A 113,112-nucleotide genomic window follows, 5' to 3' on the forward strand; every position below is an offset into this window, starting at 1 on the left:
GCTCCGCTGCACAGGCCATTGCTTACACCGCGCTCATGCGCAACAAAGCTGCTGGGCTCTAATCCCGGCTGGTGGAAACCAGGGGGTCACGTCACGATCGCTCTACGCATTTCCTTTTCATCGTCAAAATAATGAAGCCTTCCTGCGCACACAATCGAAGTTTGAACTGGCGATTCTGAGAGAAAATTTGAAAGTAAAATCGATGCTGCGAGGCGTGCGTCACGCAAATTTCTCGTAGTTGAAGAAAGTTGCGTAGGAGACAGTTCGTCGAATCCATCGAGAATTAGCGTGGAGTACCCCGCTCTCCATGCCGAAACTAACCGATGGGGCGATGGGTGCCCCAATTTCGTAGCGTGTCTAATTAGGGCTTCCGACGGATCAGTTTGTCCAAAATGATCGCGAAGATTCAAATATATGGGAAATTGAGTGGTTTTATGATTTTCAAATAGAGAGTACATTTTATAGTAAATATGACGAAGAGCCATGCTCTTTCCCGCGCCGTAGTCGCCTATTATAGCGCCTCTATACCCGGGCGACTGAATCTTTTTGCATATATCGCTTACAGAAATTTCAGAATTTCCCGCGCGGTCGCAAAATCTAACTTCGATGTACTCACTCAACGGGACATTTTTATCGTTATCATTGTCGGGATTCCGGATGCTCCCAAATGGATAATTCGAGCGAAGCCGAAGGAATTCTCTTGCGTCAAAAAGTCTATTGTAAAGCGATTCGAAACCGCAAACTTCGATCGGACATCTTGCCCTTGCTCGTCCCTTGACCCCCTCTTCGATCTGATCCGCAGTTGGCGGTTCCGCAGTAACAATCCATATTTTAACATTATGGGTTGGCTTTTCTCGGCGAATCTTCCCAACTAATTCTGAGCTTTTTCTGATATCATTTTTTACCTTGTCGGTTTTCTTCGATACTGTAGCCTCAAAAATATGAACGCATTCCCCATCGTCGAAAAGCCCATCGCGTTCGCGACCGTCTGCATATCTGCTGTCGTTTGGGTTAACCCCAGGGAAAAGTTGTTTAGCAATTTTTCTGACCTCTTCTTCAAAGGCAGCATCGTTGCTAATGTTCATGTCTCTTTACCCTCCATCGCATAATGGGTAATTGAATATGGGCCGTTCCTGCTTTTGGCAACAGCAGCCTCGATTAACCCGTCAGGATGAGTTTACGCAGGGCATGATCATAATCACCGGCGATGTCATCCTCACTCCCGAACATCGCGAGCGCATGATCGCGCTCGGCGCCGAGCATAGTGCGCGGTCGCGCGGCGAGGCGGGGTGTCTGGCGCATCATTGCCATGTCGATGTCGAAAACCCCGACCGGCTGATGTTCGTCGAGGAGTGGGAGAGCGTCGATGCGGTCCGCGCCCATTTTGCGCTGCCCGCGGCGCGCGACTTCGTCGCCGACATGCGCGCGCTGTCGCCGCATCCGCCGGTGATCCGGATTTATGCTGCCGAGGATATTACTGCGAAGTTGATGGGCTGAATCTCCCCTCCCACTTGTGGGAGGGGTCGGGGGAGGGCATGTGTCCTTCGTGCGGAGAGGCAACAGGCCCTCCCCAAACCCCTCCCGTAAACGGGAGGGGCTTCTTACTTCCCCAGCAGCGGCGCCAGATATTGGCCGGTGAAGCTGCGCTTCGCCTTCACCACCTGTTCGGGCGTTCCCGCCGCGACGATCTCGCCGCCCTTGACCCCGCCTTCGGGGCCGAGGTCGAGGATATAGTCGGCGGTCTTGATGACGTCGAGGTTATGCTCGATCACCACGACGCTGTTGCCCTGGTCGACGAGCGCCTGGAGCACTTCGAGCAGCTTGCGCACATCCTCGAAATGCAGGCCGGTGGTCGGCTCGTCGAGGATGTAGAGCGTCTGCCCGGTCGAGCGGCGCGACAATTCCTTGGCGAGCTTGACGCGCTGCGCCTCGCCCCCCGACAGCGTCGTCGCCTGTTGCCCGACCTTGATATAGCCGAGCCCGACGCGGACGAGCATCGCCATCTTGTCGCGGATCGCGGGCACCGCCTTGAAGAAGTCCGCCGCATCCTCGACCGTCATGTCGAGCACGTCGGCGATGCTCATCCCCTTGAACTTCACCTCCAGCGTTTCGCGGTTGTAGCGTTTGCCGTGGCACGTCTCGCACGTCACATAGACGTCGGGCAGGAAGTGCATCTCGATCTTGATCAGCCCGTCGCCGGTGCAGGTCTCGCACCGCCCGCCCTTGACGTTGAAGCTGAAGCGCCCCGGCTTGTACCCGCGCGCCTGGCTTTCGGGCAGCCCCGCGAACCAGTCGCGGATGATCGTGAAGGCGCCGGTATAAGTCGCGGGGTTGCTGCGCGGCGTGCGGCCGATCGGCGACTGGTCGATGTCGATGACCTTGTCGCAATGTTCGAGCCCTTTGAGGCTGTCGTGCGGTCCCGCGACCATCCGCGCGCCGTTGAGCACGCGCGCCGCGCTGGCGTAGAGTGTGTCGATGATCAGGCTCGACTTGCCCGACCCCGACAGGCCGGTGACGCAGGTGAAGGTGCCGAGCGGGATCTTCGCGGTGACATTCTGCAGATTGTTCGCCCGCGCGCCCTTGAGCACGAGGTCGAAGCCGTTACCGGGACGGCGGTGCTTCGGCACCTCGATCTTCTTCGCGCCGGTCAGATACGCCGCGGTCAGGCTCTTCGTGTTCTTGAGCACCTCGTCGAGCGATCCCTCGGCGACGATCTCGCCGCCGTGGACGCCCGCGCCGGGGCCCATGTCGACGACATAATCGGCGTGGCGGATCGCATCCTCGTCATGCTCGACGACGATGACGGTGTTGCCGAGGTCGCGGAGGCGCTTCAAGGTCGCGAGCAGCCGGTCGTTGTCGCGCTGATGCAGCCCGATGCTTGGTTCGTCGAGGACGTAGAGCACGCCTGACAGCCCCGAGCCGATTTGCGAGGCGAGGCGGATGCGCTGACTCTCACCGCCGCTGAGCGTGCCGCTGGTGCGGTTGAGATTGAGATAGTCGAGCCCGACATTGTTGAGGAAGCCGAGCCGCTCGTTGATCTCTTTCAGGATCGCTTTCGCAATCTGTTTCTGCGTGTCGTTCAGCTTTTCCTCGAGGGTGCTGAACCAGTTCAGCGCGTCGGCGACCGAGCGCTGCGCCGACATGCTGATGTCCTCGCCCGCGATCTTCACCGCGAGCGGTTCGGGGCGCAGCCGCGCGCCATGGCAGGTCTCGCACGGATGCGGCGCCTGATATTTGCTCAGCTCCTCGCGCATCCACGCGCTTTCGGTCTGCAGCAGGCGGCGGTTGAGATTGCCGATGACGCCCTCGAACGCCTTGTGCGTCGTATAGCTGCGGCGTCCGTCCTTGAAGGTCAACTCGACGGGCTTGCCGCCGCTGCCATAGAGGATGATGAGTTGAACCTCGCCCGGCAAATCCTGCCACGGCGTCGTCAGGTCGAAGCCGTACGCTTTGCCGAGGCTTTCGAGCACCTGCATATAGTAAGGCGAGGGCGGGTTCGATTTCGCCCACGGCACGACCGCGCCCTTTTTCAGGCTCAGCGCATGGTTGGGGACGACGAGGTCGGGGTCGAACTCCTGCCGCTCGCCGAGCCCGTCGCACGCGGGGCAGGCGCCCTGCGGCGCGTTGAAGCTGAACAGCCGCGGCTCGATCTCGGCGATCGTGAAGCCCGAGACGGGGCAGGCGAATTTCTCGGAGAAAATCAGGCGGTTGGCGGGGATGCCCGCGCCCTTCATCGCGCCGCCGGTGTCCTCCTCCTCGCGCCCCGGTACCGGGCCGTCGGCGAGGTCGACATAGGCGAGACCTTCGGCAAGTTTCAGCGCGGTCTCGAAGCTGTCGGCGAGCCGCGTTTCGAGGCCTTCGCGCACCGCGACGCGGTCGACGACGACCTCGATGTCATGCTTGTATTTCTTGTCGAGGCTGGGCGCCTCGCCGATCTCGTAGAATTCGCCGTCGATGCGGACGCGCGTGAAGCCGTCCTTCTGCCACTGCGCAAGTTCCTTCTTATACTCGCCCTTGCGGCCGCGGACGACGGGCGCGAGCAGATAGGCGCGGGTGCCTTCGGGCAGTTCCATCACGCGATCGACCATCTGGCTGACCGTCTGCGCCGAAATCGGTTCGCCGGTGGCGGGCGAATAGGGAATGCCGACGCGCGCCCAGAGCAGGCGCATATAGTCGTAGATCTCGGTCACCGTCGCGACGGTCGAGCGCGGGTTGCGCGAGGTCGTCTTCTGCTCGATGCTGATCGCCGGCGACAGCCCGTCGATATGCTCGACATCGGGCTTCTGCATCATTTCGAGGAACTGGCGCGCGTAGGCCGACAGGCTCTCGACATAGCGCCGCTGTCCCTCGGCATAGATGGTGTCGAAGGCGAGTGACGATTTGCCGCTGCCCGACAGACCGGTGATGACGATCAGCGCGTCGCGCGGCAGGTCGACGTCGACGCCCTTGAGATTATGCTCGCGCGCGCCGCGAACCTTGATGTGGGTCAGCATTGGGAAAACCCATGCTGACGGAAAATATGGGTGAGACTCATGGGAGGGGTTTGTTCCAGATTTGTTCTGATGGCGCAAGAGCGGTTTGCGCCCGTTCGCCGCATAGATAGGGGGCCGGATGCGACGCCGCAATGCGGGTGTTTCCACCAACCCCACAAAGGCTTCGACCAGCGTCGGCCCGCTCGCTTGACCCTTCGTCCCGGCAGGCGGACAAATACGCCATGCGCGCCGCCTTGATCGGACGGCGCCGGGGAATGGGAGACTGGGGATATGAAGAATTTTACTTCGAGCGTCGCGGGACTGGCGATTGCGGCAGCGTTGATTGCGACGCCCACCATGGCGAATGATGTAAATGCGCGCGGTGCTCTCAAGGCGGCGGCGGAAACGGGCGAAGGCGATGCTTCGGCGGAAGGCGCGCTGACGGCGCTGACCTTCGGCAAATGGGGCGTCGACCTCGGCGCGCGCGACACGTCGGTGAAGCCGGGCGACGATTTCGACAAATATGCCAACGGCGGCTGGTTCGCCCGAACCGAGATCCCGGCCGACCAAGCCTCGGCGGGGGTCGATTATGACGTCTATAATCTGACCCAGCGCCAGCTTCGCCAGCTTGTCACAAGCGCGCCCGCGGCGAGCCAGGTCGGCGGCCTTTACCAGAGCTTCATGGACGACGCGCGGGTCGAGGCGCTGGGCACAAAGCCGCTAATGGCCGACATCGCCGCGGTCGCCGTGATCAAGGACAAGAGCGCGATGGCGCGCTTCATGGGCGGCACCCAAGGGACGTTCGGTTCGACGATCGTCAGCGGCGGGCCCTATGCCGACACCGCCGATCCGACGGTCAATGTGCTGTGGCTGGGGCAGGCGGGGATCGGCCTGCCCGAGCGCGACTATTATCTCAATGACAGTTTCAAGCCGCAGCGCGATGCCTATCGCGCCTATATCGCGCGCACGATGAAGATGGCGGGTAATGCCGACCCCGAAAAAGCCGCCGATGCGATCATGGCGTTCGAGACCGAGATCGCGAAAGTCAGCTGGGCGATCGCCGACCGCCGTGACATCGGCAAGATCAACAACCCGATGTCGTCGGACGAGCTTGCCGCCTATGCGCCGGGGCTCGACTGGAAGGCGTGGTTCGCCGGCGCCGGCATTGCGCCGCAGAAACGTATCATCGTTAACGAAAAGACCGCGGTACGCGACATCGCGGCGCTCTATGCCAAAACCCCGCTCGACACGATCAAGCTGTGGCAGCAGTTCCACGTCGCCGACAATGCCGCGCCCTATCTCGACAAGGCGTTCGTCGACAGCCGTTTCGAATATACGAAGGCGCTGAGCGGGGTGGGCGAACTGCGCCCACGCTGGAAGCGCGGGTTGACGCTGGTGGACGGGAGCCTCGGCGAACTGGTCGGCGAAACCTATTCGAAGCAATATTTTCCGGCGAGCGCGAAGGCGAAGATGGAGGTGCTCGTCGCCAATCTGAAGCTTGCGATGGGCGATCGCATCCGGGCCAACAGCTGGATGGCGCCCGCGACGAAGGATGCGGCGCTGGCGAAGCTCGCGAAGATGGACGTCATGGTCGGCTATCCCGACAAATGGCGCGACTATTCGGCGCTGAAGATCGACCCCGCCGATCTTTACGGCAATGTGAAGCGCAGCGCCGCCTTCGAATATGCCTATGCGCTGTCGGACCTTAATAAACCGGTCGATCGCAAGAAATGGGCGATGAATCCGCAGACGGTGAACGCCTATAATGGCGGACTGGAGAACAAGATCGTGTTCCCGGCGGGAATCCTGCAGGCGCCCTATTTCAGCGAGAGCGTCGACGATGCGGTCAATTACGGCGCGATCGGTGCGGTGATCGGCCATGAAATCACGCATGGTTTCGACGATCAGGGCCGCAAGATCGACGCCGAGGGCGCGGTGCGCGACTGGTGGACGGCGGAGGACGCGGCGCGCTTCGATGCCCAGGCAAAGGCGTTCGGCGCGCAATATGCGACTTATGAGGCCGCGCCGGGCGCCTTCATCAATCCCGACCTGACGATGGGCGAGAATATCGCCGATCTGGCGGGGCTCGAGGTCGCATACGACGCCTATCACCGCTCGCTGGGCGGCAAGGAAGCGCCGGTGATCGATGGGCTGACCGGCGATCAGCGCTTCTTCCTCGCTTTTGCGCAGGCATGGCGTGACAAGGCGCGCGAGGATGCGATCAAGCAGCAGGTCGCGAGCGATCCGCACAGCCCGGCGCGCTGGCGCATCATCGGGCCCGTGCGCAATGTCGATGCGTGGTACAAGGCGTTTGGCGTTGAAGCGGGCGCAAAATATTATCTGACGCCCGAGGCGCGCACGAAAATCTGGTAGTCCTGAGGCCCCTTTCTCAGGATCGGGCGGGGGCGGCTTCGTGCCGTCCCCGTACCGCCATCACGGTGAGCGAGAGTGCGGCGCCGACGATCACGAACAGCGCGGGGAAGCCGCCGAGCACCGACATCATGCGGATGCCGTCGAGCCCGCCGCCCGCGACGAGAACCAGCGCGACAAGGCCGACGGTCACGCCCCACACCGCCTGCACCCACAAGGGCGCTTCGGGGCGTTCGGGGGAGATGCCGTGCGTCGACAGCGCGCTCATCGCCGACACATTGGCGTCGGCGCCCGCGACGTAAGAGAGGAAGATCGCGAACAGCACGATCGCCGCGACGACGGGGCCTCCGCCGAGCGCACTGAACAGGCGGAACAGCACGGGATCGGGGCCCTGCGCGGTAAGGATCGCATAGAGGCCGGCGCCGCTTTGCTGGTCGAGCGCGATCGTCGCGCCGGCGATCGCGGTCATCCACACCGCGCCGAACAGCGACGGCAGGATCAGGTTGTACAGGATGAAGGCGCGCACGCTGTATCCGACGGCGAGACGGCCGAGGAAGAGCGCGGTGACCGGCGCCCAGGCGAACCAGTTGGCCCAGTTGAAGATCGTCCATTGGCGGTGCCAGTCGGTGTCGACGTCGAGGCCGAGGTTGCGGGGGAGGAAGGTCTGGAAGTAATCGAAGGTGCCGCGGAGCGCGAGCTCGAGCATCGAGGCGGTGGGGCCAGCGAGCAGGACGAAGGCGATGATCGCGAAGAAAATCCAGGTGTTGAGCACCGAAAGGCCGGCGATGCCCTTTTGTACGCCGGTCGCTGCCGAGATGAGGAAGCTCGCGACGATCGCCGCCGCGATCGCCCAGCGCAGTGCGGTGCCGCCGTCGAAACCGCCGATCCCCTCGACCCCGCCGGCGAGCGCGAGCAGGCCGGCGCCGAGCGAGGCGGCCATGCCGGCGACGAGCGCGTAGAGGCAGATGATGTCGATCCCGGTGCCGACGGGGCCATGCGCGCGCTGGCCGAGCAGGGGGACGAAGAGCGACGACAGGCTGAACGGTTCGCGGCGGTTGTAATAGACGAGCGCGAAGGCGAGCCCGGCGACGGTGTAGATGGCGTAGGGCGTCAGCGTCCAGTGGAGGAACATCGTCGACATGGCGAAGGTCGCGGCGGCGTCGCTGCCGGGTTCGAGCCCCAGCATTGCGGGCGGATCGTTGAGATGGAACAAGGGCTCGGCCGCGCCCCAGAAAAGGATGCCGGTCGCGATCGTGGTGCAGAGCGTCACCGCGAACCAGCGCCAGCGCGAGAGGATGGGCGCGGCGTCCGGCCCCCCGATGATCCGCCCGCCGAGCGGCGAGAGCGCGATGCCCGCGAGCAGCGCGAGAAAGCCGATCCCGGCCCAGGCGAAGAGCGGCGAGAAATTGCCGAGAATCCAGTCGTTGATCGCGGTTTCTGCCGCGAGCACGGCCGGCCCCTGCCACAGGCTGAGGATGACGGCGGCGAGAAGCACCGCGAGCGGCGTGAAGAATACCGGGCGATTGAGCGGGTGTTTCGGGAGTGCTGGCAAAGGGTCGGCCGATCGGACAGGATGGAGGCGTCCAGCATGGCGGCTGCCCGATCCGAGGTCAATTCGGGCGGAACGGTCCACCGGGCCACGCGTTCGATCGCCGGAACCGATATTTTGAAGGAGTGACTTCGATGACCAGAAGGATTTGGACGGCGGCCGCCGCCTTCGCGCTGCTCGCTTCGGGCCAGGCGATGGCCTGGCAGACGCCCGAGGCGGCACCGGCAGCCGAACCCGCCCCCGCACCCGAAGCCGCCGGAGAAGAGACGGCACCCGACGGCACGACGCCCGAGGAGCGCGCGAATACCGCGCGGCTCAACGCCGCGCAGGCCTCGCGCGCCCGCGCCGACAATACGACCTATGCGCAGGAAGTGTCGGCGGCGCAGCAGCAGGTGGCGCACGACCAGCAGGTCTATACCGACGAAACCGCGGCCTATGAGGCCGAAAAGGCGCGCGTCGCCGCCATGTCGGCCGAAGAACGGATCCAATGGGAAGCCGATGCCGCGGCGTGCAAGGCGGGCGATACGACGCGCTGCGCGCCGCCCGCGCCGGTGCCGCCGCAGTAGGGGTGGAGCGCGATCTTTTTTTTGATCGTCATCCCGGAAGGCCGGGACCTCGCCGGTGCGTCAACACGATAGGGTGAGATCCCGGCCTTCGCCGGGATGACGGAAGAGAGGCGACGTCTTTCGTTCAAAGATGATCAGGGTCGAAAGAGCTTGGGTCGAGGCCGATAAGGCTCTCCCCTGAAGGGGAGGAGCCTGATTTTATTGCGGGTTGGATGGGTGGGTCGGCGCTGTGCATTGTCGGCGGATTCATGCCATTGCTTTCGGGGGTGACCGTTTCGAGCGGATCGGGGAAGCGGCCGCCATATCGATAGCCGTCGTGGGCGGGTTCGGGGGCGAGCTCGGCCGGCGGCGGTGCGTCGATCTCGACGGCGCCCAGCTCGCGAAAGGCGCCGTCCATCCTCGGCTCGCGTTCGGCGCGGAGCCTGGCCGCGACTCCATAGCTGTCGGGGCATCCGATGCACGGCGCGGCGGTCGCGCCCTGCCGCACGCGCGCGTCCGGATTGGCGCTGTACTGCGTGAAGGAGGCGGAATCAGCGCCCCCGCGAACTGCCGCGAGCGGCTTGGCGACCGTTTCGCCCAGCAGCAGCCCGATGAGCGTTCCGGCGAGCGCAAGCAAGAGCAAGCGGACCAGAATTTCGCCGCCGCGCCGACTCGCCGCGAAAGATAATTTCCACGCCACCGGCTGATTTGGCCCCAAGCGCGCGCGCGATGCAAGCTTGGCGCCATGATATTGCCCCGCCGTCGGCCATTCGTCGACGGCTGGAAGCATTTCGTCCGTAAATCGAGCGGCCGTTCGCCCCGATCGATCCAAGGATGAATCCCGTGGCGTCCAGGGCGTATCACCCGTGTTGCGGGATATCGGAAGACGGTCTCCCCGGTCCGCGATCCGGTATCCCGCATCCCTTGTAGAGAGGACTCCCCCATGGCGAAACTTTCACTCATGCTGCTGGCGGCGCCGCTGGCGACGGCCGGCTTTTCCCTTCCCGCCGCGGCGACCCCCGCGGCCGGCGACGATGGCGAGCGGCGCACCGCGATCGTCCGATATGACGATCTGAACCTGTCGAGCGTCGAGGGACGCGAGCGGCTGACCACGCGCGTAAAATATGCGGTCCGGAAGGTCTGCGGCAGCCGGCCGCAAAATCGTCCCAGCCTGCGCGAGCGTGGCGCCTCCAACCGCTGCGAAGATACGGCCATGGCCGACGCCGATACGAAGCTGGCGGCGCTGTTCAACGGCGAGGGCGCCCGCTACGCCGATCGCGGCAGGATCGTCATCCTCTCCGCTCCCTGACGACCCCGACCATATGTGTCCCAAGAAGGCGGTCATGCCCCAGCGGCATGACCGTCCTTTTTTCAGTCGGGAGCGGACATTGCGCCTTAAAATATCCGTTCGCATCGAGCGAAGTCGAGATGCCCCTCGGGCTAAGCGTTCTTTCGATGGGTGTCTCGACTTCGCTCGACACGAACGGAACATGGGAATATCCGCTGCCGATTGCGGACGTTCAGCTTCATGATCATCTGGGCACCACACAAATTGGCCGGGGACAAGATTTGAGGACTGTAAAGGAAATCGGTGGGGCGGTTCTCTGCCTCCTAATTGTTTGCGCTGCATACTGGCTCATGACAATCTCCGCCGACGTCGCATTTTGCCCGGATATTAAGATCCAAATCGGCGACCCTGTGCCTGACCATGGATGCCGAACGGATGTGCTGGCTGCAGCCCTATATTATGGAGCGCCCATCGTCGGTGTCGCATTGATGGCCTTAATCTATTGGGCGCTTAGAGACCGTGGAGACAGCTAGTTTGGATGTGTCGGGATCCCGGCGGCTGTAGTACGAACGTCCGCTCTTCAACCCAAAGCCGATGTTTTCCGGCGAGCTCGCGGCACCGCCGCTCTTTTCGTCAGGCGTGCATGATCGCCTTGACGTCGTGGAGGTAGGTGCGGCCGATGCGGTGGACACCGCCGTCGCCCAGGTCGACGCTCCACGCGCCGTCGCCATGATGCTTCAATCCGACGATTCCTTCGCGGCGGATCATCTTCGACCGGTGGATTCGCATGAACTGGTCGGGGTTCATGCGCGCTTCCAGCGACTTGATCGTCTGGTGGATCAGCCAGCTGCGGCCGCCGACGTGAAGGCGCATATAGTCGCGCTCGGCCTCGATCAGATCGACCTGGCCGGCATCGATCCGCAGCATCTCGCCGCGGTTCTGGACCCAGAATTCGTTGATCCACTTGCTCTTTTGCGCCGGCGCCCGCTCGGTCGCGCGCCATTCGCGAACGCGCGACAAAGCGCGGGCGAGGCGATCGGGGGACACCGGCTTGAGCAGATAATCGACCGCCGCGACGTCGAACGCCGCCACGGCATAGCGATCGAAGGCGGTGACGAAGACGACCGCGGGCGGATTGTCCATGGCCTCGATCGCCGCGGCGACCTCCAGCCCGTTGAGATCGGGCATCGCGATGTCGCAGAGCAGGAGGTCGGGCGCGAGCGCGTCGACCATGCGCAGCGCCGAGGCGCCGTCGCTGGCGGTGCCGACGAGGGCGACGCCATCCTGTTGCCCGGCGAGGATTTGCAGGCGCTCGATCGCCAGCGGTTCATCATCGACGATGAGGGTGCGAAGTGTTTGCAGCATCTTAACAAGCCTCCCGTGCCAGTGGCAGCCAGAGCGAAACGACGAAGCCGCCATCGTCGGACGGCCCCCATTCGCAACCCGCGGTGGGGCCATAGCGCGTCAGCAGGCGCTCGCGGACATTGCCGAGGCCGAGTCCGGTGCCCGAAGCGGGAACTGGCGCCTTGGGGTCGATGTCGTTTTCGATGCGCAGGATGAGCAGGCCATATTCGGCGCTGGCGGTCAGGCGGATCGCGATCTTTCCCTTGCTGGGCGAAACGCCATATTTGATCGCATTTTCGATGATCGGTTGCAGGATCAGCACCGGAACGCAGGCGTTTTTGAGCTCGTCGGGCATCGCCACTTCGACCTGAAGCCGGTCGGGAAAGCGCGTCTGTTCGATATCGAGATAGAGACGCTGAAGCGCGATCTCCTCGTCGAGGCTGACGAGCTGTTCGGGATCGACCGCCAGGCTCGAGCGCAGGAAGGACGCGAGGTTCATAATCATCGTCTCGGCCTCGCTCTTCGACCCCTTGAGCACCAGCGTCGACAGCGAATTGAGCGTGTTGAAGAGGAAGTGCGGATTGACCTGATAATGGAGCGCGCGGAGCTGCGCGGTCTGCGCTTCGATCCGGAAATGATTGGCGCGCCGTTCGACCGCGCGCATTTCATTGGCATAGCCGAAGGCGACGTAAAGCGCGGCCCAGACGGCGAAGAAGAAATACCAGCGGATCGAGCTGTCGAGGATCAGTACCATTTCCCACGCGACGGGGAATTTCGACTGCACTTCCTCGATGATCTTCGCGGTATCGGGCGCGGGAAACCAATAGAAGAAGACGAAGAGGTTGATCGTGGCATAGACGACGACGAGCGGGATGGCAGCGCCCAAAGCGGCGGCAAGGCGCGCGCCGAAGCTTTGCGGCTGGGCGCGCTGGAGCAGCTGATAGAGGACGAAGGTGCATAATATGCCCGCGATGACGACGATCGCGCGGCGGCCGGCATAGGACCATTGTTCGGGCGCGCCCGTCAGCATCGCGAGGCCCGTGGTGATCAGGAAATAGATCAGCCACATCGCGATGATCGACCCGATCGCGACGCGCGGGTTGACGCGGGCGTCGGAGGCGCGCCAGTCGGGCGCCGCCGCCAGCATTTTCGCGCGCTGGTCGCGCAGCGCGTCTTTACGGTTTGTCACATTCATTGACGTTGCTTTAGCGGCAAAAGCCGGTCGATGGCTAGCGGGCGCCGGGCCGCCAGTCGAAGCTGCGCGCGCCTTGGTCGAAAGGGGCCGGCGTAAAGCGTTGAGCTCGAATTTGAGCTACCTATCCCGTTCGTGTCGAGCGAAGTCGAGACACCCGTCGGAACGGCGCGAGATCGAGGGGCATCTCGACTTCGGCGCGGGCCGAAGTTTATCCTGAGCGCCTGCCAAGGCAGTCGAAGGGCTCGATGCGAACGGATTCAGGGTGGCGCGGATTGACGGCGCGGTTCAGGTCGCCGGTTGCGGCAGCGTGCGGCGCCAGCCCCCGCGCCGGTAGATCGCCCACGCCATCGCGAGCGAGGCGAGCGACGACAAGGGAAAGCTCCACCACAGGATGTCGCTGCCGACCGTTGGATAGCCGAAATAATAGATGCCGAGGCGGATCGGGAACATCGACAGGAAGAGGATGACGAGCGGCGGCACGACCGAGCCGTTGGCGCGCAGCGTGCTGATCAGCACGATCGTCGTGCCGAAGGGCAGGAAGGTCCAGGTCGCGATCAGCTGAATATTGCGCGCGACGTCGATCGCGGGGCTTTCGCTGCCGAGGAAGAGCGCGAGCGCGGCGCGGTCGAAGATCAGGAGGAGGACGATCAGCACCCCGGTCATCGCGAGGTTGATTGCGATGCCGCTGTTCGTCACCGAGGCGACGCGGTCCCAGCGGTTCGCGCCGATATTCTGCGCCGCCATCGAGCTGACCGCCGCGCCGACCGCGAGCGCGGGCATCTGGATATAGTTCCAGAGCTGAAGCGTCGCGCCATAGGCGGCGGCGGTGACGAGCCCCTCGCGATTGACGAGGCCGACCATCACGAGCCCGGCGCCCGAGATGACGAGCATCTGCGCGCCCATCGGCAGCCCGCGGCCGATGATGAAGCGCAGTTCGGACCATTTGGGGTAGAGATAGGCGAGTTCGTGGCCGCGGAGGCGGAGGACGTGGTTCTTCGCGTAGAACCAGCCGATCATGCCCGCGAGGCTGATCGTGCCGGCGGCGGCGGTCGCGAGCGCGCTGCCCGCGATGCCGAGGCGCGGGAAGGGGCCGAGGCCGAGGATCAGCACGGGGTTGAAGATAATGTCGAGCACGACCGCGAGGATCATGAAGCGGAGCGGCGTCACCGCGTCGCCGGCGCCGCGCGACGCCATCATCAGCGTCACGCTGAGCATCGAGGCGGGGACGGCGAGGAAGGTGACGCGGAGGTAATCATGCGCGAGTGCGAAAGCCTCGGGCGGGGTTTCGAGCCAGCCGAGGATGCGATCCGACGCGAACCAGCCGACGATCGCGATGACGACCGAGAAGATCAACGCAAGGCCGATGACGCCGCCGGTCGCGCGGCGCGCGGCGTCGATATCGCCGCGGCCCATCGACTGGCCGATGAGCACCGTCGCCGCCATGCCGAAGCCGAAAAAGGCGCCGAACATCAGGAACATGATGATGTTGGCGTTGGCGGTCGCGGCGAGGGCGCTGTTGCCAAGGAATTGCCCGACCCAGATCGCGTTCACCGAGCCCGACAATGTCTGGAGAATGTTCGACGCGAGCGTCGGCAGCGCGAAGAGGATCAGCGTTTTGGTGATCGGACCCTGGGTGAGATCCATCCGCCCGCCGCCGCGCGCGGTCTGGCGCGGCGGGACCGGGCTCGCGGCGGGGTCGGCGGCCGCCGCGACGGGCGTCGGCGTGACGGGAGCTTCGCCGCCCGTCACCCCAGGCGGGCCAGTGCGGCGGTCAGGCGGTCGGCTTCGGCCTCCTTGGCGGCGTGGTCGGCGCGCGCCTTTTCGACCGCTTCGGGCTTGGCGCGCTCGACGAACGACGGGTTGTTCAGGCGGCCGGCGAGGCCATCGCGTTCCTTTGCCGCGGCGGCGAGCGCCTTGGTCAGGCGGTCGCGTTCGGCGGCGATGTCGATCACGCCTTCGAGCGGCACGGTGATCGTCTCGCCCTCGACGACGAGCTGCGCCGACGCGCCCGCGGGGGCGGGGTCGAAGCTGACGTTTTCGAGACGCGCGAGGCGGTCGAGCTGCGCGGCGAGCTTGTCGGTGCGGGGCTTCAGCGACGCCGGGAAATGCGCGGTCAGGCGCGCGCCGGGCGGCAAGCCGAGTTCGGCCTTGGCGGTGCGCAGCTCGCTGACGAGCTTGATCAGCCAGTCGATGTCGGCGCTGGCGTCGGCGTCGCGCGCCGCGTTTGGCGCGGGCCATTTGGCGGTGATCAGCGGATAATCGGCGCGGTCGCCGAGCCCTGTCCAAAGTTCTTCGGTGATGAAGGGCATGAAGGGGTGGAGCATGACGAGGATCTGGTCGAGCACCCAGCCGGCAACGGCCTTGGTCTCATCGTCGATCGCGCCCTTGATCAGCTCCAGATACCAGTCGCAAAAACGGTCCCACGCGAAGCTGTAGATCGCGTTCGCGGCCTCGTCGAAGCGATAGGCGGCGAAGGCGGTTTCCATCGCGGCGACGGTCGCGGCGACCTCGCCGATGATCCAGCGGTTGACGGGGAGCGTCGCGGGCGGCGCTTCGAAGCTGGTCGAGGCCGAAATGCCATTGGCTTCGCAGAAGCGCGCGGCGTTCCAAAGCTTGGTCGCGAAGTTGCGATAGCCCGCGAGGCGCGCGTCATCCATCTTGATGTCGCGGCCCTGGCTTTCCATCGCCGCCATGAAAAAGCGCAGCGCATCAGCGCCATATTGGTCGATCAGCCCGAGCGGGTCGACGACATTGCCCTTCGACTTCGACATCTTCGCGCCGTCGGGCGCGCGGACGAGGCCGTGGAGGTAGAGCGTCTTCCACGGCACGTCGCCCATGAACTCCATCCCCTGCATCGCCATGCGCGCATCCCAGAAGAAGAGAATGTCGAAGCCGGAGATGAGGACGTCGTTGGGGTAATGGCGTTTGACGAGGTCGCTGTCCTCGGGCCAGCCGAGCGTCGCGAAAGGCCAGAGGGCGGAGGAGAACCAGGTGTCGAGGACGTCCTCGTCGCGGGTGAGGGCGACGCCGGCGCCGGCCTGACCTTGCGCTTCTTCCTCGGTCTCGGCGACGAAGATGCGGCCGTCGTCGGCGTACCAGGCCGGAATGCGGTGACCCCACCAGAGCTGGCGCGAGACGCACCAGGGCTGGATATTCTCCATCCAGTTGAAGAAGGTCTTTTCCCACGTTTTGGGGACGATGTTGATGCGGCCGTCGCGCACTGCGGCCATCGGCGGCTGCGCGAGCGTCTTGGCGTCGACATACCATTGGTCGGTGAGCATCGGTTCGATCACTACGCCGCCGCGGTCGCCGAACGGCTGCATGATCAGCTTGTCCTCGACCTTCACCATCAGCCCTTCGGCGTCGATGTCGGCGATGACGCGGTTCCGCGCTTCGTAGCGGTCAAGCCCGCGATATTCCTCGGGAACGAGGTTGAGCGCGTCGATTTCGGCCGGGGTTGCGGTCGCGCCCTTCGCGATCTCCACCGCGCGCGCGGCGGCCTCGGCATAGGGCGCGCCATCGGCGCGCATCGCCGCGACCTCGTCCATCAGGCGGTACATCGGGATGCCGCCCCGCTGCGCGACGCCATAGTCATTCTCGTCGTGCGCGCCGGTGATCTTGACCGCGCCCGACCCGAAGTCGGGATCGGGATATTCGTCGGTGATGATCGGGATCAGGCGGCGATGTTCCTTCGGACCGACAGGAATCTCGCAGTATTTTCCAACGATCGGCCGATAGCGCTCGTCATCCGGGTGCACCGCGACCGCGCCGTCGCCGAGCATCGTTTCGGGGCGCGTGGTAGCGATCGCGATATAGTCGCGCTCTTCCTGCAGCACGACGTTGCCGTCGGCGCCGCGTTCGACATAGGTGTAGGTTTCGCCGCCCGCGAGCGGATATTTGAAATGCCACATATGGCCCGGCACTTCGCGCGATTCGACCTCGAGGTCCGAGATTGCAGTCTTGAGCTTCGGATCCCAGTTCACGAGGCGCTTGTCGCGGTAGATCAGGCCCTTTTTGTGGAGATCGACGAAGACCTTCACGACGGCCTCGGTGAAATGCGGGTCCATCGTGAACTGCTCGCGGCTCCAGTCCATCGAGCAGCCGAGGCGGCGGAGCTGGCCGGTGATCTGGCCGCCGCTTTCCGCTTTCCATTCCCAGACCTTGTCGACGAACTCGTCGCGCGTGAAATCGGTGCGCTTCTGCTGGCGCTCGTTCAATTGACGTTCGACCACCATCTGCGTCGCGATTCCGGCATGGTCCATGCCGACGACCCACAGCGCGTCCTTGCCGCGCAGGCGTTCGTAGCGGACGAGCACGTCCTGCAGCGTGTTGTCGAGCGCATGGCCGATGTGGAGCGCGCCGGTGACGTTCGGCGGCGGGTTGACGATCGTGAAGGGGGTCGCGTCGGGGCGCGACGGGCGAAACAGCCCGCGGCTTTCCCATATATGGGCCCATTTCGCCTCGATAGCGGCGGGATCGAAGGTTTTTTCCATCGGCATAATGCGCCGCGCTTTGCCAGCCATGATGCGGCGCGGCAAGGGGGTGTTCATTCTTTCCCGATCGTCATGCCGGGCTTGACCCGGCACCCGCCTGTTTCTTCAAGAAGGCGGGCCCCGGATCAAGTCCGGGGTGACGAGGAAAGGTGACGTCGGCTTACTTTTTCAGATGCTCGCCCAGCCAACTGAACACCGTCTGGTGCCACTGGACGCTGTTCGCCCCCTTGAGCACCCAGTGATTTTCGTCGGGGAAGACGAGCAATTGCGACGGAACATTTCGGCGCTGGAGCGCGGTGAAGGCGGCGAGGCCCTGGGTGTAGGGGATGCGGAAATCCTTTTCGCCGGTGATCACCAGCATCGGGGTCTTCCACTTGTCGACATGGTTCACCGGGTTCCACTTTTCGGGGTCGGTGCGTTCCCACCACGGGCCGCCATGATCCCATTCGTCGAACCACAATTCCTCGGTCTCGAACGCCATCGCGCGGAGGTCGAACACACCGTCGTGCTGGACGAGGCATTTGAAGCCGTCGGTCCACTGGCCCGCGATCCAGTTCATCATATAGCCGCCATAGGAGGCGCCGAGCGCGCAGGCGTTATTGATGTCGAGCTGCGCATCCTGCTGCCCCGCCGCGGCGAGACCGAGCTTCAGATCCTCGAGCGGCTTGCCGCCCCAATCCTTGTTGATGCTGTCGGTGAAGGCCTGGCCGTAACCGGTCGAGCCGTGGAAATCGACGGTGACGACGCCATAGCCCTGCTGCGCGAAGAGGCGCGGGTTCCAGCGCGTCGACCAGCTGTTGCCGAAGCTGCCTTGCGGGCCGCCATGGACGATGAAGGCGACCGGCAGCTTCTGCACCGGGCTGACGGGTTTCAGGATCATGCCCCAAACCTTGTCGCCGTTCGCACCCGCGAACTGGATGCGCTCGAGCTCGACGGGGTCGAATTCGGCGAGGGTCGCGGCGTTGACGTCGGTGAGCTGGCCGACCTTGCCCCTGGCATCGCGCACGAAGAGGTCGGTCGGCGCGAGCGCGCTGTTGCGCGAATAGAGGAGCGCGCCGCCGGGGAGCGGGGTGACATCGCCGATATTGCCCGCATATTCATCGGGCGACGCCTTCAATTTCTCGACCTTGCCCGTCGCGGCGTCGACGCGGAATAGCGGATGTTCGAGCGTGTCCTGCGCGGTGACGTAAAGCGACTTGCCGTCGGGCGCCCAGGCGATCGAACCGACCGAGCGATCCCATGCGTCGGTGAGCTTCTTGGTCTCGCCGCTTTCGAGGTTGCGCAGCATCAGCACGAGCCGGTCGGCCTCGTATCCCGGGCGCGCCATCGCGACATAAGCGAGCCATTTGCCGTCGGGCGAGGGGGTCGGCAACGTGTCGGTCGCCTGATTGTCCTGCGTCAGATTGACCGGCATCATCCGGCTGTCGACGAGCCAGCTGTAGATATCGAGGTTGGTCGACATCGGTTCGCCCCGATCGGCCTTGCGCAAAGTGAAGAAGATGGTGCGGCTGTCGGCGCCCCACGCGAGTTCCTCGCCGCCGCCAAAGGGTTTGGAGGGGGTGTCGCCGATCAGGCCGGCGTCGGCCGGGCGCGCGGCGGTCGCCTTGCCGCCTTCGAGGTTGAAGACGAAGGGGCGGCTGTAGGTGCCGGGGGTTTCCCAATGATCCCAGTGGCGAACGAAGCCCGCGCCATCCTTGTAGAGACGGCCGGTGCCGGGGCCGGGGAGCGCGCCCTTATCCTTCGCTTCGCAGCCGAAATCGGTGCATTCTTTGGCGATGTCGCCCCAGGCGAGCAGCTTGGCCGCGTCGGGCGAGATTTTGAAGCCCGCGACGTCGGCCTGCGTGTCGGTGACCTGCGTCGCGGCGCCGCCCGCCTTCGGGTCGATCCGCCAGACCTGATCCTTGCCCGAGGCGTTCGAGAGGAAATAGAGGAAGCCGTCCTTGTCGAACGCGGGCGAGGTTTCGTTCTTTCCGGCGGTGTCGGCGACCGGGGTCGGCTTTGCGCCCTTCGCGTTGCGGTCGACGAGCCAGAGGCCAGTCGATCTTTTGTAGGTCCCCGTCTCGGTCTCGGTCATCTGAAAGGCGACCCAGCGGCCGTCGGACGATGCCGCCGGCGCGGCGACGCGGTTCAGCGTCGCGAGGTCGACCTCGGTCATCGGACGGGCCATGGCGGGGGCGGAAAGGGCGGCGGTGAGCGCGATCGCGCTGGTGAGGAGCATGTTTCGCATGGCGGGGGGTTTAACGCCGCGACGAGCCGGTTCAAGGCCCGAGTGCTAATCCAGCTTCGCCTTTTCAAATCAAAGCTGTCTGGATCGCGATGCCTTTCTGGTTCATCGGCGCGGCCCGAAGAGGAGAATCGCTTGTTTCGCGCGCTGTCGACCACCACCCACCGCCTGTTCGTGCCGCTGCTGGCGGGCGCGAGCCTGCGCGACCGCGCGATCGGCAGCGTCGGCGCGCTGATCGGGGTCGCGGTCGTCGGCGTCCTGTGCGTGCTGTTCTTTCCCGCGGCGACGCCGTGGATCGTCGCGCCGGTCGGCGCGTCGGCGGTGCTGCTGTTCGCGGTTCCGGCGAGCCCGCTCGCGCAGCCTTGGTCGATCGTGGGCGGCAACGTCCTGTCGGCGGCGTTCGGGGTAATCGTTATGGGAATGGTGCCGGAGCCGGCGCCGGCGGCCGCGCTGGCGGTCGGCGGCGCGATCCTGATCATGTCGCTGCTGCGCTGTCTGCATCCGCCGGGCGGGGCCGCAGCGCTGAGCGCGGTGATCGGCGGGCACACGCTGCAATCGGGACACGCCGCGCACCTGCTGCTGCCGATGCTCGTCAATTCGCTGCTCCTCGTCGCGGCGGGCTGGGCCTTTCACCGTTTTTCGGGGCACAGCTATCCGCACCGCGCCGCGCCGGTCGAAGGCAAGCCGGCGGTCGCAAGCGCGGCGACGGGGGTGCTGATGGATGACATCGACGCGGCGCTCGACGATCTGGGCGAGACGTTCGACATCGGCCGCGAGGATCTGGCGCTGCTGCTGGCGCGGGCGGAGATCCATGCGGCGTCGCGGATGGGGCGGGCGCAGATTGCGGCGGCTGGCAGGAAGTTGCGTGGGAAGAAGGCTGAGCGTGAGGTTGTGGCTTCCTCGCCCGGCTTGGGCGACGTGCCTTAAATCTGCGCCCTTACATCCGTTCGTGTCGAGCGAAGTCGAGACACCCATCGACCTTGCGCGACAACGATAGGTGTCTCGACTTCGCTCGACACGAACGGGTTTGGGTGGGTCAGATCAAAGATCCCATTCCTCAGCGCACCAGCACGCCGCCCTTCATCACATGGTCGATCTTTTCGAGCACGCCGATGTCGGCGAGCGGGTCGGCTTTGACCGCGACGAAGTCGGCATAGCGGCCGGGGACGATCGCGCCGATGTCGCCGCGCCCCATTTCCTCGGCGGCGCGGCCGGTCGCCGACTGGATCGCCTGCATCGGGGTCATGCCATATTTGACCATATTGCGGAACTGGCGCGCGTTGAGCCCGTGCGGATAGACGCCGGCGTCGGTCGCATAGCCGATGTTGACGCCGAGCTCGACCGCGCGGCGGAAGGCGGCGCGCTGCGCGTCGGTCGTCTCGCGATTCTTGCGCAGATATTCCTCGGGCCAGCCCTCCTTCGTGCCGACCTCGTCGATATAGGTGCCGTTGTAGATATCCATCGCGAGCCAGGTGCCGTGCTTTTTCGCAAGCTGTAGCGTCGCCTCGTCGGCGAGGCTCGCATGTTCGATGCTGTCGACTCCGGCGTTGATCGCGTTCTGAATGCCGATCGCGCCGTGCGCGTGCGCGGTGACCCTTTTGCCGCGTGCATGCGCGACCTCCACGATCGCGCGGAGCTGTTCGACCGTCAGTTCGGGGGCGCCGGGTTCGGTGCCGATCGCGAGCACCGCGCCGGTCGCGATCGCCTTGATGAAATCGGCGCCGTGGTCGAGCAGATAGGCGGTCTTCTCCGCCGCTTCTTCGGGCGTCGCGGCGACGCCGAGGCGCATGTCTGGGGGCAATTGCTCGTTCGGGACGACGCCGTTGAGTTCGCCGCCGCCCTTCGGGATGGTGAGATAGGCGCCCGCGACCCACATGCGCGGGCCGGGCACGTCGCCGCGGTCGATCGCGTTGCGGAGCGCCACGTCGGTGAGGCCGCGATAGGTGCCGACGTCGCGCACGCTGGTGAAGCCCGCTTCGAGCGTGACGCGCGCGTTGCGGGCGCCGACGAGCGCGGTTTCGGCGGGCGACGCCTTCATCGGTGCGGCGAGGTCGGCGCTCTGGCCGAGGTCGGCGAGGTGGGTGTGGAGGTCGATCAGGCCGGGGAGGACGGTGAAGCCCGACCAGTCGATGCGCGTCGCGCTTTCGGGCGGCGCGCCGCATGGGCCGACCGCCTTGATGCGCTCGGCCTCGACGGTGATGCACTGGCCGGTGCGGACGTCGTTCGACACGCCGTCGATCAGCCGCCCCGCCGCGATATAGAGGGTTTCGGCCGACGCGGGCGATGCCGCCAACAGGGAAGCCGCGAGCGCGGCGCTCAGATGGCGGTATCGAAGGCGTTGCACTGGCGCGGATCCCCCGATTGCAGGCCGCGGCGCAGCCAGCTCATGCGCTGTTCGCTCGTCCCGTGGGTGAAGCTTTCGGGGACGGGGCGCTGGCCCGCCGAGCGCATCAGCGTGTCGTCGCCGATCGCGTTGGCGGCGCGCATCGCTTCTTCCATATCGCCGGGCTCCATCACCGGCTGGCCCGCGCTGTTGCGCGCGCGCGACGCCCAGACGCCGGCGTAGCAATCGGCCTGCAGCTCCATGCGGACCTGCAACTGATTGCCCTCGGCCTGCGAGCTTTGCCCCTGGGCTTGACGGACCTGATTCGAGATGCCGCTGATCGTCTGGATATGATGCCCGACCTCGTGCGCGACGACATAGGCCTGCGCGGCGTCGCCGGCGGCGCCAAAACGCTGTTCGAGTTCGCGGAAGAAGGCGGTGTCGAGATAGATGCCTTGGTCGGCGGGGCAATAGAAGGGGCCCATCGCCGCTTGCGCCGCGCCGCAGCCCGACCGGTTCTGGTCGGTGAAGAAGTTGAGCGTGGGCTTCTGGTAGCCGTTGATCAGCTCGCCCCACACCTGATGCGTCGAACCGAAGACGTTGCACGCGAAACGTTCGCCTTCGGTATCGCAAGCGACGTTCGCGCCGCTGCGGCTGTCGGCCAACGGGTCGCTGGTGCCGCCACCCATGCTGAGCATATTGGCGCCGGGGCCGAGCAGGAAAAAGGCGGCCACACCGAGGATCAGGATCGTCCCGCAACCCATCTTGCGTCCGAGCAGCATCGGCAGGAAACCGATCAGCAGCCCGCCGAGACCACCGCCCCCGCCGCCGCCGAAACCGCCGCCGCCCCGGCCCAGATCGCGAATATCGTCTCCGGGATCATAATCGTCGAGGCGCATCGGGCTTCTCCACCATCAAGGTCGTTCCGGCGCGAGTGTTACAGCAGCGCCGGGCAATTGGAAGGGGGTTCGCAGCCGACAAGCCATTGCAATGGCGCGTGCTGCGGTGCAACATGGGTCTCGCTCCAAGCCAGAGGATACCCCAAGTCCATGCCCCGCCGAGCCATCCGTGCCGCTTTGCCGCTTCCCGACCTCGTCGTTCTCGTCCTGCAAGGCGGCGGCGCGCTCGGGGCGTTTCAGGCGGGCGTATATGAGGCGCTGATCGACCTCGGCATCGAACTCGACTGGGTCGCGGGGATTTCGATCGGCGCGGTGAACGCGGCGATCATCGCGGGCAACGAGCGCGATCAGGCGGTGGGCAAGATGCGCGAGTTTTGGGAAGGCGTGTCGTCGGCGCTGCCCTCGCTGCCGACCCCCGACAGTGACTGGGCGCGCGAATGGTCGCATATGGCGGCGGCGGGGCAGGTGATGGCGTTCGGCGTGCCGGGCTTTTTCACCCCGCGCTTTCCGCCGCCGGCGCTTGCCGAGCGGCAAACGCCCGAGGCGGTGAGCTTCTATGACACCGCGCCGCTCGCGGCGACGCTCGATCGGCTGGTCGACTGGGAGCGGGTGAACAAGGGCAAGGTGCGGCTGTCGGTCGGCGCGGTGGCGGTCGAGACCGGCAATTTTCGCTATTTCGACACGATTTGCGACACGATCGACGCGCGGCATATTCTCGCGTCGGGGGCGCTGCCGCCGGGGCTGCCGCCGGTCGAGATCGACGGTCACTGGTATTGGGACGGCGGGCTCGTGTCGAACACCCCGCTCGAACATGTCGTCGCGGCGGCGGATGACGATATGCTGGTGTTTCAGGTCGACCTGTTTCCCGCGCGCGGGGAGCGGCCGCACGACCTCGAACAAGCCTGGTCGCGCGAGAAGGACATCCGATATTCGAGCCGCACGCGGCGGATTTCGGACGGGCTGGTGCGGCGGCGCAAGGAGCATCGGCTGATCGACCGGATGCTCGCGAAGCTGCCCGACGAATTCGCCGGCCTTGCCGAAGTGAAGGCGGTGCGGCGGATGGTCGAGAGCAAGGCGCTCAACGTCGTCCAACTGATCCACGAGCCGCCCGCGTGGCAGACCGGAGCGCGCGATTTCGAATTTTCGCGTTCGACGATGGAGGTCAACTGGGCGCTCGGCCGCGCCGCGGTCGAGGCGGCGATGAAGGACGGCCATCTGCTCGCCGAAAGCATCGCCGAGGGCCGGTCCGACAGCTTCGCCGTGCAATCGGGCGGGCTGAAGCCGAAACCCGGCACGGACGTCGGTTGAGAATCTCCCCCCAACGAAAGGACCCCCAAATGCGCCTCAAAGGAAAGACCGCCCTCGTCACCGGATCGACCTCGGGCATCGGGCTCGGCATCGCCAAGGCCTTCGCCGCTGACGGCGCCGACATCATCATCAACGGCTTCGGCGACGCCGATGCGGTCGAGGCCGAGCGCAAGGGGCTGGAGGCGATCAGCGGGGGCCGGGCCGGCCATGACGGCGCCGACCTGACCAAGCCCGACGAGATCGCGGCGATGTTCGCGCGCGCCGACAAGGATTTCGGCGGCGTCGACATCCTCGTCAACAATGCCGGGATGCAGTTCGTATCGCCGGTCGAGGATTTCCCGGTCGAGAAGTGGGACATGATCATCGCGCTCAACCTGACCGCGGCGTTCCACACGATCCGCCACGCCGTGCCGGGGATGCGCAAGAGGAAATGGGGGCGGATCATCGGCACCGCATCGGCGCACTCGCTCGTCGCCTCGCCGTTCAAATCGGCCTATGTCACCGCGAAGCACGGGCTCGCGGGGCTGACCAAGACGGTCGCGCTCGAGGTCGCCGACGCCGGGATCACGGTCAATTGCATCAGCCCGGGCTATGTCTGGACGCCGCTCGTCGAGAACCAGATCCCCGACACGATGAAGGCGCGCGGCATGACGCGCGAGCAGGTGATCAACGACGTGCTGCTCGCTGGGCAGCCGACGAAGCAGTTCGTCACCGTCGAGCAGGTCGCGGCGCTCGCGAGCTTCCTGACGCGCGACGAGGCGGCGAACATCACGGGCGCGAACCTCAGCGTCGATGGCGGCTGGACGGCGGCCTGACCCGCTGCGCTCTTGAGCAATCTCCTTTGCGCTCCTAAGGTTAACCAAGGGGTCGGGGGAGAGAAAGAGAATCATGGGTCGCTCCATTTGGGTTTTAACCTTGGCGCTCGGCATCGGCCTCAGCGCCTGCCGCACCGTGCCATCCGTTCCGCCGTCGGCGGCCGACGCGCCGCCGCCCGAGGCGACAGGCGGCTGGCGCGCGACCGCGACCGATGCCGACAAGCAGCGGATCCGCGGCTGGTATAAGAACTGGCAGGCGGCGCTCGCCGATGCGCGGGCCAAGGGCTTCGGCGCCGACATCGACCGTGAGGGCGTGCTGCTCCAGCCGACGGCGGCGTTGCCCAATCCGCATTTGCCGGCGGGCGAATATCGCTGCCGGACGATCAAGGTCGGCGCGCAGGGACGCGGCGCTCTCGGCTATATCGCCTATGGCTGGTTCCGCTGCCGCGTCGCCGACGAGCAGGGCTTGTCGAGCCTGACCAAGCTGTCGGGGTCGCAGCGCCCCGTCGGCCTGATCTTTCCCGACAATCTGAAGCGGCAGGTCTTCCTCGGCACGCTCGAACTCGGCGACGAGGAGATGGCGCTCAACTACGGCAGCGACCGGATGCGCGACATGGCCGGGCTGGTCGAACGGATCGGCGACAATCGCTGGCGGCTCGTGCTGCCCGCGCCAGCCTATGAATCGCTGCTCGACGTGATCGAACTGGTTCCGGCGGGTTGACGGAGCGCCTGAATAGAAAAACGGCCAAAACAGGGGAATGACGATGCGGATTTTGTGGACGGGCGCGGCGGCGCTGGCCTTGGCGGTATCGGGCGCGATGCCCGCGGCGGCGCAGGCGCTGCGCGGCGAGGTTGCAGAACAGATGCCGTCGCTGATGGCGATCTATAAGGATCTGCACGCGCACCCCGAACTCAGCTTCATGGAGGTGCGCTCGGCGGGCATCCTCGCCGCCGAAGCGCGCAAGCTGGGCTTCAAGGTCACCGAAAAGGTCGGCGGCACCGGTATCGTCGCGGTGATGGAGAACGGCCCCGGCCCGGTCGTGATGGTGCGCGCCGACATGGACGGGCTGCCGGTCACCGAGCAGACGGGGCTTCCCGGCGCGTCGAAAATACGCGTCACCACCAAGGAAGGCGTCGAAACCGGCGTGATGCACGCGTGCGGCCACGACACGCATATGACCGCCTGGATCGGCGTCGCGCGGCTGATGGCGGCGAACAAGAATGGATGGTCGGGCACGCTGGTGATGATCGGCCAGCCCGCCGAGGAGCGCGGCGCGGGCGCGCGGATGATGCTCGAGGACGGGCTCTATACGCGCTTCCCGAAACCCGAATATGTGCTGGCGTTCCATGATGCGGCGCAGTTTCCCGCAGGCAAGATCGGCTATACGCCGGGCTATGCGCTCGCCAATGTCGACAGCGTCGACATTTTGGTGAAGGGCGTCGGCGGCCACGGCGCCTATCCGCAGGCGACGAAGGACCCGATCGTGCTTGGAAGCCGCATCGTCGGCGCGCTCCAGACTTTGGTGTCGCGCGAGGTGAGCCCGCTCGACAGCGCGGTGGTGACGGTCGGCAGCTTTCATGCGGGGGCCAAGCACAATATCATTTCGGATGAGGCGCGACTGCAACTGACGGTACGCAGCTATACCGACGCGGTGCGCGACCATCTGCTCGACGGGATCGCGCGCATCGCGAAGGGCGAGGCGATCGCGGCCGGCATTCCCGAGGACCGGATGCCCGTGGTGACGGTGCAGCGCGACGAATATACGCCCGCGACCTTCAACACCCCCGAATTTACCGAGGAAATGGCGGCGTTCCTGAAAACGAGCTTTGGCGACGAGCGCGTCGTCAAGATGCCGCCGGTGATGGGCGGCGAGGATTTCGGCCGCTTCGGGCGCGAGGACAAGAGCATCAAGAGCCTGATCGTCTGGGTCGGCGGCGTCCCGCAGGCCGAATATGACGCGGCGAAGAAGGAAGGCCGGACCTTGCCGAGCCTCCACTCGCCCTTCTGGGCGCCCGACGCGCCGGCGGTGATCTCGACCGCGACCGAGGCGTTGACCGCGATGACGATGAAGCTGATGGGGAAGGGGTAGGGGGACGCTTCTTCCCACGCTCGATCTGGCCCTGCTGCCCTTTCCCAATTAAATTGGGATGGACCTGTTCGTGAGGCTGTGGTGAGCGAAAGACATGTCTGCCAATGAATCCGCTCCCGGCTTGTCCGCATGCCTCACCGACCGGGAAATGGAAATTCTGCGCCTGTTGGTCGCCGGGCATACCGTCAAGACGATCGCAGCGCGTTTAGGCCGTTCGGAAACCTCGATTAACGAGCGTTTGCGCTCCGCCCGCCGGAAAACGGGAGTCGGCAGCAGTCGCGAATTGGCGCGGCTGCTGGACCGCCAAAAAACTTGTGACGAAAATATCGATCTTTCGAGCCGCCGCTCCACCGTGAAAGATTTGGCGCACACCGCAGCCGTCGGGGTTCGCGGTTCGAAAGGAATGATCGCCATGCTCATTGCAATACCCCTGGCGGCCGCCGGATTGATGGTCGCCACCGCCCCTTCGGCCGATCAGGCCGGAACCGCCGACGCCGTCCACAGCGCGGCATCCCGGCAGCTGCCGCTGGCCGGAAGCTGGTCGCTGGACGCGTCGGCCATGCCCGAGAACGAACGGCCGCAAAGGGTGACGATGATCTTTCGCGCATCGCAAGACGGCAAATGGACAACGCGGGTCGAAATCGTCGCGCCGGACGGCTCCAGCCGGCATGCGGAATCGACCGCCGCGCTTGATGGCGTCCCCGTACCGGTCACCGGCAACATGGATTTCATCGACACCGTCGCGCTGCGTCAGCCGGCGCCGGACACTTTGGTGATGACGCTGGGAAAGGCGGGCGCGCGGGTGTCGACGCGCGTTTACACCGTCGCCAAGGATCTGAAATCCATGACCGAAACGATCGTCTGGTCCAGCGACAAGCTTCAAAAACTGGAAACGACGCATTTTAATCGCGTTTCCTGATCGCTTACACCGGCATCGCGCGGGGCTTCGAAGAAATGCCGGACCTCACGCGTTCGCGGCCTGCAAAGTTGCAGACGCCGCGCGCGAAATGCCCCCCTCCCAACCTTCGGCACCTCGGGCTTGCCCCCGGGGGGCCGCCTTGTTCCTCTTCGCGGAAGTCGGTAGTGGATGAGCCCCGCTAGTGATGGAGCAGTTGAATGAGCCCCTTCCAGATCGTCGTGTATTTGCTGACGTTTGCACTGACGGCATGGGCAGCGGTTGCGATAATAAGGCGCTTGAGCAATTAGCCCCTCCGTCAGCGCTTCGCGCTGCCACCTCCCCATCGCTGCGCGACAGGGAGGATCTTTCTTTCATCGTCACCCCGGACTTGATCCGGGGTCCATGGACGCCAGCGACGGATGAATGGATCCCGGGTCAAGCCCGGGATGACGAGGGTTGGGAACGTCTGCTTTCTCCCCTTAGTCGTCAATCTGCTTTGACGGGGCAAAGCTGCCGCCGCGTCCCGCGCCGTCGGTAAAGCGTTTCGCGCCCGCCGCCGCGCCTTCGCGCAGGGGGACGACGCCGGCGTGGGCTTCGTGCGCGAGGGCTCCTTCGATTTCGAAATTCCATTGGCGGTAGGCGCTCAGCCGGTCGCTGTTCATGCAGATTTGCGGGAAGGCGGCGATCTGTTTCGCTAGCTCGATCGCGGCGGCGAGCGCGGTGCCGTCGGCGACGACGCGGTTGGCGAGGCCGATGCGGTGGGCTTCGTTGGCGGCAACGGGGCGGCCGGTCAGGATCATGTCAAGCGCGCGGCCCTGGCCGACGATACGCGGCAGGCGGACGGTGCCGCCGTCGATCAATGGCACGCCCCAGCGGCGGCAATAGACGCCGAAGACCGCGCTGGCGGCGGCGACGCGGAGGTCGCACCAGAGCGCGAGTTCGAGCCCGCCGGCGACGGCATGCCCCTCGACCGCGGCGATCACCGGCTTTTCGAGCAGCATCCGCGTCGGTCCCATCGGGCCGGGGCCGTCGGGATCGTAGCGGTTGGCGCCGACCGCGCCGAGGTCGAAGCCCGCGCAGAAATGGCCATCGCTGCCCGTCAGGATCGCGACCTTCGCGTCATCGTCGGCCGCGAAGGCGGCGAAGGCGTCGCGTAGCATGTCGGCGGTGGCGGGATCGACCGCGTTGCGCTTCGCCGGGCGGTCGATCGTGACGATCGTGACGGGGCCGTCCTTTGCGATTTCGACGCTCATCATGCTTGCTCCTTCATCGATATAGGGTGGCGCGGGGCGGGGGGACTTGCAAGCGGCGGGGCGGCTCCCTAGATAGAAGATATGCGGGCCGGGCCCCTCTGGCGTCGGCGGGAAATATCCCGCTACGTGATGTCGGACCGCATCGGGTGACACCGATGCTTGAGGCCCTTTCTCCCCCCTGTTTTGAGGGTTTCGGCATCGGCGTCACCTGCTTGATTTTTCAATCAGGAGGCCCTTTTCGATGATTTTCAATCCCAATTTCTATCGCCTGACGCTGCTCCATCGCCAGCTCGACGATGCCGAGCAGCGCGAGGCGCGTCGGCGCGGCGCCGACCCGTTCCGCCTGCTGCGGCTGAAGACGCTGAAGCTCGCGGTCAAGGAGCGGCTCGCGGCCCTTGTCCGGCGACCCGCCTTGCGTCCGGCGCTCGCGCGCTAATCGCGTAAAAGCAACGATCGCGCGCGCTGCCGAAAGGCGGCGCGCTCGGCATTTCCAGGGACTATCATCATGGAATTTCTGTTCGCCGACTGGCTGGGCACCCCGGCCTGGTTCTGGCTTTCCTTCCTTGCGCTCGTCGTCGCGCTCACGGCCTTCGATCTCGGGATCCTCAACAAGGAAAACAAGGAGATGGGGATCGGCGAGAGTCTGAAGCTCTCGGCGCTCTATATCGGTATCGCGATGGCGTTCGGCGCGTGGGTCTGGGCCGCGAAGGGCGGCGAGGCGGGGCTGCAATATTATACCGGCTTCTTTATCGAGAAGGCGCTGTCGATCGACAATATCTTCGTCATTTCGCTGATCTTCGCGACCTTCGCGATCCCGCCGCGCTATCAGTATCGCGCGCTTTTGTGGGGCATCCTCGCGGTGATCATACTGCGCGGGATGATGATCGCGGGCGGCGCGGCGCTGGTCACCGAATATGGCTGGGTGCTTTATATCTTCGCGGCGTTCCTCGTGTTCACGGGCGTGAAGATGCTGTTCGCGAGCGAAAAGCCGATGGACGTTGCGGGCAATCCGGTGGTGAAGTGGCTGTCGCGGCGGATGCCGATCACGAACGAGCTGCACGGCGAGAAATTCTTCGTGCGGGTGCCCGACAGCAAGACCGGCAAGATCGTGCTCGCCGCGACGCCGCTGTTCCTCGCGCTCGTCGTGATCAACCTCGCCGACCTCGTGTTCGCGGTCGACAGCGTGCCCGCGATCTTCGCGATCACCACCGATACGTTCATCGTCTACACGTCGAACATCATGGCGATCCTCGGCCTGCGCGCGCTCTATTTCGCGCTGTCGGCGATGGTGCACCGTTTCCATTACCTCAAATATGCGCTCGCGCTGGTGCTCGTCTTCATCGGGTCGAAGATCTTCGTCGCCGATTTCGTGCTGGGTGACGACAAGTTCCCGCCGCTCGTCAGCCTCGGCGTGACGGTCGCGCTGATCGCGGCCGGGGTGATCTGGTCGCTGGTCAAAACGCGCGGCGAGGAGGCGGCGCTGCGGCAATAAAAATGTCCGCCGGAGGCCTCGCGGCTTCCGACGGACAGGCTTTCCTCCCCAGGAAAGCTCGGGAGGCGCGGGGTGATTTGCAAGGCACTCCGCGCCGAGAAGGGTGACGCGGGGGCTGCAACATTTCCCCCGCGTCGAACTCGTTTAAGCGGCGAACTGGTTCATCGTATTGTCCTTGCCCGCGGCCTTGAGCGCCGCTTCGCCGGCGAAATATTCCTTATGATCGTCGCCGATGTCGCTGCCCGACATGTTCTGGTGTTTCACGCAGGCGATGCCCTGGCGGATCTCGGCGCGCTGGACGCCCTTGACGTAGCCGAGCATCGCTTCGTCGCCGAAATATTCCTTGGCGAGATTGTCGGTGCTGAGCGCCGCGGTGTGATAGGTCGGCAGCGTGATCAGGTGGTGGAAGATGCCCGCCCGCTTGGCCGAATCGCGCTGGAAGGTGCGGATACGGTTGTCGGCCTCGTCGCCGAGCGGCGTGCCGTCATAATCGACGCTCATCAGCTTCGCGCGGTCATAGGCGCTGACGTCCTTGCCGTCCTTCTCCCACGCGTCGAACACCTGCTGGCGGAAGTTCAGCGTCCAGTTGAAGCTCGGCGAGTTGTTATAAGCGAGCTTGGCATTGGGGACGACTTCGCGGATGCGGTCGACCATGGAGGCGATCTGTTCGATGTGCGGCTTTTCGGTCTCGATCCAGAGGAGATCGGCGCCGTTCTGCAGGCTGGCGATGCAGTCCATGACGCAGCGATCCTCGCCGGTTCCGGGGCGGAACTGATAGAGGTTCGAGGGCAGACGCTTCGGGCGCATGAGCTTGCCGTCGCGGTTGATGAGGACGTCGCCGGGGTTGCCCGCGCCCTCGACCTCTTCGCAATCGAGGAAGCTGTTATAGCGGTCGCCGAGGTCGCCCGCTTCTTTCGAGAAGGCGATCTGCTTGGTGAGGCCCGCGCCGAGGCTGTCGGTGCGCGTCACGATGATGCCGTCCTCGACGCCGAGTTCCATGAAGGCGTAGCGGCAGGCGCGGATCTTCGCGATGAAGTCCTCGTGCGGGACGGTGACCTTGCCGTCCTGGTGGCCGCACTGCTTTTCGTCGGAAACCTGATTTTCGATCTGGAGCGCGCAGGCGCCGGCCTCGATCATCTTCTTGGCGAGCAGATAGGTCGCCTCGGCATTGCCGAAGCCCGCGTCGATGTCGGCGATGATCGGCACGACGTGCGTTTCATGGTTGTCGATCGCGGCCTGAACCTGCTTGGCCTTGAGCTCGTCACCCTCGGCGCGCGCGGCGTCGAGGTCGCGGAACAGGCCGCCGAGTTCGCGCGCGTCGGCCTGGCGGAGGAAAGTGTAGATTTCCTCGATCAGCGCCGGAACGCTGGTCTTTTCGTGCATCGACTGGTCGGGCAGCGGACCGAATTCGCTGCGCAGCGCGGCGATCATCCAGCCCGAGAGATAGATATAGCGGCCCTTGACGGTGCCGAAATGCTTCTTGATCGAGATCATCTTCTGCTGCGCGATGAAGCCGTGCCAGCAGCCCAGCGACTGGGTGTAGTTGGCGGGATCGGCGTCATAGGCGGCCATGTCGGCGCGCATGATGCGCGCGGTGTAGCGGGCGACGTCGAGGCCGGTGCGAAACTTGTTCTGCGCACGCATGCGGGCGATGCTTTCGCCGCTGATGCCGTCCCAGGTGCCGTCGTAATCGCGGATGAGGCGGCCTGCTTGCGCCATGTCTTCCTGATAACCCATCGTCTTGTCCTCGTTCGAAGCTGATGGGTGGAAGTTGGCGAAACTGCCCCGGAAAGTGAAAAGCTTTGTCAATAATATTTGTGCAATATGGCGATATGGTGTAAATTAGCATGTAAAATAGTAAAGAAAGTTACAAAATGGCGGAGCGGCGGGTGTTTGCGGGGCCGGCGGTGCGGAAGGTCCGGCGCGAGGCCGGGATGACGCAGGCCGCCATGGCCGAGGCGTTGGCGATTTCGCCGAGCTATCTCAATTTGATCGAGCATGGGCAGCGGCCGCTGAGCGCAACCGTCATCGTTAGGCTCGCCGAGCGGTTCGGTTTCGACGCCGCGAAGCTGGGCGGCGAGGATGTGCCGGGCGGGCTCGCGGGTCTGCGGCGGCGGCTCGCCGATCCGCGCTTCGCCGATCTGGGGATCGGGACGCAGGAGGTCGAGGAATGGCTTCAGACGGCGCCGGCGACCGCGGCGGCGTTCGCGCGACTGTTCGATGCGGCGCCAGAGGGGCGTTCGGAAGGCGAGGGCGATGCGCCCGAAGTTGCCGCCGTGCGCCGCGCGATCGAGAAATGGCGCAATCATTTTCCCGACCTCGACGCGCGCGCCGAAGAATTGGCCGACGAGCTTCGGCTCGCGGGGGGCGATCTATATGGGACGATTTCGGAGCGTTTGCGCACGCGGCACCAGCTCGGGATCCGCATCCTGCCCGCCGACGTGATGCCCGACCGGCTGCGCTGGCTCGACTGGCACGCGCGGCAATTGATGCTCAACGAGCTGCTGCGCCCCGCGTCGCGCACCTTTCAGGCGGCGGCGACGCTGGCGCAGATCGAGGCGAAGGCCGAGATCGACGCGCTCGTCGCGGGCGCCGAATTTGCCGAGACGGCGGCGGCGCGGCTGTTCGAGCGGCATTTGATCCAGTATTTCGCCGCGGCGCTGATGATGCCTTATGGGCGTTTCCTGCGCGCGTGCGACGCGACGGGATATGATCTGCTGCTGCTCCAGCGGCGCTTCGGCGCGGGTTATGAGCAGGTCGCGCACCGGTTGACGACGCTGCAACGCGTCGGCGCGCGCGGGCTGCCCTTTTTCATGCTGCGCATCGACCGCGCGGGACAGGGGAGCAAACGCTATGCCGGGGCGAGCCAGTCGCCGCTCGTCGATGGCGACGCGCGCTGCCCGCTGTGGGGCGTCCACGAGGCCTTCGCGCGGCCCGGCGAGGTGATCGCCGACCTGGTCGAACTGGAAGACGGGTCGCGCTGGTTCACGCAAAGCCGCTCGGTCGCGGCGCCGGGCGCGACGGGCAGCGGGACGCCCGCGCGCTTTGCCGTGTGCATCGGCGTCGATGCCAAGGTCGCCGCGCCGCTGATCGCCGCGCGCGGGATCGACCTGATGCGATCGCCCGCGGTGCCGATCGGGCTCGGCTGCCGGCGCTGCACCCGCACCGGCTGCGTCCAGCGGTCGATGCCACCCTTGGGACGCCCCTTGCGCTTCCGTGAGGGCGAGCGCGGCGTGAGCGCGTTCGATTTCGCGGGGGATTAGCGCGCGATTCTAAAGCCCCGATTTGTCGAACACATGCCCGTCGGGATCGAGGTCGCGCAGATCGCTGCCGCGCGTCTCGCGGCCGAAGCGGGCGACGAGCAGCAGCGACAGCAGCGTCGGCACCGCGATCATCATCGCGCTGACCGCCAAAGTCGGGATGATCGCCATGATCGCGAGCGCCTGCGCGAAAACGCCGCCCAATTTGCTGCACGCCGCGACGACGCCGGTGGCGCGGCCGCGGATGCGTAGCGGAAAGCTTTCGGCGCAATAGGGGAGCAGCATCGCGATGATGCCGTTGCTGCCGACGATCAGCAGCGCGACGGGCAGCACCGGGCTGGCCCCCTCGGCGAGCGCGAGCCACAGCACCCCGGCCAGGCCGAGCAAGGTGACGGCGATCGAGAGCAGCACCGACTTTTTCGCGCTCCATGCGCTATATAGCCATGCGACGACGAAGACGGTGGGCAGCGCGATCAACGCCGATGCGGCGAGCAGCCGGCTCGCCACCTCCATGCTGTAGCCGCGCGCGATCAGTTCGATGGGGAGCCACAGCAAGAGGCCGAAATTGACGAGACCCCAGCAGATGGCGGTGAGGCTGAGCGCGAGCAATTTGCCGCCGAAGGGGCGCGGTTTCGGCGCCGATGCTGTGCGGCGGGGCACTGCGGGCTCGTCGGGCGCGATCTGGTGGACCGCCGAGCCGAAGCGCGCCATCACGCGGCGCGCCTCGTCATGCCGTCCGCGCGCCATCAGGAACTTCGCCGATTCGGGGATGAAGCTCCCCAGCATCACGAGAATCAGGCCGCTCGGCAGATTGGCGAGCCACAGCGCGCGCCAGCTGAAGATGGGTTCGAGCCAGACCGCGAGCAGGCTGGCGGCGGCATAGCCGCCGACGGCGCCGAGCCCGCCGACGAGGACGAGGCTCCACCCCCGGTGGCGGCTCGGCATCATTTCGGCGAGCAGCGCATAGGTCACGGGCAGCATCCCGCCGGCGGCGGCGCCCATCAGGAAGCACATGCCGATATTCCACGCGAGCGAGGGCATCGCGCCGCAGATCGAGGTGCCGACGAACATCACCGCCGACAGCAGGATCGACGCCTTGCGGCCATAGATATCGGCGACGACGCCCCAGAGGAACGAGCCGACGACCGTGCCGACGAGCGCCACGAACGGAACCAGCGAGACGGTTTCGCGCGGCACTCCATATTCGTCGATCATGCCGGGGATGGTGAAGCCGAGGCTGGCGGGCTTCATAATATCGATCACCAACGCGACGACGAGCACCCCCATCAACCGCCAATGCGCGGCCGACAGCGGCGCGTCCTCGGGCGCGCTGACCGCGAGCTGGCTCGATGTCTCGATTTGCCGCGACAGGCCCTTGGGGAGCAGGCCATAGGCGGCGAGACCGATCCCGGCGACGATCATCCACATCCCCGCGATCATCGCGCCGTCCATCGGCATCCCGGCCATGCGAAAGCCCATGTCGCGGCCCATCCAGAACATCGGGAGGTGGAGGAGCACGCCGATCGTCACCGCGACGACGCCGAGGAGGAACGCCCAAAGACGGCGGTCCGCCAGCGTCATATTTCCGTTTGAACCCAATGTATCGTCCCCCTTGGGGGCTTCATTTCACAGCGTCGAAGTCGCGGCAATCGGGATTCGCAGCGCGCGCCGGAAGAAAGCCGCGTGCCTTTACGCCCTTGCGCAAAAGGTGAATGTCTCACGCAAAGGCGCAAAGAAGGTAAAGCCGGAAGTTTATCCTGAGCGCCCGCACGGCAGTCGAAGGGCTCGACACGAACGGGACAGGGGGCATCCCCCCAATTAAGCGGGAGGGGGGATTTGATCACAATGGCCCATTGCTTCGTCGAGAAGTCTGGAAATATCGACATATTCCTGCGTCTGCTCTCCTCGCACTGAGCCATTTTGATTCAAACCTCGACTGCGCTGTAATTGAGTACCGACCTAAACACTCGCTGCTCCATGGCCGCCCGGCTCCGCCCCCGCATCCTTTCGCGCACCGGATCGTTAACCTTGCTCGGACTGCGAGGACAAGCATTTGAAACCTATCTTCATTCTACCTTGCCTGTTGCTGGTTGCGGGCTGCAATGCGGCCCTGGACAGGGAGGGCTCCGAAAAAGCACCGGCGGCCGAGGTCGCCGCCGATTCCGACACGCTCCGCTTCGAGGACGCTAAAACCGACGCGGCGCCCTTTGCCGCGCCGCCGACGCTTCGTGCGCAGGTTCTGCTCGACCATCTCGGCTTCTCGCCCGGTGTGATCGACGGGAGGGAAGGGCAGTCCTATGTCGCTGCGCTGCGCGGCTTTCAGAACGCGCGCGGCATCGAGGAAAGCGGCAAGCTCGACGCGGCCACCGAAGAGGCATTGCTGCAAGGACGCGATATTCCCGCGACGCGGATGGTCGTCATCCCCGCGGGCTTTGCGAAAGGCCCGTTCGTTCCGGCCTTTCCGAAAGACGCTGCCGATCAGGCCAAATTGCCCGCGCTCGGCTATCGCAATCTGACCGAAGCGCTCGCCGAGCGTTTCCATACGACGCCCGAAACGCTCGTCGCGCTCAACAGCCCATCGACGCTGGTCGGCGCGGGGCGTCCATTTCGCGTTCCCAACATCCCCGACGTCGATGTCCCGAAGACGGGCGACGATCCGCGCGGCTGGAATGGCACGCTCGAACGGCTGGGCGTCGCGCCGGAGCAGCTTGCCGCCGCGAAGGTCGTCGTCGACAAATCGGAGGGCGTGCTGAAAGTCTATGACGACGCCGACCGGCTGGTCGCGCAATTCCCCGCGACGATGGGCAGCCAGCACGACCCGCTGCCGATCGGGACGTGGAAGATAAAGGGCGTCAGCCGCAATCCCGACTTCCACTATAATCCCAAATTGTTCTGGGACGTGAGCAACGACAAGGACGCGGTGATGCTGAAACCCGGGCCGAACAGCCCGGTCGGCGTCGCGTGGATCGATCTCAGCAAGCCGCATTACGGTATTCACGGAACGAGCGAGCCGCACACGATCGGACGGGCGGAAAGCCATGGCTGCGTCCGGCTGACCAATTGGGACGCCGCTCGCGTCGCGCAGATGGTCAAACCCGGAACGCCGGCGATCTTCCAGAATTAGGGTTCTGACTCTGGCGTTCTGATCGAGACCACCGCGAGAAGCCCTCCGCCTGTTCGCGCAGGCGAAGGGCTTTGTCGTGAGGTCAGGCCTTTTGTGCCGCCGCCCAGCGGTCGATCACGCCCGCGAGCACCTCGATCGGCATCGCGCCCGCCGACAAGGCGGTGTCGTGGAAATCGCGCAGGTCGAATTTGTCGCCGAGCGCGGCCTTCGCCTTTTCGCGGATCGCGACCCAGCGCGTCTGGCCGACCATATAGCTCGTCGCCTGTCCCGGCCACACGCAGTAACGCTCGATCTCGGTGACGTTCGACCCTTCGGGGGTGCCGAGCGAGTCGTTATAATAGGCGATCGCCTTCTCGCGGCTCCAGCGATAATGGTGGAGGCCGGTGTCGACGACGAGGCGCGCGGCGCGGAACATATAGGATTGCAGATAGCCGAGCTGGCCCCACGGGTCGTTTTCATAGACCCCCATCTCGTCGGCGAGCTGCTCGGCATAAAGGCCCCAGCCCTCGGTATAGACCGAATAGGCGGGGAGGCGGCGGAGGCGCGGGATGCCGGTCGCTTCCTGGGCGAGCGCGATCTGGTGGTGATGGCCAGGGGTCGCTTCGTGATAGGTCAGCGTCGGCAGCGTCCACGACGGATTTTCGGCGGTATCGCGCAGGTTGATATAATAAGCGCCGGGGCGCGAGCCGTCGAGCGCGGGGATCTGATAATAGCCGCCGGGGGCGCCCGCCTCGATCTCGGGCGGCACGCGGCGAATGTCGCATTTGGCTTTGGGCAGGCGGCCGAAGGCTTCGGGCAGGCGGCGCTGCATTTCCTGGATCTGCTCGTTCAATTTGGCGATGAGGTCGGCCTTGCCCTTGTCGGTGTTCGGATAAAGGAAGCGCGGATCCTTGCCGAGTTCGCGCATCCGCTCCGCGACGCTGCCCTTGGTCATGCCCTGCGCCTTGAAGATCGAATCGGCGCGCGCCGTCAGTGCGGCCATGCGGTCGAGCCCGAGCTTGTGAACCTCCTCCGCCGACATGCCCGTCGTCGTCGCGAAGCGCAGCGCATAGGCGTAATATTCGTCGCCCTTGGGCAGGCGCCAGACGCCGGCGTCGTGCGTCGCGCGCGGGCGCACGGCGGAGAGTTCGGCCGCTTGGCGGCGCATCGCGGGATAGATTTTGCCCTCGACGATCGCGGCGCAACGCTTCGCCCAGTCCCCGGGAATGTCGGCGGTTTTGGTCTTGAGGTTGGTGGTCAGGATATTGGCGTCGGGCGCGGGTTTCCAGATATTGTCGAACAGCGCGAGCGTGCGGTCGACGACGAAATCGGGCGGGATGATCCCCGCGGCGTGATCGGCCTTGATGCGGCCGGTTTCATTGTCGAGCTGAACCGCGAAATCATTGCAGCGCGATAGATAGGCTTCGGCATCGGCGGCGTTCGCGATGCTGTGCTGATTGACGAGGAAGTCGGGGATCGAGCGATAGGTGCCGCTGAGTTGCGTGACGGGATGCGGTTCGGGCCAGCTGTGAAGGCCGTAATCGAACGTGTCGAACGCCTTGACATAATGTTCCCACGGATCGCGGAAGGTTTCGTAATTGACGAGGTCCATGCCCGAGAGTTTCGCGGGGTCGATCGTCTTCAGTTCCTTAAGGCCGGTTCGGTAAAGATCATGGCCGCGCTCGATTCCCGCGGGCGAGCGGTCGGCGAGCTTCGCCTTCGACGCGGCGCGGTCGCCCTTGTCGAGCCCGAGCGCGGTCGCGAACTCGGGGTCCTGATCGACGAGCATGTCGTAGATGCGCTCGTAGATCGCGGTCAGCCGCGCGCCTTCGCTGCCGGGCGCGGCCGGCGCCGCGCTGGCGGGCGCGCGCAACGCGGCGAGCAGCGAGGAAGCGGCCGTGGCGGCCAGCAGAGTGCGACGTTCGAGCATGTTCGTTTCTCCGGACGATGGAATGTGGCGCGCGTCCTGGCCGACGTGCTATGGGTGTATTGTTACAGCAAGGCACCATATGTGCAAGAGGCGGATGCGATTATCCGGACGCGGCGATTTCGTTCCCGGCAAATGGCGGCGGGACAGCGCGGGTTGCGGGCGGAAAACGACATTCCCTTTATCGTCATCCCGGCGAAGGCCGGGATCTCACCCTAACGGAATGAAGCACCGGCGAGATCCCGGCCTTCGCCGGGATGACGGAAGTGGGAACGGCAGCGTTCCACCCCGAAGCCGAGCGATGCGTCAGGCCTCGGTCAAATCCAGCAACGTCCGCGCGTCGAGGCCGATGCGGCGCATCTGCTGCGCGACGGGGGGCCAGACATTGGCAAGGAAATCGGCGCGCATCAGGTCGCGCAGCCGCTCGGTCGCGCCTTGGGCGACGAACATGCCGACCCCGCGCTTGACCGTGACCAGCCCTTCGTCCTGGAAGGTCTGATACGCCTTGGCGACCGTCAGCGGATTCGCGCCTTCTTCCGCGGCGAGCGAGCGCACCGAGGGAAGCATGTCGCCGTCGCGGAATTGACCGTCGAGGATCGCGTTGGCGATGACGTCGCGCAGACGCTGGTACACGGGCTTGGACTGATCGAGCATGCCGCCTTAATGCCATAAGACAGCAGCACAGTCAAATTCGGCTAATTACAAATTCAGTCCGGAATGTGAAACTAAATTTCCCAAGCGCGAACGACGTCGTCATAATCGGGGCGGGGGCGCTCGTCGAGATCGCGCGAGGCGGTGCCGAAGAAGAAATAGCCGACGATCTTGTCGCCTTCGCCGGCACCGAACGCCGCCGCGACTTCGGCGCTATAGGCCGCCCAGCCGGTGAGCCAGCTGCCGACGAAGCCATGCGCATGCGCGGCGTGGAGCAGGTTCATGCCGACCGCGCCGGCCGACATCTGTTGCTCCCACACCGGTATCTTGGCGCCGGGAACGGGCGTGGAAATCAGCACGAGCAGCGTCGAGGCCTGATGCGCGAACTGGTCGAGCGCCGAGAGGTCCATGCCCGCCGCGCCGGGGTTTTCGGCGACCCACGCCTGCTTGAGCAGCGCCGCGAAGGCGTCGCGCCGGTCATCCGCGATCGTGACGATGCGCCAGGGGGCGAGCTTGCCATGGTCGGGGGTGCGCAGCGCGAGCGCGATGATGTCGCGCAAGGTCGCGGCGTCGGGGCCGGGCGCGACCATGTCGCGCGCCTTTCCCGAACGGCGGGTCGCGAGGTGGGCGAGGAGCGAGGAGCTGTCGTTGAACATGGTGCGCCATGTGGGCTTTTCCGCGCCATCGCGCAAGTGTTGCGAACGATTCGCAACAGATTTCGGCCCGGACGAAGCGGTTTCAGGCGCAATTAGATTCTTCCCATACGCAATTTTCGCGCTAGGTTGCCCCATTCGCGCGGCGGGAGGCCGCGCCCACGATAATGGATAAAAGGGACGCGTTGATGAAAGATATGGGCCTTTGGGACGAAGGCGACTGGATCGCGGTGATCGCGGTCGTGGTCCTGGGCATTTTCTTGAGCATTGGCGCATTGATCGCCGGCAGCAAGAAGCCCGAGTTCGCCGGCCACCCCAAGGGCCTCTACATGCTCTTCTTTGCCGAAATGTGGGAGCGCTTCTCCTATTACGGTATGCGCGCGATCCTGATTTTCTACCTGACGCAACATTGGCTGTTCTCGGACAGCAAGTCGAACCTCGTTTACGGCGCCTACACCAGCCTCGTCTATATCACGCCGGTCCTCGGCGGCTATCTCGCCGACCGCTATCTCGGCCAGCGCAAGGCGGTGCTGTTCGGCGGCCTGTTGCTCGCCATCGGGCACAGTTTGATGGCGGTCGAGGGCGTCGGCGGTCAGGATGATCCCACGATCAACGTCTTCTGGGCGGCGCTCGCCTTCATCATCGTCGGCTCGGGCTTCCTCAAGGCGAATATTTCGGTGATGGTGGGGCAATTGTACCGGCTCACCGACGTCCGCCGCGACAGCGCCTATACGATCTTCTATATGGGCATCAACGTCGGCGCCGCGCTCGGCACGATCCTCGTCGGCTATCTCGGCCAGCGGATCGGCTGGGGTTATGGCTTCGGTCTCGCGGGCATCGGCATGCTCGCCGGCCTCGTCGTCTTCGTCCTTGGCAAAAGCGCGCTCAAGGGTGCGGGCGAGGCGCCCGCACCGCTCTCGCGGCCGCGCGAATGGACGCTCTATGCCGTTGGCGTCGGCGCGGTCGCGGTTATCTGGCTGCTCGTTCAATATCAGGACGTCATCCAGAATCTGCTGCTCGTCTCGGGCATCCTGCTGCTTGGCTATGTCGTGCTCGCCGCGACCTTTCAATTGCCCTATGGGTCGATCGGCGCGGGGCCGCGCGGCCGCGTCAATATGGCGGTCGCGGGGCTCGTCCTGATGCTGTTCCTGCCGCTGGCGCTGATTCTGAACCTCGGCATCGCGAGTGGTCCGGTCGCCTTAGGACTCGCACCCGCCGCATGGGTGGCGCTTGCCGGTTTTGTCCTGCTGCTCGCCGTGATGGCGATGGAGAAGATGGGCCGCGAGGATCATGCCCGCGACCGGATGTTCGCCATCCTCTTCCTGATCGCGCTCAATCCGTTGTTCTGGGGGCTGTTCGAACAGGCGGGCGGGTCGATGAACCTGTTCACCGACCGCTATGTCGATCGCGGGGCGGTTCCCGCGTCAATCTTCCAGTCGATCAACCCGATCTACATCATCCTCTTCGCGCCCTTCTTCGCCGCGCTGTGGCAATGGCTCGGCAAGCGCGGCATGGAACCTTCGGCGCCCGCCAAATTCGGGCTGGCGCTGGCACAGATGGGGCTGGCCAATCTTGTGCTCGTGTGGGGCGCACAGACATTCGGCGTTGAGGTGATGACCCCCGTCCTCTTTGTCTTCCTATATTATCTTCTCGCCACGACCGGCGAGCTGTGCCTCAGCCCGGTGGGCCTGTCGGCGATGAACCGGCTGGCGCCGTCGTTCCTCGCCTCGCTCATCATGGGCGCGTGGTTCTATATGACCGCGGTCGGCAACTTCGTGGCCGGCAAGATCGGCGAAGCGACCGGCGGCCATGGCGGGGAGATGAGTAAGGCCAAGTTGCTGGAAATTTATGAGATGTTCGGCTGGATCGCGATCGGCGCGGCGGTGGCGGTGCTGCTGGTCAGCCCGATCGTCAAGCGCTGGATGCACCTCGATACGCTCCGCGACCGCGATGACGGTCTGGCCGGGGTCGGCGAGGCCGAACCGCAGGCGGGTGGTGTTCATCCCGAACCCAAAGGGGCGTAATAATGATCAGAGGTGTGAAGGGCGGCCTGCTGGCTGCGGTGTCGCTGGCGCTCGTCGGTTGCGCGGCGACGGGCGGGGGCGAGACGGCCTCGGCGAGCGACAAGCCCGCCGAAAAGCCGGCGAAGTTCAACAAGGATCCCTATCCGTCGACTTATAAGCCCTATCCCGGACAGGTGACGGCGGTGCGGAACGTCACGATTTTCGACGGCGAGGGCGGGCGGATCGACAATGGCACCGTGCTGCTCGCGAACGGCAAGGTCGAGGCCGTCGGCGGCCCCGATACGCCGATCCCGGCCGACATCGCGGTCTATGACGGCACCGGAAAATATCTGACGCCCGGCATCATCGACATTCACAGTCACCTCGGCGATTACCCCTCGCCCAGCGTCGAAGCGCATTCGGACGGCAATGAGGCGACGGCGCCGACGACGCCCGAAGTGTGGTCCGAACATAGCGTGTGGCCGCAGGATCCGGGGTTCAGCCGCGCGCTGGCGAACGGCGGCGTGACCAGCCTGCAGATCCTGCCGGGCAGCGCGAACCTGATGGGCGGGCGTTCGGTCACGCTCAAAAATGTGCCGTCGCGGACGGTGCAGGGGATGAAATTCCCCGGGGCGCCCTATGGCCTGAAAATGGCGTGCGGCGAAAATCCGAAGCGCGTTTACGGGAACAAGGGCAGGGCGCCGTCGACCCGCATGGGCAATTTCGCGGTGAACCGCGCGACCTGGGCGAAAGCGGCGGCCTATAAGAAGAAGCTGGACGACGGCAAGGCGGTCGATCGCGATCTCGCGATGGAAACGCTTGCGGGCGTGCTGGCGGGCGAGATCCTCGTCCACAATCATTGCTACCGCGCCGACGAGATGGCGCTCGTCATCGATATGTCGAAAGAGTTCGGCTATAAGGTGTCGACCTTCCACCACGCGGTCGAGGCGTACAAGATCGCCGACATCCTTGCGAAAGAAGGCATTTGTTCGGCAATGTGGGCCGATTGGTGGGGCTTCAAGATGGAAGCCTATGACAGCGTCAACGAGAATATCCCGCTCGTTTACAAGGCCGGTGCGTGCACGATCGTCCATTCGGACGATGCGAACCAGATCCAGCGGCTGAACCAGGAAGCGGCCAAGGCGCGCGCCGCGGGGCGCCGCATCGGCATCGACGTCAGCGACGAGATGGCATGGACCTGGCTGTCGTATAACCCGGCGAAAGCGCTGGGCATCGCCGACCGGACCGGCAGCCTGAAGCCGGGCAAGATGGCCGATGTCGTGCTGTGGAACGGCAACCCGTTCAGCGCCTATACGCGCCCCGAAAAGGTGTGGATCGACGGCGCGTTGATGTTCGATGCGAACGATCCGAAGCGGCGGCCGGTGAGCGATTTCGAACTCGGCCAGCCGGGCGAAGGAGATGTGAAATGATGCGCGCGCTCCTTCTTTCCGCGGCGGCCCTGATCGCGCTTCCGGTGGCGGCGCAAGACGTCGCGATCGTCAATGCCAAGCTTGTCATCGGTGACGGCAGCGCGCCGATCGAGGGCGGCACCGTCGTCGTGCGCGGCGGCAAGGTCGTCGCGGCGGGTGCGGGGGTCGCGGTGCCGGCGGGCATCGAGCGCGTCGATGCGGAGGGCAAATATGTGACCCCCGGCATCGTCGCGGCGTTCAGCCGCGTCGGGTTGACCGAAGTCGATGCGGTGAGCGGCACCAACGACCGATCGGCGCCGCGCACGCGCTTTTCGGCGGGGCTCGACATCGCGCCCGCATTGAACCCGATGGGATCGCCGGTCGCGGTCAACCGCGCGTCGGGCGTGACGCGCGCGATCGTCGCGCCGGGGGGCAGCAGCAATTTGTTCGCGGGGCAGGGCGCGGTGATCGACCTGGCCGACGACATGGACATGGTGACCAAGCCGCGCGCGCTGCAATATGTGGCGTTCGGCGAGGATGGCGCGTCGAAGGCGGGGGGCAGCCGCGCGGCGACCTTCCTCCTCTTCCGCGAGCAATTGCTCGCGGCGCGCAGCTATGCCCGCAACCCGGCGGTGCTCGCCGAATGGGGCAATGACGCGATGATCCAGCGCGCCGACGCCGACGCGCTCGTCCGCGTGATCGACGGCACAACGCCGCTGTTCATACGCGTCGACCGCGCGGTCGACATCGTCAATGTGCTCAAGCTGAAGGGCGAGTTTCCCGCCATGAAGCTGGTGCTTGTCGGCGCGACCGAAGGCTGGATCGTCGCGCGCGAGATCGCGGCGGCGAAGGTGCCGGTGCTCGTCTCGCCGCTCACCGACCTGCCGTCGAGCTTCGAGCAACTCGGCGCGACGCAGTCGAACGCGGGGCGGCTCAAGGCCGCGGGCGTCGACGTGTCGGTCGGGGTATTCGACGACGATGACGCGCACAAGATGGGCTATGCGACGCAATATGCGGGCAACCTCGTCGGGCTGACGCGGGTGCCCGGCGCGAGCGGGCTGAGCTGGGATCAGGCCTTCGCCTCGATCAGCAGCGTGCCCGCGCGCGCGGTCGGCATGGAGGGCAGCATCGGTTCGCTACGCCCGGGCCGCGCCGGCGATGTCGTGATCTGGGACAATGATCCGCTCGAACTCGGCAGCCGTCCGACGATGGTGTGGATCGACGGCAAGGCGCAGTCGCTGACGACGCGGCAGGACCGTTTGCGTCAGCGCTACGAAATTCCGCAGGAAGGGGCGCTGCCCAACGCATACGACTGGTAGTTTCCGCTCGGTCATCCCGGCCTGCGCCGGGATGACCGAGTAGGGGAAGCGGACAGGTCATCTCGACCATGTTGACACTGTTAGCTTTGTCGCGGATGGTGGCGTCGAAATGGCTTCGAGTCGGCGCTGCCTGGAGCGGTCGATCAGGCCATGTTCGGTGAGGAGCTGTCCATGCAACCGATGTCGCTTTTGATCGTCACCTGCGCCCTGTTCGTCGCCTCGCACCTCGTCCTGTCGCATCCGTTCCGCGACGGCCTCGCGGGACGGCTGGGCGAGCGGGGGTTCCAGATCGTCTATTCGGTCGTCGCGATCGCGACGCTGATCATGGTGGTGCAGGCGTGGCGCGGGATGCCGCCCGAACCGCCGCTGTGGACGGTCGGTGACGGACTGTGGAGTCTCGCGTCGCTGATCGTTCTGTTCGCGAGCATCTTGTTCATGGGATCATTGATCGGCAATCCGGCGCTGCCCGCGCCGCACGCCGCGCGGGATGCGGCCGCCGCGCCGCGCGGGGTGTTCGCGATCACGCGGCACCCGATGATGTGGGGTTTCGCGCTGTGGGCGATCGCGCATATCATGGTGATGCCGACGCCGGGCCAGATCATCCTGTCGGTAACGATCGTATTTCTCGCGCTCGTCGGGTCGGCGGGGCAGGATGCGAAAAAGGCGCGATTGATGGGCGAAAGCTGGCGCGGCTGGGCGGCGCGGACGAGCTTCGTTCCTTATGCGCGGCAACTCGCGGGCGGGGCGCCGTGGCGCGACACGCTGCCGCGCGGGCATGCGCTGTTCGGCGGGATCGTGCTCTGGCTTGCCGCGAGTTGGGCGCATGGGGCGCTGGGCTATATGGTCGCGGGGATCTGGCGCTGGGTCGGGTAGGCGACGCGTTGTTTGGGGGCGCTTCCGGCATTGAGCCAAAAAAAGGGGCCGCAGCGCGACCCCTTTCTGTTTCTGGCGAAGGATTGCCTCAGCGCTTGTCGACGGGCACGAACGGGCGATGCGTCGGGCCGGTGTAGAGCTGGCGCGGGCGGCCGATCTTCTGCGCGGGGTCCGAGATCATTTCGTTCCACTGCGCGACCCAGCCGACTGTGCGGGCGAGGGCGAAGAGCGCGGTGAACATCGTCGTCGGGAAGCCGATCGCCGACAGGATGACGCCCGAATAGAAATCGACGTTCGGGAACAGCTTCTTTTCGATGAAATAGGGATCGTTGAGCGCCATTTCCTCAAGCTGCAACGCGACCTCGAACACGGGGTCGTTGACCTTGAGCGCGTCGAACACCTCGCGCACCGTCTTTTGCATCACGGTCGCGCGCGGGTCGTAGTTTTTATAGACGCGGTGGCCGAAGCCCATCAGGCGGAACGGATCGTCCTTGTCCTTCGCGCGCGCGATATATTCGGGAATGCGCTCGGGGCGGCCGATTTCGCGCAGCATGTTGAGCGCGGCTTCGTTCGCGCCGCCGTGCGCCGGACCCCAGAGGCAGGCGATGCCCGCCGCGATGCACGCGAAGGGATTGGCGCCCGACGACCCCGCGAGGCGGACGGTCGAGGTCGACGCATTCTGTTCGTGGTCGGCGTGGAGGATGAAGATGCGGTCGAGCGCGCGCTCGACGACGGGGTTGACCTCATAGGGCTCGGCGGGAACGCCGAAGGTCATGCGCAGGAAATTGCCCGTGTAGCTCAGCGAATTGTCGGGATAGATGAAGGGCTGGCCGACCGAATATTTATACGCCATCGCCGCGATCGTCGGCATTTTCGCGATCAGCCGATGGCTGGCGATCATCCGCTGGCGCGGATCGTGAATTTCGGTCGAATCGGGGTAGAAGGCACTGAGCGCGCCGACGACGCCGCACATCACCGCCATCGGGTGCGCGTCGCGGCGGAACCCGCGATAGAAGGTCGCGAGCTGTTCGTGCAGCATCGTGTGGCGCGTGATCGTGTTTTCGAACGTCGCCAGCTCGCCGGCGTTCGGCAGTTCGCCGTTGAGCAGCAGATGGCAGACTTCCATGAAGCTCGAATGTTCGGCGAGGTCGCCGATCGCATAGCCGCGGTGGAGGAGGACGCCTTCGTCGCCGTCGATATAGGTCAGCTGCGATTCGCAGCTCGCGGTCGAGGTGAAACCGGGATCATAGGTGAACGCGCCGGTCTGGGCGTAGAATTTGCGGATATCGACGACGTCGGGGCCGACGGTGCCCGACAGGACAGGGCTGTCGACGGTCTTGTCGCCCAGCGTGATTTTCGCGGTGTCGGTCATATTTTGTTCCCTGTTCTGACGGCGGGGAGAGAGAGTGGCTATGCCCCTGCCGGAAAATGTTGCGCTGCGTCAAGTCGGGCGAGACTGACATCGCGTCCGAGCAAGAGCAGCACGTCGAAAATTCCCGGGGAAACTGTTCGGCCGGTTAGCGCCGCGCGCAAGGGCTGTGCCAGTTTGCCGAGCCCCAGTTCGGCGGCTTCGGCCTCTGCGCGCACGGCGGCATCCAGCTCTTCTGTCGTCCAGTCGTTCAGCCCGCGCAGCCGCGCGGTGACGGCGGCCAGCAGGCCTTCGGGCGAGGTTCTTAGCACCTCGGCCGCCTTTTCGTCCATCGGCAACGGATCGCCCTGGAACAGGAAGGTCGCACCATCGGCGATTTCGTCGAGCGTCTTCGCGCGCGGCTTGAGCGCGTCCATCGCGCGCGTCAGCAGGTCGCGGTCGGCGCCATCGAGGGCGCGACCGACGAGCTTTTCGACGCGCGGAGCGACGAGATCCGCGAGACGCGCATCATCGGCTTCGCGCAGATAATGGCCGTTGAGATTCTCGAGCTTCTTGAAGTCGAAACGCGACGGCGAGCGGCCGACATGACCCAAGTCGAACCACTCTGTCGCCTGCGCGCGGCTGATGATTTCGTCGTCGCCATGCCCCCAGCCGAGGCGGAGGAGATAATTGTTCACCGCTTCGGGCAGATAGCCCATTTCGTCGCGATAGGCGTCGACGCCGAGCGCGCCGTGGCGTTTCGACAGCTTCGCGCCGTCGGCGCCGTGGATCAGCGGGACGTGGGCATAGACGGGTTCGCGCCAATTCATCGCGCGAAGCAGTGCGAGCTGGCGGAAGGCGTTGTTGAGATGGTCGTCGCCGCGAATGACGTGCGTCACGCCCATGTCGTTGTCGTCGACGACGACGCTGAGCATATAGGTCGGGGTGCCGTCGCTGCGCAGCAGGATGAAATCGTCGAGCTCGGCATTCTGGACGGTGACTTCGCCCTGGACCTTGTCGGCGATCGTGACGGCGCCGTTCTGCGGTGCGCTCAGGCGGATGACGTGCGGGGCCGCGGGGTCGCCGTCGTCGCGGTCGCGCCATGGGCTGCGGACGCGGAAGGGCTGGCGCTTTTCCTGCGCTTCGGCGCGCATCGCGGCAAGCTCGTTCTGTGAGAGGTAGCAGCGATAGGCCTCGCCCTTGGCGAGCAGTTCGTGCGCGACCTCGGCGTGGCGCGGGGCGCGCGCGAACTGGAATATCGTCTCGCCGTCCCAATCGAGATCGAGCCACTGCATGCCGTCGAGAATCGCGTCGATCGCGGCGTCGGTCGAGCGTGCGCGGTCGGTATCCTCGATCCGCAGCAGAAATTTGCCGCCATGGTGGCGCGCGAACAGCCAGTTGAAGAGCGCGGTGCGAGCGCCGCCGATATGCAGATAGCCGGTCGGCGAAGGGGCGAAGCGGGTCACGACGTCGGCCCCCGTTGCTTCAGCCGCGTTGGTTTGGTTTTCGGTTGCCACCAAGGCCTCTTTCACTCACTTTGCCGCCCGGTTGAGCGGGGATCGGGGGTGCCCCTAGCATGGCGACAGGGCAGCTTCAAACGCCCATTGCGCGGCGGACGGTTCGTACCTGGAAAGGCGCCGCCGACGCGATCGAGGCGCGGCTGGAGGCCGAGCGCGAGCGGATCGGCCTGTGGCTGCCCGTCGCGCTGGGGGCGGGCATCGGCGCCTGGTTCGCGCTGCCCGCGACGCTGCACTGGATCGGCCTGCTGCTGTTGTTGGCGAGCGGGGTGCTGGGCGGATTGCTGATCGGTTGGGACCGCCGGCTGGGGCGGGTGATGACGGTCGGGTGCGGCGCGGTCGCCATCGGCCTCTTGCTCGTTTGGGCCCGCGCGCTCGGGGTCGCCGCGCCGGTGCTCGCCGCGCCGGTGACGACCGAATTCGCCGCGGTCGTCGAGCGCGTCGAGCCGCTGCCCGCAAAGGGGAAGATTCGCATCCTCGCAGCTCCGCAGCGCCGCAGCGACCTGCCGCCACGCGTGCGCCTGACGCTGCGCGGTGAGCAGGCGGCCGACCTGGTCGAGGGCGAGGCGATCGGCGTCCGCGCCCGGCTGATGCCGCCGCCGACCGCGAGCCTGCCCGGCGGCTATGATTTCGCGCAGCGCGCCTGGTTCGACGGGATCGGCGCGGTCGGGACGGTGCTGGGCAAGGTTTCGCGCGCGTCGGACCGCGGCGCGGCGACGCCGTCGGTGCGCGTGCGGCTGAGCGCGCATATCCATGATCAGGTCGATGGATCGGCGGGCGGCATCGCGGCCGCGCTGGTGACCGGCGACCGCGGCGCGATCAGCGAGGCCGACGAGGAAGCGATGCGCCGCAGCGGTCTAGCGCATCTGCTGTCGATCAGCGGGCTGCATGTCACGGCCGTCGTCGGCTTCGCGATGCTGCTGACGATGCGCCTGCTCGCGCTGAGCCCGCGGCTGGCGCTCGCCGGCTATGTCCTGCCGCTCGCCGCGGCGGCGGGGGCGCTCGCGGGCGGGGGGTACACGTTACTTGCGGGGGCGGAAGTCCCGACGCTGCGATCGTTCATCGCGGCGCTGCTCGTGCTCGTCGCCTTTCTGATGGGGCGCGAGGCGCTGACCCTGCGGCTGGTCGCGGCGGGGGCGCTGATCGTGTTGATCTGGCGGCCCGAATCGCTCGCGGGGCCGAGTTTCCAGCTGAGTTTCGCCGCGGTCACGGCGATTATCGCGCTGCACGAGAGCCGCCCGATGCGGCTTTTCCTCGCGCGTCGCGACGAGCCGTGGCTGTTCCAGCTGGGGCGCGGGATTGCCGGATTGCTGATCACCGGACTGGTGGTCGAGGTCGCGTTGGCGCCGATCGCGCTGTTCCATTTCCACAAGGCGGGGCTTTACGGCGCGCTCGCCAATGTCGTCGCGATCCCGCTGACGACCTTCGTCATCATGCCGTTCGAGGCGCTCGCGCTGCTGTTCGATAGCGTCGGACTCGGCGCCCCCTTCTGGTGGGTCGCCGAACAGGCGCTGCGGGTGCTGATCGCGCTGGCGCATGGCGTTGCCGCTGCGCCCGGCGCGGTCGCGACGATGCCGAGCTTTCCGCCGTGGGGCTTTGCCCTCGCGGTGTTCGGAGGATTGTGGCTGCTGCTGTGGCAGACGCGCTGGCGCCGCGCCGGGGCGGTGCCGCTGATGATCGGGATGGCGGCGCTGCTCGCCGCGCCGCGCCCCGACCTGCTCGTCACCGGCGACGGACGGCATATCGCCGCCGCGCTGCCCGATGGTAGTTACGCGCTGCTCCGCGACCGGGCGGGCGATTATGTTCGCGATACGGTCGCCGAGGCCGCGGGCGTCGATGCGCCGCTTTTGGCATTAGCCGAACTCGACCATGTCGAGTGCAATCGCGATTTCTGCCGCTGGGCGCAGGGGAGGGGCGCGTCGCGGCGCGTCATCCTCGCGTCACATGGGCGCGACCGGATCGAGGGCGCCGACATGGCCGCCGCCTGCGCCGCCGCCGATGTCGTGATCAGCGACCGCTGGCTGCCGCGCGAATGTACGGCGCGCTGGATGACGATCGATCGCGACAGCCTGGTCGAAACCGGCGGACTGGCGCTCTATTTGGGTGAAGCGCCGAAAGCCGTCGCCGCGCTTCGCGCCGGCGACGAGCATCCGTGGCGGCTGCCGCAGCAGCTTAGTGGTAACGACGAAGCAATCCCGACAGCCGCCCTTGCACGATGACGCGCTCGGCGGGGTAGCGCTGCGGTTCATAGGCGCTGTTGGCGGGATCGAGCCGGATCATCTGGCCTTCGCGGCGGAAATATTTGAGGGTGGCGTCCTGTCCGTCGACGAGCGCCACGACGATGTCGCCTTCGCGCGCGGTGCTCGCCTTCTGGATCAGCGCATAGTCGCCGTCGAAGATTCCGGCCTCGACCATCGAATCGCCCGACACTTCGAGCGCATAATGTTCGCCCGAGCCGAGCAGCGCGGCGGGGACCGCGAGATTGTTGTGATCCTCGAACGCCTCGATCGGCACGCCCGCGGCGATCTTGCCGTGCAGCGGCACCTCGACGATGTCGTTCGCCGCGATCGGGCGCAACGCCGGAGCAGGCTTGCGCAGCGGCACGACATTTTCGCGCCCCGGTTCGCGTGCCCCCGCTGCGGGCTTCGCCGCTTCGGGAACTTTGAGCACTTCGAGCGCGCGCGCGCGGTTGGGAAGGCGGCGGAGAAAACCTCTTTCCTCCAAGGCGCTTATCAGCCGGTGGATGCCCGATTTCGACTTGAGGCCGAGCGCCTCCTTCATCTCCTCGAACGAGGGCGAAATGCCGCTCGCGTCGAGGCGCTGCTGGATGAAGTGGAGCAGTTCATGCTGCTTCGCGGTCAACATCGATTATTCTCCATGATGACCCGTCGGTGCCGGGCCGGACATAGAGAGAACGATAGTGGAACAAATCGGAACTTGTCAAGCGATGACGATATAGTCCGCCATGTCGCCGCCCGCGCGCGCGGGCGCGCCGATGTCGCGGATCAGCAGCGCATTGGCCGAGGCGAGCGGGAGGGTGCGGCCGCTTTCCTGTCCGATCATCGGCGTCAGGCGGCCGTTTTCGAGTCGCGCGCGGAGGTAATCGCGGCGCGTTCCGCCTTCGCCGAGCGGCGCGGCGAGCGGTGCCTGATGCACGGGCGGCAGGGGGGCGCCCGCGCCGGCAAGATGGCGGACGAGCGGCAGCAGGAACAAGGTCGCGGTGACGAAGGCCGACGATGGATTGCCGGGAAGGCCGAGGAGGATCGCGTCGCCGAGCGTTCCGGCGATCAGCGGCTTGCCGGGCTTCATCGCGATCTTCCAGAAATCGAGCCTCCCGCCGGCGTCGCCGAGCGCGCCGCGGACATGGTCGTGATCGCCGACCGACGCGCCGCCGACGGTGACGATGACGTCGTGGCGTCGCGCCAACTCCTTGAGTGCGCTCGCGAGTTTGGCGCGATCGTCGGGAAGATGGTGGGGCTGGACGGCGGGGGCGACCTCTCCGGCGAGCATCGCGGCGAGCATGACGCCGTTGCTTTCGGGGATCTGGCCGGGGGCGAGCGGGCGCCCGGGCTGGACGAGTTCGTCGCCGGTCGTGACGATCGCGACGCGCGGACGGCGGCCGACGGCAAGCTGCCCCGCGCCGCTCATCGCCGCCGCGGCGATTGCGCCGGGCGTCAGGCGCGTGCCCGCGGCGAGCAGGCAATCGCCGGCGGCGAAATCGGCGGCGCGGGCCCGGATATGGCGTCCGCGCGCACCGGGGCCGTCGGTCGTTAGCGTCAGGGCGTCGCCCGCGCGCGCGACATCTTCCTGGACGATCACCGTGTCGGTGCCGGAAGGGAGCAGGGCGCCGGTGAAGATGCGCGTCGCTTCGCCGGGCCCCACGATGCGGTCGGACGCGGCGCCTGCGGCACTTTCGCCGATGATGGTCCACGGACCCGGCAGATCGTCGAAGCGGATCGCATAGCCATCCATCGCGGAAATCGGCGCGGCGGGCTGGTCGCGCAGCGCGATGACATCGTCCGAAAGATGGCGGCCAAGCGATTCGGAAAAGGCGATATTTTCGCTGGCGAGCGGTTCGTGGAGCGCGAAGAGCCGGGCTTGCGCTTCTTCGACGGCGAGCAGGGCGCTCATTCGGCGCGCCAGTCGCCCGAGCGGCCGCCGCTCTTTTCGAGGAGGCGGATGTCGCCGAGGACCATTGCGCGGTCGAGCGCCTTCGCCATGTCATAGAGGGTGAGAAGCGCGACCGAAGCGGCGGTGAGCGCCTCCATCTCGACCCCCGTCTGGCCCGTCGTCTGCGCGATAGCCGTGACCGCGATGCCACCCTCTTCCCACGTAAAATCGATGCCCACCTTGGTCAGCGCGAGCGGATGGCAGAGCGGGATGAGGTCGGCGGTGCGCTTCGCGGCCATGATGCCGGCGATGCGTGCGGTCGAGAGGACGTCGCCCTTGGGCGCGTTGCCGCTGCGGATCGCTTCGAGCGCTTCGGGCGACATGGTGATGCGGCCGCCGGCGACTGCGCGGCGCTGCGTCGCGGGCTTGGCGCCGACATCGACCATCGACGCTGCCCCGCTTTCGTCGAGGTGCGTCGGCCGGGTCATGCCGCGGCTCCTTCGAGCAGCGCCCTTGTCGCCGCCGTGACGTCATCCTGACGCATCAGGCTTTCGCCGACGAGGAAGGTTTTGACGCCGCTTTCCGCCAGCCTTGCGCAGTCGGCGTGGCTCGCGATGCCGCTTTCGCCGACGAGCAAGGTGCCCGGCGGGACCAGCTTCGCGAGGCGTTCGGTGACGGCGAGGTCGGTTTCGAAGGTGCGGAGGTCGCGGTTGTTGACGCCGATCAGGCGCGATTTAAGCCGCGTGAGCGCGCGGTCGAGTTCGGCTTCGTCGTGCACCTCGACGAGGACGTCCATGCCGCGTTCGAGCGCGGCCGCCTCGATCTCGCGCATCGCGCTGTCGTCGAGCGCGGCGACGATGATCAGGATCGCGTCGGCGCCGATCGCGCGCGCTTCGGCGACCTGCCACGGATCGACCATGAAATCCTTGCGGAGAGCGGGAAGCGCGCAGGCGGCGCGCGCGGCGACGAGATAATCCTCATGCCCCTGAAAATAGGGCGCATCGGTGAGGACCGACAGGCAGGCGGCGCCGCCCGCGGCATAGGCGCGGGCGTGATCGGCGGGGTTGAAATCCTGCCTTATCAATCCCTTGGACGGCGAAGCTTTCTTGATTTCGGCGATCAGGGCAAAGCCGCCGGCGTCGATTTTCGCCTTTAGCGCGGCGGCGAAGCCGCGCACCGGGCTGGCGTCGATCGCATCGAGGTCCGAAAAGGAGCGCGCCGCGCGGCGCTCGGCGACTTCTTCGGCCTTGGTCGCAAGTATCTGGGTTAGCTTGTTCATTTATAGGCGATCCAGCAGTTGAGCAGCGCGTTGGCGAGGCCCTTGTCGATCGCTTCGGCGGCTTCCTCGACGCCTTCGAGCAAGGTGTCGGCGGCGCCGGCGACGACGAGCGCCTCGGCGGCGTTGTAGAGCACCGCGTCGCGGTAGGCGCCGGGCTCGCCCTGTAGCAGGCCGCGAAGCGCCTTGGCGTTATATTCGGCGTCGCCGCCGCGAATCTCTTCGAGCGAGCGCGTCGGGAGCCCGGCGTCGGCGGCAATGCTGCGCTGCATCCGCACGCCCTCGGAGGTGACCACCGCGACCTCGTTGCCCCCCGCGAGCGAGAGTTCGTCGAGCCCCTCGTCGCCCGAGATCACGCGCGAATGCTCGGTGCCGAGCCGGTGCAGTGCTTCGGCATAGACGGGGACATAGGCGGGGCGCGCGATGCCGACGAGCTGGCGCGTGACGCGCGCGGGGTTGGCGAGCGGGCCCATCAGGTTGAAGATCGTCCGCCGCCCGATTGCCCGGCGGATCGGCATGATGCGCTTCATCGCGGGATGACGCGTGCCCGCGAAGAGGAAGCAGATGCCGAGGTCGGCGAGCTGTTCCTCGGCCTGCCGGTCGGCGCGCTCCATGTCGAGGCCGAGCGCCTCGAGCGTATCGGCCGCGCCGGATTTGGAAGAAGCGGCGCGATTTCCGTGCTTTGCAACCGGAACCTCGCACGCCGCGACGACGATCGACACCGCGGTCGAGACGTTCAATGTATGATGGCCGTCGCCGCCGGTGCCGCAGACGTCGATCGCGCCGGCGGGGGCGTCGATGGGGATCAGCCGGTCGCGCATCGCCTGTGCCGCGGCGGCGATTTCGACCATCGTTTCGCCGCGATCGGCGAGGGCGATCAGGAATTCACTGACCTGTTCGTCGCTCGCGCCACCGTCGAGCATCGTCGCGAAGGCGTCGGCGGCCTCGTCATGATCGAGCAGCGCCGAGGGGTCGGGGAACGGGCCGAAGCGGCTCATGCCGCCTTGCGCTCGCCGGCGGGCAGCCCCGCGATCCTCAGGAAATTGGCGAGCATCGCGTGACCATGCTCGGTCGCGATGCTTTCGGGGTGGAACTGGACGCCGTGGATCGGCAACTCGGCGTGGCGGAAACCCATCACCGCGCCGTCGTCGCTCGTCGCGTTGATGACGAGCCCCTCGGGAATGTCGACGACCTCGAGGCTGTGGTAGCGCGTTGCCTGAAAGGGCGAGGGCAGGCCGGCGAAGAGCCCGCTGCCGTCATGGCAGACGGGCGAGGTCTTGCCGTGCATCAGATGGCCACGCTGGACGATGCCGCCGAAATGCTGGCCGATCGCCTGATGGCCGAGGCAGACGCCGAGCAGCGGGCGCCGCGCGTCGGCGCAGGCGGCGACGAGGTCGAGGCTGATTCCCGCCTCGTTGGGCGTGCAGGGGCCGGGCGAGATCAGGATCGCGTCGGCGCCGGAGCCAAGGGCCTGCGCCGCGGTGAGGGCGTCGTTGCGTTCGACGCGCACGTCCGCGCCTAGCTCGATCAGATAGTGAACGAGGTTGAAGGTGAAGCTGTCATAATTGTCGATGACGAGGATCATGGGCGCGCACTAACCGCTTTGCGGGGGTTGGGGAAGCTCTACGATCTTTCCTGCGCCCAATTCCCGCTTCGTCTATCGCCCGATCTGCGCCGCCTTCTCGCGCAAATCCGCCGCGGCCTGCTTTCGTCCGCGCTTGTCCAGCAGCGTGGCGTAAAACTCCATGATTCCCGCATTGAGCGGCTGCAACCGATAGGCGCGGTCGATCAGTAGCAGCGCGCGCGCATCGTCGCCTTTCGCCGCCCACGCGCGCGCCAGTTCGCGCAGGACCACCACGTCGCGGTCGCCGATCCGCCGCCGCACGCGCCCGAAATGCCCGATCGCCTGATCCCAATGCTCCAGATCCATCGCAAGATGCCCGGCAAGCCGGTCGGCGGCGATGCTCGACGGCTGGCTATCGCGCAGCGCCAGGATCGCGGCGCCCGACCCGGCGGCGTCGCCCGCGCGGTATAGCGCGTTGCCGAGGCGCAGCGTCGTGCGCTCGCCCGCGTCGATCGCACGCGCGGCGCGATAGGCCTCGACCGCGAGGCCGAACCGCCCGCCCGCCAGCGCCGCATCGCCGAGCAGGATATGCGCATCGGCGACGCCGCGGTTCGCATCACGCAACCGCACCGCGCGCCCGATCGCGCGCGCGCTATTGCCGCTCGCAAGGTCGGCGGCGATCGCCGGAATGACCTTGGCCGGATCGAGCGGCGCGGCATCGGCCGCCATTGCGATCAGCCCATAATCGTCGTCGACCGCGAAGGGCACGGCTTCGCCCGGGCTCAGCGCCGCCGCGCGGCCGAGATAATCCGCCGATTCCATGCTCCGCCCCAGCTCGGCCGCCGCGCGCGCCGCGAGGATCAGCGACCAGCTATCGGCATCGGGGCGGCGGACGAGCGGTAGCAGCGCCTCGCGCGCCGCCCCGGCGTCGCCGTCGGCCCATTCGGCGGCGGCGAGGATGCGGCGCGCGTTGAAATTATGCGGCTGCTCAGCGAGCAGGCGGTCGGCCCACGTCGCCGCGACCGCCTCGCCGCCCAGTTCGAGTTCGACGACCGCGCTCAGCAGCATGAAGGACGGCTGCGCGTCGAGTTCGCCGCGCGTGCGCTGGAGCAGGCTGCGCGCGAGACGGAAATTCCCGGCGCGCGCCGCGAGCACCGCTTGCAAATAATAGAGTCGCGGATCGCGCGGCACGATCGTGGCCGCATGGCGCAGCGCCGTCAGCATGTCGCGATAGCGGCCGAGGTCGCCAAGCGTCGCCGCCTGATCGATCAGCGCGTCCGCATTGTCGGGATCGGCGGCGAGCGCATCGGCATACCAGCCGAGCGACGCTTCGAGCCCCTCCGCACCGCGCACCAAATTTGCCTTGAACGCCAGCGCCGCGCTATTCGTCTTGTCGAGTTCGATCGCATAGTCGACCGCGTCGCGCGCGCCGAGCGTATCGGCGCCGGCGTCGCGAAAGCGCGCGACATCGACCCACAAGGTCGAGCTACGCGGCAGTTCGTGCACCGCCCGGTCATAGGCTTCGCGCGCGGCGGCGAGGTCGCCGTTCGCCAGATGGACATCGCCCGCGACCCACGCCGCTTCGCCCATCATCTCGGGAATGACCGGCCCGACCTCCAGCGCCTCGAGCGCGCGCGCGTCTTCGCCCTGCATCGCATAGGCGCGCGCGAGCAAGGGCCGCAGCGCCGCATCGTTGGCGCCAGCGCCGATCGCGCCCTTTACCGCCGCCTCGGCGCCGACCCCGTCGCCAAGCCGGATCGCGACGCGCGCGAGCGCGACGCGCCGTGCGATGTCGCCCGGATTGTCGGCGATCGCCGCCTGCAGCGCCGCACGCCGCTGCTCATCGGCCTTGCGCGGCGCGTCCGGTCCGCCGCCGCACGCGGCGAGCAGCAGCGTCGCCACCAGCGGCGCGCCGGTCCAGACGCGGCGAAAGGTCATTCAGCCCTGCATCCGATATTGCTTGAGCAGGTCGTAGAGAGTCGGGCGGCTGATCCCGAGCAATTTCGCCGCGAGCGAAATATTGCCCTCGCTCTGCGTCATCGCGCGGCGGATCGCGACGCGGTCGGCCGCCTCGCGCGCGCTGCGCAGATTGAGCCACGCCTCGTCGATCTCTTCGCCGCCGCCCGCCATATCGAGGTCCTCGCGCATCACCAGCTTGCCGTCGGCCATGATAACGGCGCGCTTGATGCGGTTTTCAAGCTCGCGGACATTGCCGGGCCAGCGCGCCTCGTCGATCGCCTGCAACGCGTCGGGCGCGAAGCCGCGCACCCCGGGATTCATCTCGGGCGCATATTGGTGGAGGAAGTGCCGCGCGAGCAGCACCGCATCGCCCGGCCGCTCGGCGAGCGACGGGATTTTCACCACCATCTCGGCGAGCCGGTAATAAAGATCGTCGCGAAAGCTCTGCGCGGCGATCATCGCGTCGAGGTCGCGGTGCGTCGCGCAGACGATCCGCGTATCGACCGCGATCGCCTTGCGCCCGCCGATCCGCTCGATCGTGCGCTCCTGCAAAAAGCGCAGCAGCTTGACCTGCAAGGGCAGCGGAATGTCGCCGACCTCGTCGAGGAAAAGCGTGCCGCCATGCGCGAGCTCGATCTTGCCCTCGGTCGTCTTGACCGCACCGGTGAACGCGCCCTTCTCATGCCCGAACAGCTCGCTTTCGAGCAAATTTTCGGGGATCGCGGCGCAGTTGATCGCGACGAACGCGCCATCGCGCCGCGCGCTAGCCTCGTGCAGTCCGCGCGCGAGCAATTCCTTGCCGGTGCCGCTCGCGCCGAGCAGCATGACAGAGACGTCGAGGTTCGCGACGCGCTCGATCGTGCGGGCGACCTTCTGCATTTCCGGCGCGCCGGTTATCATCCCGCCGAGCACGCGATTGTCGCCCGCGCCCTGGTTTGCCAGCCGCGCATTCTCAACCTCGAGTTCGCGAACGTGAAACGCGCGGCGCACGATCAGCCCCAGCTCGTCGATGTCGATCGGCTTCTGATAGAAATCCCACGCGCCGCTCGCGATCGCGGTCAGCGCGCTGGCGCGCTCGCCATGCCCGGACACGACGATCACCTTGGTGTCGGGCTTGGCCTCGAGGATCGCCTTGAGCGTCCGGAACCCCTCGCGCGTGCCATCGGGATCGGGCGGCAGGCCAAGGTCGAGCGTGACGACATCGGGCTCCTCGGCGCGTAAGAGCTCGATCGCGGAGTCATGGTCGCCCGCGACGAGCACGCGATAATCCTCATACGCCCATTTGAGCTGCGCTTGCAGCCCCGCGTCGTCCTCGACCACCAGCAATGTGCGCAATCCGGTCCCGCCCTCGTTCATGTCATTCCCACTTTCGTCACCCGCGCATCGCCGCCGACCGCGCCGCGCGCATCGGCGAGCGGGAGCCAGAGGGTGAAATTGCTGCCCTTGCCCGGCTCGCTCGCGACTTCGATCGCGCCGCCCATCGCCTGCGCGATTTGCAGCGCCTCGAACGCGCCGAGCCCGAAACCCAATTCCTTCGTCGATACGAACGGCTTGAACAGCTCGTCGCGGATGAACGCGCGCGTCATGCCGCAACCCTGATCGATCACGGCGATGCGCACGCGCCCCTGCTCGGCGACCGCGACGACCTGCACCGGTGTGTCGGGCGCCGACGCGTCGATCGCATTGGCCACCAGATGCTGGACGATCTGGCGGACCGCGCCCGCCTCGGCCCATGCCGACAGGCCCGCCTGGCAACCGACGAACAGCGCGCGGCGCGGCCGCATTTCCGCCGCGACCTCGTTCAGCACCGGCTCGACCAGCGTGCGGCCGGGCTCGGCGGCGGGCCCACGCTCGCGCGGCGACAGCCGGACGAGCAGGTCGCTGAGCCGCCCCGCCGAAATCTTCAGCGTCTGCGTCATGTCGGCGCGGAACTCGGGCTTGTCGGCGTGGCGCTCGGCATTGCGCGCGAGCAGCGACAGCTGGCTCGCCAGATTCTTGATGTCGTGCATGATGAAGGCGAAGCGGCGGTTGAACTCGTCGAACCGCCGCGCCTCGGACAAGGCCTGCTGGCTCTGCGATTCGGCCAGATAGCTTGCCGCCTGCTGCCCCGCGATGCGCAGCACGTCGAGATCCTCCCAGTCGAGCGCGCGCGACACCGCCGGGCGGTGCAGCACCGCGATCGCGATCATCCGCTGGAAATGGAGAACGGGCACCACCACCCAGGCGCGCGCGTCGGCGATCAGCCACTCGGGGATCGCCAGATCCTCGCGGCTTTGCCCGCGGCGCTCGGCGTCGAGGTCGACGATATGCCGTGTTTCCTGGAGCATGAAGGCCGATCGCAGCGACAGGCCCGCCTCTTCGTCCACGCCGCCCGGCCAGTGCCATTGCTCGGCGACGCGAAAGCCGCCCGACGCGGCGGGCAGCATCAGCAAGGCGCCCGGGCTGCCCGTCAATTGGGCGAGCGCCTTGGCGACGCGCCGATGGAGGTTGCGGTCGTCGTCGCCATCTCCCTGCGCCAGCGTCGCGGTGAAGCGCATCCATTCGGCACGATAGTCGTAACGATGCTCGAAAAAATGCTTGGAGATCATCACCGAGAGCCACGCGCGCGCCCGCGAAGAGGCGAGCATGAGGCCCCCGGCACCGAGCGCGACCGCCAGCGAAATCGCCTGCGCCAGCTCGGCATAATCGCTCCCGACCGCGCGCGCGACCGCACCCGTCAGCGCGATCAGGATCAGATAGACTGCGGCGCCGAGCAGGATCAGCGACCGCGTCGCCGCCGTGCGCGACAGCCGCATTCGCTCGCGGCCGATGTCCATCGCCGCGACGACATGGATCGGCACGGTCAGCAGCGCGACCGCGGGAACCAGCGCGATCAGCGTCGACGCCTTCTCGCCCGTCAGCGCGCCGATCAGCTGGACGTTGAGTTCATAGGCCCAGAGCATCGCGAAACCGCCCGCGACCGCCAGCACCGGCATCCGCAGTCCGCCGCTCGCCCGGCGGACGGCGCCGTCGATGATCAGCAGCCCGCCGATCGCGACGATCATCGCGGTAAAGGTCAGCGTCGGCTTCATCCACGACGCGGCCGCCGCGCCGGCACCTAAATGCGCCGCCGCGCCGAGCAGGAAGGCGAGCAGGCAGATCGTCGCGAGCATGCGCAGGATCAGGCGGAGCGGGCGCGGCATCGGCGCGCGCGGCGACCAGAAGGTCGCGCCGAGCCAGCCGAGCATCGCGCCATCGCGGATCATCTGCACGACCAGCGCCTCCGACGTTCCGGGCGAAAAGACCGTCAGCGCCGCGCACCACAGCGCGGTCGCCGCCGCCGCCGTCACCTGCCAGCGCGGCGCGGGCATCAGCGCCGCCATGCGCGCGCGCGGCCGCATCAGCAGCCACAAAGTGACGCCCGAAAAGCCCGCCAGCGCGAGGGTCGACAGGATCTGGGACAGGCCGGCGAGCGCGCTCACCCTAGGGTCCGTACCCAATTAGGGCGCCGTCGAGGCGTCCAAATGGCGAACATATCGGGCCGAAAGACGCGTCGCGAGGGCTGGTTGCCCTTGCAAGCGGCTTTCGGGCCGAGATGGAAGCCATTTGGACGTCCCGAAGGGATTTGATCAAAATGGCCCATTGCTTCGTCGAGAAGCCTCCCAATATTGACATATGTCTTCGCCTTCTCTCCTCGCACTGGGCCATTTTGCTTCAAACCTCGACGGCGCCCTAATTGGGTACGGACCCTAGCGCGCTCCCTCCGGCCACAGCACGACGCGCACCGTCTGGAGCAGGATCAGCAGGTCGAGGAAGGGCGAATAATTTTTGGCGTAATAAAGGTCATATTCCAGCTTTACGCGCGAATCCTCGACCGACGCGCCATAAGGATAGTTGATCTGCGCCCAGCCGGTCAGGCCGGGCTTCACCATGTGCCGTTCGGCATAATATGGCAGCTTCTTTTCGAGTTCCTCGACGAAGCTCGGCCGTTCGGGGCGCGGCCCGACGAAGCTCATATCGCCCTTGAGCACGCACCAGGTCTGCGGCAGCTCGTCGATGCGAAGCTTGCGGATGACGCGGCCGACGCGCGTGACGCGAGGATCATTCTCGCTCGCCCACACCGCCTTGCCGGCGGCCTCGGCATCGGTGCGCATCGAACGGATCTTGAAGATGTCATAGGGCTCGCCGAACAGGCCGACGCGCGGCTGGCGATAGAAGACCGGCCCGCGGCTATCGAGCATCACCGCGATCCCCGCGACGATGATCAGCGGCAGGCCGACGATCAGCACGATCAGGCTGGCAAGGATGTCGAACAACCGCTTGCTCACTTTAGAAATCCGCTGCCCCGCCGAAAAGCCGTCGGAAAAAATGAGGCCGCTCGGGTTCGTCGTCGCCAGGTCGACGCGCCCCGTCTCGCGCTCGATAAAGCTCGCGATGTCGTTGACATGCACCCCCGTCGTCTTGACGCGCAGCAGGTCGTTCAGCGGCAGCGCGTTGCGCCGCTCCTCGAGCGCGAGCACGACTTCGCCGGCGCGCAGCATCACGACATGGTCCGAAAGATTGGCGATCGCCTCGCGTTGCACCGCGCCCGGCACGGTTTTTTCGGCCGCGCTCATCGCGACGAAGCCGACCATCTCCAGCCCGCTTCCCGGCGTATCGGCGAGCGCCGCGAGCCGCGCCGCGCGCGGCCCCGCGCCGAGCACGAGGATACGGCGACGGAAGGCTTCGGCGCCCGCCGACTGCGTCAGGATCAGGCGGATCACGAACAGCACGCCGATCGCGAAGATCATCGCATAGAGGCTGTTCGCGCGCCACAAAGTCGCGGTCGGCAACAGGAACCCCAGCACCGAAAGAAAGATCACGCCAAGCGAAATCGCGGCGAGCAGACGCGCGGTCGCGAAGCGCATCGAGCGCAGCCCCTCGTTCCCGTACATTCCGGTCGCCATCATCGCGAGCGAATTGGACACGCCGAAGGTCAAAAGCGGCAGCCAGCGGCTCGCGAGCGGCCCGGCATCGAACCCCGCCTGATTCGCGTAAAGATGCCACGCCCCCTCGGCCGAGCCGAGCAGCGCGAAAAATTCGATCAGCGCCAGCCAGACGACGGCGTGCGGGACATAATGTTTGAACAGTCGGAACATGTCGGCGCGATACTACATCCGAGGCGTCAACTGTCGGTTAATTTTACACTTACCTGTTGCATCATCTATGTCCTGTTCCCCCATATCGTGCGATAGGCCGACCCTATGACCACCATGATCCAGCCCGTCATATTGTGCGGCGGCGCGGGCACGCGCCTGTGGCCCGAATCGCGCGGCACCCGCGCCAAGCAGTTTCTGCTGCTCCACGGCCAGCGCAGCCTGTTCCGCCAGACCGTCGAGCGCACCCCCGCCGGTCCGGATTTCCTGCCGCCGATCGTGCTGTGCGGCGACGGCCATGTCGCGATGGTCCGCGAACAGATGAACGACCGCGAGGAGGCGCTGCTCGTCGAGCCGATACCGCGCAACACCGCCGCCGCGATCGCCCTCGCGGTCGCGCAGGCCGACGCCGACACGCTGCTGCTGGTCATGCCGAGCGATCATGTCATCGCCGACATCCCCGCCTTTCACGCAGCGATCGCCAAGGGGGTGCGCCTCGCGCAGCAGGACTGGATCGTCACCTTCGGGATCACCCCCGACAGCCCCGAAACGGGTTTCGGCTATATCGCCGCCGGCCACCCGCTCGGCGAAGACGGCTTCGCGGTCGACCGCTTCGTCGAAAAGCCTCCGCTTGCCGATGCCGAAGCGATGCTCGCGGCGGGCGGCTATAGCTGGAACGCCGGCATCTTCCTGTTCCGCGCGGCGCGGATGCGCGACGCGATGCTCACCCATTGCCGTCCGATCTTCGAGGCCGCCGACAGGGCGCTCGCCGCGGGGATGCGCGACGGCGACGCGCTCTATGCCGACGCCATCGAATTCGCGAAGGCGCCTTCCGATTCGATCGATTATGCCGTCATGGAAAAGGACGACCGCGTCGCGGTCGTTCCCGTCGCGATGGGATGGTCCGACCTCGGCTGCTGGCACACGATCCACGCGCTCGCCGAAAAGGACGCGGCCGACAATGCGGTCACCGGCGACGCATTCCTCCACGACAGCCGCGGCAATCTCGTCCGCGCCGGCGGCAGGCGCGTGTCGATTCTCGGCATGGATAATATCGCGGTCATCGTCGACGGCGACGATATATTGATCCTCCCGCTCGAACGCTCGCAAGAGGTCCGGGCGGCGGCGAAGGCGCGCGAAAGGAACGCCTAAAGCCGCACCATCCGCATGCCCTGTTCGCCATAGCGGGGACCGCTCGTGCCGCCTTTCGGCGCGGCGGCGTCGATCGCGGCGAGGTCCTCGGCGGTGAGCGTCACGTCGGCGGCGCCGACGCTGTCTTCCATCGTCGCGCGGCGCTTGGTGCCGGGGATCGGGACGATGTCGTCGCCTTGCGCGAGCAGCCAGGCGAGCGCGACCTGCGCCTTCGACACGCCATGCTTGTCCGCGACGGCGCCGATCGCATCGACGATCGCGAGGTTGGCGGGGAGATTCTCGTCCGAATAGCGGGGGTCGTTGCGGCGCCAGTCGCCCTCGGGAAGCTCGTCGCGGCTGCGCACCGCGCCCGCCAGGAAGCCGCGGCCGAGTGGCGAGTAAGGGACGAAACCGATGCCATGCTCGCGGCAGACGGGCAGGATTTCGTCCTCGATATCGCGTTCCCAGATCGAATATTCGCTCTGCAGCGCGGCGATCGGCGCGGCTTTCGCGGCGCGGCGCAGCGTTTCGGGTCCGGCTTCGGAGAGCGCGATGTGGCGGACCTTGCCCTCCTTCACCAGCTCCATCATCCCGCCGACGACCTCCTCGATCGGCACATTGGGATCGACGCGGTGCTGGTAGAAAAGGTCGATCGTGTCGATGCCGAGCCGCTGGAGCGAGCCTTCGCAAGCGGCGCGGGCGTTCGCGGGCGAGCCATCGACGCCGGTGATCTGCTTGCCCTCGAACCGGAAGCCGAATTTGGTCGCGATGACGAGGCCGTCGCGCTTACCCTTGATCGCCTGTCCAAGCAGTTCCTCGTTGCTGAACGGACCATAGATTTGCGCGGTGTCGAAGAAGGTGACGCCAAGGTCGATCGCGCGGTGGATCGTGCGCGTCGATTCGTCGAGGTCGGCGGTCTCGCCATAAAGGATGTTGCCGCCGCGGATCATCGGCATGCAGCCGATGCCGATCGCGGAGACTTCGAGGCCGTGGCCGAGCTTGCGATATTTCATGGGATTTCTCCTACAGGTTCATTTTCGACGCCGTCGGCGGCATATTTGGTCGCGGCGACGTCGCCGATAACATTGCCGATGGTCCGGAAGATGTCGGGAAAGGTCTCGACCGCGACGAGCAGCCCCAATGGCGCGACGGGAACCCCCATCGACACCGCGATCGGCGCGATCGAGGTCACGAAGCTGATCGAGCCGGGCAGGCTGACCGAGGAGAGCGCGGCGGCGATCGCGACCGCGAGGCCGATCGCCATTTCCCACGGCGTCAGTTCGATCCCGAACAGCCACGCGACATAGATGACGACCGCGAGGTTCATCGCGGGGCTGGTGAAGCGGAACAAGGCGACCGCGAGCGGCAGCACGACGTCGGCCTTCTTGGGATCGACGCCGAGTTCCTCCGACGATTTCAGCATCGCGGGCAGGCTGGCGAGCGAGCTTTGCGTGCTGATCGCGACCGCGAGCGTCGGCACCATCGCGCGCAGGAAACGCGGCGGCGCGATACCGACGACGAACCAGGCGAGCAACAGGCCGAGAATGATGCAGCTGACGCCGATGCCGGAGAGAATCAGCACATAATGGATGAGGCCGCCGAACGCCGCGAACCCCGCCTTGACCGCGAGCGCATAGCCCAATGCGAACACGCCGATCGGCGCGAGTGCGAGCACCCAGCCGATGACAATCAGCATCGCGTCGCCGAGCGCCTTGAACAGTCCCGACAGCGTCGCGCGCGGCACGGGTTCGAGGCGGGTGATCGCGAAGGCGAAGATGGTCGTGAAGACGATCAGCGGCAGGATCGCGGTTTCGGCGGCGGCGGCGATCGGATTGGTCGGGACGAGCGACAGCAGGAAGTCGCCGAAGCTGGGCGAGGGACCCGCCTCGGTCGTGCCGCCGAGCCCGTGACGCAAAGCTTCGGCGGCGCCGGCCGAAAGCGGAAAGAGCCGGAGCAGCAGCGGCGTCATCAACAGCGACATCAGTCCCGAGAGGAAGATCGCGCCGAGAAAGGTCATCACCGCGCGAAAGGCGAGGGTGCCCGCGCGCGCCGCATCGGCGGTGGCGGTGATGCCGGTAATCAGCAGGGCGACGATCAGCGGGACGATCGTCATTTTGAGCGCGTTGAGCCAGAGCAGGCCGATCGGTTCGATCCACGGCAGCGATGCGGTCCCGGCGGCGGGCGACGCCAGCTCGACGCCGACGCCGAGGAGCATACCGGCGATCAGCGCCGAAAGGATGAGCCAAGCGGATTTCAAGACGGATTCTCCCGGCGATTTTTCTGGCCAGCTTGCCAAGCAAATTTGGGTGACTTAGAGCACCTCCCGAAACAAACGGGAACCGGTTTTTGGGCCGGGAAATGCTCCGCGGGGGCCATCCCGCGGGAAGCCGGGGCAGGCATTTGCCGGGCCGTGGTCAGGTAGCAGAGGGAATATGCGCAAGTTTTTCGGAACCGACGGGATTCGCGGCCTGACCAACCAGGTCCCGATGACGGCGGAGGTCGCGATGCGCGTCGGCATGGCGGCAGGCGCGCATTTCCTGCGCGGCACGCACAAGCATCGCGTCGTGATCGGCAAAGACACGCGACTGTCGGGCTATATGCTCGAAAACGCGCTCGTCGCGGGCTTCACCAGCGTTGGCATGGACGTGGTGCAGGTCGGCCCGATGCCGACCCCCGCGATCGCGATGCTGACGCGCTCGATGCGTGCCGACCTCGGCGTGATGATCTCGGCGAGCCACAACCCTTTTCGCGACAACGGGATCAAGCTGTTCGGCCCCGACGGCTATAAATTGTCCGACGAGGACGAGGCGCAGATCGAGCATCTGCTCACCGTCGAGCCGAAGCTCGCCGATGCGGGGCATATCGGGCGCGCCAAGCGCATCGACGACGCGCGCGGCCGCTATATCCATGCGGTGAAGCAAAGCCTGCCCGAATCGGTGCGCCTCGACGGGCTGCGCATCGTGCTCGATTGCGCCAATGGCGCGGCCTATAACAGCGCGCCGACGGTGTTCTGGGAGCTGGGGGCCGACGTCGTCGCGATCGGGGTCGAACCCAATGGCACCAACATCAACGACAAATGCGGATCGACCGCGCCCGCGCTGCTTCAGGAAAGTGTCGTCGCGAGCGGCGCCGATATCGGCATCGCGCTCGACGGCGATGCCGACCGGCTGATCGTCGTCGACGAAAAGGGAACGATCATCGACGGCGATCAGATCATGGGGCTGATTGGCGCGAGCTGGGCGCGGCAGGGGCGGCTGAAGGGCGGCGGCGTCGTCGCGACGGTGATGTCGAACCTCGGCCTCGAACGCTTTCTGGAGGGTGAGGGGCTGCGGCTCGAACGCACCAAGGTCGGCGACCGCTATGTGCTCGAACGGATGAAGGAAGGCGGCTTCAACGTCGGCGGCGAACAATCGGGGCATATGATCCTGTCGGACCATGCGACGACCGGCGACGGCACGCTCGCGGCGTTGCAACTGCTCGCCGAGCTCGTCGCGGCCGGCAAGCCCGCGAGCGAATTGCTGCACCAGTTCGACCCGGTGCCGCAGCTTTTGAAGAATGTCCGCTTTGCCGGGGGCAAGCCGCTCGACGACAAGCAGGTCATCGCCGCGATCGCCGAGGGCGAGGCGGCGCTCAACGGGCGCGGCCGCCTGGTCATCCGTCCGTCGGGCACCGAACCGCTGATCCGCGTGATGGCCGAAGGCGACGATGCCGGGCAGGTCGAGCAGGTCGTCGACATGATCTGCGACGCGGTGCGCGCTGCGGCGGCATAACCATTGATTTTGTTAGAACTGAAAGAGATTTATCATGCTTGAAATGCGACCCGATTGCGAAAAATGCGGACGCAACCTGCCCGCCGACCTCCATGGCGCCTTCATCTGTTCGATGGAGTGCACTTTCTGCGCGAACTGTGCCGACAAGCTCGACGAACTCTGTCCCAATTGCGGCGGCGACCTGCTTGACCGGCCGCTCCGCGAAGGTGCGATACTGGCGAAATACCCCGCTTCGACGGAGCGAAAGCATAAGGGGTGACCGCACGCGTCCTGATCATCGCCGGATCGGATAGCGGCGGCGGCGCGGGTATCCAGGCCGACATCAAGGCGGTGACGATGCTCGGCGGCCATGCGATGACCGCGATCACCGCGATCACCGCGCAGAACACGCTGGGGGTGCAGGGCGTTCATCCGGTGCCGACCGCGATGGTGCTCGCGCAGATCGACAGCGTCGCGTCGGACATCGGCGTCGATGCGGTCAAGATCGGCATGATCGGCAGCGCAGAGACCGCTTCGGCGGTGGCTGAGCGATTGTCGCGGCCCGATCTCGCGCAAGCCGCGCTTGTCTTCGATCCGGTGATGATCGCGACGAGCGGATCGGTGCTCGCCGATGAAGTGACGATCGCGGCGTTCAAGGCGCTGCTCGACCGCGCGATGGTCGCGACGCCGAACTTGCCCGAACTCGAAGCCTTGGGCGGCGAGGACGCGGTGCTCGCGCACGGCTGCTCGTTGCTCGTCAAGGGCGGCCATGCCGAGGGTGAGACGGTGACCGACCGCTTGCTCGAAACGGGCGAGGGCGAGGTTGCGCGCTGGGAAGCGCCGCGGATCGATACCGAGCATAGTCATGGCACCGGCTGCACGCTGGCGAGCGCGATCGCGTGCGGTTTGGCGCAAGGGATGCCGCTCGAACCCGCGATCGCGCGCGCGCGCGATTTCGTGCGGCTGTCGCTGCTCGATGCGCCGGGGTTGGGGCAGGGGCACGGCCCGATGGGGCAGCAGTATGTCCGCAACGACGGGCTGTTCACCGGTCCGGCGCTGAACCAGATGACGCTGCCCGCGAAGGATTATGCGGTGTCAGTGGCCTTCTACAAGCAGATGGGCCTGAAGCAGATCGTCGATAGTCCTGACAATGGATATGCGCGGTTCGAAGCCGCGAATGGCGTGACGCTGTCGATCCATGTCGGCGACGGCGCGGCGGGCGGCGCGACGACTTATCTGGAAAGCGGCGCGCTCGACGCGTGGGTCGCGTATCTGGCGCGGCGCGGCGTGCGCTTCGAGCAGATGCCGAAGGACGAGGAATGGGGCTGGCGCGAGGCGCGGCTGGCCGATCCCGCGGGCAATCGCCTGTGCCTGTATCAGGCGGCCGAATATCGGAGGTATCCGCCGTGGCGTATATGATTCCGCAGGCCGCCCCATTCACCCGTTCGTGTCGAGCGAAGTCGAGACACCCTTCGGCTTTGCGCCACATCGATGGGAATCTCGACTTCGCTCGATGCGAACGGAAATTGAAGTTCGTTTCGGAGCGACACAAATGATCGTCGGGGTCGACGAAGCCGGGCGCGGGCCGCTGGCGGGGCCGGTGGTGGCTGCCGCCGTGCTGCTTTGCGAGGGCGGCATCGTGGGGCTCGACGACAGCAAGAAACTTACCGCCAAACGCCGCGGCGAGCTGGAGACCCTGATCAAGGCGCGCTGCCGCTGGGGCGTCGGCGAGGCGAGCGTCGAAGAGATCGACCGCATCAATATCCTGCAGGCGACCTTCCTCGCGATGACGCGCGCGGTGGAGGCGCTGGGCTTCGATCCGCACGAAGTGCTCGTCGACGGCAACCGGTTGCCCAAATGGCGCTATAGCGCGCGCGCGATCATCGGCGGCGATGCGCTGCATCCCTGCATTTCGGCGGCGAGCATCCTCGCGAAGGAGCATCGCGACCGCTTCATGGTTGCGATGGCGCGCGACTATCCCGGTTTTGGCTGGGAGACCAATATGGGCTATGGCACGGCGCATCATCTCGCGGCGCTGCGGCAACATGGCCCGACGCCGCACCATCGGACCAGTTTTGCCCCGGTCGCACAAATGCAGCTGGTCTGAAGCCCGAAAAAAGGGGGGAGGGAGCCGATGAGCAGGGGATTTACGGCCGACGATGTGTCGGCCCAGACCGGCCGCACCTTCCTCGTCACCGGCGCCAATGCCGGCATCGGCTTTGAAGTTTCCAGGGTATTGGCCGCACGCGGCGCGCATGTGATCCTGGCGTGCCGCGACGAAAACAAGGCCGGCGCGGCGATGAACCGCATCCGGGTCGACGTGCCGCAGGCCGAGCTGTCGTTTCAGCCGCTCGACCTCGCCGATCTCGATCAGGTTCGCGATGCGGCGAAGGTGGTGCTCGCGGGCCCGCGGATCGACGTGCTGGTCAACAATGCCGGCGTGATGATCCCGCCCCGCACGCTGACGAAGCAGGGTTATGAGCTGCAATTCGGGGTCAATCACCTCGGGACTTTCGCGCTCACCGGGCTGCTCCATCCGCATGTCGACGACCGCATCGTCATCACGGGCAGCATCGCGCACCGGAACGGGACGATGGATTACAGCGACCTGTCGGCGGCGCGCAGCTATCACAATTGGGCGCGCTACCAGATGAGCAAACTTGCGAACCTGCTCCATATGTTCGAGCTCGACCGGCGGCTGAGCGCCGCGGGCCGGGCGACGCAGGCGATCGGGTGCCATCCGGGGGTCGCGCTCACCGAATTGACGCGCCACCTGCCGCTGCCGCTGCGCACGATGACGCCGCTGGCGTCGCCTTTCTTCAACAGCGCCGCGCAAGGGACGTGGCCGACGTTGCAAGCGGCGACGGGCGCGCATGTGCAGGGCGGCGACTATCTGGGGCCGCAGGGGCTCGGCGAAGTGTCGGGACGCTCTGGCCCGGCGCGCGCGACGCGCACCGCGCGCGATCCGAAACTCGCGCGCGAGCTGTGGATGCGCTCGATCGAACTGACCGGGGTAGATCCGGGGATTTGACGAAATATTTTTCGCCGGTGAGTCCTCATCGCCACACCACCAGTGGTTGAGTCTCCGAGTCGCGGCCGACTCCATATGCTGTGTCAGACTCCTTTCGTTCTCATCGCGTTAACTATTTCATCACGCGGAATCCCTAGACTCCTGCGCTTGACGGCGGACTCCGCCTGACTCATCAGGGCCTTCTTACGAGCAAGGAACGGGGTGAAGCATGGGTGTGATGGAACGGGTCAAGGCGCCGGCGACGAAGCAGCGGACGCCCAAGGTCGACCCCGCGGACCTGCCGCTCGACAGCATCTTGCAGGGCGATTGCGTCGAGATGATGCGTAGCCTGCCCGCGGCGTCGGTCGACATGATCTTCGCCGATCCGCCCTATAATCTCCAGCTCGGCGGCGACCTGCTGCGCCCCGACGGCAGCCAGGTCGACGCGGTCGACGATGATTGGGACAAGTTCGACAGCCTCGCCACTTACGATCGCTTCACCCATGCCTGGCTCAAGGAAGCGAAGCGCATCCTGAAGCCGAAGGGCAGCATTTGGGTCATCGGCAGCTATCACAATATCTTCCGCGTCGGCACCGCGCTGCAGGACAATGATTATTGGATCCTCAACGACATCGTGTGGCGCAAGGCGAACCCGATGCCCAATTTCAAGGGCACGCGCTTCACCAATGCGCACGAGACGCTGATCTGGGCGTCGATGGGCGAAAAGGCGCGCTACACCTTCAACTATCGCGCGATGAAAACGCTCAACGACGAGCTTCAGATGCGCAGCGACTGGCTGATCCCGATCTGCGGCGGGCAGGAGCGGCTCAAGAAGGGCGGTACGAAGGTCCACCCAACGCAGAAACCCGAAGCCTTGCTCTATCGCATCCTGCTCGCTTGCTCGAACCCCGGCGACGTGATCCTCGATCCCTTTTTCGGCACCGGCACGACCGGCGCGGTCGCGAAGCGGCTTGGCCGCCATTATATCGGCATCGAGCGCGAGGATGACTATATCGCCGCGGCGAAGGAGCGCATCCAGATGGCGCTGCCGCTCGACGAGAGCGCGGTGAAGACGATGATGGCGCCGAAAGCCGCGACGCGCGTCGCGTTCGGCACGCTCGTCGAATGCGGCATGATCGCGCCGGGAACGCTGCTGACCGACACGAAGCGCCGCTGGAAGGCGAAGGTGCGCGTTGACGGCAGCCTCGATTGCGAGGGGCAGGCGCCGGGGTCGATCCACAAGGTCGGCGCGGGCGTGCAGGGCGCGCCGAGCTGCAACGGCTGGACCTTCTGGCACGTCGATACGGGCAAGGAATTGCGCGTGATCGACGCGGTGCGGCAGGACTGGCTGCTGGCGAACGAGGCGTAACAATATCGTCATTGCGAGGAGCGAAGCGAAGCGACGCGACAATCCAGAGTTTGCGTAAACCGCTCTGGATTGCCGCCCCCGGCCTTCGCCGGGGTCGCAATGACGGGGAGGGATAAGGCGATGTTTGCACCCCTGACCAAGCCCGACCTCGGCAAGACGTGGGAGGACGCGCGCGTCTACCTTCGTCCGACCTGTTTCGTCGACCGGCCGCACGAGCTGGACGAGGACTGCCTGCGGATCGCCGACACGATGGTCTGGTTCGCTGCGTGGCATGTCAGTTTGCGCGACGATGGCGCGGTCAAATCGGCGGTCGTGCCGGTCGCCGAACTCGACGGCTGGATCGCCGCGATGCCCGACCGGCTCGCCGAAGCGGCGACGGCGCAGCGGGCCGGCGTGACGCGGCCGCGCGGCAACCTGCAACTCGGCGAGCGCGCGATCCGGCTGGGCGAACCGCAGTTGATGGGCATCTTGAACGTCACCCCCGATAGCTTTTCGGACGGCGGCAAGCATATCGATGCCGCCGCCGCGACCGAAGCCGGCTTCGCGATGGGCGCTGCGGGCGCGGCGATCATCGACGTCGGCGGCGAGTCGACGCGGCCCGGCGCGCCGCTGATCTGGGAGGGCGACGAGATCAAGCGCATCGAGGGCGTCGTGTCGGCGCTCGCCAAGGGCGGCGTCGCGGTGTCGGTCGACACGCGCAAGGCCGCGGTGATGGAGGCCGCGCTCGCGGCGGGGGCGCACATCGTCAACGATATTTCGGCGCTGCGCTACGACGACCGCGCGATGGAGGTGGTGGTTCGGGCCGGCTGCCCGGTCGTGCTGATGCACGCGCCGTCGGCGAAGAGCGACCCGCACGAGGGCGGGACTTATGCGAATGTCCTGTACGACGTCTACGACATGCTCGCCGAGCGGGTGGCGGCCTGCGTCGCCGCCGGGATCGACCGGGCGAAGATCATCGTCGATCCGGGGCTCGGCTTCGGCAAGGGGGTCGGCGACAATCTCGCGCTGGTGAACGGGCTCGCGCTGTTTCACACGCTCGGCTGTCCGATCCTGTTCGGCGCGAGCCGCAAGCGGATGATCGGCGCGCTCGATAACGAGGCTCCCGCCGATCAAAGGCTCGGCGGCACCGTCGCGCTGCACTATCAGGCGGCGGGGCAGGGCGCGCAGCTGCTGCGCGTCCATGACATCGCCGAGAACCGGCAGGCGCTCCGCGTCTGGCGCGGGCTGCGCGACGCGGCGCTGACCGCTTAATGCCCCTCCCGCTTGCGGGAGGGGCTAGGGGAGGGCGTGTCAGCAGCGGGCGCCTTGCGAACAGGCTCTCCCCCGACCCCTCCCGCAAGCGGGAGGGGAGAGCTACCCGCCCGCCGCGCCTTCTTTCCACGCGCGACCTCGGTCGCGAGCGCCTCGAAGCGCGGTTCCCAGGTGCGGCGGAAGCGTTGCACCCACTCGTCGACCTCGTCGAACCGTTCGGGCGCGACGGCATAGAGCCGCCGCCGCCCCTCGGCCCGCGATGTCGCGAAGCCGCTGTCGCGTAGGATGCGCAGATGCTGCGACACGGCGGGCTGCGAGATGGCGAATTCGGCGGCGATCACCTCGACGATCTCGCCCGACGCGCGCTGCCCGTCGGCGAGCAGCTCCAATATGCGGCGGCGGACCGGATCGCCCAGGATGTCGAAGGCGTGGCTCATTCGGGCGCGGCGGCGCCGGTGTAGAAGGCGGTCGTGGTGGTGCCCGCGCGGTTTGCGGCATCCTCGGCGGTGCCATAGGCGATCGATGCGGCGGTCCACGCCTCGCTGCTCGACGTCGCGAACGCCTTGCCTTCGTCGCTGAGCGGCCAGGTCTCTTCGGCGAAGCGCTCTTGCACCGCGTCGCCGGTTTCGAGGTGCCACGCAAGGCCGAGCAGCGACAGGTCCCAACCGACCCCGACCGCGCCGGGGCCGAACCTGTCCCAGAATTCCTCCGACTTGTCGTCGAGCGGGGCGATATGCCTGAGCGTGAGGCGCGTGCTGTCGTCGCCGGTTTCGGCCAGCTCGACCTCGACCCAGCTGATGCCCCCGCCGAATTCCCACGTCAGCGCGAAACTGCGCGGCGGCTCGCACGCGGTGACGGTGCCGCCGGCATTGCCCTTGATCTGATATTTTCCGCCAAGGGTGAGGTCGCCCTCGACCGGCGCGAACCAGCGCGGGATGCGCGCCTTGTCGGTGATCGCGTTCCATAGATCGTCGATGCCCGTCGGATAGGCGCGCGAAGCGACGACCGCGCGCGCCGGCGCGCCATCGTGTGTGACATCCTCGACCTTGCGGACGACCATCGCGGCCTGGGCGATGGTATCGAACGGCATGATGATTCTCCCGATGGGTGTCGGGACAGTCATATAAGTTCAAACTTATATATCAAGCGCGATCGGCTCGGGCGAGCCAAGCGCGCGTCAGGCCGCGGTGTCGATCCCGAGATCGCTCAATTTGCGGTAAAGCGTCGAGCGGCCGATGCCGAGGCGGCGCGCGACTTCGCTCATCCGGCCGCGATAATGGCCGATCGCGAGGCGGATGACATCGGCCTCGATCTCTTCGAGCGGCCGCAAATTGCCGTCGGGCAGATACAGGGTGACGCCGATCGCCTCGCCGTTGATCGCGACGTTGCTGTCGCCGCTCACGCCGCCGCCGAGTGTCGCTTCGATCGCGCGGAAATCGGCGCTGGTCAGCACGTCGGTCTTGCTTTCGACCGCAGCGCGGAACAGCACATCCTGTAACTGGCGGACATTGCCCGGCCAGGCATAGGCGGCGAGCAGACGCAGCGCGTCGTCGGTGACCCCGATCGGTCCCATGCCGGGCAGCCCGCCGATGCGCGCGAGCAGGTGGCGTGCAAGCGGGCCGACGTCGCCGCGGCGTTCCGAAAGCGAGGGCAGAGTGAATTGCGCGCTCGACAGCGCGTAGAACAGATCCTCGCGGAAGTGACCCGCCTCGATCAGCTTGTCGAGCGGGCTGGTGCTCGTCGCGATGATGCGCACATCGACGCTCTGGCGGATCGAACCGCCGATCATCTGCACTTCGCCCGAGTTCAGAAATTCGACGAGCTTCGCCTGCGTTTCGAGCGGGATGCACTCGACATGGTCGATGATGATGCTGCCGCCGTCGGCCTGCACGAGCCGGCCGACCTGGCGGTCGAACGCGCCCGGAAAGGCGCCGCGTTCGTGGCCGAACAGCCCCGATCCGATCAGCCCGGGCGAAACCGCCGAACAATCGACCATCACGAGCTGCCCGCGCGCGCGCGGGCTCGCGCTGTGGATGGCGCGGGCGAAGACTTCCTTGCCGGTGCCGGGCTTGCCGTTGATCATCACCGGCACGCGCGCGCGCGCGGCCTTGGCAGCGATTGCCAGCGCGCTGCGGAAATTGGGGCTCGACCCGATGATTTCCTCGAAGGCGAGCGGCGCGCGCAGTTTTTCGGTGAGCGGACGAAGCTCGCCCTGCGGGCCGCCGGTCGATACGACGCGGTCGAGCGCCTCGAGCAGCCGGTCGGGCGCGATCGGTTTCTGGACGAAGTCGCTCGCCCCCGCCCGCATCGCGCCGACCGCGACCTCGACGCCGTTGCGCATCGTGATGACGACGAGCGGCAGCGCGGGACGCCAACGGCGCAGTTCGGCGACGAATTCGGAAATATCCATGCCCGGCGCGCCCTGATCGACGAGCACCGCATCGAGCGCCATGCCTTCCTGCGTGCCGAGCTTGGCGAGCGCGGTGTCGGTGTCGGGCGCGATCACGCTGCGCCAACCGCCGCGCGAGGCCAGCGCGGCGAGAAAGCGCTGCTGGGCAGGCTCGCTGTCGACGATCATCACCATTCGCGTGTCGCGCGTGTTCGTCATCGTTTCGAATCTGCCCCCTGAATCGGCATTGCTACGGCTCTGTTCTGCTGTGGGACGCATATCTATCCGATAGGGGTAAAAGGGCGATTAAGGCCAATCCTCTTTTGCCACAGGGGCGTGATGGAGCCAAACCCGCACTTGAGCATCGCGAGGTGCGTGGCTAAGACCGGCGCGATAACCGATTCTGGGCGCTGCGCTGTGCGTTCGCGCACAGCAAACAGGCGTAATAGGGGAAAAGCGATGGCACAGCAGGAAATGAAGGCAGCGAACGAAACCTATTCGGGTTTCCTCAGCCTGCTGAAAATCGGGTCGATCATCAGCGCGGTGGCGGTGCTCGTCGTCGTCCTTCTCCTCGCCTCCTGACCGGGCTTCGCGCATGCGCATCGCCGTTCTGAAGGAACTCGCCGAGGGCGAGGCCCGCGTCGCCGCGACTCCCGAAACCGTGAAGAAATTCATCGGCCTGGGCGCCGAAGTTGCCATCGAGTCGGGGGCGGGCGTTGAGGCCTCGATCGCCGATGCCGATTATAGCGCCGCGGGTGCGAGCGTCGGCAGCCGCGCCGACGCGCTGAAGGGCGCGAACATCATCCTCGGCGTGCAGGGCCCCGACCCGAAAAGCGTGTCGGGCTTCGCCGACGGCGCGTGGCTCGCCGCCGGGCTCAATCCGTTCGGTGAGCGCGCCCGCATCGACGACTATGCCAAGCTCGGGCTCGAGGCGCTGGCGATGGAATTCATGCCGCGTATCACGCGCGCGCAGTCGATGGACATTCTTTCCAGCCAGGCGAACCTCGCGGGCTACAAGGCGGTGCTGATGGCGGCGAACGCCTATGGCCGCGCCTTTCCGATGATGATGACCGCCGCGGGCACCGTCAGCGCGGCCAAGGCGTTCGTGATGGGTGTCGGTGTCGCGGGGCTGCAGGCGATCGCGACTGCGCGCCGCCTCGGCGCACAGGTCAGCGCGACCGACGTGCGCGCCGCGACCAAGGAACAGATCATGTCGCTCGGCGCCAAGCCGATCTTCGTCGAGAGCGTCGCGGGGATCGAGGGTGAGGGTGCGGGCGGCTATGCCACCGAAATGTCCGACGAATATAAGGCGGCGCAGGCCGAGCTCGTCTCGTCGCACATCGCCAAACAGGACATTGTCATCACCACCGCCCTGATCCCGGGGCGCCCCGCGCCGCGGCTGATTTCGGACGCACAGCTTGCGACCATGCGCAGCGGCAGCGTGATCGTCGACATGGCGGCCGAAAGCGGCGGCAATGTCGAAGGTTCGGTGTCGGGCGAGGCGAAGAAGATCCACGGCGTCACCGTGATCGGCGCGAAGAATATCGCGGCGCTGATGCCCGCCGACACCAGCGCGCTGTTCAGCCGCAACCTCTTCAATTTCCTCTCGGCCTTCTGGGATAAGGAGCAGGGCAAGCCCGTGCTCGACGAGGAAATCGGCAATGCCGTGCGCCTGACGCAGGGCGGCAAGGTCGTGAACGAGCGGCTGCTCGGCTGACGTCGTCGCTTCGGTGGCCGCCTTCGATCAGGGGGCGGGCAGCTTGACTTCGGGCAGGCCGGCAAGGTCGGCCTTCGTCATCGTGGTCCGCAAATCGGTGTCGTCGCCGCGCACGATGGTTTTCAACCCGGCGATCGGGACATGGACGTAACGATCGGGGTTGCTGTCCTCGATCTCGACCAGCAGCCGGTCGACCTTGTCGCTCGCATCGCGCAGGACCTGCGCGACGTCGCCAAGCTCCTGGCCATCGGCGCCGACGATTTCGGCGTCGAGCAGCTGCGCCTCGCTCAGCCCGAGCGCCGCCGGGACGGGGCCCGCCACCGTGGCGCTCGTTTCGGCCGCGCGCTCGAGCTTTTCTTCGGCGGCCTCATTTTTGTCGCCACAGGCCGCGAGGAGCAGGGTCGCACTGGCGAGGATGAGGGGCATGCGCATATCGGTTCCTTTCTGTTGCTGCGCTTGGAACGCGCCTCTCGCGGCCATGGTTGCGTCGTTGGCCGGTCCGCGCTCGGCGATCGCGCGCCGCCGGTAATATTCCTGTCATCAACGCCGTGTTGATGCCGACGCGCGGCCGATTCGGCCGGGACCGTTTAGCGAGGATGACGATGAAGAGCTGTTTTCTGATGGCGTCGGTTGCGGCCGCGATGCTGCTCGCGGGATGCGGCAAGTCCGACGCACCGGCATCGGACGCCGGCGGCGCCTCGGTCGCCGACGCGATCTCGTCGGGCAGCGCGATGAACGCCGGGACGACGATCGCCGCGAATGTCGCGGCATCGCCGCTGCACAAGACGCTCGCCGGCGCGCTTCAGACGGCGGGCCTCGCCGCGACGCTGTCGGGCGCGGGGCCGTTCACGCTCTTTGCGCCGACCGACGCCGGATTTACGCAGGTGCCGCCGGTGACGCGCGACGGATGGATGCGCCCGGCGCAGAAGGCGGTGCTCGCGGGCGTGCTCAACTATCATATCGTCCCGGGCAAGCTGACCGCCGCCGATCTGACCGCGAAGATCGCCGAGGGCGGCGGCAAGGCCGTGCTCACCACCGCCGGCGGGCAGGAACTGACCGCGACGAAAAGCGGCAATGCGATCGTGCTGACGAGCAGCAGCGGCAACAAGGCGGCGGTGACCGGCGCCGATCTCGCGCAGTCGAACGGCGTCGTCCATGTCATCGATGCAGTGTTGGTGCCGGCGATGTAGACGGCTTGCGGTCGGTGCGATGCCGACCGGTGGGTTTCGGCCGGAAGCTGCCCTTTCCTTACTTCGTCATTCCCGCGAAAGCGGGAACCCAGCGAGCAACCGTCGCTACTGGGTTCCCGCTTTCGCGGGAATGACGAGGGTTGCAGAGTGGCAACGTCCGCTCCACCCCCAACAAAGACGTTCGATTGCCCAAGCCCAAGGCGTCGACAATGATATTTTATGTCGAAAGGCGCCCGCATTTCTCTCCTTGCGAAACGCGGGCGCCTCTTTTTCCCGCTTTGGAGTCGACAGGTCGGACCGCGCGCGGCAAGAGGTGCGCGAAACGGAATCAGCAGGGGAGCGAGCCCGTGGATTTTATCGCGATTTTTTCGATTTTCGTACTTGCGTGCTTCGTCGGCTATTTCGTCGTCTGGTCGGTGACCCCGGCGCTGCACACGCCGCTGATGAGCGTCACCAATGCCATTTCCTCGGTCATCATCGTCGGCGCGCTGATTGCGAGCGCCGCCGCGGGATCGGCCTCGTCGAAATGGCTCGGCCTTGCCGCGGTCGTGATGGCGAGCATCAATATTTTCGGCGGTTTCGCCGTCACGGCGCGCATGTTGGCGATGTACAAGAAGAAGGAGCGCTGAGATGGAATTCCAGTCGATCCTTTCCGCCGTCACCGGCGGCCACGGCGCCGTGAACCCTTGGGCGGCGACCGCCTATCTGATCGCGGGCGTCTTCTTCATCCTTGCGCTGCGCGGGCTATCGAGCCCGGCTTCGTCGCAGCGCGGCAACCGTTTCGGCATGGCGGGGATGACGATCGCGGTCGTCACGACACTCCTGACGCATGTGCCTTGGAAAACTGGCGATGCGACGAACAGTTTCGCCGGGGTCGATCCGGTCGCGATGGCCGAGATTCTCGGTGCTATCGCGATCGGCGCCGTCATCGGTATTGTGATGGCGCGTAAGATCGCGATGACCGCAATGCCGCAGCTCGTCGCGGCGTTCCACAGCCTCGTCGGTCTTGCTGCGGTCGCGGTTGGAGCTGCGGCCTTTCTGAACCCGGAAGCCTTCGGGATCGGGATGAGCGTATTGTTCACCGACTATGCTGGTTCTGGCGGAGCGATCGTCGGGGGTGATCGGGTCGAATGGATCAATTCGGTCAGCGCGATCGAAATGGGGCTCGGCGTGGCAATCGGCGCGATCACCTTTTCCGGATCGGTCATCGCCTTCCTCAAATTGAACGGAAATATGTCGGGCGCACCAATCATGCTGCCCGGACGGCACATTATCAATCTTGGAACCCTCGTCGCCATCTTGGCTTTGATCGGAGTGTTCGCCAGCGGCTATCAGCCGCAATGGCTGTTCTGGACGATCATGGGGCTCAGCTTCGCGATCGGTTTCCTGCTGATCATCCCGATCGGCGGCGCCGACATGCCGGTCGTCGTGTCGATGCTCAACAGCTATTCGGGCTGGGCCGCGGCGGCGATGGGCTTCACGCTCGGCAACACCGCGATGATCATCACCGGCGCGCTCGTCGGCTCGTCGGGTGCGATCCTGTCGTACATCATGTGCCGCGCGATGAACCGCAGCTTCATCAGCGTGATCGCCGGCGGCTTCGGCGGCGACGATGCGGCGGCGGGCGCGGGCGGTTCAAAGGAACAGCGCCCGTGGAAGCCGGGCAGCGCCGAAGACGCCGCCTTCCTGATGAGCCAGGCCGAGAATGTCATCATCGTTCCCGGTTACGGCATGGCCGTCGCGCAGGCGCAGCACACGCTGCGCGAAATGGCCGACCAGCTCAAGAAGGAAGGCGTGAACGTCAAATATGCGATCCACCCGGTCGCAGGGCGTATGCCGGGCCATATGAACGTCCTGCTCGCCGAGGCGAATGTTCCCTATGACGAGGTGTTCGAGCTGGAGGACATCAACGGCGAGTTCGCCCAGTGCGACGTTGCTTTCGTCATCGGCGCGAACGATGTGACCAACCCGGCGGCGAAAACCGACAAGACGTCGCCGATTTACGGCATGCCCGTGCTCGACGTCGAAAAGGCGAAGACGGTGCTGTTCGTGAAGCGCTCGATGGGCGGGGTCGGCTATGCCGGCGTCGACAACGACGTTTTCTATATGGACCAGACGATGATGCTGCTCGGCGATGCGAAGAAGATGGCCGACGATATCGTCAAGGCGCTGAGCGGCAGCGGGCATTGAGTTTCTGCGCCTGACGGCGCAGGCGGCACCGGCCCGCTCCCCCACCCGGCCTCCCATAGTTTGCTATTTTAGGGAGGCCGGGTGGGGGAGCGGGCCGGTGCCGCGACCAACGGAGGAATTATGCGTAAAATCGGCCTGATCGGGGGAATGAGCTGGGCGTCGACCGAGCTTTATTACCGCCATCTCAACAAGGGGGTGCAAAAGCGCCTCGGCACCGCCTGTTCGGCGCCGATCCTGTTGGAGAGCCTGAACTATTGCGAGCTGTCGCGCATCACCACGGCCGAGCAATGGACGCATGCCAAGGAGGTGCTGATCGCTTCGGCGCAGCGGCTGGAGGCGGCGGGCGCGACCGCGCTGATGATCGCGGCCAATTCGATGCACAAGGTCGCCGAGGATGTCGCCGCGGCGATCTCGATCCCGATCCTCCATATCGTCGACGAGACCGGCGAGAAGATGAAGGCCGACGGGATCAAGGCGGCGGCGGTGATCGGCACGCGGGGCGTAATGACCGAACCATGGTTCCGCCAGCGGCTCGTCCGCCACGGGCTGACGCTCGCCCCCTATGACACGAGCCGCGCCGACGAGATCGACCGGATCATCTATGAGGAGCTGATGCTCGGCAAGGTCAACGAAAGCTCGCGCCGCACGATGAAGACCTTCATCACCGACATCGCGAAGCAGGACGTGCAGGCGGTGGTGCTCGCCTGCACCGAACTGGTGATGCTGGTCGATACAGATGCCAATGTCCTGCCGATCTACGACACGACGCGCATTCACGTCGCGGCGGGCGTGGATTGGGTTTTGGGCGAAAACTCGTAAGCGGGCCAATATTTCCGTTCGCATCGAGCGAAGTCGAGATGCCCATCGGACCCTTATGCCTTATGGGTGTCTCGACTTCGCTCGACACGAACGGAACATAAAAGGGCGATTATCCGACCCGCGTCCACGTGACGGTGCGGCAGAATACCGACACGCAGCCCTTCATCGTCAGCTTGTTGCCTTTTACCCGCAGGTGGGCGTTGTAATAGCGGCCGTCCTCGGGACTATAGCCTTCGCCCTTCCAGCCGTCGCCATGCGGCACGAGATCCCAATAGATCTGCAGCCCCTCGACCATGCGGCCGCGCTTCGCCTTGTCGGGGTTGCGCTCGTCGCGCTGGCCGCCGGCGGGCTCCTTGATCAGAAGTTCGGCGACGCGGCCGCACATCTTCGCGCCGCACTTCGTCATCGCAACGATGCCCTTGCCGTCGTCGGTTTTCCAGCGTCCCGACAGCGGCGCGGGCGCCGCCGCGACCGCTGGCGCGGCAATCAAGGCGACAAGCGCCAGTCCCATTCTGTGAATCAAGCGACCTCTCCCCGGTTAGCTACACATATGTCAGCAACATCGCTTGGCTTCCGTCAAGTCTTGCAGCATGCTCCCGCAAAATCAGGGGAGAGACATATGCGATTCCATGGCCTCAGCCACCACGCGGCGACGCTTTGCATCGTGGCGGCGCTTGCCGCCCAGCCGGCGGCGGCGAAAGTGATCAGCGTCAGTGCGACAACGCCCGATGCCAATGAAAAGCTGCAAGAAGCGCTGATCCTCGCCGAGCCGGGCGATACGGTGCAACTGGACGCCGGCACCTGGACGCTGACCGACGGCCTGTCGCTCGACGTCGCGAATGTCACGGTGCGCGGCGCCGGGGCGGGTGCAGGCGGGTCGGTCCTCGACTTTGCAGGGCAGCAGGGCGCGGGCGAAGGGCTGCTCGTCACCTCCGACGATGTGCTGCTCACCGAATTCGCGGTGCTCAACACGAAGGGCGACGGGATCAAGTCGAAGGGCGCCGACCGCATCGTCTATCACAAGCTGCGCGTCGAATGGACCGCCGGGCCAAAGGAAACGAACGGCGCCTATGGCATCTATCCGGTCGAAAGCACCGACGTGCTGATCGACAGCGTCTATGTCCGCGGCGCGTCGGACGCCGGCATATACGTCGGCCAGTCGAAGAATATCGTCGTCCGCGATTCGATCGCGACCGAGAATGTCGCGGGGATCGAGATCGAGAACAGCTATGACGCCGATGTCCACGACAATATCGCGACGAAAAACACCGGCGGAATCCTGGTGTTCGACCTGCCGAGCCTGCCGATGCAGGGCGGGCACAATGTCCGCGTTTTCGAAAATGTCGTGAACGACAACAGCACGCCCAATTTCGCGCCGAAGGGCAATATCGTCGCGAGCGTACCGACGGGCACCGGGGTGCTCGTGATGGCGAACCGCAATGTCGAGATTTTCGACAATGTCTTCGACAATAACGGCACCACCAATGTGATGATCGTCGGCTATCGCTACGAGCATAAGGACCCGAAATATCAGCCGCTGCCTCGCGCAATCGTCGTACGCGGCAACCAGCATGGCAAGGCGGGCTATGCGCCCAAATTCCCCGGCGGCGAGCAGATCGCGGCGGCGATGGGCGGCAGCATTCCGCCGATATTGTGGGATGGCGCGGGCGACGCGGTCGTGCTCGATCCGGTCGGGGTTCTGTCGCTGAATCTGCCCGACGTGGCGACGCCGCAGAGCGAAGCGAAGCCCGCACCCGTCGACTTGTCGAAGGGAACGGTTCCGGCGGCGCTGCCGGCGATCACGCTGCCCGAAAGCATGGAGGCGAAGGTCCGGTGAGACGCGTTTTCGCCGCGCTGGCCGCGGCGCTGCTCTGTTCGAGCGGCGGGGCGACCGTGCCATTACCCGACGGCAAGCAGCGCGTCATCGAAAGTGACGCGATCCCGCAAAAACTTTCTGCGTTCGGCCTCTTTCCGTTCGGTCCCGAGGCGCCGCTGGTGAGTTTCAGCTATACGCTGCGCACGTCGCTGTTCAGCGACTATACCGACAAGCATCGTTTCGTCTCAATTCCCGACGGCAAGCAGGCGAGGGTGCTGGCCGACGGCACGATCGAGTTTCCGGTGGGAACGGTGCTGATCAAAAGCTTCGGCTGGGCCGACGTGAACGAAGGCCGGCCGGTCGAGACGCGACTGTTAATCCACCGCGCTTCGGGCTGGGTTGCGCTGCCATATATCTGGGATGCCGACGGCAAGGACGCGACGTTGGCGCTTGGCGGACGCCGTGTTCCCGTGACCTTCAAGAGTCCGGGCGGTGATGTCCACACCATCCGCTATGGGGTGCCGAACAAAAATCAATGCAAGGAATGCCATAGCCTGAACGGCGCGATCGTGCCGATTGGTCCGAAAGCGCGCAATTTCATATTCCCTGACGAGATCAAGACGATGCGCTCAGTATATTTCGAGAATCCGGCGGCGCTGAGGCCCATCATGCCGCAATGGGACGATCCCAAGGCGGGCAGCGTAGAAACCCGCGCCCGCGCCTATCTCGACGTCAATTGCGCGCATTGCCACAATCCCGCGGGCAGCGCGTCGAACAGCGGGCTGTTCCTGCGCTGGACCGACGATCCGACCGGCGTCAACTATGGTATCGGCAAGCGGCCGACGGCGGCAGGGCGCGGCAGCGGCGGGATGGAATTCGCGATCGCACCGGGCGATCCCGACGACAGTTTCCTCATCTATCGCCTCGAAAGCACCGATCCCGGCATCGCGATGCCCGAGGTCGGGCGATCGACAGTGCACAAGGAGGGCGCGGCGCTACTCCGGCAATGGATTGCCGAGATGCCGAAGGATGCGCGGAATTAGGCATTGATCAGGGTTGAACGAAACCCATCCCACTCATATTCGTCGTCCCGGCGAAGGCCGGGATCTCACCCTTGCGGCCTGACGCATCGTCGAGATCCCGGCCTTCGCCGGGATGACGATCAAATGGGGACGCGCTGAACCTTATGACCAATCTCGTCCTCCACGATTATTTCCGTTCCTCGGCCAGCTTTCGCGTCCGCATCGCGCTGAACCTCAAGGGGCTCGACTATGATCGCGTCGAGGTCAGCCTGATCGCGGGCGAGCAGCGCAGCGACGCCTTTCTCGAACAGAATGCGCAGGGCTTTGTCCCGATGCTCGTCGTCGATGGCGAACCGATCATCCAGAGCATGGCGATCATCGACTGGCTCGACCGCGCCTATCCCGAACCGCGGCTGATCCCCGAGGACGCGATGCCGCGCGCGGTCGCGCTCGCGCGCGCGCAGGTGATTGCGAGCGACATCCATCCGCTCAACAATCTCCGCGTGCTCAAATATCTGAAGCGCGACCTTGGGCTCAACGAGCAGACCAAGGACCGCTGGTATCGCCACTGGATCGTCGAAGGCTTCGACGCGCTGGAAGCGATGGCGGGCGAGGGGCGCTTCCTTGGCGGCGATACGCCGGGGATCGCCGACTGCTGCCTCATCCCGCAGATGTATAATGCACGGCGGTTCGACACCCCGCTCGACGATTATCCGCGATTGGTCGCGATCGACGCGGCGTGCATGGAGCATGACGCGTTCAAGAAGGCGCATCCCGACGCGGTCAAGCCCGCGTGATCCGCCTTCTGACGGGGACCCTCGCGCTGGCGCTGCCTGCGGCGGCGATGGCCGAGGAAAGGGAAGACAAGGAGATCGTCATCCCGGCGCGGGTGGTTTCCCGCGAAGAGATCGTCGTTTCGGGAAGCGGGATGCTCCGGGCGCCGAACAGCGACCTCGTCCAATCCTCGGCGATCCTGCTCGATGTCGACCCGGGCTTCGGCGCGCGCGTCGAGAACAGGCTCCGCGATGAAGCTGGGATCGTCCAGTTCCGCCGCTCCGACGGCCGCTCGGCGCATCCGACGAGTCAGGGCGTGACGCTCCGCGGCCTCGGCGGCAATGCGTCGAGCCGCGCGCTGGTGACATTGGACGGCGTGCCGCAGGCCGATCCGTTCGGCGGCTGGGTCGCGTGGAGCGCCTATGACGCGATCAACCTCGGCGGCATCGTCGTGACGCGCGGCGGCGGGAGCGGCGCCGACGGTCCCGGCGCGCTGGCGGGGACGATCGGCCTCCATTCGACGATGACCGACGGCGCCGAAGCGAGTCTCGCCTATGGCAGCCGCGACGGCTGGGACGCGTCGGCGTCGGTCGGTGGCGAGATCGGCGGCGGGCAGGTCGCCGTAGATGGCCGCTACAGCCGCGGCGACGGATTCATCCCCGTCGCGCAGGGCCAGCGCGGCGAGGCCGACCGCGCGGCGCCCTATGAGCAGGGCGGGCTAGGACTTCGCCTGCGTTTCGATGCCGGCGACGCCAGCCGGATCGAGGCGAGCGTCCGTGGCTTCTCCGACCGGCGCGACCGCGGGGTCGATTTCACGGCGAGCAGGACCGACGGCCTCGATGCCAGCGTGCGGTTCGTCCACGACCCCGCTGGTGCGACCCAATGGCTCGCGCTCGGCTATATCCAGCTCCGCGATTTCGAGAGCGGCTTCGCGAGCGTCGGGGCGGGGCGCGACAGCGCGAACCCCGTCTTGTTCCAGCGCATCCCTGCGACCGGTATCGGCGGTCGCTTCGAACTGCGTCCCGCGATCGGCGACGCCAATCCGCTGCGTATCGGCGCCGACTGGCGGCGCACGGTCGGGCGGACCGAGGAGGATTTCTTTTTCACCGACGGCATTCCCGGCCGCCACCGCATGGCGGGGGGGAGCAGCGACACCGTCGGGGTATTCGCCGAATGGACCTCGGGCAACCGCTATGACGGCTTCCTCTGGACGCTGAGCGGGCGGGTCGATCGCTGGTGGCTCGGCACCGGGCATCGGATCGAGCGCAATCGCGGCGGCGGGCCGGTCATCACCGACCTCGACTTTGCCGCGCGGCAGGGGTGGGAAGGTAGCGGACGCGCGGGCGTGCGCTGGACGTCGGATAGCGTTTCGCTGCGCGCCGCCGCCTATCGCGGCTGGCGCCTACCGACGCTCAACGAGCTTTACCGCCCGTTCCGCGTCGGTGCCGAGACGACGATGGCGAACGAGATGCTGAAGCCCGAACGGCTGTGGGGCGGCGAGGTCGGCGCCGATTGGGAAAGCGGCGGCACGAAATTGTCGGCGACGCTGTTCGCCAACCGCCTGACGAACGCGATCGCCAATGTGACGCTCGCGCCGAACCTCAACCAGCGGCAGAATCTGGACGCGATCGACAGCAAGGGCGTCGAGGTGGCGGCCGAACAGCGGATCGGACCCGCGACGCTGCGCGCCACCTATGCCTTTACCGATGCCGAAGTGGACGCCTCGGGCGGTGCGGCAACGCTCGACGGCCGCCGTCCGGCGCAGATCGCCAAGCATGGCGGCAGCGTGTCGCTGCGCAGCCATACGCAAGGCCCCTTGGGCGGCTTCGCGACGCTGCGCTATATCGGCAGGCAGAATGAGGATGATCTCGGGCTCCTCGCGCTCGATGATGCGCTGACGCTCAACGCCGGGCTGTCATGGCGGTTCAGCGATGCGGTCAGCATCGAGGCGCGCGGCGAAAATCTGTTCGACGAACTGGTCCCGGCGGCGATCTCCTCATCGGGCATCGTCGAGCGCGCGACGCCGCGCACCTTGTGGATCGGCGCGCGCCTGTCTTTCTGATGTTCGCGCCATTCCGGCCTTCACAGGCTCAAAACAGGCGATAGGATAGGCCTCGCCGGGATCGAACAAGCTGTGGGATTATAAGGCAATGGCCGCGAAGAAGCTGAATCTCGATAATTTTCTGCCCTATCGCCTGTCGATCGCATCGAACGCCCTGTCGAGCCGGATCGCCGCCGAATATGAGAATCGCTTCGGTTTGAAGATTCCCGAGTGGCGGCTGATGGCGGTGCTCGGCGAGGGCCGGCCGAAGACGCAGCGCGAACTTGTCGCCGCGACGCGCATGGACAAGGTGACGGTCAATCGCGCCGCCAAGGCTCTCGCGGATCGCCAGTTGATCGCGCGCCAGGCGCATGAGGCCGATGGGCGCTCGCATCATCTCGAGCTCACCGAAACCGGCCGTTCGCTCTATGACGCGATCGTGCCGGCGGCGCTCGCGAGCGAGGCGCAGCTCGAATCGAACATCAGCGCGGCCGAACGCGCGACGATGATGGCGATCCTCGCCAAACTGACCGCCGCCGCCGAAGATTATGGCTGATCGCGCCTATCGCGCCGCGCCCGCCGATACGCTGCGTATCGAGCCGCTCGGCGAGCTGACCGCGATTTTCGACCGGCGATCGATGCAGACGCATCTCGTCGTGTCGCCCGTGCCCGAAATATTGGACGCGATGGGCGCCGACGCCTGCACGCCCGCGCACGTCGCCGAGCGGCTGGCCGCGCTGTTCGATATGGAAAGCGCCGAGGAGGCGCAGCCGATCCTCGCCGAGCGGCTTTCGGAACTCGCCGCGATGGGACTGGTGGAGCGCGCGTGAGGCATAGCGCGCGCATCGCGGTCGGCCCGGTGCAATTTCGCATCGGCAGCGATTGGGCCGGCCCGGTCGCCGCGCTCGAACGGCTTTATGCGGCCTATCCGCAGGACGATATGCGCCCCGCCGACGCGACGGTGCGGCTGTTCGCGGCGCGGCCGTGGCGGCGCTGGCTGCGGCCGTCGGTGCATATCGGCGGCGATTTCATCGTCCCCGGCGCGCTGCCGCTGCCGCTGTCGATGGGGCTGCTCGCCGCCGAGATGGGGATGAACTTGCAGGTTGCGCTCGGCTGGCGGCGGCACCTGCTGCTTCACGCGAGCGCGGTCGCAAGGGACGGCCGCGCGCTGATCATGTCGGGCGAATCGGGATCGGGCAAATCGACGCTCGCTGCGCTGCTGGGCGAGGACGACTGGCGGCTGATGGGCGACGAGTTCACGCTGATCGACCCGGCGGGCGGCGATGCCTTTGCCTTTCCGCGCGCGGTGAGCCTCAAGAACGAAGCCATTGCAGAAGTCGCGGCGCGCGTCGATCCGGCGCGGCTTGGGCCTTTGCTCGCGGGGACCCCGAAGGGCGACATCCGCCACCTGATCCCGCGCGCCGACGCGGTCGCCGCGATGCACGCGCCCGCGCGCCCCGCGCTGCTCCTCTTCCCGCGCTTCGGCGGCGCGGCCGGCATTGAACCGATGGGCGAGGGCGAGGCCTTCGTCCGGCTGACCGAAGCGTCGACCAATTATGTCGCGCTCGGCGAGGCTGGATTTGCGGCGCTGACGCGGATGGTCCGCGAAACGCCGGCGTTCGGCATCACCTATCCCGACAGCGCGGCGGGGATCGCGCTGGTCGAAGAATTATGGGCGGAGGCGGCGCGGTGAGCGCCGTCGCCGCCTTCGTCGACCTGCTCGCCGGGCGGCGCGACGCCGCGACGCTGGGGCCGCGTGACTGGGACGGCCTGATCGGCGTCGCGCGCAGCGAAGCGATGCTCGCGACGCTCGCGCACCGGCTTGACGGCGCCGCCGTCCCGCCCGCAGTCGCCGCGCTGTTCGCCGACCAGCGGGCGGCGGCGGAGGTCGCGCAGCGCCAAGCCTTGTGGGAAGCCGAGATGGCGCGCCGCGCGCTCGCGCCGGTCGGGATCGAATTCGTACTGCTGAAGGGCGCGGCCTATGCCGCCGCGGATATGACGTGCGCGGCGGGGCGCCAGATCGGCGACCTCGATATCCTCGTGCTCGGGGCCGACATTCGCCGCGCCGAAAATGCGCTGCTCAAGGCGGGCTGGGAATGGGTCAAGTCGGACCCCTATGACGATCATTATTACCGCGCACACATGCACGAGCTGCCGCCGATGATTCACTCGGGCCGCGACCGCATGATCGACGTCCATCACACGATCCTGCCAAAGACGCACCGGATCACACCCGACGCGCTCGCGCTGGTCAGCGATGCGGTGACGAGCGGCGGCGGCTTTGCGGTGCTGCAACCGACCGATATGGCGGTGCATTGCGCGGCGCACATGCTCGCCGACGGCGATCTGCAGGGGGGCTTACGCAACCTGTGGGATTTTCACCTGATGACGCGAGGTTTCGCGGCGGCCGATCCTGGGTTTTGGAGGCAGCTCGACGGCCGGGCGGCGTTGCACGGGCTGCAGGATGCGGTGCACCGTGCCGCGCGGCTGTCGCGCGACCTTTATGGCGCGGCGCTGCCGGGCGGATGGGACCGGCAGGATCCCGCTGATATCTGGTTCCGCCGCCGCCTGCTCGCGCGCGACGATTGGGGGCGGGTGACGCAGCCGCTGCTCGAACAGGCTTTCTACATCCGCTCGCACTGGCTGCGCATGCCGCCGGCGATGCTCGCGAAGCATCTCTGGACGAAATGGCAGAAACAGCATTCGTAACCCATGCCCGTTCGCCCTGAGCTTGTCGAAGGGCTGTTCTTTTCCTTATGCGATCAAAAGAAAGAACGGTCCTTCGACAAGCTCAGGACAAACGGATAATTTGGAGCGGGTCAGAGCCGCGCGAGCAGCGGGACCAACTCGTCGAAATGATCGATCACATGGTCGGCGCCCAGCTCGCCCGCGGGCCGGTCGAGAAAGCCGAAGCTGACCGCGACGCTCGGCACGCCCGCATGTTTCGCCGCCATGACGTCATAAATGCTGTCGCCGATGAAGACAGCGCGCCCGCCGCCGCACCGCTCGATCATCGCGCGGATCGGCTCGGGCGAGGGTTTGCGTGCTCCCACCGTGTCGCCGCCGATGATCGTCGCCATGCGGTCGGCGAGGTCCAGTCCGCCGAGCAGTTGCCGCGCGAGCCCCTCAAGCTTGTTGGTCACGACCGCGGTGCGCACGCCCAGCGCATCGAGCCCGTCGAGCGCGGCGACGACGCCCGGAAAGGGACGGCTGTGGACCGCGATATGCGCTTCGTAAAAGCGCAGCAGTTCGGGATAGAGCCCTTCGACCGCGCCATCGGGGACGCCGCCCGAAGCGCGCAGCCCCTCCTCGAGCATATGCTTCGCGCCGCGCCCGATCATCGGCCGCACCGCCGCCTCGGCGAGCGGCGCGCGATCCATTTGCGCGAGCGTATGATTGACCGCCGCGGCAAGGTCGCCGAGCGTGTCGAGGAGGGTGCCGTCGAGATCGAAGCCGACGATCGCAAAAGGAAATCCGTTCATCCGCCGCGCATGGCGCGATGCTCTGGAAACCGCAATGATTTGCTGGCATGGCAGCGCGCATGAGCAACCCCATCGCCGCCATCATCCTTGCCGCGGGCAAGGGCACCCGCATGAAATCCGACCTGCACAAGGTGCTGCACCCGATCGCGGGGCGGCCGATGCTGCTGCACCTGCTCGACAGCTTCGCGGCGCTGCCGCCCGCCGCGACGGTCGTCGTCGTGGGTGACCGGCGCGAACAGATCGAAAGCGCGCTGGCGGGCACCGGCGCGAGCGTCGCGGTGCAGGATCCGCAACTCGGCACCGCGCACGCGGCATTGCAGGCAAAGGGCGCGCTCGCCGGTTTCGCGGGCACCGTGCTCGTCTGTTTCGGCGATTGTCCGATGCTGACCGCCGATACGGTGCGGCGGCTGTGCGGCGCGCTCGATGCTGGCGCGACAGTCGCCGTGCTCGGTTTTCGTCCGCGCGATGCCGCCGCCTACGGCCGTATCGTCGCCGATCCCGACGGCAATGTTCTCAAGATGGTCGAATATAAGGATGCGTCGCCCGAGGAGCGGGCGGTCGATCTGTGCAATTCGGGCGTGATCGTCGCCCATGCGCGCGACATGTGGCGCCTGCTCGAAGCCGTCGGCAACGACAATGCCCAGCGCGAATATTATCTGCCCGACGTCGCGACGGGGGCGATTGCCGAAGGCGCGCGCGTCGTCGTGATCGAGACCGACGCCGCCGAGGTGGCCGGGGTGAACAGCCGCGCCGAACTCGCCGGACTGGAAGGCGAGTGGCAGGCGCAGCGTCGCCGGCGGGCGATGGACGAGGGGGCGTCGCTGATCGCGCCCGATACCGTCTGGTTCTCATGGGATACCGAGCTCGGCCGCGACGTGACGATGGAACCCAATGTCTTTTTCGGCCCTGGGGTGACGGTCGCGGACGGGGTGAAGATCCGCGCCAACAGCCATATCGAAGGCGCGACGATCGGCGCGGGCTGCGAAGTCGGTCCGTTCGCCCGGCTCCGACCCGGCACGATTCTCGGCGAAAAGGCGAAGATCGGCAATTTCGTCGAGACGAAGAAAGCGGTTCTCGGCGAGGGCGCGAAGGCGAACCATCTGACCTATCTGGGCGATGTCAGCGTCGGTGCCGCCGCGAATATCGGCGCGGGCACGATCACCTGCAATTATGACGGCTATTTCAAATATAGGACCGAGATCGGCGAGCGTGCCTTCATCGGATCGAACAGCGCGCTCGTCGCGCCGGTCCGGATCGGCGCCGACGCGATCGTCGCGGCGGGCAGCGCGGTCACGCGCGACGTCGCCGACGGCGAGCTTCGCCTTGTGCGCGGCGAGCAGCTGGTCAAGCCCGGCTGGGCCGACCGCTTCCACGACGCGATGCGCAAGAAGAAAGCGGCGGAGAAAAAGGCGTGAACAACCGTTATGATGACAAACCCTTCCTGCGCTTCGTCGATGCGTGGGTGCTGAAGGCGATCGGCCATCTCGACGAAGCGACCGAAAATTATTGCGAGGCGATGGTCCCGCAGCTCGAACAAAGCTTTGGCGCGAAGGGAAGCTGGGAGCAGATCGTCGAGCAGCAGATGAAGTTCGGCCCCGAACTGCCGGCGCAGATCCGGAAGATCTGGACCGACGGCAAGGCGCGCTTCGCCGAAGGCAATGGCGAGGCGCCCGACCCGGTGCAATTCGCGATGATCTTCGTCGACCGCAATTTCGGGCGCGCCTGACCGGCGAACCGAAAGCCGATCGCCGCGCCGGCGCCGGCCGCTAACAAGTCCGAACGTCGGTCGCGGTCAAGGCTTTCGTCGCGCATTGGAGCTTGCTCGTCGCTTCCTCCTCGGCGTTGGCGGTGGCCTTGGAAAGCGCGATGACCGCGCTGGCGATCGTGCCGGCGCGAAAATAGGCGTCGAGGTCCGCCATCGCCGCGGTGAGCGGATAATCCTTATACTCCGATTTCATCCCCGCGAGGATCGGCAGATGCGCGGTCTTCCGGTCCGCCCGCATCGCGTTGATCAGCGCGGGGCCTGTCTGCTCGTAATAAAAGGCTTCGTTCGCGAGAGTCTGGGTGCTGCCGGTGAAGGTCGCAAGCGCCGAAAGAACCGTTTTGACGCCGGTGGCGTCGATCAAGGTCGCGCCCGTTTCGAAGGCCGATCGCGTGGCGCCGACGTAGAAATCCGCCTTGGCTCGTCCCGCGAGAAGATTTCCTTCATATGCACTGTAATTATGATTGATGATGAACATCAAATCGTTGATCACCAAGTCGCGAAAATTCCGGCATTTCACCAGTTCGACGCTATTGTTCGCGGTTACGTGATCGCGGCATTTTTCATAGAAATCGAGCCAGCTTCCGGCTTTCGCGACCGGCATCGATGTCCCGCTCCGCGTAACGGCGTCCAGATATTTGTTCGCAATGACCTCGATGGCGCCGTCGCTAAACGGTTTTTTTGGGAATTGCCGCGACCCCCTGACCGCCAACACTGGCACAAGCGGCCGTCATAGCCGTAAGGCTAGACAACAAGATCAGCCGAATCATCTGCTTCATTTCCCCCATCTCCCCTCGTTACTGACGCTATCATCAATCGGAAGTGGATCAATGGCTTCCGCTTCGATTTCCCATCCGATCCGGCAGCATTGACTTGATATCACGATATGATATCGAATTGCGATGCGCTTCCTCGCGGACATTCCGGACAATGATATCCAATGGCTCGAGGCGCTCGCCGCCGAACAGGGTGTCTCGCGCGCCGAGCTGGTCCGGCGGGCGGTGGCCGCTTATCGCGCCGATGTGTCGGGCGACGCGATCGACAATGCGTTCGGCATCTGGCGCGACCGCACCGACATCGGCGACGGGCTGAAATATCAGCGCCGCCTCAGGGGCAAGCGCGAATGATCGACGCGCAGTTCGACAGCGACATATTGATCGATGCGCTGAACGGCGTCGAGGCGGCGCGCGCGGAAATCCGCCGCGCCGGACGCAAAAGCGTCAGCCGCGTCAGCTGGACCGAGGTGATGTCGGCCGCCGACGCGCAGACGCTGAAGGCGGTCGAGGCGTTCCTCGGTTGCTTTCAGGTCGAGGAGATCGGCGACGCGGTCGCGCGCCGCGCCGCGGCGCTCCGCGCCGAGCGCAAGGGCTTGACCTTGGCCGACGCTTTCGTACTGGCGACCGCGCAGATCGGCGGACGCATCCTCGTCACACGCAATATCAAGATATTTCCGGCATCGATGCCGGGTATTCGCGTCCCCTACACGCTATAAAGAAAGCCAGAATCCATGTGCGGAATTATCGGAATCATCGGCACGGCCCAGGTGGCGGACCGCCTCGTCGAGGGGCTTCGGCGCATGGAATATCGCGGCTATGACTCGGCGGGGGTGTGTACGGTCGAGGGCGGGCAGCTGATCCGGCGCCGCGCCGAAGGCAAGCTCGGCAATCTGGTGAAGGAGCTGGCGGGCAATCCGGCGCCCGGCACCGTCGGCATCGCGCACACGCGCTGGGCGACGCACGGCGCGCCGACGACGAGTAACGCGCACCCGCACGCGACGGGCGAGGTCGCGCTGGTCCACAATGGCATCATCGAGAATTTCAAGCCGCTGCGCGAGGCGCTGCAGGCGCGCGGGCACAAATTCGAAAGCGAGACCGACACCGAGGTCGTCGCGCATCTCGTCAGCGAACAGGTCGAGGCGGGCAAGTCGCCGCAGGATGCGGTAAAGGCCGTGCTGCCGCAGCTTCGCGGCGCCTTCGCGCTCGCGATCGCCTTTCGCCAGCATCCCGAACTGCTGATCGGCGCGCGCCTCGGCTCGCCGCTCGTCGTCGGTTATGGCGAGGGGGAAACCTATCTGGGCAGCGATGCTTTGGCCTTGGCGCCGCTGACGCAGAAGATCGCCTATCTCGACGAAGGCGACTGGGTCGTCATCACGCGCGAGGGCGCGCAGATTTACGATGCCGAAAACAACCCCGTGACGCGCGAGGTCACCACCAGCGGCGTCACCGCCGCGGCGGTTGAGAAGGGCAATTACCGCCACTTCATGCAGAAGGAGATTTTCGAGCAGCCGACGGTGGTCGCGCAGACGCTCTCCTCCTACATCCGCCCGCTCGAACAGACGGTCGCGCTGCCGCAGATGGATTTCGACCTGTCGAAGATCGATCGCATCACCATCGTCGCGTGCGGCACCAGCTTCTATGCCGGCATGGTCGCCAAATATTGGTTCGAGACCTTTGCGCGCGTGCCCGTCGACATCGATGTCGCGTCGGAGTTTCGCTACCGCGATCCGGTGCTGGCACCCGGCGGGCTCGCGCTCTTCATTTCGCAGTCGGGCGAGACCGCCGACACGCTCGCGGCGCTGCGCCATTGCAAGGCGAACGGCCAGACGATCGCGGTCGTCGTCAACGTGCCGACGAGCAGCATGGCGCGCGAGGCCGACCTGCTGCTGCCGACCCACGCGGGGCCTGAAATCGGCGTCGCCTCGACCAAGGCCTTCACCTGCCAGCTCGCGGTGCTCGCCGCGCTTGCCGCGCACCTCGCGCTAAAAAAGGGCAAGCTCAGCGCCGCCGAAGAGCGCGAGATCGTCAAGCATCTGATCGAAGCGCCCGCCGCGCTCAACGCCGCGCTTGCGCATGACGAGGATATCGCGGCGATGGCGCACCTCGTCGCCCCCGCGCGCGATGTGCTCTACCTCGGCCGCGGCCCCGACTATCCGCTCGCCCTCGAAGGCGCGCTCAAGCTCAAGGAAATCAGCTACATCCACGCCGAAGGCTATGCGTCGGGCGAGATGAAGCACGGCCCGATCGCGCTGATCGACGAGGCGGTCCCAGTGATCGTCCTCGCGCCGTCGGGCCCGCTGTTCGAAAAGACCGTCAGCAACATGCAGGAAGTCATGGCGCGCGGCGGCAAGGTCGTGCTGATCAGCGACGCCGAAGGGCTCGCCGAAGCGGGCGAGGGCTGCATGGCGACGATCGAGATGCCCAAAGTCCACCCGCTGATCGCGCCTTTGGTGTACGCGGTGCCGGTTCAGCTGCTCGCCTATCATGTGGCGGTGGCGAAGGGGACCGACGTCGATCAACCGCGCAATCTCGCGAAATCGGTAACGGTGGAATAGGATCAGCATCGCGGAGGGGGTATGGCGTCCGGGTTAGTCGACATCGGTATTGCGCTGGTAGTGATCGTGCTGATCGCAGCGATGGTAGTCATTCTTCATCGCCGCGCTCCGCAGCAGGCGGAAGATGGTCCGGAGAACGAGGCCTATCGTGCATATACGCGCGAATTCGACTGCATTCTCACTGCGGCTTCTGTGCCCACAAGTTTGCTGGAGATCAGCCCCGATGGCAAAAAGGGATATCTCGAAAAGGATGATCGGCAGTGGCACCTCCAGATCGAGCGCGCCGAAGGCAATTATGACCGGCTCGGAGATTTGGGGCCGCTGGAAGCACATGAAGGCGGCGAACTCTGCGATGCCGCTGTGCTGCTCATGGTCGATCAATCGGGTTCGATGCGTGGCGAACCAATGGCGTGGGTCGCGGCAGGGGTGCGGCGCCTCTCGGAGGAGTTGGGAAGACGCGGCGCGAGTGTCGCGGTCGTCGGCTATACGACCGCTGGCTGGCATGGCGGCTTAACGCGGCGCAAATGGCTGGACGAGGGAAAGCCGCCCAGACCCGGGCGCTTATGCGCCCTGCTTCATATTCTTTACCAGCCGTTCGACAGTGGGGCACTTGATACGAACGACTGGCGGCAAATGCTGAACCCCGATGTCCTGCGCGAAAATGTCGACGGGGAGGCCCTGGAATGGGGTGTCGATCAGCTAAAAAGCCGCCTCGAACGGCGACGCATCCTCCTCGTGGTGAGCGACGGCGCGCCCGTTGACGATTCGACCCTCATGGCTAATGGCCCTTCTTACATGCATCGGCATTTCCTGCAGGTGCGCGACGCGATTCTGGAGGCGAAAGAACTGGAATTGCTGGCGATCGGCGCGGACTTTCGCGTCTCTGAATTTTATACTGTCTCGCGCGATGCCGTCGACGCCGGTACGCTGGTCGAGGCGGGACTGGAGCTGGTGACGACGCGATGACGAGTATGGGCAGTATGGCGCAGTCGAAATGAGCTGGAACACGACATGCCACTGCAGCGCCGTCTCGGTGCGGCTCGCGAAGGCGCCCGAAGAGATCGCCGAGTGCAACTGCTCGCTCTGCTTCTCGCACGGCATCCTGTGGAGCTATATGTCCCCGCGCGATGTCGTGATCGAGGGTGAGACGCGAACCTATAATCGCGCCGATCGCGAAAACCCCAATTCGGACCTGCATTTCTGCGCGACCTGCGGCTGCACGACACACTGGTCGGCAACCGCCGGGCTGATCGAACGCATGGGCGGCGAGGTCGACCTGATGGGCGTGAACATGCGCCTGTTCGCCCCGTCGCAGCTCAGTGGGTTGAAGCTCGTCTTTCCCGACGGGCGCGGCTGGTCGGGCGAGGGGGCGTGGGGCTATGCGCGCGAGCATGAGGTCATGCGCTGACGCGTGCGACGCCGGAATGTCACTCCGCCGCGTTCGCCTGCTCCAGAATCGATGCGGCGATGTCCTCGATCTTGCCGGCGACGAGTAGGGGCGCGCCGCCGACCATGCCGACCTGCGTCTGGCCATTTTCATAGTCGCGGAGCCAGGCGACATTTTCGGCGACGACGAGATAATTGCCGCCGCGCGATTTGAGTTCGATGAATTTCATGGGATGTCTCCTGTTCATCGAGGCTCTAGGCGGCAAGTATGAAGATTGTAGGATTCGCATGAGCTTCGCTGCCATCATCTTCGATTTCGACGGCGTCGTCGCGGACAGCGAGGTGCGCGCCAACCTGTCGCTGGCCGAGAGCCTGACCGCCGCCGGCATGTCCGCGACTTATGACGAGTGCCTGCGCGACTATTATGGCCATAACTGGCAGGAAACCGAGCGACGGATCGTCGCGCGCTACGGCCGGCCGCTGCCGGCAGATTTCCGCGAGACGCACCGGACGCGCGCGCGGGCGCGCTATATGGAGGGTTTCGATGCTGTCGCCGGTGTCGCCGATTTCCTGGGGACGCTCGGCGCCACGCCGCGCGCGATCGCCTCGTCGAGCCGTGCCGAATATATCGGCTGGGCGCTCGGGCTGTTCGGCCTCGCGCATCATTTCGGCGAGCATGTCTACAGCGCCGACGGCTGGGATCGCGGCAAGCCGTTTCCCGACATCTATCTCGCCGCCGCCAAGGGGCTGGGGGTCGATCCCGCGGCGTGCCTCGCGATTGAGGATTCGCCGACGGGGGCCGAGGCCGCGATCGCGGCGGGTATGACGGTCGTCGGCTTCTGCGGCGCGGGGCATATCGTCGACCGGGCGGCGCATGGCGCGATGCTGCGCGAAGTCGGGGTGCATCATGTGGCGATGGCGTTCCATGAGATCGCGATCCTCCCTGTCGCGTAGCGATGGGGAGGGGGAGTGCAGGGTTGGATTGCCCCCGGCAATCCAAGTCCGGTCCGGGGGACTGGACGGCCCAGCACTTTCGCGAAGCGAATGGTGGAGGGGCCGCGACGTCGCGCTATTGCCCCTCCGTCAGCGGCTACGCCGCTGCCACCTCCCCATGGCTTCGCCACAGGGAGGAGCTAAGCGGCAAAAACCGCTGTCCTAAAAAGCGGGCGTGAATTAGCTTCGCGCTTCGTTCGATCCCGATCACGGGACGAAACAGCAAATCGCGAGTGAAGTTGCGTTATTTTCCGCGACTTTGCCGAATGCCCCCAAGGAGAGCCAGCATGTGTACCGAGAAGATGGAAGCCGATCGCGACCGCGCCGGAATGCCCGTCGCGCGCCGCAGCTTCACCGCGCTCGCGGGGGCGGGCGCGTTGATGGCGGCGCTGCCGGCGCGCGCGATGGCGGCGGGGCCGGTGAAGGGGCGCGACGTCACGATCAAGACCGATGACGGCATTTGCGACGCCTATTTCGTCGCGCCGGCGGAGGGCAAGCACCCGGGGGTGCTGGTGTGGCCCGACATTCGCGGGCTGCGCCCCGCCTTTCGCCAGATGGCCGACCGGCTCGCTGGCGAGGGCTATGCGGTGCTGACGGTGAATCCCTTCTACCGCTGGCAGAAATCGCCGGTGGTCGATGCCGCGAACGACTGGGGCAATCCCGCGGTGCGCGAAAAGCTGTTCGGCTATCTCAAGCAGCTCACCAAGCCGGTCGTCGAGACCGACGCGAAAGCGCATCTCGCCTTCCTCGACGCGCAGGGCGAGGTCGATACGAAGCGCAAGATCGGCACCACCGGCTATTGCATGGGCGGGCCGATGGTCATCTACACCGCGGCGCTGAAGCCCGACCGCGTCGGCGCGGCGGCGAGCTTTCATGGCGGCGGGGTGGGCACCGACAAGCCCGACAGCCCGCACCTGCTGATCCCCGCGACCAACGCGGGCTATCTTTTCGCGATCGCCGAGGATGACGACAAGGAAGCGCCGAACGAGAAGGTGCTGCTGAAATCGGTGCTCGAACCGCGCTCGCAGTGGCACGAGGTCGAGGTCTATCCGGCCCAGCACGGCTGGTGCCCGCCCGATGGCCGCGTCTATAACGAAGCGGCGGCGGAGAAGGCGTGGGCGCGGATGCTCGAACTGTTCAAGGCCGAATTGAAGCCCGCTTAGTTTTCCGTTCGTGTCGAGCCCTTCGACTGCCTTGACAGGCGCTCAGGATAAACTTCGACCTGCGGTCGAAGTCGAGACGCGCTTAAGGCGTGCACGACCGAGGGGCATCTCGACTTCGCTCGATGCGAACGGCGAGAAAAAACTTAGTGTGCGTGCGTGCCGCCGCTCGCGGCGTAGCTCGCATAAACGCGCTGGCCGCCGGGGCCGAAGGTCATGACCTTATAGGCTTCGCGGTGGTCGCCATGCTCCATGCCCGGCGATCCGACCGGCATGCCGGCGACGGCAAGGCCCTTCACCCCCTTGGGCTTTTCGCGAAGCAGGCGGGCGATCTCTTTCGCGGGCACATGCCCCTCGATCACATAGCCGCCGACGAGCACGGTATGGCAGCTGCGCAGCGCCTGCGGCACGCCCTGCTTGTCCTTCACCGCGGCCATGTCGGGCGAATTGACGATCACCGCCTTCTGCCCGAACGAGCTCTTCACCTGCTCGAGCCATTTGAGGCAGCAGCCGCAACCCGCGTCGCGAAACATCGTCGGGTTAGCGGCATGCGCGGTGCCGATGACGGCGGAAAAGGCGGCGAGGGCGAAAAACGTGCGGCGGACAGGAGTCATCGCAAATCCTTTTGGAAGAGATGGCCGCGAACCTATAGGGCGATACCATGAAAGTCCATTTCATCCGGACGGGTGATCGCCGCTATGGCGTGCGGATCGAGCGCGACGCGACGCCGTCGCTCGTCATGGACCCGGCGCCGGGATTCGATCCCGACCTGCCGCACGACATGGTGCATTTCGCCGTCGAGGCCGCGCTCGGGCTCAAGTCCGGCGTGTTCGGGCAAATCGCGGCGGGGGGCAATGCGGGCTCGTTCCACATCGGCGGCCCCGACGGCGGCGACGCCCGCGAACATCGCCGCGCGGCGCGCAAGCAGGCCTCGAAAGGTCAGAAGCTGGTCCAAGCGCAGGGGCGCGACGGCGAATTGTCCGAAATCGCGGCCTTCCTGTTCGACGTCGCCTGGCGCAGCGGCCAGCGCCCCGACGGCCCAGCGCAGCGCGCGGCACTGGGCGAGGCCGAACGGGTGCGGGCAACGCTCAGCGCCGACGAACGCGCGCGGATCGACGCGGTGCGGCCGCAGGTATTCGAGGATTTCGAGCGGTTGTCTCAGGCTTGGCGCGGGTTGCGGGTCGGCGAGGCGCTGGTTCTCGAATGGCCGTCAGGTCAGCCCATCGGGTAAAGGATGTCCTTGCTGACCTTGTGTAGCGCCTTCATCACGTCGCCCTCCAGCACCAGTTCCATCGCGTCGAGGATCGGGTCGAGCTGATCTTCGGCGCTGACCCCGACGATCGTCGAGGCGACGAAGTCGTGCTGCTTCGACCAGGCGGTCGCCATCGTCACCGGGTGCAAGCCGGCCCCCTCGGCAATCTTGAGGTAACGCTCGGTCGCCGCGAGGCTCTTGTCGTTGACGAAGCGGCGTCCCATCGCGGCCTGCCGCCCCTCCATCTTGAGGTAGCGCGAGAAACGCGCGCCCTCGGGGGTCGCGCCGCCCTGATATTTGCCCGACAGCACCCCGCCCGCGAGCGGCGAATAGGGGATCAGGCTGACGCCTTCCTGCCGGCACACCTGCGCCAGCTCGTCATCGAAGCGGCGGTTGTTGAGGCTGAAATTATTCTGGATCGTGTGATAGCGCGCGCCGCCGAGCCGGTCGGACGCGGCGAGCGATTTCATCAGACCCCAGCTGGTCTCGTTCGAGCAGCCGAGGATGCGGACCTTGCCGGCACGCACCAGTTCGTCCAGCGCGTCCATCATCTCGTCATAGGGCGCGTCATGGTCGGGCCAATGCGTCTGATAAAGGTCGATATAGTCGGTCTGGAGCCGCGTCAGGCTGTCGTCGATGGCCTGGACGATATTCTTGCGGTCGAGCGCGGTCATGCCGTTCCGGCACGGCGACTTGAACCAGACATGGCTCGGCCCCGATACTTTGGTGGCGAGGATGATAGCGTCGCGCGGCTTGGTCTTCATCCAGCGCCCGACGATTTCCTCGGTGCGGCCGACCCACTTGATATCGGGCGGCACCGGATAACCCTCTGCGGTGTCATAGAAATTGATCCCGGCGTCGAAGCAGCGGTCGAGCACGCGGAACGCCGTTGCCTCGTCGGCCTGGCTGCCGAAGGTCATCGTTCCCATGCAGATGTCGGACACATGGATGGCGCTTTGGCCGAGGCGGCGGCTTCGCATGGCTCTGTTCTCCGGTCAGAAGGGGAGCGCCGTCTTTAGGTTGCAAGCGGCAACCTTGCAATCAGATGAGGAGCGCGAGCGACCCCACGAGCAGCGCCGCCATCGTCCAGTTGAACGCCTTCAGCCGCGCCGGGCTCGACAGCCAGCCGCGCAGCGACACGCCCATCACCGCCCACAGGCTGGTCGAGGGCAGGTTGATGATCCCGAAGATCACCGCGACGAGCAGCACCGCGGCGAAATTGCGGTCGGGCGCGTAGAGCGCGATCGCGGTGAGCGCCATCGACCAGGCCTTGGGGTTCACCCACTGGAACATCACCGCCTGGAAAAAGCTCATCGGCTTGCCGCGCGCGCTACCCGCGGTATCGGGCGCCGCGGCATTGGCGATCTTCCAGGCCAGCCACAGCAGATAGGCGACGCTCACCACCTTGAGTATGATATTGAGCACCGGAAACAGGTCGAACAACCCCATCAGCCCGACGCCGACGAGCACGATCATCAGTGTGAAGCCGATGCCCACACCCAAGGCGTGCGGCACGGTGTGGCGCAGCCCGAAATTGGCGCCCGACGCCATCAGCATCATATTGTTCGGTCCCGGCGTGATCGACGAGACGAGCGCGAAGGCGGAGAGCGCGGCGAGGGTGGTTTGTTCCATGGCGCGCAATATAATGCGTTTCGATGCGCGACGGATTGCAAAGATGGGCCGCGTTCGGCTAGATTATGCAATCCATGATCAAGATCGATGCCATCGGCCGCAGGATATTGCGCGAATTGTCGCGCGACGGGCGAATCTCGAACCTCGAACTCGCCGACCGTGTGGGGCTGTCACCCTCGGCGTGCCTGCGCCGCGTGCAGGAACTCGAACGCAGCGGGGTGATCAAGGGGTATCGCGCGGTGATCGACCCCGCGAAGCTCGGGCTGACCTTCCTCGCCTATGTCACCGTCGGCCTGTCGTCGCACACCAAGAAGTCGCAAGCCGGTTTCGAAGCCGCGATGGCCGAGGCGCCCGAAGTACGCGAGTGCCACAATATCACCGGCACAATCGAATATCTGTTGCGCGTCGAGACCGAGGATCTGGCATCTTACAAGCATTTTCACACCGAAGTGCTCGGCGTGCTGCCGCAGGTCCATTCGATCACCACCTATGTGCTGATGGATTCGCCCAAGGACGAGCGGGCGTAGGTCCAAAATTTATCGTCATTGCGAGGAGCCGAAGGCGACGTGGCAATCAAGAGCCCGCGTAAACCGCCCTGGATTGCTTCGCTTCGCTCGCAATGACGAGGTGAGAGGTTGAACCCGACGCACCGCCACCGCATATCCGTTGCATGACGAAACTCTCTTTCCTCGACCTCGTGCCCGTCACCGATACCGGCACGATCTCGCAATCCCTCGCCAACGCCGCCGATCTCGCCCGCCATGCCGAGGCGCTCGGCTATGGACGCTATTGGGTCGCCGAGCATCACGGCATGACAGGGATCGCGAGCGCCGCGACCTCGGTGGTGCTCGCGCACATCGGGCACGCCACCGATAGCATTCGCATCGGGTCGGCCGGCATCATGCTCCCCAACCATGCGCCGATGGTGATCGCCGAGCAGTTCGGGACGCTCGAGGCGCTTTTTCCCGGGCGTATCGATCTGGGCCTGGGACGCGCGCCGGGGTCGGATCAGCGCGTCGCCCGCGCCTTGCGCCGCACGCTCGCCAGCGACGAGCGCCAGTTTCCGCAGGATGTGCTGGAATTGCAGGCGTTTCTGGCGGGTGACGTGCAACTCGGCATCACCGCGGTGCCGGGTGCCGGCACGTATATCCCGCTGTGGATATTGGGCTCGAGCACCTTCGGCGCGCAGCTCGCGGCGATGCTCGGGCTGCCTTACGCGTTCGCCAGCCATTTCGCGCCCGACGCGCTTGACGAGGCGCTCGACATCTATCGCCGCCAGTTCAAGCCGTCGGCACAGCTTGCCGAGCCCTATGCCGCCGCGGCGTTCAACGTCTTCGCGGCGGACACGCGCGAAGAGGCCGAACTGCTGGCATCGTCGCAGCAGCAGGCCTTCGTCGCGCTCCGCACCGGCAATCCGGGCAAGATGCAGCCGCCGCTTGCCGGCTATAAGGACAGCCTGCCGCCCAATGCGCGGGCGATCCTCGATCATGTTCTGCAATGTTCGGCGGTCGGCACCGCCGACGACATCGCGGCGGGCCTCAAGGCCTTTCAGGCGCGCACCGGCGTTGATGAGATCATCGTCGCATCGTCGATGTACGATCATACCGCGCGCAAGCATTCGCTCGCGCTCGCCATGCAGGCTGCGAAGTCGCTCTAACCCCTGTGTTGACGCGGCTCCGGCCACGGCAGTATAGGAGCGGCCCGACCAAGGGCGGCCCATCCGGGGTCGCCTTTTTACTTTTGACCGAAAGGTGCCTGCCATGACGATCACGCCGCTGATGCCCGTATACCCCCGGTGTGCTGTGCGTCCGGTGCGCGGCGAGGGCGCGTATCTGATCGGCGAGCGAGGCGAGCGTTATCTCGACTTCGCGAGCGGCATCGCGGTCAACCTGCTCGGGCACGGCCACCCGCATTTGACAAAGGCGATCCAGGAGCAGGCGGCGACGCTGATGCACGTGTCGAACCTCTACGGCAGTCCGCAGGGCGAAGCCTATGCCGCGCGGCTCGTCGAGAACACCTTCGCCGACACGGTCTTTCTGACCAACTCGGGCGCCGAGGCGGTCGAATGCGCGATCAAGACCGCGCGCGCCTATCATTCGAGCGCGGGCAATCCCGAAAAGCACAATCTGATCACCTTCAACAACGCTTTCCACGGCCGCACGCTCGGCACGATTTCGGCGACCAACCAGGAGAAGCTGCGCAAGGGTTTCGACCCGCTGCTGCCGGGCTTCGCCTATGCGCCGTTCGACGACATCAACGCCGCGCTCGATCTGGTCGACGATAATACGGCCGGCTTCCTCGTCGAGCCGATCCAGGGCGAGGGCGGCATCCGCCCCGCGTCGCAGCCCTTCCTTCAGGCGCTGCGCGACATCTGCGACAAGCGCGACCTGATGCTGATATTCGACGAGGTTCAGTGCGGCGTCGCGCGTACCGGCCATCTTTATGCCTATGAGCATTTCGGCGTCACCCCCGACATCATGGCGAGCGCGAAGGGCATCGGCGGCGGCTTCCCGATGGGCGCCTGCCTCGCGACCGAAAAGGCCGCGCGCGGCATGGTGATCGGCACCCACGGGTCGACCTATGGCGGTAACCCGCTTGCCTGCGCGGCGGGACAGGCGGTGCTCGACGTCGTGCTGGAGGAAGGCTTCCTCGAGCAGGTCAAAGCGACCGGCGAACGGCTGCGCGGCGCGCTCGAACAGCTGATCCCGAACCACGATCATCTGTTCGACAGCGTGCGCGGCGTCGGGCTGATGCTCGGGCTCAAGCTCAATTCGGACAGCCGCGCCTTCGTCGCGCATCTGCGCGACAATCACGGGCTGCTCACCGTCGCGGCGGGCGAAAATGTCGTCCGCGTGCTGCCGCCGCTCAACATCGACGACAGCCACATCGCCGAATTCATCGAGAAATTGTCGGCGGGCGCGGCGAGCTACACGCCGCCCGAATCCTGAGGCGGCCGCGAGGGGGCGATAAATAGGGACAGTCCCTATTTAATTTGCGAACTGTCCGCTTGTCGATTGGGCGCTGCGGACAATTAAATAGGGACTGTCCCTATTTATCGAGACGAGGTGGATATGCGGCATTTCCTGAATCTGTCCGACGCGGGCGGGGATGCGGTGGCCGCGATGCTGTCCGACGCGATCGATCGCAAGGCGGCGCGGCAGGGTTGGCCGAAGGCGAAGCCCGACGCCGACAAGCCGCTCGCCGACCATGTGCTCGCGATGGTGTTCGAAAAGAATTCGACGCGCACCCGCGCCTCGTTCGACATCGCGATCCGCCAGCTAGGCGGGACGCCGATGATCCTCGACGCCGGCACGACCCAGCTCGGCCGCGGCGAGACGATCGCCGACACCGCGCGCGTGCTGTCGCGCTATGCTGACGCGATCATGATCCGCACCGACGACCATGCCAAGGCCGAGCAACTCGCCGAATATGCCAGCGTCCCGGTGATCAACGGCCTGACCGATCTGTCGCACCCGTGCCAGATCGTCGCCGACCTGCTCACGATCGTCGAAAGCGGCAAGGCGTTGCCCGGGCTCGAACTCGCGTGGCTCGGCGACGGCAACAATGTCCTCGCTTCGCTGATCGAGGCGGCGGGGCTGTTCGGCTTTCATGTCCGCGCGGGGGTGCCGCAGGGCTATGAGCCCGATACGGGCTTCGTCGAGGCCGCGCGCGCCAAGGGCGTTCGCGTCGACATCATGCGCGACGCGCGCGAGGCGGTGGCGGGTGCCGACCTCGTCGTCACCGACACCTGGGTGTCGATGGGGCAGGACCATGCCCACAACAAAATCGCGGCGATGGCGCCTTATCAGGTCGACGAGCATTTGATGGCGCGCGCCAAGGGCGATGCGATCTTCCTCCATTGCCTGCCCGCGCACCGCGGCGACGAGGTCGTCGATGCGGTGATCGACGGCGCGCAGTCGCGCGTCTGGGACGAAGCCGAAAACCGCGTCCATGCGCAGAAATCGATCCTGCTCTGGGCGCTCGGAAAATTGTGAGCCTAAAGACGTGAGCGAGACCATCGAAACCTGGTTCGACCAGCCGTTGCTGTTCACCATTGCCGAGCGCCATGTGCGCGGGCGGCTGGTGCGGCTCGGGCCGGCGCTCCAGACGATCATCGGCGCGCATAATTATCCGCCCGTCGCCGAAAAGCTGCTGGCCGAGGCGCTGGTGCTCACCGTGCTGCTCGGCTCGACGCTCAAGGACGAGAACGGCCAGATGACGCTGCAGGCGCAGACCGGCGGCGGCCCGATCGAGCTGCTCGTCTGCGATTATCGCGGCGGCGAACTGCGCGGCTATCTCAAGTTCGATGCCGAGCGGCTGGCCGAGGTCGGGGCCGACCCGACGCTGTTCGCGCTGTTCGGCGAAGGCTTCCTCGCGATCACCTTCGACCAGGCGACCACCGGCGAACGCTATCAGGGCATCGTCCCGCTCGAAGGCACCTCGATCGGCGAGGCGGCCGAACATTATTTCGAACAATCCGAGCAGATTTCGAGCCTGATCAAGCTCTCGGCGCGCCACGATCCCGAGGCGGGCTGCCTCGCCGGCGGACTGCTGCTCCAGCATCTTCCCGAAGGCGAGGTCGGGCGCGACCGGTTGCACGTTCGCCACGACAATCCCGAATGGGACCATGCCAAGGCGATCGCGACGACGCTCAAGGACGAGGAACTCACCGATCCCGCGACCTCGCTCGAAACGCTGGCGTGGCGGCTGTTCCACGAGGATGAAGTGCGCGTCGAGCCCGGCGTGACGGTGTCGCGCGGGTGCCGGTGCAGCACCGGATATTTCGCCGGGGTGCTCGCGCAATTCCCCGAGGCCGAGCGCGCCGACATGGCAGATGAAAATGGCAGGATCGTAGTAGACTGCGCCTTTTGCTCGCGCTTCTTCCCGATCCCGCTCGACGAGATCGCGACGCACGATCGCATCGAATAGGCCGAATCCGGCGACGAGATGGGTGAATTCAGCGCCAAGTGGTTGAAAAGGGGCCGCTGCATGATTAGCTATGGGCAACGGGGTCGCATCCAGCCCGCGTGCGGGCGGTCAATGGACAGGTGAAAATGGCGATCTTCTCTCCCTTCATACGATATTCTTTGCTGGCGCTCGGCCTTGCGGGCGCCGCCACCGCGGTGCCGGCACAGGCGCCGTCGCTGGCGATGCTCGACCGGCTCGAAAAGGGCAGTTGGCAGCTGCGCGAACGCGGCAAGGACACGGTCGTCCAGACGATCTGCATCGGCGACGCGCGGCGGATGATCCAGGTCTATCACCCGGGCGCGACCTGTTCGCGCTATGTGATCGAGGATACGCCGAATTCGGTGACCGTCCATTATACCTGCCCGGGCGCGGGGCACGGCCGCACGACCATCCGCAGCGAAACGAACCGGCTGGTCCAGATCGACACGCAGGGCATCGCCGAGGGCAGGCCCTTCTCGCAGGCGATCGAGGCGCGGCGCACGGGCGGCTGCTGATCCACGCGCTAACGCGATGTTAACCATTGGGAGCTAGACGGGGGACAAGACATGCTTCGTATGTCTTCTCCCTAACGGCTGTCATGCCGAACTGGGCCGTGCGGCGACCGCCTCGCGGCCCGTTTCTTTTGGTGCGCCGCAGCACTTGCGCCCCCAGCGGAGCGGGCCTATCTGGCGCCGATGCAGCAAGTTTCCGGAAAAACCGTGATCGTCCTTCTGTCGGGCGGGCTCGACTCGATGGTGTGCGCGGGCCTCGCGCGCGAAGCGGGCGCGCGCATCGTCGCGCTGACGATCGATTATAATCAGCGCCATCGCGTCGAGCTGGAATCGGCGTCGCGCATCGCGGACTATGTCGGCGCCGCCGAACATATCGTGTTGCCGCTCGACCTGCGCCGTTTCGGCGGTTCGGCGCTCACCGCCGACATCGACGTGCCCAAGGACGGCGTTCCCGAAGTGGAGGGGGGCGCCGATGTGCCGATCACCTATGTCCCCGCGCGCAATCTCATTTTCCTGTCGCTGACGCTCGGGCTCGCCGAGGCACGGGCGGCGCAGGACATCGTCATCGGGGTCAATGCGCTCGACTATTCGGGCTATCCCGACTGCCGCCCCGAATTCATCCAGGGCTTCGAAAAGCTCGCGGCGCTCGCTACGCGCGATGGCGACCAGGGCGTCGAGTTCCGCATCCACGCGCCGCTCCAGCATATGACCAAGGCCGATATCGCCGCCGAAGCGGCGCGGCTCGGCATGGACGCGGGGATGAGCTGGTCGTGCTACGACCCGACGCCCGAAGGGCTGCACTGCGGGTCGTGCGACAGCTGCCGCCTCCGGTCGAAGGGCTTCGCCGACGCGGGACTCGCCGACCCGACGCGCTACGCCTGACGCGATGGTCTACGCGGTCAAAGAGATTTTCCTCACCCTGCAGGGCGAGGGCGCGCAGACGGGCCGCCGCGCGGTGTTCTGCCGCTTTGCCGGCTGCAATTTGTGGACGGGGCGCGAAAAGGATCGCGCCAAGGCGGTCTGCCAATTCTGCGATACCGATTTCGTCGGCACCGACGGGACCTTGGGCGGCAAGTATAAATCGGCCGCGGCGCTCGCCGACGTCATCGCCCAAAGCTGGGGCGAGGGAAGCGACGACCGCTATGTCGTGCTCACCGGCGGCGAGCCGATGCTGCAGGTCGACGACGCGCTGGTGGGGGCGCTGCACGACCGCGGCTTCACCATCGCGATCGAAAGCAACGGCACGCTTCCGATCCCGCGCAGCATCGACTGGATCTGCGTCAGCCCGAAGGCGGGGAGCGAACTGGTGCAGACGAGCGGCGACGAATTGAAGCTCGTCTGGCCGCAGCCCGGCAGCGACGTCGCGCGGCTCGCGGCGCTCGACTTCAAACATCTGCTCGTCCAGCCGCTCGACGATCCGAACGCGAGTGCCAATGTGCAGGCGTGCATCGATCTGGTGATGGACGATCCGCGCTGGCGCCTGTCGCTCCAGACGCACAAGCATCTGGGGCTGCGTTAGGGCTGCTCATCCTTGATTGAAGTCCCCGTGTCCCCGCGAAGGCGGGGACCCATCTCCTGCCGGTTCAAACTCGCGCGGACCGGAGATGGGCTCCCGCCTTCGCGGGAGCGCACAGCCTTTTCAATCAAAGTCGATCAAGCATCAGGCGTTATTCGGCCTTTTTTGCCGCACTATCGTCGGCAATCGCCTTTTTCGCGACCGGCATGTCGACCGCTTCGGGGTCGTCATCGGCGTCGCTTTCGCTCGCGACTTCATCGCTCGCCTCTTCGGCCTTCGGCGCGTCCTTCTTCGTTTCGTCCTCGGGCACGCTGTTGTCGACCGCGGTGCCGTCGCTCGCCGCATTGTCGAGGATGATCATCGAATCGCTCACCGATCCGGGCTGGACCTCGACCGCGTCGAGCGTGGTGGTCGATTTGCCCTTGCTGTCCCCGCCGCCGCAGGCAGCGAGAGCGAGGAGGGGGAGCGAGGCGAGAATGATGCGGGTCATGGCAGGGGTTCCTAGTCCGTCGGCCGAAGCTTGTCGAGAAAGGCGGCAAGCGTCCGGGCTAGCGCCGCGTCGACCTCGGCGAAGCTCGCCGCCTTGCCGAGCGCGGCGAGGCTGGTTACCGGGAACTCCGCAATGCCGCATGGCACGATACCGCCGAAATGCGCCAGATCAGGCGCGACGTTGAGCGAAAAGCCGTGCATCGTCGCCCAGCGTTTCACGCGCACGCCGATCGCGCCGATCTTGGCCTCGCGGCCCTGCGCATCGTCGGTCCAGATGCCAATCCGCCCCTCCGCCCGCCGTGCCTCGACACCCAGAAGCGCGAGCGCGTCGATCACCCAGCCTTCGAGCGCCGCGACATAGGCGCGCACGTCGCGCCCGCGCCGCGTCAGGTCGAGCTGGACATAGCCGACGCGCTGGCCCGGCCCGTGATAGGTATAGCGCCCGCCGCGCCCCGCGTCGTAAACCGGGAATTGCGGGTTGAGCAGCTCGGCGGGATCGGCGCTCGTCCCTGCGGTATAAAGCGGCGGATGCTCGATCAGCCAGATGCGCTCGCCAGCTGCTCCGGCGTGGATCGCGGCGGCGCGCGCCTCCATGTCGGCGAGCGCCGTATCATAGTCGGTCAGGCCGGGGCTGATCGTCCAATCGGGCGGGGGAAGGCGGGGCATCGTGCCGGCTATCTGGCCCGCCGCGGCCTTCGGCGCAAGGCCCCCCGGCGCGCATGGGCGACGGGGCTGGACAGATGCGCCGAACATCGTCACCTTCGCCCGTAACGGGGAACCAGAAAATGACGGGGTATCAATGGTAAAATTCGACATGGGTGCGGCGTGGGACGATGCGATGACGTTGGTGCGGGCGCATCTGCCCCTGACCGGCGTTCTCGCAGGCCTCTTCTTTTTCCTGCCCGGAATAGCCGCCGCGCTTCTGGGGCCCGCACCGCTGGTGCCGCCCGACAACGCCACGCCCGACCAGATCAGCACATTATTGTGGGAGCAGATGCGGCAGCAACTGCCCTGGCTTGGCGCGGTGATGATCGCCTCGACGCTCGGATCGATCGCGATCCTGCGCTTGTGGCTCGCGCGATCGGGGACGAGCGTCGGCGAAGCGCTCGGCTTCGCATTCGTCATGATCCCGACCATGATCATTTTGTTTGTGGTTCAATCCGTCCTGTTCGGGATCGCTGCGCTGCTGCTGATCATTCCCGCGCTCTATTTGATCGGACGGTTCGCGGCGGTTTATCCGCTTCTGACCGACCGGAATCTGAAAAATCCGTTCGCCGCGTTGACGGGCAGTTGGCAATTGACCAGCGGTAACGGGTGGCGGATCGCCTTGTTCGTGATCCTGTTTATGATCGCGCTGCTCGTCATCACGATGATCGTCGGCGCCGTGACCGGCATTTTCGGTCCGCATGGTTCGTTCGGCTATGTGATCGGGAGCGTGATCAATTCGGCGGTATCGGCGGCTTTTGGCCTGCTCAACACCGCGGTTCTGGCGGCTATTTATCGCCAACTCGCCGTGCGCACCTCGGGCGAGGTGTTCCAGTAAGATAAAAACAATGTTGGGGTCGATTGCAATGGAGTGACATTCAGCAACAGGGGGAAGTGACATGATGAAAATGAGTATCGGGGCGGCTTTTTCCGAAACCTTCGCGTTTCTGAAGGCCAATTGGATGCAAATGCTGATGTGGGTGGGCGGCGCGCTCGTCGTCGTCGGGCTGCTCGGCTATTTGTTCCTCGGATCGACCTTTTCGGCGATGGCGATGGCGCCCAACGACCCGTCGCTGATCATGGGGGCTTTCGGCAAGATCATGCTGTTCGCGCTGATCGCCGCGGTCATTTTCTATGGCGTGTCGATGCTGATCTGGCGCGGCGGCATGTATCCCGGCGAAGCGCCCAATTTTGCCTGGGCGTTCCAGGCCGGGCCGGCGCTCGCCTTTGGCATGATGGTCATTATGATCGCCGCCTATATCGTCATCTTCATCGTCATGTTCATTATGACGCTGATCTTCGGCGCGGCCCTCGGCGGAATGGGCGGATTGTCCCCGGCGGCGTTCGAATCGGGCGGTGCCGGCGCGATCGGCGGCGGGGCGATCTTGCTGATGATCATCCTCTATGTCGCGATGATCGTCTTTCTGCTGTGGGTGCAGGGGCGCTTCATAGTCGCCGGACCGGTGATGGCCGAACGCCTGACGCGCAATCCGGTGACGGGTCTCGGCGAATCGTGGCGGCTCACCGGTCCTTCGCAATGGGTGATCGTCGGCTTCTACCTGCTCTTCACGATCGGCGTGTTCGTCTATGCGCTGGTCGCGGGGATGATCTTCGGCGGCATTCTCGGCGCGATCGCGGGTGGATCGGTCGTCGGCGCGATGCTGACGATGATCGTGATGGCGGCGCTCGTCTATCTGCCGATCATCATGATCTCCTTCTCGGTGCCCGTCGGCGTCTATCGCGCCATCGCACCGCGCGCGTCGGGCGACGTTTTCGCCTGATCCTGCGTCGCTACAGGAGAGAAGGGCGCTCCGGAAACGGGGCGCCCTTTTCGCGTCAGGCCCATTTGGCGAGCGGCGGCAGGCTCATCAGGATGGCGTCGATATTGCCGCCGGTCTTGAGCCCGAACAATGTCCCGCGATCGTAGACGAGGTTGAACTCGGCATAACGGCCGCGCCAGATCAGTTGTTCCTCGCGTTCGGCGTCGGTGAAGGGCAGACCCATGCGGCGGCGCACGATCTCAGGGAAGATGTCGAGGAACGCCTCGCCGACCGCCTGCGTCAGCTGGAAATTGCGGTCATATTCGGCGTCGTCGCCGCACTCGAGATGGTCGTAAAAGATTCCTCCGACACCGCGGTGGACGCCGCGGTGCGGGATATAGAAATAATCCTCGGCCCATTTGGCATAACGTTCATAGACCTCGGGGCCAAAGGGCGCGCAGGCGGCGCGCAGCCGCGCGTGAAAGGCGTCGGTGTCCTCCTGGTAAGGGATCGGCGGGTTGAGATCGGCGCCGCCGCCGAACCAACGCTTGGTCGTCGCGAGGAAACGCGTGTTCATATGCACCGCGGGAACATGCGGGTTCGCCATATGCGCGACGAGGCTGATTCCGGTGGCAAAGAAGTTCGGGTCCTCGCCCGCGCCGTGGATGGACGCGGCGAAGTCGGGCGCGAACTGGCCGGCTACGGTCGAGACATTGACGCCGACCTTTTCGAAGACCCGGCCGGTCATCACGCCGCGCACGCCGCCGCCGCCGTCGCCGGGCGCCAGCTCCTCGGCCTCGCGATCCCACGGCGTATAGGAAAAGCGCGCGTCGCTGCCCGCCTCGGCCTCAATCGCCTCGAACTCGGCGCAGATGCGGTCGCGAAGCGATTCGAACCAGGTGCGCGCCGTCTGTTGCTGCGGGTCGAGCGAGATCATGCGGGAAAGCCTTTCGTTTGCCTGAGCGCCTCGGCGAGCGCGATGCCAGCCGCGACCGCGACATTCAAGGATCGAAAGCCGGGCTGCATCGGAATCGCGACCCGCGCGGCGACGGCATCGTGAACATGGTGCGGCA

108 protein-coding genes (1 of these 108 only partly in view) are annotated in these 113,112 nt (G+C 65.9%); 62 read left to right on the top strand and 46 right to left on the bottom strand.

From position 1 onward, the window contains the following. Nucleotides 1–86: 86 nt before the first annotated feature. Nucleotides 87–1,085, bottom strand: a complete 999-nt coding sequence (locus GGR90_RS07630; RefSeq protein ID WP_167920866.1) for an NACHT domain-containing protein — start codon at nt 1,083–1,085, stop codon at nt 87–89. Between the two features lie 103 nt (nt 1,086–1,188). On the opposite strand from GGR90_RS07630, the gene GGR90_RS07635 reads away from it, so the two are divergent. Beyond that, a complete protein-coding gene (locus tag GGR90_RS07635; protein ID WP_167920867.1) occupies nt 1,189–1,497 on the top strand; it encodes a putative quinol monooxygenase in 309 nt (102 codons plus the stop codon). Between the two features lie 104 nt (nt 1,498–1,601). Here the strand turns inward: GGR90_RS07635 and uvrA are convergent, their stop codons facing one another. Continuing rightward, nucleotides 1,602–4,493, bottom strand: a complete 2,892-nt coding sequence (gene uvrA, locus GGR90_RS07640; RefSeq protein WP_167920868.1) for an excinuclease ABC subunit UvrA — start codon at nt 4,491–4,493, stop codon at nt 1,602–1,604. Between the two features lie 270 nt (nt 4,494–4,763). Here uvrA and GGR90_RS07645 point away from each other — a divergent pair, with 270 nt between their 5' ends. After that, nucleotides 4,764–6,845, top strand: coding sequence for a M13 family metallopeptidase (locus tag GGR90_RS07645; protein WP_167920869.1), 2,082 nt, complete (start codon nt 4,764–4,766; stop codon nt 6,843–6,845). A gap of 16 nt (nt 6,846–6,861) precedes the next feature. On the opposite strand, the gene GGR90_RS07650 is transcribed toward GGR90_RS07645, so the two are convergent. After that, the gene (locus tag GGR90_RS07650) at nt 6,862–8,394 is read right to left on the bottom strand and encodes a BCCT family transporter (protein ID WP_167920870.1); all 1,533 of its coding nucleotides are present in this window, start codon (nt 8,392–8,394) and stop codon (nt 6,862–6,864) included. A 131-nt stretch (nt 8,395–8,525) separates the two neighbouring features. Here GGR90_RS07650 and GGR90_RS07655 point away from each other — a divergent pair, with 131 nt between their 5' ends. Beyond that, nucleotides 8,526–8,957 carry a hypothetical protein gene (locus GGR90_RS07655; RefSeq protein ID WP_167920871.1) on the top strand — a complete coding sequence of 144 codons (432 nt, stop codon included), beginning with the start codon at nt 8,526–8,528 and terminating at the stop codon, nt 8,955–8,957. 124 nt (nt 8,958–9,081) lie between these two features. On the opposite strand, the gene GGR90_RS07660 is transcribed toward GGR90_RS07655, so the two are convergent. Next, the gene (locus tag GGR90_RS07660; RefSeq protein WP_167920872.1) at nt 9,082–9,726 is read right to left on the bottom strand and encodes a hypothetical protein; all 645 of its coding nucleotides are present in this window, start codon (nt 9,724–9,726) and stop codon (nt 9,082–9,084) included. Nucleotides 9,727–9,879: 153 nt separating this feature from the next. Between GGR90_RS07660 and GGR90_RS07665 the strand changes: the two genes are divergently transcribed. Together GGR90_RS07665 and GGR90_RS07670 are read left to right on the top strand one after the other, a co-directional pair. Continuing rightward, complete coding sequence (locus GGR90_RS07665; RefSeq protein ID WP_167920873.1) at nt 9,880–10,245, top strand: UrcA family protein; 366 nt, start codon at nt 9,880–9,882, stop codon at nt 10,243–10,245. Between the two features lie 47 nt (nt 10,246–10,292). Further along, nucleotides 10,293–10,757 (top strand): hypothetical protein, encoded by a 465-nt coding sequence (locus tag GGR90_RS07670; RefSeq protein WP_167920874.1) that lies wholly within the window; start codon nt 10,293–10,295, stop codon nt 10,755–10,757. A 100-nt stretch (nt 10,758–10,857) separates the two neighbouring features. Here the strand turns inward: GGR90_RS07670 and GGR90_RS07675 are convergent, their stop codons facing one another. From GGR90_RS07675 to GGR90_RS07695, 5 genes are all read right to left on the bottom strand, one after another. Continuing rightward, entirely contained in the window at nt 10,858–11,589 is a 732-nt protein-coding gene (locus GGR90_RS07675; RefSeq protein WP_167920875.1) for a LytR/AlgR family response regulator transcription factor, read from the bottom strand. Between the two features lies 1 nt (nt 11,590). Next, nucleotides 11,591–12,763, bottom strand: a complete 1,173-nt coding sequence (locus tag GGR90_RS07680) for a sensor histidine kinase (protein ID WP_167920876.1) — start codon at nt 12,761–12,763, stop codon at nt 11,591–11,593. Nucleotides 12,764–13,048: 285 nt separating this feature from the next. Beyond that, complete coding sequence (locus tag GGR90_RS07685; RefSeq protein WP_342449913.1) at nt 13,049–14,512, bottom strand: MATE family efflux transporter; 1,464 nt, start codon at nt 14,510–14,512, stop codon at nt 13,049–13,051. Next, nucleotides 14,509–17,262: a valine--tRNA ligase gene (locus GGR90_RS07690; protein WP_167921508.1), complete on the bottom strand. Its 2,754-nt coding sequence runs from the start codon at nt 17,260–17,262 to the stop codon at nt 14,509–14,511. The genes GGR90_RS07685 and GGR90_RS07690 overlap by 4 nt, the downstream gene beginning before the upstream one ends. Nucleotides 17,263–17,416: 154 nt before the next feature. Then, a complete protein-coding gene (locus tag GGR90_RS07695) occupies nt 17,417–19,483 on the bottom strand; it encodes a S9 family peptidase (protein ID WP_167920877.1) in 2,067 nt (688 codons plus the stop codon). A gap of 132 nt (nt 19,484–19,615) precedes the next feature. Between GGR90_RS07695 and GGR90_RS07700 the strand changes: the two genes are divergently transcribed. Further along, a complete protein-coding gene (locus GGR90_RS07700; protein ID WP_245198528.1) occupies nt 19,616–20,407 on the top strand; it encodes an HPP family protein in 792 nt (263 codons plus the stop codon). Between the two features lie 130 nt (nt 20,408–20,537). Here the strand turns inward: GGR90_RS07700 and GGR90_RS07705 are convergent, their stop codons facing one another. Further along, nucleotides 20,538–21,824, bottom strand: coding sequence for an amidohydrolase family protein (locus tag GGR90_RS07705; RefSeq protein ID WP_167920878.1), 1,287 nt, complete (start codon nt 21,822–21,824; stop codon nt 20,538–20,540). Next, complete coding sequence (gene ypfJ / locus GGR90_RS07710) at nt 21,797–22,702, bottom strand: KPN_02809 family neutral zinc metallopeptidase (protein ID WP_167920879.1); 906 nt, start codon at nt 22,700–22,702, stop codon at nt 21,797–21,799. Before ypfJ ends, GGR90_RS07705 begins: the two co-directional genes overlap by 28 nt. Nucleotides 22,703–22,852: 150 nt before the next feature. On the opposite strand from ypfJ, the gene GGR90_RS07715 reads away from it, so the two are divergent. From GGR90_RS07715 to GGR90_RS07735, 5 genes are all read left to right on the top strand, one after another. Further along, the gene (locus GGR90_RS07715; RefSeq protein WP_167920880.1) at nt 22,853–24,010 is read left to right on the top strand and encodes a patatin-like phospholipase family protein; all 1,158 of its coding nucleotides are present in this window, start codon (nt 22,853–22,855) and stop codon (nt 24,008–24,010) included. Nucleotides 24,011–24,039: 29 nt separating this feature from the next. Then, entirely contained in the window at nt 24,040–24,825 is a 786-nt protein-coding gene (locus GGR90_RS07720) for a 3-hydroxybutyrate dehydrogenase (RefSeq protein ID WP_167920881.1), read from the top strand. Between the two features lie 100 nt (nt 24,826–24,925). Continuing rightward, nucleotides 24,926–25,546: a DUF4893 domain-containing protein gene (locus GGR90_RS07725; protein WP_245198529.1), complete on the top strand. Its 621-nt coding sequence runs from the start codon at nt 24,926–24,928 to the stop codon at nt 25,544–25,546. Between the two features lie 43 nt (nt 25,547–25,589). Continuing rightward, entirely contained in the window at nt 25,590–26,915 is a 1,326-nt protein-coding gene (locus GGR90_RS07730; RefSeq protein WP_209023649.1) for an amidohydrolase, read from the top strand. 94 nt (nt 26,916–27,009) lie between these two features. Continuing rightward, nucleotides 27,010–27,834: a helix-turn-helix domain-containing protein gene (locus GGR90_RS07735; protein ID WP_245198532.1), complete on the top strand. Its 825-nt coding sequence runs from the start codon at nt 27,010–27,012 to the stop codon at nt 27,832–27,834. A 458-nt stretch (nt 27,835–28,292) separates the two neighbouring features. Here the strand turns inward: GGR90_RS07735 and GGR90_RS07740 are convergent, their stop codons facing one another. Then, on the bottom strand, nt 28,293–29,066 hold the full coding sequence (locus GGR90_RS07740) for a crotonase/enoyl-CoA hydratase family protein (RefSeq protein ID WP_167920884.1): 774 nt from the start codon (nt 29,064–29,066) through the stop codon (nt 28,293–28,295). 241 nt (nt 29,067–29,307) lie between these two features. On the opposite strand from GGR90_RS07740, the gene GGR90_RS07745 reads away from it, so the two are divergent. Further along, the gene (locus tag GGR90_RS07745) at nt 29,308–29,502 is read left to right on the top strand and encodes a DUF465 domain-containing protein (RefSeq protein ID WP_167920885.1); all 195 of its coding nucleotides are present in this window, start codon (nt 29,308–29,310) and stop codon (nt 29,500–29,502) included. A 69-nt stretch (nt 29,503–29,571) separates the two neighbouring features. Beyond that, on the top strand, nt 29,572–30,558 hold the full coding sequence (locus tag GGR90_RS07750; RefSeq protein WP_167920886.1) for a TerC family protein: 987 nt from the start codon (nt 29,572–29,574) through the stop codon (nt 30,556–30,558). Between the two features lie 144 nt (nt 30,559–30,702). Here the strand turns inward: GGR90_RS07750 and GGR90_RS07755 are convergent, their stop codons facing one another. Beyond that, on the bottom strand, nt 30,703–32,295 hold the full coding sequence (locus tag GGR90_RS07755) for an isocitrate lyase (RefSeq protein WP_167921511.1): 1,593 nt from the start codon (nt 32,293–32,295) through the stop codon (nt 30,703–30,705). Nucleotides 32,296–32,432: 137 nt separating this feature from the next. Here GGR90_RS07755 and GGR90_RS07760 point away from each other — a divergent pair, with 137 nt between their 5' ends. After that, complete coding sequence (locus GGR90_RS07760; protein ID WP_167920887.1) at nt 32,433–33,821, top strand: helix-turn-helix domain-containing protein; 1,389 nt, start codon at nt 32,433–32,435, stop codon at nt 33,819–33,821. A gap of 9 nt (nt 33,822–33,830) precedes the next feature. Here GGR90_RS07760 and GGR90_RS07765 read toward each other — a convergent pair whose 3' ends face one another. After that, nucleotides 33,831–35,399 carry an MFS transporter gene (locus GGR90_RS07765; RefSeq protein ID WP_167920888.1) on the bottom strand — a complete coding sequence of 523 codons (1,569 nt, stop codon included), beginning with the start codon at nt 35,397–35,399 and terminating at the stop codon, nt 33,831–33,833. Between the two features lie 502 nt (nt 35,400–35,901). Here GGR90_RS07765 and GGR90_RS07770 point away from each other — a divergent pair. Beyond that, nucleotides 35,902–36,942 carry a L,D-transpeptidase family protein gene (locus tag GGR90_RS07770; protein WP_425337879.1) on the top strand — a complete coding sequence of 347 codons (1,041 nt, stop codon included), beginning with the start codon at nt 35,902–35,904 and terminating at the stop codon, nt 36,940–36,942. A gap of 82 nt (nt 36,943–37,024) precedes the next feature. Here the strand turns inward: GGR90_RS07770 and GGR90_RS07775 are convergent, their stop codons facing one another. The 3 genes from GGR90_RS07775 to GGR90_RS07785 all read right to left on the bottom strand — a co-directional run bounded on the left by GGR90_RS07775 (nt 37,025) and on the right by GGR90_RS07785 (nt 40,155). Continuing rightward, nucleotides 37,025–38,851, bottom strand: coding sequence for a DUF885 domain-containing protein (locus tag GGR90_RS07775; protein WP_167920890.1), 1,827 nt, complete (start codon nt 38,849–38,851; stop codon nt 37,025–37,027). Nucleotides 38,852–39,154: 303 nt separating this feature from the next. Further along, nucleotides 39,155–39,502 (bottom strand): GntR family transcriptional regulator, encoded by a 348-nt coding sequence (locus GGR90_RS07780; protein ID WP_167920891.1) that lies wholly within the window; start codon nt 39,500–39,502, stop codon nt 39,155–39,157. Between the two features lie 71 nt (nt 39,503–39,573). Continuing rightward, nucleotides 39,574–40,155 (bottom strand): nitroreductase family protein, encoded by a 582-nt coding sequence (locus tag GGR90_RS07785; protein ID WP_167920892.1) that lies wholly within the window; start codon nt 40,153–40,155, stop codon nt 39,574–39,576. A gap of 185 nt (nt 40,156–40,340) precedes the next feature. Between GGR90_RS07785 and GGR90_RS07790 the strand changes: the two genes are divergently transcribed. From GGR90_RS07790 to GGR90_RS07805, 4 genes are all read left to right on the top strand, one after another. Then, nucleotides 40,341–42,176, top strand: a complete 1,836-nt coding sequence (locus GGR90_RS07790) for a peptide MFS transporter (protein ID WP_167920893.1) — start codon at nt 40,341–40,343, stop codon at nt 42,174–42,176. A gap of 2 nt (nt 42,177–42,178) precedes the next feature. Next, nucleotides 42,179–43,585 carry an amidohydrolase gene (locus GGR90_RS07795; protein WP_167920894.1) on the top strand — a complete coding sequence of 469 codons (1,407 nt, stop codon included), beginning with the start codon at nt 42,179–42,181 and terminating at the stop codon, nt 43,583–43,585. Further along, entirely contained in the window at nt 43,582–44,883 is a 1,302-nt protein-coding gene (locus tag GGR90_RS07800) for an amidohydrolase family protein (RefSeq protein ID WP_209023650.1), read from the top strand. Before GGR90_RS07795 ends, GGR90_RS07800 begins: the two co-directional genes overlap by 4 nt. A 171-nt stretch (nt 44,884–45,054) precedes the next feature. Continuing rightward, nucleotides 45,055–45,756 carry an NnrU family protein gene (locus tag GGR90_RS07805; RefSeq protein WP_167920895.1) on the top strand — a complete coding sequence of 234 codons (702 nt, stop codon included), beginning with the start codon at nt 45,055–45,057 and terminating at the stop codon, nt 45,754–45,756. A gap of 88 nt (nt 45,757–45,844) precedes the next feature. On the opposite strand, the gene GGR90_RS07810 is transcribed toward GGR90_RS07805, so the two are convergent. Both GGR90_RS07810 and gltX read right to left on the bottom strand, forming a co-directional pair. Next, a complete protein-coding gene (locus GGR90_RS07810; RefSeq protein WP_167920896.1) occupies nt 45,845–47,128 on the bottom strand; it encodes a citrate synthase in 1,284 nt (427 codons plus the stop codon). A gap of 38 nt (nt 47,129–47,166) precedes the next feature. Further along, nucleotides 47,167–48,621, bottom strand: coding sequence for a glutamate--tRNA ligase (gene gltX / locus GGR90_RS07815; protein ID WP_167920897.1), 1,455 nt, complete (start codon nt 48,619–48,621; stop codon nt 47,167–47,169). Between the two features lie 59 nt (nt 48,622–48,680). Here gltX and GGR90_RS07820 point away from each other — a divergent pair, with 59 nt between their 5' ends. Beyond that, nucleotides 48,681–50,840, top strand: coding sequence for a ComEC/Rec2 family competence protein (locus tag GGR90_RS07820; protein WP_209023652.1), 2,160 nt, complete (start codon nt 48,681–48,683; stop codon nt 50,838–50,840). Here GGR90_RS07820 and lexA read toward each other — a convergent pair. The 10 genes from lexA to GGR90_RS07870 form a co-directional block, all read right to left on the bottom strand. Then, complete coding sequence (gene lexA, locus GGR90_RS07825) at nt 50,794–51,486, bottom strand: transcriptional repressor LexA (RefSeq protein WP_167920898.1); 693 nt, start codon at nt 51,484–51,486, stop codon at nt 50,794–50,796. The two genes, GGR90_RS07820 and lexA, sit on opposite strands and share 47 nt — an antisense overlap. 75 nt (nt 51,487–51,561) lie before the next feature. Then, a complete protein-coding gene (locus tag GGR90_RS07830) occupies nt 51,562–52,752 on the bottom strand; it encodes a molybdopterin molybdotransferase MoeA (protein ID WP_167920899.1) in 1,191 nt (396 codons plus the stop codon). Next, nucleotides 52,749–53,219, bottom strand: coding sequence for a cyclic pyranopterin monophosphate synthase MoaC (gene moaC / locus GGR90_RS07835; RefSeq protein WP_167920900.1), 471 nt, complete (start codon nt 53,217–53,219; stop codon nt 52,749–52,751). Before moaC ends, GGR90_RS07830 begins: the two co-directional genes overlap by 4 nt. Continuing rightward, a complete protein-coding gene (trpC, locus tag GGR90_RS07840; RefSeq protein ID WP_167920901.1) occupies nt 53,216–54,010 on the bottom strand; it encodes an indole-3-glycerol phosphate synthase TrpC in 795 nt (264 codons plus the stop codon). Before trpC ends, moaC begins: the two co-directional genes overlap by 4 nt. After that, nucleotides 54,007–55,005, bottom strand: coding sequence for an anthranilate phosphoribosyltransferase (gene trpD, locus GGR90_RS07845; protein WP_167920902.1), 999 nt, complete (start codon nt 55,003–55,005; stop codon nt 54,007–54,009). The genes trpC and trpD overlap by 4 nt, the downstream gene beginning before the upstream one ends. Beyond that, complete coding sequence (locus GGR90_RS07850; protein ID WP_167920903.1) at nt 55,002–55,592, bottom strand: anthranilate synthase component II; 591 nt, start codon at nt 55,590–55,592, stop codon at nt 55,002–55,004. The genes trpD and GGR90_RS07850 overlap by 4 nt, the downstream gene beginning before the upstream one ends. A gap of 72 nt (nt 55,593–55,664) precedes the next feature. Beyond that, nucleotides 55,665–57,509, bottom strand: coding sequence for a tetratricopeptide repeat protein (locus tag GGR90_RS07855; RefSeq protein WP_167920904.1), 1,845 nt, complete (start codon nt 57,507–57,509; stop codon nt 55,665–55,667). Continuing rightward, entirely contained in the window at nt 57,510–58,886 is a 1,377-nt protein-coding gene (prsR, locus tag GGR90_RS07860) for a PEP-CTERM-box response regulator transcription factor (RefSeq protein ID WP_167920905.1), read from the bottom strand. It abuts the gene before it with no gap. Further along, the gene (gene prsK / locus GGR90_RS07865) at nt 58,883–60,991 is read right to left on the bottom strand and encodes an XrtA/PEP-CTERM system histidine kinase PrsK (RefSeq protein ID WP_167920906.1); all 2,109 of its coding nucleotides are present in this window, start codon (nt 60,989–60,991) and stop codon (nt 58,883–58,885) included. Before prsK ends, prsR begins: the two co-directional genes overlap by 4 nt. A gap of 267 nt (nt 60,992–61,258) precedes the next feature. Beyond that, nucleotides 61,259–62,647 carry a TIGR03013 family XrtA/PEP-CTERM system glycosyltransferase gene (locus tag GGR90_RS07870; protein ID WP_167920907.1) on the bottom strand — a complete coding sequence of 463 codons (1,389 nt, stop codon included), beginning with the start codon at nt 62,645–62,647 and terminating at the stop codon, nt 61,259–61,261. Nucleotides 62,648–62,752: 105 nt separating this feature from the next. Here GGR90_RS07870 and GGR90_RS07875 point away from each other — a divergent pair, with 105 nt between their 5' ends. Next, a complete protein-coding gene (locus tag GGR90_RS07875) occupies nt 62,753–63,796 on the top strand; it encodes a mannose-1-phosphate guanylyltransferase (protein ID WP_245198533.1) in 1,044 nt (347 codons plus the stop codon). Here GGR90_RS07875 and GGR90_RS07880 read toward each other — a convergent pair. Both GGR90_RS07880 and GGR90_RS07885 read right to left on the bottom strand, forming a co-directional pair. Beyond that, a complete protein-coding gene (locus GGR90_RS07880; RefSeq protein ID WP_167920908.1) occupies nt 63,793–64,788 on the bottom strand; it encodes an aldo/keto reductase in 996 nt (331 codons plus the stop codon). The genes GGR90_RS07875 and GGR90_RS07880 overlap by 4 nt on opposite strands. Beyond that, a complete protein-coding gene (locus GGR90_RS07885; protein WP_167920909.1) occupies nt 64,785–66,032 on the bottom strand; it encodes a dicarboxylate/amino acid:cation symporter in 1,248 nt (415 codons plus the stop codon). The genes GGR90_RS07880 and GGR90_RS07885 overlap by 4 nt, the downstream gene beginning before the upstream one ends. Nucleotides 66,033–66,207: 175 nt before the next feature. On the opposite strand from GGR90_RS07885, the gene glmM reads away from it, so the two are divergent. The 7 genes from glmM (at nt 66,208) to folP (ending at nt 73,154) form a co-directional block, all read left to right on the top strand. Then, complete coding sequence (glmM, locus tag GGR90_RS07890) at nt 66,208–67,545, top strand: phosphoglucosamine mutase (RefSeq protein ID WP_167920910.1); 1,338 nt, start codon at nt 66,208–66,210, stop codon at nt 67,543–67,545. Between the two features lie 34 nt (nt 67,546–67,579). Next, complete coding sequence (locus GGR90_RS07895) at nt 67,580–67,804, top strand: DUF1272 domain-containing protein (protein ID WP_093511349.1); 225 nt, start codon at nt 67,580–67,582, stop codon at nt 67,802–67,804. Then, nucleotides 67,801–68,943 (top strand): bifunctional hydroxymethylpyrimidine kinase/phosphomethylpyrimidine kinase, encoded by a 1,143-nt coding sequence (gene thiD / locus GGR90_RS07900; RefSeq protein ID WP_167920911.1) that lies wholly within the window; start codon nt 67,801–67,803, stop codon nt 68,941–68,943. The genes GGR90_RS07895 and thiD overlap by 4 nt, the downstream gene beginning before the upstream one ends. A gap of 133 nt (nt 68,944–69,076) precedes the next feature. Continuing rightward, entirely contained in the window at nt 69,077–69,631 is a 555-nt protein-coding gene (locus GGR90_RS07905) for a ribonuclease HII (protein WP_209023653.1), read from the top strand. Nucleotides 69,632–69,658: 27 nt separating this feature from the next. After that, nucleotides 69,659–70,555 (top strand): oxidoreductase, encoded by an 897-nt coding sequence (locus GGR90_RS07910; RefSeq protein ID WP_167920913.1) that lies wholly within the window; start codon nt 69,659–69,661, stop codon nt 70,553–70,555. Nucleotides 70,556–70,763: 208 nt separating this feature from the next. Beyond that, nucleotides 70,764–71,903 carry a site-specific DNA-methyltransferase gene (locus tag GGR90_RS07915; RefSeq protein ID WP_167920914.1) on the top strand — a complete coding sequence of 380 codons (1,140 nt, stop codon included), beginning with the start codon at nt 70,764–70,766 and terminating at the stop codon, nt 71,901–71,903. Nucleotides 71,904–72,023: 120 nt separating this feature from the next. Beyond that, complete coding sequence (folP, locus tag GGR90_RS07920) at nt 72,024–73,154, top strand: dihydropteroate synthase (protein ID WP_167920915.1); 1,131 nt, start codon at nt 72,024–72,026, stop codon at nt 73,152–73,154. Here folP and GGR90_RS07925 read toward each other — a convergent pair. From GGR90_RS07925 to GGR90_RS07935, 3 genes are all read right to left on the bottom strand, one after another. Next, entirely contained in the window at nt 73,151–73,591 is a 441-nt protein-coding gene (locus tag GGR90_RS07925; RefSeq protein WP_167920916.1) for an ArsR/SmtB family transcription factor, read from the bottom strand. The two genes, folP and GGR90_RS07925, sit on opposite strands and share 4 nt — an antisense overlap. Beyond that, entirely contained in the window at nt 73,588–74,244 is a 657-nt protein-coding gene (locus GGR90_RS07930; RefSeq protein WP_167920917.1) for an SRPBCC family protein, read from the bottom strand. The genes GGR90_RS07925 and GGR90_RS07930 overlap by 4 nt, the downstream gene beginning before the upstream one ends. Before the next feature lie 87 nt (nt 74,245–74,331). Beyond that, nucleotides 74,332–75,762: a sigma-54-dependent transcriptional regulator gene (locus tag GGR90_RS07935; RefSeq protein ID WP_167920918.1), complete on the bottom strand. Its 1,431-nt coding sequence runs from the start codon at nt 75,760–75,762 to the stop codon at nt 74,332–74,334. Nucleotides 75,763–76,002: 240 nt separating this feature from the next. On the opposite strand from GGR90_RS07935, the gene GGR90_RS07940 reads away from it, so the two are divergent. Together GGR90_RS07940 and GGR90_RS07945 are read left to right on the top strand one after the other, a co-directional pair. Next, nucleotides 76,003–76,125, top strand: a complete 123-nt coding sequence (locus tag GGR90_RS07940) for an aa3-type cytochrome c oxidase subunit IV (protein WP_167920919.1) — start codon at nt 76,003–76,005, stop codon at nt 76,123–76,125. Between the two features lie 13 nt (nt 76,126–76,138). Continuing rightward, nucleotides 76,139–77,260, top strand: a complete 1,122-nt coding sequence (locus tag GGR90_RS07945) for an NAD(P) transhydrogenase subunit alpha (protein ID WP_167920920.1) — start codon at nt 76,139–76,141, stop codon at nt 77,258–77,260. 27 nt (nt 77,261–77,287) lie between these two features. Here GGR90_RS07945 and GGR90_RS07950 read toward each other — a convergent pair whose 3' ends face one another. Further along, entirely contained in the window at nt 77,288–77,692 is a 405-nt protein-coding gene (locus GGR90_RS07950; protein WP_167920921.1) for a PRC-barrel domain containing protein, read from the bottom strand. Between the two features lie 170 nt (nt 77,693–77,862). On the opposite strand from GGR90_RS07950, the gene GGR90_RS07955 reads away from it, so the two are divergent. The 4 genes from GGR90_RS07955 to GGR90_RS07970 all read left to right on the top strand — a co-directional run bounded on the left by GGR90_RS07955 (nt 77,863) and on the right by GGR90_RS07970 (nt 81,459). Then, nucleotides 77,863–78,450 carry a fasciclin domain-containing protein gene (locus GGR90_RS07955; RefSeq protein WP_245198535.1) on the top strand — a complete coding sequence of 196 codons (588 nt, stop codon included), beginning with the start codon at nt 77,863–77,865 and terminating at the stop codon, nt 78,448–78,450. A 347-nt stretch (nt 78,451–78,797) separates the two neighbouring features. Continuing rightward, entirely contained in the window at nt 78,798–79,079 is a 282-nt protein-coding gene (locus tag GGR90_RS07960; RefSeq protein WP_039573456.1) for a proton-translocating transhydrogenase family protein, read from the top strand. A 1-nt stretch (nt 79,080) separates the two neighbouring features. Beyond that, nucleotides 79,081–80,640 carry an NAD(P)(+) transhydrogenase (Re/Si-specific) subunit beta gene (locus tag GGR90_RS07965; RefSeq protein WP_167920923.1) on the top strand — a complete coding sequence of 520 codons (1,560 nt, stop codon included), beginning with the start codon at nt 79,081–79,083 and terminating at the stop codon, nt 80,638–80,640. Nucleotides 80,641–80,760: 120 nt separating this feature from the next. After that, nucleotides 80,761–81,459 carry an aspartate/glutamate racemase family protein gene (locus tag GGR90_RS07970; protein WP_167920924.1) on the top strand — a complete coding sequence of 233 codons (699 nt, stop codon included), beginning with the start codon at nt 80,761–80,763 and terminating at the stop codon, nt 81,457–81,459. Between the two features lie 109 nt (nt 81,460–81,568). Here GGR90_RS07970 and GGR90_RS07975 read toward each other — a convergent pair whose 3' ends face one another. Continuing rightward, nucleotides 81,569–81,970 carry a DUF2147 domain-containing protein gene (locus GGR90_RS07975; protein WP_167920925.1) on the bottom strand — a complete coding sequence of 134 codons (402 nt, stop codon included), beginning with the start codon at nt 81,968–81,970 and terminating at the stop codon, nt 81,569–81,571. Between the two features lie 108 nt (nt 81,971–82,078). Between GGR90_RS07975 and GGR90_RS07980 the strand changes: the two genes are divergently transcribed. The 8 genes from GGR90_RS07980 (at nt 82,079) to GGR90_RS08015 (ending at nt 89,821) form a co-directional block, all read left to right on the top strand. After that, the gene (locus GGR90_RS07980) at nt 82,079–83,296 is read left to right on the top strand and encodes a parallel beta-helix domain-containing protein (RefSeq protein WP_167920926.1); all 1,218 of its coding nucleotides are present in this window, start codon (nt 82,079–82,081) and stop codon (nt 83,294–83,296) included. Next, complete coding sequence (locus GGR90_RS07985; protein WP_167920927.1) at nt 83,293–84,318, top strand: SO2930 family diheme c-type cytochrome; 1,026 nt, start codon at nt 83,293–83,295, stop codon at nt 84,316–84,318. Before GGR90_RS07980 ends, GGR90_RS07985 begins: the two co-directional genes overlap by 4 nt. Nucleotides 84,319–84,461: 143 nt before the next feature. Then, nucleotides 84,462–85,094, top strand: coding sequence for a maleylacetoacetate isomerase (gene maiA / locus GGR90_RS07990; RefSeq protein WP_167920928.1), 633 nt, complete (start codon nt 84,462–84,464; stop codon nt 85,092–85,094). Then, nucleotides 85,091–87,133 carry a TonB-dependent receptor domain-containing protein gene (locus tag GGR90_RS07995; protein WP_167920929.1) on the top strand — a complete coding sequence of 681 codons (2,043 nt, stop codon included), beginning with the start codon at nt 85,091–85,093 and terminating at the stop codon, nt 87,131–87,133. Before maiA ends, GGR90_RS07995 begins: the two co-directional genes overlap by 4 nt. Before the next feature lie 88 nt (nt 87,134–87,221). Further along, a complete protein-coding gene (locus tag GGR90_RS08000) occupies nt 87,222–87,668 on the top strand; it encodes a MarR family winged helix-turn-helix transcriptional regulator (RefSeq protein ID WP_167920930.1) in 447 nt (148 codons plus the stop codon). Further along, a complete protein-coding gene (locus GGR90_RS19440) occupies nt 87,661–87,942 on the top strand; it encodes an HPr-rel-A system PqqD family peptide chaperone (protein WP_167920931.1) in 282 nt (93 codons plus the stop codon). Before GGR90_RS08000 ends, GGR90_RS19440 begins: the two co-directional genes overlap by 8 nt. Beyond that, on the top strand, nt 87,939–88,805 hold the full coding sequence (locus tag GGR90_RS08010; protein WP_167920932.1) for an HprK-related kinase A: 867 nt from the start codon (nt 87,939–87,941) through the stop codon (nt 88,803–88,805). The genes GGR90_RS19440 and GGR90_RS08010 overlap by 4 nt, the downstream gene beginning before the upstream one ends. Continuing rightward, nucleotides 88,802–89,821 (top strand): nucleotidyltransferase domain-containing protein, encoded by a 1,020-nt coding sequence (locus GGR90_RS08015; RefSeq protein WP_342449914.1) that lies wholly within the window; start codon nt 88,802–88,804, stop codon nt 89,819–89,821. The genes GGR90_RS08010 and GGR90_RS08015 overlap by 4 nt, the downstream gene beginning before the upstream one ends. A 110-nt stretch (nt 89,822–89,931) precedes the next feature. Here GGR90_RS08015 and GGR90_RS08020 read toward each other — a convergent pair whose 3' ends face one another. Further along, nucleotides 89,932–90,594 (bottom strand): HAD-IA family hydrolase, encoded by a 663-nt coding sequence (locus GGR90_RS08020; RefSeq protein ID WP_167920934.1) that lies wholly within the window; start codon nt 90,592–90,594, stop codon nt 89,932–89,934. Between the two features lie 59 nt (nt 90,595–90,653). Here GGR90_RS08020 and glmU point away from each other — a divergent pair, with 59 nt between their 5' ends. Further along, nucleotides 90,654–92,009, top strand: a complete 1,356-nt coding sequence (gene glmU / locus GGR90_RS08025; protein ID WP_245198536.1) for a bifunctional UDP-N-acetylglucosamine diphosphorylase/glucosamine-1-phosphate N-acetyltransferase GlmU — start codon at nt 90,654–90,656, stop codon at nt 92,007–92,009. Then, nucleotides 92,006–92,320, top strand: coding sequence for a hypothetical protein (locus GGR90_RS08030; RefSeq protein WP_167920936.1), 315 nt, complete (start codon nt 92,006–92,008; stop codon nt 92,318–92,320). Before glmU ends, GGR90_RS08030 begins: the two co-directional genes overlap by 4 nt. 40 nt (nt 92,321–92,360) lie before the next feature. On the opposite strand, the gene GGR90_RS08035 is transcribed toward GGR90_RS08030, so the two are convergent. Beyond that, the gene (locus tag GGR90_RS08035; RefSeq protein ID WP_167920937.1) at nt 92,361–92,960 is read right to left on the bottom strand and encodes a hypothetical protein; all 600 of its coding nucleotides are present in this window, start codon (nt 92,958–92,960) and stop codon (nt 92,361–92,363) included. Between the two features lie 298 nt (nt 92,961–93,258). Here GGR90_RS08035 and GGR90_RS08040 point away from each other — a divergent pair, with 298 nt between their 5' ends. From GGR90_RS08040 to GGR90_RS08060, 5 genes are read left to right on the top strand one after another with little or no spacing between them, the layout of a single operon-like run. Then, on the top strand, nt 93,259–93,483 hold the full coding sequence (locus tag GGR90_RS08040) for a ribbon-helix-helix protein, CopG family (RefSeq protein ID WP_167920938.1): 225 nt from the start codon (nt 93,259–93,261) through the stop codon (nt 93,481–93,483). Beyond that, complete coding sequence (locus GGR90_RS08045) at nt 93,480–93,848, top strand: PIN domain-containing protein (protein ID WP_167920939.1); 369 nt, start codon at nt 93,480–93,482, stop codon at nt 93,846–93,848. The genes GGR90_RS08040 and GGR90_RS08045 overlap by 4 nt, the downstream gene beginning before the upstream one ends. Before the next feature lie 15 nt (nt 93,849–93,863). Next, nucleotides 93,864–95,687: a glutamine--fructose-6-phosphate transaminase (isomerizing) gene (glmS, locus tag GGR90_RS08050; protein ID WP_167920940.1), complete on the top strand. Its 1,824-nt coding sequence runs from the start codon at nt 93,864–93,866 to the stop codon at nt 95,685–95,687. A gap of 21 nt (nt 95,688–95,708) precedes the next feature. Beyond that, on the top strand, nt 95,709–96,653 hold the full coding sequence (locus GGR90_RS08055; protein WP_167920941.1) for a cobaltochelatase CobT-related protein: 945 nt from the start codon (nt 95,709–95,711) through the stop codon (nt 96,651–96,653). A 28-nt stretch (nt 96,654–96,681) separates the two neighbouring features. Beyond that, entirely contained in the window at nt 96,682–97,095 is a 414-nt protein-coding gene (locus GGR90_RS08060; protein ID WP_167920942.1) for a GFA family protein, read from the top strand. A 19-nt stretch (nt 97,096–97,114) separates the two neighbouring features. Here the strand turns inward: GGR90_RS08060 and GGR90_RS08065 are convergent, their stop codons facing one another. Next, the gene (locus tag GGR90_RS08065; protein ID WP_167920943.1) at nt 97,115–97,303 is read right to left on the bottom strand and encodes a hypothetical protein; all 189 of its coding nucleotides are present in this window, start codon (nt 97,301–97,303) and stop codon (nt 97,115–97,117) included. 58 nt (nt 97,304–97,361) lie between these two features. Here GGR90_RS08065 and GGR90_RS08070 point away from each other — a divergent pair, with 58 nt between their 5' ends. Both GGR90_RS08070 and GGR90_RS08075 read left to right on the top strand, forming a co-directional pair. Next, a complete protein-coding gene (locus tag GGR90_RS08070) occupies nt 97,362–98,027 on the top strand; it encodes an HAD family hydrolase (protein WP_167920944.1) in 666 nt (221 codons plus the stop codon). 326 nt (nt 98,028–98,353) lie between these two features. Next, the gene (locus GGR90_RS08075; RefSeq protein ID WP_167920945.1) at nt 98,354–99,229 is read left to right on the top strand and encodes a dienelactone hydrolase family protein; all 876 of its coding nucleotides are present in this window, start codon (nt 98,354–98,356) and stop codon (nt 99,227–99,229) included. A gap of 143 nt (nt 99,230–99,372) precedes the next feature. Here the strand turns inward: GGR90_RS08075 and GGR90_RS08080 are convergent, their stop codons facing one another. After that, nucleotides 99,373–99,840 carry a DUF411 domain-containing protein gene (locus GGR90_RS08080; RefSeq protein WP_167920946.1) on the bottom strand — a complete coding sequence of 156 codons (468 nt, stop codon included), beginning with the start codon at nt 99,838–99,840 and terminating at the stop codon, nt 99,373–99,375. 47 nt (nt 99,841–99,887) lie between these two features. On the opposite strand from GGR90_RS08080, the gene GGR90_RS08085 reads away from it, so the two are divergent. Then, nucleotides 99,888–100,457, top strand: coding sequence for a hypothetical protein (locus GGR90_RS08085; RefSeq protein WP_167920947.1), 570 nt, complete (start codon nt 99,888–99,890; stop codon nt 100,455–100,457). Here GGR90_RS08085 and GGR90_RS08090 read toward each other — a convergent pair. Continuing rightward, a complete protein-coding gene (locus GGR90_RS08090) occupies nt 100,442–101,458 on the bottom strand; it encodes an aldo/keto reductase (RefSeq protein WP_167920948.1) in 1,017 nt (338 codons plus the stop codon). The genes GGR90_RS08085 and GGR90_RS08090 overlap by 16 nt on opposite strands. Before the next feature lie 61 nt (nt 101,459–101,519). Then, complete coding sequence (locus tag GGR90_RS08095; RefSeq protein ID WP_167920949.1) at nt 101,520–102,110, bottom strand: LysE family translocator; 591 nt, start codon at nt 102,108–102,110, stop codon at nt 101,520–101,522. A 65-nt stretch (nt 102,111–102,175) separates the two neighbouring features. On the opposite strand from GGR90_RS08095, the gene GGR90_RS08100 reads away from it, so the two are divergent. The 8 genes from GGR90_RS08100 to queE all read left to right on the top strand — a co-directional run bounded on the left by GGR90_RS08100 (nt 102,176) and on the right by queE (nt 109,088). Continuing rightward, nucleotides 102,176–102,637, top strand: coding sequence for an Lrp/AsnC family transcriptional regulator (locus GGR90_RS08100; protein ID WP_245198537.1), 462 nt, complete (start codon nt 102,176–102,178; stop codon nt 102,635–102,637). A 143-nt stretch (nt 102,638–102,780) separates the two neighbouring features. Continuing rightward, entirely contained in the window at nt 102,781–103,767 is a 987-nt protein-coding gene (locus tag GGR90_RS08105; protein WP_167920950.1) for an LLM class flavin-dependent oxidoreductase, read from the top strand. 103 nt (nt 103,768–103,870) lie between these two features. Beyond that, the gene (locus GGR90_RS08110) at nt 103,871–105,058 is read left to right on the top strand and encodes an aspartate aminotransferase family protein (protein WP_167920951.1); all 1,188 of its coding nucleotides are present in this window, start codon (nt 103,871–103,873) and stop codon (nt 105,056–105,058) included. A 123-nt stretch (nt 105,059–105,181) separates the two neighbouring features. Further along, a complete protein-coding gene (argF, locus tag GGR90_RS08115) occupies nt 105,182–106,105 on the top strand; it encodes an ornithine carbamoyltransferase (RefSeq protein WP_167920952.1) in 924 nt (307 codons plus the stop codon). A 10-nt stretch (nt 106,106–106,115) separates the two neighbouring features. Beyond that, nucleotides 106,116–107,039 (top strand): Hsp33 family molecular chaperone HslO, encoded by a 924-nt coding sequence (hslO, locus tag GGR90_RS08120; protein WP_342449915.1) that lies wholly within the window; start codon nt 106,116–106,118, stop codon nt 107,037–107,039. 125 nt (nt 107,040–107,164) lie between these two features. Then, nucleotides 107,165–107,572 carry a hypothetical protein gene (locus tag GGR90_RS08125; RefSeq protein WP_167920954.1) on the top strand — a complete coding sequence of 136 codons (408 nt, stop codon included), beginning with the start codon at nt 107,165–107,167 and terminating at the stop codon, nt 107,570–107,572. A 180-nt stretch (nt 107,573–107,752) separates the two neighbouring features. After that, a complete protein-coding gene (gene queC, locus GGR90_RS08130) occupies nt 107,753–108,451 on the top strand; it encodes a 7-cyano-7-deazaguanine synthase QueC (protein ID WP_167920955.1) in 699 nt (232 codons plus the stop codon). Nucleotides 108,452–108,455: 4 nt separating this feature from the next. Beyond that, nucleotides 108,456–109,088 carry a 7-carboxy-7-deazaguanine synthase gene (gene queE, locus GGR90_RS08135; protein WP_167920956.1) on the top strand — a complete coding sequence of 211 codons (633 nt, stop codon included), beginning with the start codon at nt 108,456–108,458 and terminating at the stop codon, nt 109,086–109,088. 148 nt (nt 109,089–109,236) lie between these two features. On the opposite strand, the gene GGR90_RS08140 is transcribed toward queE, so the two are convergent. Then, complete coding sequence (locus GGR90_RS08140) at nt 109,237–109,575, bottom strand: hypothetical protein (RefSeq protein WP_167920957.1); 339 nt, start codon at nt 109,573–109,575, stop codon at nt 109,237–109,239. Nucleotides 109,576–109,586: 11 nt separating this feature from the next. Further along, nucleotides 109,587–110,240 (bottom strand): lipoyl(octanoyl) transferase LipB, encoded by a 654-nt coding sequence (gene lipB, locus GGR90_RS08145; protein WP_167920958.1) that lies wholly within the window; start codon nt 110,238–110,240, stop codon nt 109,587–109,589. A gap of 133 nt (nt 110,241–110,373) precedes the next feature. Between lipB and GGR90_RS08150 the strand changes: the two genes are divergently transcribed. Next, nucleotides 110,374–111,117, top strand: coding sequence for a hypothetical protein (locus GGR90_RS08150; RefSeq protein ID WP_167920959.1), 744 nt, complete (start codon nt 110,374–110,376; stop codon nt 111,115–111,117). 61 nt (nt 111,118–111,178) lie between these two features. After that, nucleotides 111,179–112,060: a hypothetical protein gene (locus GGR90_RS08155; RefSeq protein ID WP_167920960.1), complete on the top strand. Its 882-nt coding sequence runs from the start codon at nt 111,179–111,181 to the stop codon at nt 112,058–112,060. 55 nt (nt 112,061–112,115) lie between these two features. Here the strand turns inward: GGR90_RS08155 and hemF are convergent, their stop codons facing one another. Continuing rightward, nucleotides 112,116–112,976, bottom strand: coding sequence for an oxygen-dependent coproporphyrinogen oxidase (gene hemF, locus GGR90_RS08160; protein ID WP_167920961.1), 861 nt, complete (start codon nt 112,974–112,976; stop codon nt 112,116–112,118). Next, nucleotides 112,973–113,112 carry the final stretch of a tRNA (cytidine(34)-2'-O)-methyltransferase gene (locus tag GGR90_RS08165; protein WP_167920962.1) on the bottom strand. Its footprint extends 319 nt past the window's final position, so the window shows 140 of its 459 coding nt (coding positions 320–459); the start codon falls outside the window, past its right edge; its stop codon occupies nt 112,973–112,975. Before GGR90_RS08165 ends, hemF begins: the two co-directional genes overlap by 4 nt.

The sequence above is a fragment of the Sphingopyxis italica genome, from assembly GCF_011926545.1.
GTDB lineage: Bacteria > Pseudomonadota > Alphaproteobacteria > Sphingomonadales > Sphingomonadaceae > Sphingopyxis > Sphingopyxis italica.

Coding starts and splice junctions, on each gene's coding strand:
- GGR90_RS07715 (WP_167920880.1), top strand. CDS start 22,853: ATGCCCCGCCGAGCCATCCGTGCCGCTTTGCCGCTTCCCGACCTCGTC.
- GGR90_RS07670 (WP_167920874.1), top strand. CDS start 10,293: ATGACCGTCCTTTTTTCAGTCGGGAGCGGACATTGCGCCTTAAAATAT.
- GGR90_RS07910 (WP_167920913.1), top strand. CDS start 69,659: ATGAGCAGGGGATTTACGGCCGACGATGTGTCGGCCCAGACCGGCCGC.
- uvrA (WP_167920868.1), bottom strand. CDS start 4,493: ATGCTGACCCACATCAAGGTTCGCGGCGCGCGCGAGCATAATCTCAAG.
- GGR90_RS07850 (WP_167920903.1), bottom strand. CDS start 55,592: ATGATCCTCGTCATCGACAATTATGACAGCTTCACCTTCAACCTCGTT.
- GGR90_RS07785 (WP_167920892.1), bottom strand. CDS start 40,155: ATGTTCAACGACAGCTCCTCGCTCCTCGCCCACCTCGCGACCCGCCGT.
- GGR90_RS07790 (WP_167920893.1), top strand. CDS start 40,341: ATGAAAGATATGGGCCTTTGGGACGAAGGCGACTGGATCGCGGTGATC.
- GGR90_RS07675 (WP_167920875.1), bottom strand. CDS start 11,589: ATGCTGCAAACACTTCGCACCCTCATCGTCGATGATGAACCGCTGGCG.
- queE (WP_167920956.1), top strand. CDS start 108,456: ATGGTCTACGCGGTCAAAGAGATTTTCCTCACCCTGCAGGGCGAGGGC.
- GGR90_RS08055 (WP_167920941.1), top strand. CDS start 95,709: ATGGCGTCCGGGTTAGTCGACATCGGTATTGCGCTGGTAGTGATCGTG.
- GGR90_RS07880 (WP_167920908.1), bottom strand. CDS start 64,788: ATGAAATATCGCAAGCTCGGCCACGGCCTCGAAGTCTCCGCGATCGGC.
- hemF (WP_167920961.1), bottom strand. CDS start 112,976: ATGATCTCGCTCGACCCGCAGCAACAGACGGCGCGCACCTGGTTCGAA.
- GGR90_RS07695 (WP_167920877.1), bottom strand. CDS start 19,483: ATGCGAAACATGCTCCTCACCAGCGCGATCGCGCTCACCGCCGCCCTT.
- queC (WP_167920955.1), top strand. CDS start 107,753: ATGCAGCAAGTTTCCGGAAAAACCGTGATCGTCCTTCTGTCGGGCGGG.
- GGR90_RS07740 (WP_167920884.1), bottom strand. CDS start 29,066: ATGAGCGTCGAAATCGCAAAGGACGGCCCCGTCACGATCGTCACGATC.
- GGR90_RS08065 (WP_167920943.1), bottom strand. CDS start 97,303: ATGAAATTCATCGAACTCAAATCGCGCGGCGGCAATTATCTCGTCGTC.
- GGR90_RS07855 (WP_167920904.1), bottom strand. CDS start 57,509: ATGACCTTTCGCCGCGTCTGGACCGGCGCGCCGCTGGTGGCGACGCTG.
- glmU (WP_245198536.1), top strand. CDS start 90,654: ATGAGCAACCCCATCGCCGCCATCATCCTTGCCGCGGGCAAGGGCACC.
- folP (WP_167920915.1), top strand. CDS start 72,024: ATGTTTGCACCCCTGACCAAGCCCGACCTCGGCAAGACGTGGGAGGAC.
- GGR90_RS08000 (WP_167920930.1), top strand. CDS start 87,222: ATGGCCGCGAAGAAGCTGAATCTCGATAATTTTCTGCCCTATCGCCTG.
- GGR90_RS08140 (WP_167920957.1), bottom strand. CDS start 109,575: ATGACCCGCATCATTCTCGCCTCGCTCCCCCTCCTCGCTCTCGCTGCC.
- GGR90_RS07970 (WP_167920924.1), top strand. CDS start 80,761: ATGCGTAAAATCGGCCTGATCGGGGGAATGAGCTGGGCGTCGACCGAG.
- GGR90_RS07925 (WP_167920916.1), bottom strand. CDS start 73,591: ATGAGCCACGCCTTCGACATCCTGGGCGATCCGGTCCGCCGCCGCATA.
- GGR90_RS07795 (WP_167920894.1), top strand. CDS start 42,179: ATGATCAGAGGTGTGAAGGGCGGCCTGCTGGCTGCGGTGTCGCTGGCG.
- lipB (WP_167920958.1), bottom strand. CDS start 110,240: ATGCCCCGCCTTCCCCCGCCCGATTGGACGATCAGCCCCGGCCTGACC.
- GGR90_RS07750 (WP_167920886.1), top strand. CDS start 29,572: ATGGAATTTCTGTTCGCCGACTGGCTGGGCACCCCGGCCTGGTTCTGG.
- GGR90_RS08125 (WP_167920954.1), top strand. CDS start 107,165: ATGGCGATCTTCTCTCCCTTCATACGATATTCTTTGCTGGCGCTCGGC.
- GGR90_RS07775 (WP_167920890.1), bottom strand. CDS start 38,851: ATGCTCGAACGTCGCACTCTGCTGGCCGCCACGGCCGCTTCCTCGCTG.
- GGR90_RS08100 (WP_245198537.1), top strand. CDS start 102,176: ATGCAATCCATGATCAAGATCGATGCCATCGGCCGCAGGATATTGCGC.
- GGR90_RS07980 (WP_167920926.1), top strand. CDS start 82,079: ATGCGATTCCATGGCCTCAGCCACCACGCGGCGACGCTTTGCATCGTG.
- GGR90_RS07745 (WP_167920885.1), top strand. CDS start 29,308: ATGATTTTCAATCCCAATTTCTATCGCCTGACGCTGCTCCATCGCCAG.
- moaC (WP_167920900.1), bottom strand. CDS start 53,219: ATGACCCGGCCGACGCACCTCGACGAAAGCGGGGCAGCGTCGATGGTC.
- GGR90_RS07730 (WP_209023649.1), top strand. CDS start 25,590: ATGCGGATTTTGTGGACGGGCGCGGCGGCGCTGGCCTTGGCGGTATCG.
- GGR90_RS08040 (WP_167920938.1), top strand. CDS start 93,259: ATGCGCTTCCTCGCGGACATTCCGGACAATGATATCCAATGGCTCGAG.
- GGR90_RS08045 (WP_167920939.1), top strand. CDS start 93,480: ATGATCGACGCGCAGTTCGACAGCGACATATTGATCGATGCGCTGAAC.
- GGR90_RS08070 (WP_167920944.1), top strand. CDS start 97,362: ATGAGCTTCGCTGCCATCATCTTCGATTTCGACGGCGTCGTCGCGGAC.
- GGR90_RS08105 (WP_167920950.1), top strand. CDS start 102,781: ATGACGAAACTCTCTTTCCTCGACCTCGTGCCCGTCACCGATACCGGC.
- GGR90_RS07630 (WP_167920866.1), bottom strand. CDS start 1,085: ATGAACATTAGCAACGATGCTGCCTTTGAAGAAGAGGTCAGAAAAATT.
- GGR90_RS07655 (WP_167920871.1), top strand. CDS start 8,526: ATGACCAGAAGGATTTGGACGGCGGCCGCCGCCTTCGCGCTGCTCGCT.
- GGR90_RS07905 (WP_209023653.1), top strand. CDS start 69,077: ATGATCGTCGGGGTCGACGAAGCCGGGCGCGGGCCGCTGGCGGGGCCG.
- GGR90_RS07830 (WP_167920899.1), bottom strand. CDS start 52,752: ATGAGCGCCCTGCTCGCCGTCGAAGAAGCGCAAGCCCGGCTCTTCGCG.
- GGR90_RS07780 (WP_167920891.1), bottom strand. CDS start 39,502: ATGCTCGATCAGTCCAAGCCCGTGTACCAGCGTCTGCGCGACGTCATC.
- GGR90_RS07635 (WP_167920867.1), top strand. CDS start 1,189: ATGATCATAATCACCGGCGATGTCATCCTCACTCCCGAACATCGCGAG.
- maiA (WP_167920928.1), top strand. CDS start 84,462: ATGACCAATCTCGTCCTCCACGATTATTTCCGTTCCTCGGCCAGCTTT.
- GGR90_RS07660 (WP_167920872.1), bottom strand. CDS start 9,726: ATGCTTCCAGCCGTCGACGAATGGCCGACGGCGGGGCAATATCATGGC.
- GGR90_RS07735 (WP_245198532.1), top strand. CDS start 27,010: ATGTCTGCCAATGAATCCGCTCCCGGCTTGTCCGCATGCCTCACCGAC.
- GGR90_RS08060 (WP_167920942.1), top strand. CDS start 96,682: ATGAGCTGGAACACGACATGCCACTGCAGCGCCGTCTCGGTGCGGCTC.
- glmM (WP_167920910.1), top strand. CDS start 66,208: ATGCGCAAGTTTTTCGGAACCGACGGGATTCGCGGCCTGACCAACCAG.
- GGR90_RS07870 (WP_167920907.1), bottom strand. CDS start 62,647: ATGTTCCGACTGTTCAAACATTATGTCCCGCACGCCGTCGTCTGGCTG.
- GGR90_RS07665 (WP_167920873.1), top strand. CDS start 9,880: ATGGCGAAACTTTCACTCATGCTGCTGGCGGCGCCGCTGGCGACGGCC.
- trpD (WP_167920902.1), bottom strand. CDS start 55,005: ATGAGCCGCTTCGGCCCGTTCCCCGACCCCTCGGCGCTGCTCGATCAT.
- GGR90_RS07955 (WP_245198535.1), top strand. CDS start 77,863: ATGAAGAGCTGTTTTCTGATGGCGTCGGTTGCGGCCGCGATGCTGCTC.
- GGR90_RS07820 (WP_209023652.1), top strand. CDS start 48,681: ATGGCGACAGGGCAGCTTCAAACGCCCATTGCGCGGCGGACGGTTCGT.
- GGR90_RS08080 (WP_167920946.1), bottom strand. CDS start 99,840: ATGACTCCTGTCCGCCGCACGTTTTTCGCCCTCGCCGCCTTTTCCGCC.
- trpC (WP_167920901.1), bottom strand. CDS start 54,010: ATGAACAAGCTAACCCAGATACTTGCGACCAAGGCCGAAGAAGTCGCC.
- GGR90_RS08090 (WP_167920948.1), bottom strand. CDS start 101,458: ATGCGAAGCCGCCGCCTCGGCCAAAGCGCCATCCATGTGTCCGACATC.
- GGR90_RS07800 (WP_209023650.1), top strand. CDS start 43,582: ATGATGCGCGCGCTCCTTCTTTCCGCGGCGGCCCTGATCGCGCTTCCG.
- GGR90_RS08110 (WP_167920951.1), top strand. CDS start 103,871: ATGACGATCACGCCGCTGATGCCCGTATACCCCCGGTGTGCTGTGCGT.
- GGR90_RS07945 (WP_167920920.1), top strand. CDS start 76,139: ATGCGCATCGCCGTTCTGAAGGAACTCGCCGAGGGCGAGGCCCGCGTC.
- GGR90_RS07690 (WP_167921508.1), bottom strand. CDS start 17,262: ATGCCGATGGAAAAAACCTTCGATCCCGCCGCTATCGAGGCGAAATGG.
- GGR90_RS07935 (WP_167920918.1), bottom strand. CDS start 75,762: ATGACGAACACGCGCGACACGCGAATGGTGATGATCGTCGACAGCGAG.
- GGR90_RS07930 (WP_167920917.1), bottom strand. CDS start 74,244: ATGCCGTTCGATACCATCGCCCAGGCCGCGATGGTCGTCCGCAAGGTC.
- GGR90_RS07680 (WP_167920876.1), bottom strand. CDS start 12,763: ATGAATGTGACAAACCGTAAAGACGCGCTGCGCGACCAGCGCGCGAAA.
- GGR90_RS19440 (WP_167920931.1), top strand. CDS start 87,661: ATGGCTGATCGCGCCTATCGCGCCGCGCCCGCCGATACGCTGCGTATC.
- GGR90_RS08035 (WP_167920937.1), bottom strand. CDS start 92,960: ATGCCGGTCGCGAAAGCCGGAAGCTGGCTCGATTTCTATGAAAAATGC.
- GGR90_RS07875 (WP_245198533.1), top strand. CDS start 62,753: ATGACCACCATGATCCAGCCCGTCATATTGTGCGGCGGCGCGGGCACG.
- lexA (WP_167920898.1), bottom strand. CDS start 51,486: ATGTTGACCGCGAAGCAGCATGAACTGCTCCACTTCATCCAGCAGCGC.
- GGR90_RS07975 (WP_167920925.1), bottom strand. CDS start 81,970: ATGGGACTGGCGCTTGTCGCCTTGATTGCCGCGCCAGCGGTCGCGGCG.
- GGR90_RS07720 (WP_167920881.1), top strand. CDS start 24,040: ATGCGCCTCAAAGGAAAGACCGCCCTCGTCACCGGATCGACCTCGGGC.
- GGR90_RS07645 (WP_167920869.1), top strand. CDS start 4,764: ATGAAGAATTTTACTTCGAGCGTCGCGGGACTGGCGATTGCGGCAGCG.
- GGR90_RS08095 (WP_167920949.1), bottom strand. CDS start 102,110: ATGGAACAAACCACCCTCGCCGCGCTCTCCGCCTTCGCGCTCGTCTCG.
- GGR90_RS07765 (WP_167920888.1), bottom strand. CDS start 35,399: ATGACGCTGGCGGACCGCCGTCTTTGGGCGTTCCTCCTCGGCGTCGTC.
- ypfJ (WP_167920879.1), bottom strand. CDS start 22,702: ATGCGCCTCGACGATTATGATCCCGGAGACGATATTCGCGATCTGGGC.
- GGR90_RS07760 (WP_167920887.1), top strand. CDS start 32,433: ATGGCGGAGCGGCGGGTGTTTGCGGGGCCGGCGGTGCGGAAGGTCCGG.
- GGR90_RS07915 (WP_167920914.1), top strand. CDS start 70,764: ATGGGTGTGATGGAACGGGTCAAGGCGCCGGCGACGAAGCAGCGGACG.
- glmS (WP_167920940.1), top strand. CDS start 93,864: ATGTGCGGAATTATCGGAATCATCGGCACGGCCCAGGTGGCGGACCGC.
- GGR90_RS08085 (WP_167920947.1), top strand. CDS start 99,888: ATGAAAGTCCATTTCATCCGGACGGGTGATCGCCGCTATGGCGTGCGG.
- GGR90_RS07940 (WP_167920919.1), top strand. CDS start 76,003: ATGGCACAGCAGGAAATGAAGGCAGCGAACGAAACCTATTCGGGTTTC.
- GGR90_RS07755 (WP_167921511.1), bottom strand. CDS start 32,295: ATGGGTTATCAGGAAGACATGGCGCAAGCAGGCCGCCTCATCCGCGAT.
- GGR90_RS07810 (WP_167920896.1), bottom strand. CDS start 47,128: ATGACCGACACCGCGAAAATCACGCTGGGCGACAAGACCGTCGACAGC.
- GGR90_RS08155 (WP_167920960.1), top strand. CDS start 111,179: ATGATGAAAATGAGTATCGGGGCGGCTTTTTCCGAAACCTTCGCGTTT.
- argF (WP_167920952.1), top strand. CDS start 105,182: ATGCGGCATTTCCTGAATCTGTCCGACGCGGGCGGGGATGCGGTGGCC.
- GGR90_RS08075 (WP_167920945.1), top strand. CDS start 98,354: ATGTGTACCGAGAAGATGGAAGCCGATCGCGACCGCGCCGGAATGCCC.
- GGR90_RS08150 (WP_167920959.1), top strand. CDS start 110,374: ATGGTAAAATTCGACATGGGTGCGGCGTGGGACGATGCGATGACGTTG.
- GGR90_RS08020 (WP_167920934.1), bottom strand. CDS start 90,594: ATGAACGGATTTCCTTTTGCGATCGTCGGCTTCGATCTCGACGGCACC.
- prsR (WP_167920905.1), bottom strand. CDS start 58,886: ATGAACGAGGGCGGGACCGGATTGCGCACATTGCTGGTGGTCGAGGAC.
- GGR90_RS07965 (WP_167920923.1), top strand. CDS start 79,081: ATGGAATTCCAGTCGATCCTTTCCGCCGTCACCGGCGGCCACGGCGCC.
- GGR90_RS07950 (WP_167920921.1), bottom strand. CDS start 77,692: ATGCGCATGCCCCTCATCCTCGCCAGTGCGACCCTGCTCCTCGCGGCC.
- GGR90_RS07895 (WP_093511349.1), top strand. CDS start 67,580: ATGCTTGAAATGCGACCCGATTGCGAAAAATGCGGACGCAACCTGCCC.
- GGR90_RS07805 (WP_167920895.1), top strand. CDS start 45,055: ATGCAACCGATGTCGCTTTTGATCGTCACCTGCGCCCTGTTCGTCGCC.